Genomic DNA, 113,234 nt, shown 5'->3' with positions numbered 1-113,234 from the left:
GTCACCGGTCGTCAGCTCGGCCGATTTCACCAGGTTCTTGTCGATCGCGTTGACGACCTGACTGGTGTCCACCGACTTGTAGCCGCCGGACGAGCCGACGACCTGCATCAACACGACCACGGCGAGGACGGCCAGCACGATCCACATGACCGGCCCACGGAAGTAGCGCTTCACGTCCATCCATACGGGGCGCAAGCGCCCCGTCCCTCCTGCCACAGTGAGGCACGGCCGCCCCTGATCGGGGTGCCTGTGCGTACGGTGTTCTGCTCGACCTTGCAGTGCTTGAAAAGTAATGCTTGAAAAGACCGACCTTCGGACGGTACCCCAGCATTGTCACCCGACGCTGCCGGAGACGGTCAACAGAACCGCCTTCGCATGCTCCAACGGCGGGAACCGTCGGTCGGTTCCCGCCCGTCGGAGTGGGGCCCGGTCCGGGGCCGGATGGCTCAGCCGCCGTAGACGTGCGGCGCGAGCGTGCCCACGAAGGGCAGGTTGCGGTACTTCTCCGCGAAGTCCAGGCCGTAACCGACGACGAACTCGTTGGGAATGTCGAAGCCGACCCACTTCACGTCGATGGCGACCTTGGCCGCCTCCGGCTTGCGCAGCAGGGTGACGACCTTGAGGGACGCGGGCTCGCGCGAGCCCAGGTTCGACAGCAGCCACGACAGCGTCAGGCCGGAGTCGATGATGTCCTCGACGATCAGGACGTGCTTGCCCTTGATGTCGGTGTCGAGGTCCTTGAGGATCCGGACCACGCCGGAGGACTGCGTGCCCGCGCCGTACGAGGACACGGCCATCCAGTCCATGGTCACGGGCGTCGACAGCGCGCGCGCCAGGTCCGCCATGACCATCACGGCGCCCTTGAGGACACCGACGATCAGCAGGTCCTTGCCCGCGTACTCCGCGTCGATCTCCGCCGCCAGCTCGGCCAGCTTCGCGTCGATCTCTTCCTTGGTGATGAGCACCGACTTGAGGTCGGTGCCCATGTCCTTGTCGTCCACCCGCGCCACTCCGCTTGTTTAAGGCTCATCCGGCTCATCCGTGGCGAGCCGAGGCTCGTTCGCTGCTCGTTCGAATCAGCCCTGCCGGAGGACCAGTCTGCCACCCTGCCTGCGAACCGCGACGCGCCCGGGCAGGTTGATGGCCCCCTGGCCGCGCCAACCGGTGATCAGCCGGTCGACTTCCTCGATGTGCCGGGCGAAGAGCGAACCCGCCGGGGAGCCCGCCGAAATGGCCGCGCGGCGCAGCACGCGGCGACGGACCGCGGGGGGCAGCCCGTAGAGCTTCGCGGCCTCCAGGGCGCCCGTCTCGTCGCGTACGGAGGGCTCCACGTCGGCGGCCCAGGCGTCGAGGGCGTCCGCGTCGTCCCGGGAGAGCCGGGCGGTGCGGGCGAGGGCCTCGACGACGCCCTTGCCGAGCGCCTTCTCCAGCACGGGCAGCGCCTCGTGGCGGACCCGGGAGCGGGTGTACGCCGGGTCCTCGTTGTGCGGGTCGTCCCAGACGGGGAGCGACTGGACCATGCAGGCCTTGCGGGCGGTCTGCCGGTCGAGACCGAGGAAGGGCCTGCGGTAGCGGCCACCGGCCCCGGAGGCGACGGCCATGCCGGACAGCGAGCGGATGCCCGAGCCGCGGGCGAGCCCGAGCAGCACGGTCTCCGCCTGGTCGTCCCGGGTGTGGCCGAGGAGCACCGCGGCGGCGCCGTGGCGCTCCGCGACGGCGTCCAGGGCGGCGTAGCGGGCGTCACGGGCGGCGGCCTCGGGGCCGCCCTCCCTGCCCACGGTCACCGTCACGGCCTCGACGGGGTCGAGACCGAAGGCGGCGAGGCGGCTGACGACCTCCGCGGCGCGGAGGTCCGAGCCGTGCTGGAGACCGTGGTCGACGGTGACCCCGCCGGCCCGGACCCCGAGCCTCGGGGCCTCGAAGGCGAGGGCGGAGGCGAGCGCCATGGAATCTGCGCCGCCGGAGCAGGCGACGAGGACGAGCGGTCGGCGGTCCCCGGAGGGCACGGCGACGGGCGGAGCGAGGGTGAGGACGTCGTGGAGTACGCGGCGGACCGCCAGGCGTATCGCGGCGACCGCGGGATGTGGACCCATGTCCCTGTGTCCAATCGTTCCAAATGGAGGGGGTTCGGAGCTGTGCGAGCTTCGAGCATCAGTCACGCTGTGTGCGTCGATGGTGACAGAAGCGAGCCTTTACCCGAGCATCGCACGCCCACCCTTGGCTCACGGTCCCTCGGACGGGTGATTACGGGGGCGTTCATCCCACAGGGGGCGTGTTCGAATTACTTCTCGGATTTACGGTGCACCCTCGCGACCCAGTCCGCGGGTTTGGCGATCTCCGCCTTGGTCGGGAGGGTGTTGGGCGAAGTCCATACCCGGTTGAACCCGTCCATACCGACCTCGTCGACCACGGCCCGCACGAACCGCTCGCCGTCGCGGTACTGCCGGAGTTTCGCATCCAGTCCGAGCAGCTTGCGCAGCGCCGCGTCCAGCCGGCCGGCGCCGCGCGCCCGCCGCTGCTGGAACTTCTCCCGGATCTCCGTCACCGACGGTACGACCTGCGGCCCCACACCGTCCATGACGTAGTCGGCGTGCCCCTCCAGCAGCGACATCACGGCCGTCAGCCGGGCCAGGATCTCCCGCTGCGCGGGCGTCTGGACCAGATCCACGATGCTGGGCGCGCCGCCGTCCTCGCCCTCCGGCCTGCCGCCCGCCAGCGACTGGGCGGCCTCGCGCAGCCGCTCCAGCAGCGTCGCCGGGTCGACCTCGGTCTCGCCCAGGAACGACTGGATCTCACCCTCGATGTGGGCGCGCAGCCAGGGCACGGCCGTGAACTGCGTCCGGTGCGTCTCCTCGTGCAGGCACACCCACAGCCGGAAGTCGTGCGGGTCCACTTCGAGCTCGCGCTCGACGTGGACGATGTTCGGCGCGACGAGCAGCAGCCGGCCGCCTCCAGCGCCGGGGATGTCACCGGTGCCCGGGGCGAACGTCTCGTACTGGCCGAGGACCCTGGACGCCAGGAACGACAGCAGCATCCCCAGCTCGACACCGGTCACCTTGCCGCCGACGGCACCGAGCACGGCCGTGCTCGTGCCGTTGCGGCGGTCCTGCATCTTCTCCAGCAACGGCCCGAGGATCGCCCGGAACCCCTCGACGTTCGCCTTGATCCACCCGGCCCGGTCCACGACGAGCACGGGGGTGTCACCCGCGAAGGCGTCGCCGTCCTTGACCGGTGGTGCCATTCGCGTGAACGCGCGGACGTGCCCCTCCGACGCCTTCGCGTGCCGCCGCAGCTCGGCGACGATCGCCCGCGCTTCGTCCCGGCTCACTTCCGGCCCCGGCCGCACGAGCCGGGTCGCGGTCGCCACCGCGAGCTTCCAGTCGACCATCTCCGCACCACCGAGGCTCGTCATGGCCTTCACGGTACGTGCTGCGCACGGCTGGCGGTTAGGGGTTACGGGTCCCGGTCCCGGCCTGCCCTTCCGCTGCGCGGGGCTTTGACCTTGCCGGGTGCGGCGCCGTTTCCCGCTGCGCGGGGCCGTGTCCGCTGCGCGCAGCGGGAAAGGTCAACGACAACCGCAGCCCGCGACGGCAGTCGCAAGGCTGTCGAGCGCCCGCTGCGCACCGTCAGGGTCACCCGTGCCGGAGGTCAGGAACGCGAAGGCCAGCAGTCGGCCGTCCGCGTCGACCGTCGTGCCCGCCAGGGAGTTCACCCCGGTCAGCGTGCCCGTCTTGGCACGCACCGTGCCACGGCCCGCGGCGTGGTCATCGACCCCGTAGCGCGAGCGCAGCGTTCCGCTGAAGCCCGCCACCGGCAACCCCGTGAGGACCGGACGCAGCTCCGGGTGGCCGGGGTCCGCCGCGCGGGCGAGGAGTTGGGAGAGGAGGGCCGCCGAGACCTGGTCGGCGCGGTCGAGGCCGCTGCCGTCGGCGATGTGGGCGCCGGACATGGGCAGGCCGAGTGCGGTCAGGCGGTCGGTGACGGCCTTCGCCGCGCCCTCGAAGCTCGCCGGTTGGCCGGAGGCGAGCGCGGTCTGGCGGGCGAGGGCCTCGGCGATGTCGTTGTCGCTGTTGGTGAGGGTCCGCTCGACCAAGGCGGACAGCGGTGGGGAGGAGACCGCGGCGATACGTTCCGCCTTCGCCGGTGCCGAGCCGCCGGCGGGGTCGCCGTCGATCTCGACGCCTCGCTCGCGCAGCAGGGAGGCGAACTCCCCCGCCGCGTCGGCGGCCGGGTCGGCGCTGCGCTCGGCGGGGCCGCGGTCGGAGTCGTCCTGGCGGCCCTCGTCGATCATGAGGGCGCTCATGGGGGCGATGTTCTCGTTCGGGCCGATGACGTGCTGCGCGGGCCCGGCGTAGCGGGAGGTGTCGTACGCGAGCTTGGTGCGGGTGGTGCCGCGTGCCTTGAGGGCGCGGGCCGTGGCGTCGGCCAGGGTCCGCAGGCTCGCGTCCGCCGTGCCCTGCCGGGCCGTGAGGGTCGGGTCGCCGCCGCCGACGAGCACCATGCCGTCCTTGCCCGTCACCACCGTCGTGTCGATGCGGTGGTCGGGTCCGAGCGCGGAGAGCGCGGCGGCCGCCGTGGCCAGCTTGACCGTGGAGGCGGGGGTGTAGGCGGTGTCCTGGTCGGCGCCGTAGAGCTGCTCGCCGGTGGCGACGTCGACCACGGACGCCGAGCGGTCGGGGCCCAGACCGCCGTCGTCCAGCAGCGGCTTCAGCGTGTCGGTCAGGCCGTTCCGGGTGGGTGCCGGGGCGGCGGCGCGGCCGGACTTTCCGCCCGTCGCGCCGGGCTGCCCGCCGAGGGAGGCGAGGACCGGGTCCGCGAGGGGGACGCGGGCCTCGGCGTGACGCTCGCCACGCGTCGCCGATCCCGCGGCGGAGCGGGCGCGCTCGGCCTTACGCTGACCCGAGTCCCAGGGACCGGCGGCCGCCACCGCGCCGGTCGCGACCACGAGGCCCGTCACGGCGGACACCGCGACGAACCGCACGGTCCGCCGCTGCTCTTGTGGGGCGTTCCGCCACCACCTGAACTGCCACGTTCTGGCCTCAGGCACTACGGACCAGCCCCTTTCGCCACCACACACCTGCGTGAGGGACACTTAACCACTGCGCTTTGCCGAGAGCACGGCACCCGCCCCCGGTAGCGCGAAGCACCCAGACGCATGTGTTGATCATGAAGGAGCCACCCGTGGAGTTCGACGTCACCATCGAGATCCCGAAGGGTTCGCGGAACAAGTACGAGGTGGACCACGAGACCGGTCGCATCCGTCTGGACCGCCGACTCTTCACCTCGACCAGCTACCCGGCCGACTACGGCTTCGTCGAGAACACCCTCGGTGAGGACGGCGACCCGCTGGACGCCCTCGTCATCCTGGACGAGCCCACCTTCCCGGGCTGCCTCATCAAGTGCCGCGCCATCGGCATGTTCCGCATGACGGACGAGGCCGGCGGCGACGACAAGCTGCTCTGCGTCCCCGCGTCGGACCCGCGCGTGGAGCACCTGCGCGACATCCACCACGTGTCGGAGTTCGACCGTCTCGAGATCCAGCACTTCTTCGAGGTCTACAAGGACCTCGAGCCCGGCAAGTCCGTCGAGGGTGCCGACTGGGTCGGCCGCGCCGAGGCCGAGGCCGAGATCGAGGCCTCGTACAAGCGCCTCGAGGCCGCGGGCGGCTCGCACCACTGAGTGGTTACCGGGGCTCCGCCCCGGACCCCGGTCCTCAATCGCCGGACAGGCTGTTTGCAGCCCGTCCGGCGATTGAGGACACAGCTAGAACCCTCTGGTCCGCTTGGCCGCACGGCGCCCCGGCGCGGGCGGGCCCGGGACCTTGAGGAAGAGCCGGGCGATCTCGGAACCGAGATTCACCCCGATGGCGATGGCCAAGGCGAGCGCCGCGGCCTTCGTGAGGCTGGCGATGCCGGCGTTCAGCTCGTTCTTCGCGAAGTTCAGCAGCGCGAAGTACGTGGCACTACCGGGCAGCAGCGGGCCGATGGCCGCCGTCACGTACGGCAGCGCGGACGCGTACCGGTAGCGGGACAGCAGCTGGCCGAAGAGGCCGACGACCCCGGCGGCGATGGCCGTGGCGGGCACCGGGTCCATCTCGGCCGTGTCCGCGAGGGCCGCGTAGATGACCCAGGCGACGCCGCCGTTGACCGTGGCCCACAGCACGGTGTGACGTTCCTGCTGGAGCAGCACCGCGAAGGAGAGGGCCAGCAGCATCGCCGCGATGATCTGGACGACGGGCCGCTCCACGTGTTCCAGCGCCGCCTCGGGATCGAGCGTCCCGGCGCCGCCGATGTGCACGCCCCCGTAGAGGACCATCAGCACGCCGCAGACGATGCCCGCGATGAGGTAGCCGACCTCCAGCAGCCGTGCGGCGGCGGTGATGTAGTAGCCCGTCAGACCGTCCTGGACGCCCGCGACGAGCGCCCGCCCGGGGATCAGGGCGAACAGCCCACCGGTGATCACCGCGGACGCCTGGACGTCCGGGTGGCTGGCGCTGATCGCGACGCCCATCGCGGCGGGCGGCATCGCCGCCGCGACGAACTGGTAGAACTCCGGCAGTCCGCGCCCCGAGGCCAGCCAGGCCAGCCGGTCGCCGAGCACCGCTCCGGCCGCCGCCGCGAGGAAGACCACGAGCCCGCCGCCGACGAGCATGGACGCGGCGCCCGCGAGCAGCCCGGAGGAGACGGTGAGCCCCCAGCCCGGGTAGGGGTGGCGGTTGCGGCGGATCTCGGCGAGACGGCCGTAGGACTCCTCCAGGGTGAGCCCCTGCGAGGTGATGTCGTGGACGAGCCGGAAGACGGCGGAGAGCCGGTTGTAGTCGGTGCCGCGGCGGCGGACCGTGCGGTTGGCGGTGACCGGGTCGTCGACGAGGGACGGCTGGTAGCTCACGGTCAGCAGGGTGAAGGTGACGGTCGGCTCGCAGCGGTCGAGCCCGTAGGCGTGCGCGACGCCGAACATCGCGGCCTCGACGTCCTCGGCGCCCTCACCGCCGGCGAGCAGCAGCTCGCCGATGCGCAGGGTCAGGTCGAGCACGCGCGGGACGGCGGGGCCGGCCTCGTCGGGCTTCCCGGGCCGCTCGGGGGCCGGCCGCTCCCCCACCGGCATGCGCAGCATGGTGCGCATGCGGTCCTGCCAGGGCACTTCCTTGGTGAGGTTGACCTTGGGCGTGCCGTAGGGCGGTGTGAAGGCCGCGTACGGCGTCCCCTGGGTCGTGCTCGGCCCGGCGGTGCCCGGAGGAAGGGTGAAGGCCGAGCCCTCGGGCTCGCTCTCCGGCTCGGGGGCGACGCCCTCGGGCACGGCGAACTCGGAGGTGGGGTGCTCGTCCTCCGGCGGGGCCGGCAGGGGCACGCCCAGCGGCGGGGTGAAGGCGCTGTGCGCCTCGTCGGACTGCGGCTTGCGGTCCTCGACCGTCTCCGCGTCCGAGGCGCTGCTGCCGCCCCGCTGCCGATCCGCCACCACTGCTCCTCGTACGCCCGCCCTGTTTACGGCCACCATGCACGATCAGTGACGCGTGTGCCCAATGGGGGTCCGCACATGCGGACGAAAGCGCCCCGCTGCTGTCGCGACCGGGGTCGGGACCGCAGCGGGGCGCTCGTCGGCGGGATCAGCGCTTGGCGTGCCGGCCGCGCTGGGCCGGCGGACGGCCGTCCTCGGGGCCGCCTCCGGAGACCGGGGGCGCCTTCTTCGCCTTGGAGCGGGCACGCAGGAATTCGATGGCGATCGGGACGACCGAGATCAGCACGATTGCGACCAGCATCGCCTCGATGTTCGTCTTGACGAACGCGACGTTGCCGAGCGCGGCGCCCAGGAGCGTCACGCCGGCGCCCCACAGCGTGCCGCCGATGATGTTGAAGATCAGGAAGGAGCGGTAGTTCATCCGGACGACGCCCGCGATGATCGGCGTGAACGTCCGGATCACCGGCACGAAGCGGGCCAGCACCAGGGACTTCGGCCCGTACTTCTCGAAGAATTCGTGGGCCTTCTCGACGTTCTCCTGCTTGAAGATCTTCGAGTCGGGGCGCTTGAAGAGCGACGGGCCGACCTTCCGCCCGAAGAGATAGCCCGCCTGGTCGCCGAGGACGGCGGCGAGCACGACGAGCAGACAGACCAGCCACAGCGGCTTGTCCAGCGTGCCCGCCGTGACCAGCAGGCCGGTGGTGAACAGGAGCGAGTCTCCCGGCAGGAAGAAGCCGATGAGCAGGCCCGACTCGGCGAAGACGATGGCCAGCACGCCGTAGAGACCGAACTCACCGATCAGGTAGTCCGGGTCCAGCCACTGGGGGCCGAGCGCGAGGGTGGTCATGGGGGTCACGGGGACAGGCTCCTGGGTCGAGGCGCAGGCTCGTGCGAGGCCCGGGCACAGGCGGGGGGAGGCGTGTGTGCGGCCCCAAGTTATCAACGCGACCGCCCGGCTCCTGGTTCCAGAGGGTTGCCGGGGCGGTACACCCGGTCGGCGCAACGTTCCGGGCCCGGCGTGCGTCTCGGTCGACAACCGGCAAAACTGCACAACACGGAGGTGCACGCGATGGGCATCGAGGATTTCGGCGGCGGGCAGAGCCAGTCCGATGTGCTGGTGGTCACGACGAACGACGTGCCCGGCTACCGGGTCGACAAGGTCATCGGCGAGGTCTTCGGCCTCACGGTCCGCTCCCGGCACGTCGGCAGCCAGATCGGCGCGGGCCTGAAGTCCCTGATCGGCGGCGAGCTCAAGGGCCTGACCAAGACCCTGGTCGAGACCCGCAACCAGGCGATGGAGCGCCTGGTCGAGCAGGCCAGGGCCCGCGGCGCCAACGCGGTGCTGATGTTCCGCTTCGACGTGACGGAGGCGGCGGACGTGGGCACGGAGGTCTGCGCGTACGGCACGGCAGTGGTGATCTCACCGCTTTAGCCGTTCGGGGTCCGTCCGCGCTTCAAGCCTGGCCGCGTTTCAAGCCCGTCCGGCGATTGAGGACCGGGGTCCGGGGCAGAGCCCCGTTCACTGGCCCCGGCCACCGTCACACGAACCGCCCTACACCCATACCGAGCCCCACTTTGACCCGTATTGTCGCGATAGCGAAAGGTACATGCCGGTCGGGCTGAGGGGTACGCGCGGATCATGGCACTGCACAAGGGCACGGACGACCGGACGGGCGCCTCCGAGCGGGGCTTCTCCGTCAACCCCTTCTACGGCGAGGCCGACCCGCTCGGCGGCATGGCGTCGGAGCCACCGCGCCACGCCCTGCCCGACGGGCCGATGGCCCCGCACGCCGCCTATCAGTTCGTCCACGACGAGCTGATGCTGGACGGCAACTCCCGGCTCAACCTCGCGACCTTCGTCACCACCTGGATGGAGCCCCAGGCCGGCGTGCTGATGGCCGACTGCCGGGACAAGAACATGATCGACAAGGACGAGTACCCGCGCACCGCGGAGCTGGAGAAGCGCTGTGTGCGGATGCTCGCCGACCTCTGGCACGCGCCCGACCCGGCCTCGGCCGTGGGCTGCTCGACCACCGGGTCGAGCGAGGCGTGCATGCTCGCCGGGATGGCCTTCAAGCGGCGCTGGGCACTCGCGAACGCGGACCGCTATCCGTCGGCCGGCGCCCGGCCCAATCTCGTCATGGGCGCGAACGTCCAGGTCTGCTGGGAGAAGTTCTGCAACTTCTGGGAGGTCGAGGCCCGGCTGCTGCCCATGGAGGGCGACCGCTTCCACCTCGACCCCGCCGGGGCCGCGGCGCTCTGCGACGAGAACACCATCGGGGTCGTCGCCGTGCTCGGCTCGACCTTCGACGGGTCCTACGAGCCGGTGGCCGACATCTGCGCGGCGCTGGACGACCTCCAGGAGCGCACGGGCCTGGACGTCCCGGTCCATGTGGACGGCGCGTCGGGCGCGATGGTCGCGCCGTTCCTCGACGAGGAGCTGGTGTGGGACTTCCGGCTGCCGCGCGTCGCGTCGGTCAACACCTCCGGGCACAAGTACGGGCTGGTCTACCCGGGCGTGGGCTGGGCGCTGTGGCGGGACGCCGCCGCGCTGCCCGAGGAGCTGGTGTTCCGCGTCAATTACCTGGGCGGGGACATGCCGACCTTCGCGCTGAACTTCTCCCGGCCGGGCGCGCAGGTCGCCGCGCAGTACTACACCTTCCTGCGGCTGGGCCGGGAGGGCTACCGGGCGGTGCAGCAGAACACCCGTGACGTGGCCCGCACGCTGGCCGACCGGATCGAGGCACTCGGCGACTTCCGGCTGCTGACGCGCGGCGACGAGCTGCCCGTCTTCGCGTTCACGACGGCCGACGACATCACGAGCTACGACGTGTTCGACGTGTCGCGGCGGCTGCGGGAGCGCGGCTGGCTGGTGCCCGCCTACACCTTCCCCGCGAACCGGGAGGACCTGTCGGTGCTGCGTGTCGTCTGCCGCAACGGCTTCTCGCTCGACCTCGCCGAGCTGTTCCTCGACGACCTGGGCACCCTTCTGCCGGAGCTGCGGCGACAGCCGGGACCGCTGGACCGGCCGCAGGCCGTCGCCACCGCCTTCCATCACTGAGCGCAGCCGCCTGCCCGGCGGGCCTCCCCCGGTCCACGGCGTCCGGACCACCGGCCGCCACCGCCCGGCGGGTCGTACGCGACCGCCGGAGCGCGTACGGACGTCCCGGCCCGCCGGGCCCGGCTCACCGCCCCAGCCCCCGGTAGCGCCGCAGGGCCAGCGGCACGAAGACCGCGAGCAGGAGCAGCGGCCAGGCCACCGCCATCGACAGGGCGTGCTGGGCCGCCCAGGAGCCGCCGTCCGCCCCGGGGCTGCCGAAGAGCTCCCGGACGGCGGCCGCCGTGGCCGACATCGGGTTCCACTCGGCGACGGCGCCGAGCCAGCCGGGCATGGTCTCGGCGGACGCGAAGACGTTGGAGAGGAAGCCGACCGGCCAGATGAGGATCTGCACGGCCTGGACGAGTTCGGGCTTGCCCGCCACCATCCCCAGGTAGATGCCGAGCCACAGCATCGCGGACCGCAGCAGGAGCAGCAGCCCCATCGCCTGGAGGGCGTTGCCGAGGCCGTCGTGCCAGCGCCAGCCCATCAGCAGCCCGACGCCGATCATCGCGAGCAGGCTGAGCACCGACTGGAGCATGTCCAAGGCGCTGCGGCCGACGAGTACGGCGGAGGGAGCCATCGGCAGGGACCGGAAGCGGTCGATGACGCCCTTGTTGAGGTCCTGGGTGACGGCGACCATCGTGCCCTCCAGGCCGAAGGCCATGGTCAGCGCGAGCATGCCGGGGACCAGGAACTCCTTGTAGTCGCCGCCGCCCGGGACGGTCATGCCGCCGCCGAGGAAGTAGGCGAACATCAGCAGCAGCATGACCGGGAAGGCGAGGCCGACGAGCACCTGGACGGGCTGCCGTGCCCAGTGCGCGAGGCCGCGCCGGGTCATGGTCCAGGAATCGGCGAGGACCCATGCCGAGGGGTGTGCCGGTGCGGGGACGTGTGTCATGCGGCCGCTCCTTCCTTCGCTTCGGCGCCGGCCGGTGCCGCCCCCGTGACGTGCAGGAACACCTCGTCGAGCGTCGGGCGGCGCAGTGCGATGTCCGCAGCCTCGATGCCGGCCGCCGCGAGCGCCCGTACGGTCTCGGTCAGGGCGCCCATCCGGTCGGTGACCGGTGCGCTGATCAGTCGGCGGTCGGGGTCGGTGGTGACGGCCGCCGCGCGGGCGGCCATGGCCACGACGGATGCGGCGGCGGCCAGTCGGCCGGCGTCGCGCACGACGACGTCGATGCGGTCGCCGCCGAGCCGTGCCTTGAGCTCGTCGGGGGTGCCCGCCGCGATGACCTTGCCGGTGTCGACGACGGAGATCCGGTCGGCGAGCTGGTCGGCCTCCTCCAGGTATTGGGTGGTCAGCAGCACGGTGGTGCCGCCGTCGACCAGGGAGCGCACGGATTCCCACACCTCGGTGCGGCCGCGCGGGTCGAGGCCGGTGGTGGGCTCGTCGAGGAAGAGCACCTCGGGCGCCAGGATCAGCGCGGCGGCGAGGTCGAGGCGGCGGCGCATGCCGCCGCTGTAGCGGCCGACGGGCTTGCGTCCGGTGTCGGCCAGGGCGAACCGCTCCAGCAGCTCCTCGGCGCGGGCGGCGGCCCGGCGGGCACCGAGGTGGTAGAGCCTGCCGAACATGTCGAGGTTCTGACGGCCGCTCAACTCCTCGTCCACGGCGGCGTGCTGGCCGAGCAGCCCGATCCGCCGGCGGACTTCGTCGGGGTGGCTCACCACGTCGCGTCCGGCCACCTCGACCCGGCCGGCGTCGGGTCGCAGCAGGGTGGCGAGGACACGGACGGTCGTGGTCTTGCCGGCCCCGTTGGGGCCGAGCAGCCCGTGGACGGTGCCGCGCGGGACGGTGAGGTCCAGACCGTCGAGGGCGTGCTTCCTCCCGTACGTCTTCCGCAGTCCTTCGACAACGATCGCGTGATCGGTGTCAGTCAATGCGCTCTCCTCCGATCGGTAGTCAAACTTGACTACGCGCCCGAAGCTACTCCTGGATCCCGAGCTAGTCAAACTTGATTAATGAGTCCTGTCGGTGGGTCCGCCGTTCTGTCGGTGGGGCCCGGGGCCCCGTCGGCGCTCAGCGCGCTCCCGGCCGCCGGGTCACTGCTCCCCCCTGGTGACGATGCCCTTCCACTGATCGCCCTCGTCCGCCATGACGTAGGCCCCGCCCTCCAGGCGTTCGATCAGTCCGCGGGTCCACTGCGCCCCGCTCTCCGCGGTGTGCACCCACATGCCCATGATCTCGCCGATGTGGCCCCAGTCCTGGCCCTCGCCCGGGGTCCAGTGCCTGCCGATCTCGGACCGCCACGCCTCCAGCGACTCCACCCGCCGCTTCAACAGCGCGATGGCCTCGGCGCGCGGCAGGTCGACGATGAATCCGACTCCCGCGCTGAGGACGTCCACCTTCTGGTCGTAGGAGGAGAGGGCCTCGCGCAGGAGCGTGAAGTACTCCTCCTCGCCCTTCCCCGTCAGCTCGTACTCCGTCCGCGGGGGGCCGCCGGCCTCGCTCGGGGCGATGTCGTGCGCGATCAACAGCCCTTGCTTGGCCATCTGCTTGAGCGCGTGGTAGATCGATCCGGGCTTGGCGCTGGACCACTCGTGCGCGCCCCAGAACTCCAGGTCGTTGCGCACCTGATAGCCGTGGGCGCGCCCGTGCTGCCGCACCGCCCCCAGCACCAACAGCCGGATCGCCGACATCGTCTTTCCTCATTCCACCTGTTCACGCCTGCTCCGCGGCACACCTGCGCGGCCCTGACGCCCAGACTAGGCGGAACGGGTCCCCCGCCCGGCTCAGCCCTGGCCGGGCGCCCCCTGCGCCTCGGCCACCAGCTCGAAGGCGGTCTTGCCGTCGAGGGACTCGCGGATGACGTCCGCGTGGCCCGCGTGCCGGCCGATCTCCTCCACCAGGTGGAGCAGCAGCCAGCGCAGCGACACCTGCGAGGTCGGCGGGTACCAGGGGGCCTCCGGCAGCGGGAAGGTCTGCTCCAGGCTGTCGACGGAACGGATGAACCGCTCGGTCTCCTCGGCGACCCTGTCCCAGTAGGCGAGCGTCCCCGCGACGCTCTCGCTCTCGGTCAGCCGGAAGCTGTCCGACCAGGTCGCCATGGTCCGCTCGATCTCGGGCGGCAACTGCTGTGCCATCCGCACCCAGTTGTGCTCGGTCTCGGCGACGTGCTTCAGCAGGCCGCCCAGCGACAGCTCGCTCGCGCTGGGCGTGGCCGCCGCCTGCTCCTCGCTCAGCCCGAGGAGCGCCCGGCGCAGACCGCCGCGCTGGGCCTCCACGAACGCCAGCAGGGTGCCGCGCTCGTCGGAGGGGTTCTTCTCGATCACGTGCGTAACCATGGGGTCCTGCCTTTCGGGCCGTCGTCTCGCGCCGCTCTCTCGCGATGCCTCAAAAGTAGGACCCCATGCGGTCAACTTCTGTCCTCAACCCGCACGAGTCCGGAAACCGGGTCGGACGGGCGCACGGATCAGAACGGGAATCTGCTGCGCCCGTGCTGGACCGAGATCCACTTGGTGGTGGTGAAGGCGTCGACCACGGCCTCGCCGTTCAGCCGTCCCACGCCCGAGTGCTTCTCGCCGCCGAAGGGCACGATCGGCTCGTCGTGGACCGTGCTGTCGTTGACGTGGATCATGCCGCTGTCGATGCGCTTGGCCACCCGCACACCCCGCTCGATGTCGCCCGTGTGGACGGCGCCGCTCAGCCCGTACGGGGTGTCGTTGGCGATCCGCACCGCCTCCTCCTCGCCGTCGAACGGGATGATCAGCACGACCGGGCCGAAGATCTCCTGCCCCAGGACCGGGGAGTCCGCCGCGAGACCGGTCAGCACCGACGGGCCGACGAGCGTGCCGTCGGACTCGCCGTGCAGCAGGGCGGTGGCCCCGTCCGCGATGGTCTGCTCCACGAGGGTGGTGATGCCCTCGGCCTGGCCGGCGTTGATGAGCGGGCCGATGTGGGTGGCCGGGTCGGCGGGGTCGCCGACCTTGAGGGTCCTGACCTTGGCGACGAACTTCTCGGTGAACTCGGCCTCGACCGACCGGTCCACCAGCACCCGGTTGGCGGCCATGCAGACCTGCCCCTGGTGGATGAAGCGGCTGAAGACGGCGGCGTCGACGGCGTAGTCCAGGTCGGCGTCGTCGAGGACGATCAGGGCGCTGTTGCCGCCCAGTTCGAGGATCGTGCGCTTGAAGTGCGAGGCCGCGACGGTGGCGACGTGGCGGCCGACCCGGTCGGAGCCGGTGAAGGAGATGACCTTCGGCACGGGGTGCTCGATGAGCGCGTCACCGATCTCGGCGATGTCGGTGACGACGACGTTGAGCAGACCGGGCGGCAGCCCGGCCTCCTCGAAGACCTTGGCGACCAGGCCGCCGCCGCATATGGGGGTGTTCTGGTGCGGCTTGAGGACGACGGCGTTGCCGAGCGCGAGCGCCGGGGCGACGGACTTGATCGACAGTAAGAAGGGGAAGTTGAACGGGCTGATCACCCCGATCACGCCGACCGGCACCCGGTAGAGGCGGTTCTCCTTGGTGTCGTCCGGGGAGGGCAGGACGCGCCCCTCGGGCAGCAGCGCGAGGTGCAGCGACTCGCGCAGGAACTCCCGGACCAGCCGCAGCTCGAAGGCCACCTTGACGGCCGTGCCGCCGACCTCGGCCGTGATCGCCTCGGTCAGCGCCTCCTCGCGCTCGTCGATGATCCGCAGCGCCCGCTCGAAGACGAGCCGGCGGGTGTACGGGTTGGTGGCCGCCCAGGCGGGCTGGGCGCGCTCGGCGGCACGGTACGCCTGGTCGATCTCGGCCACGCTGGCGACGGCGATGGAGGCGAGCTTCTCGCCGTCGTACGGATTGAAGTCGACGATGTCCCAGGAGCCACTGCCGGCCCGCCATTCGCCGTCGATGTACTGGAACGCCAACTCGTCGAAGTAGGACATGCGCCATCCTGTCTGCGGACCGGGGCGCCCGTGACGCCCGTTCGAGGTGCGGACTCCTGATGGAACGTCATCGTACTGATGTGTCAGAAGAGTTGAAGGAGCCGCCTCAACAGGTCCCTGCTGTGGGAGGGGGAGAGGCTGTCGTCGTGCAGCCGCTCCATCACCCGCGCGTACTGCGCCACTTCCTCGGCCTTGTCGACATAGAGCGCACTGGTGAGCTGCTCCAGGTACACCACGTCCGACAGGTCAGACTCGGGGAAGCGCAGCATGGTGAAGGCGCCGCTCTCCCCCGCGTGCCCGCCGTGCGCGAAGGGCATCACCTGGAGCGTGACGTTGGCCTGCTCGGATATGTCGACGAGGTGCTGGAGCTGCTCGCGCATGACCTCCGGGCCGCCGTACGGGCGGTGCAGCGCGGCCTCGTCCAGCACGGCGTGGAAGACGGGTGCGCGCTCGGAGAAGAGGAGCTTCTGGCGCTCCATGCGCAGCGAGACGCGGCGCTCGACCTCGGCCTCGTGGGCCTCGGGCTGGCCGCGCACGACGACGGCGTGGGCGTAGCCCTCGGTCTGGAGCAGGCCGTGCACGAACTGCACCTCGTAGATCCCTATGTACGAGGCGGCTCCCTCCAGCCCGACGTACGTCTGGAACCAGCCGGGGAGCACATCGCCGTAGCTGTGCCACCACCCGGCGACGTTGGCCTCGCGGGCGAGGCCCAGCAGGGCCTCGCGCTCCGCGTCGTCCGTGACCCCGTAGAGCGTGAGGAGATCCTCCACGTCACGCGCCTTGAAGCTCACCCGGCCCAACTCCATCCGGCTGATCTTCGACTCGGACGCACGGATCGAGTACCCGGCTGCCTCGCGCGTGATGCCACGCGACTCGCGCAGCCTCCTGAGCTGTGAGCCCAGGAGTATGCGGCGCACCACGGAACCGCTCGACTCGCTCGTGGCCATCTCTGCGACCCTTCCTGTCCCGGCCTGACGTTTCCGCACCCTTCTGAGGGCGACCCCCGTTCCCCCGGCGCCGAAGTCTGCCACCTTCAGGCTTCGTTGAGTGTCTATCCGGTTACCGAGACCGGACTCGTACCGGAGTCGGCCGGTACACATAGCCGGGAGGGCGCAGGAAAATTGGGCACCAAACCCCCTGTGCGCCCCCAAAACCCCCGCGTGCACGTGCATCTGCCCTTGCATCCGCCGTGCGCATTGGGAACGATGGGCCTCGCACACGTGCACGTCACGTCCACGATTGCCAGGAGTGCCTCGGATGGGTACCGAAGGATCGACTGTGCTCTCTCCCCTGTGGCGAGGGCTGCCCGCGATCGACTCATCCGCCGTCTCGAATTCGGCGTCCTGTGCCCTGCCACCACGGTTCGAAGCGGTCAGGACGGCCCGGAAGTTCACCGGGACCACGCTGCACCAGTGGGGCCTGCACGGACTGTTCGACGATGTCGCCCTGGTCGTCTCGGAGTTGGTGACCAACTCCATGCGCTACGCCCTGCCGGACGACCGTGGCCACGGGGGCTACGAACCGCCGGTGCGGCTGCATCTGATGCGCTGGACATCGCGGCTGGTGTGCGCCGTGCGCGATCCGAGCGAGGAGAGCCCGGTCGCGAGCCAGGCCGAGGCCGCCGACGAGCGCGGCCGGGGTCTGTTCCTGGTGGAGTCCTTCAGCGACGGCTGGGGCTGGCACCCATTGGCCGGCGCCCTGCACGGCAAGGTCGTGTGGGCGCTGTTCCGCCTGCCACGCGACTGACGCGTGCGACCGGGCGTGACGCCCGGTCGTACACGAGGGGCGTCAGTCGCGTGCCAGGTGGTCGAATTCACCGTCCTTGACACCCAGCAGCATGGCCTCGATCTCGGCCGGCGTGTAGACGAGCGCGGGGCCGTCAGGGAAGCGGGAGTTCCGCATGGCGATCCCGCCGCCCGGCAGCTTGGCGAACTCCACGCAGGAGCCCTGGGAGTTGGAATGCCGGCTCTTCTGCCAGACGACATCTTCGATGTCCGATGCGGCCATGCCGTTGTACGCCTGGGGCACTGGACTCTCCCGGAGAGTTGCAGGGGCATCCCCGGCCGCGGATTCGGGGACGACAACTGCTCCGGATCATAGCTGCGTTCATGTGCTTCTGCATGAGCCGATGCACGTGCACACAGGGTGTTCCCATCGCTACTTCGCGGCAGAGTCCGTCACTACTTCGCCGCGGAGGAAGAGGAATACGGCAGAAGGGCCATCTCACGGGCGTTTTTGATCGCCCGGGACAGTTGCCGCTGCTGCTGGGCGGTGACACGGCTCACGCGCCGGCTGCGGATCTTCCCGCGGTCCGAAATGAACTTCCGCAGCAGATCGACGTCCTTGTAGTCGATGTACGTGATTCCCGCGGCGTCCAGGGGATTGGGCCGGGGCTTGAGGTTCTTGCGGTGCTCGGGACGGCGAGCCATGGGCGAGGTCCTTTTTCGGGAAGAGATCGTTCGGGAATTGGGGGGGGGAAGGAAAGGGTCCGCTCAGCGGACCGGAACCACCGGCCGGAACAACCGGCCGCAACAACCGGCCGGAACAACCGGCCGCAACAGCAGACCGGATCAACTGACCGATCAACTGACCGGATCGAGGAGTTCGTCGAAAGCGCGCGACAGCCGGCGCCACTCCTCCGGTCCCGCCTCGTATTCCGCGTCCGTGAGCAGGCACGACTCCAGCAGGGACGTCAGCCCGTCGGTGTCGAGCCCCGGCGAGGTGAAGGTGAGGTGCTGGGTGCGGTCGCCGTGCTCGGGGTGCCAGTCCAGCGAGGCGGCCACCCGGCGGGTGGCGGGCACCATCTCCCAGGCGGCGTCCGGCAGGGCGGCGAGCCACGGCCCGACGTCCTCCACCAGCAGCGCACCGCCCGCCGCCTCCCACGACAGCAGCGTGTCGGGCCGGTCGGCGAGCCAGAACCGCCCCCGGCTGCGAGCCGCGGCGCAGCTCAGGTCCTCCAGCGCCGCGTACAGCCGCCCGGGGTGGAAGGGCCTGCGCCGCTGCCATACGAGCGTGGCGACCCCGTCCGTGTCGGCGGTCTGCGGCAGCAGCGCGCTGGCCGGGTGCTGCCGGGCGGCGGCCGCCTCCACGTCGAAACCGGCGACGGCGGCCGCGGCGAGCTCCACCGAGTCGTTCCGGATGTGCCGGGCGGCCGGGGCGAGTTGGGTGAGCAGCGCGAAGTCGGCGGCGTCGGCCGGCTCGACGTCCTGCCCTTCCGTCACCCGGTTCGCGTCGGCGGCGGGAGCCTTCGGCCCGCCCTCGCCGTCCTCCGTCAGCGCCAGCACGGAGACGTACTCCAGCTGCCGCGCGAAGGTGTCGGCCACCGTGCGCCGGTCGCTCGACGCGGCCGCGAGCCCGAACTCGGCGAGGTCGTCGCCGCAGCCCAGGTAGGGCAGGACGAGGGCGGGGTCGACGGCCGTGAACACTCCGGTCAGCCGGACGTCGTCACCGCCGCAGGCCACGACGACCTCGGCCATGGCCCTGGGCTCGACGGAGTCCCACAGCTCGACGACGGCGAGCCGGCAGTCACCGGCGCGGGCGAGCCGCTCCAGCTCCGGCATCAGGTCCTCGCGCAGGGCGCAGCACGCGCAGTCGTTGACCAGCGGCGTCTCGCCCTCGTCCCGGACTCCGGAGCCGTCTCGCACCGTGCGGCGGACCGTCCCCTCCGCGGCCGTCGCCAGGTCGTGGTGGAGCGCGACGCTGCCCGGCGCGGTGCGCAGGAGCCGGTCGACGGTGGCCCGCCGGGCGTCGGCGTGCAGTCCGCCGACCAGCACCACGGGCAGCGGATGCGGCGCGGTCATCGGCGGCCCTCGCGCTTGCCGTAGCGCCGCTCGAAGCGCTCCACGCGGCCGGCGGTGTCCATCACCCGGGCGGTGCCGGTGTAGAAGGGGTGGCTCGCCGAGGAGATCTCGACGTCGATGACGGGGTAGGTGTTGCCGTCCTCCCACTCGACCGTCTTGTCGCTGGTGGCGGTGGAACGGGTGAGGAAGGCGTAGTTCGCGGCCCGGTCGCGGAAGACGACGGGCCCGTAGGCGGGGTGGATTCCGGGCTTCATGGCGCTCAGCGCTCCTCTCGGAAGGTGACGTGACGGCCGACGACCGGGTCGTACTTCCGCAGTTCCAGGCGGTCGGGGTCATTACGGCGGTTCTTGCGGGTGACGTAGGTGAAGCCGGTCCCGGCGGTGGACCGGAGCTTGATGACGGGGCGTAGCTCGTTGCGGGCCATACGGGCTACTATACAGAAATGGTTTCCATTTTCATTAGGCCCGGGAGGGCCACCCGAGGACCGGAGGTCTGATCCATGTCCGCCCACTGCCAACTCACCGGCCGCAAGCCCGGCTTCGGCAACTCCATCTCCCACTCGCACCGGCGCACCGGCCGCCGCTTCGACCCCAACATCCAGCGCAAGCGCTACTGGCTCGCGAGCGAGGGCCGCCACGTGCGGCTCACGCTGAGCGCGAAGGGCCTCAAGACCGTCGACGTGATCGGCATCGAGGCCGCCGTCGCCCGCATCCGCGCCCGTGGGGGTCGTGTCTGATGGCGAAGAAGAGCAAGATCGCGAAGAACGAACAGCGCCGTCTGACGGTCGCCCGCTACGCGGCCCGCCGAGCCCTGCTCAAGGCGGTCATCCGCAATCCGCACACGCCGGAGGAGGAGCGGCTGGCAGCGCGGAGCGAGCTGCGGCGCCAGCCTCGCGACGCGAGTGCCACGCGCGTACGGAACAGGGACTCGGTTGACGGACGTCCGCGCGGATACCTGCGGACGTTCGGGCTTTCCCGGGTGAATCTGCGCGAGCAGGCGCACGCGGGGTTCCTGCCGGGAGTGCGCAAGTCGAGCTGGTAGGGGTTCGCACTTGCCGTTTCGGCCGCGGGCCGGGCTTGCCGCCTGCGGCGGCGAGCGGCCTGCGGCCGCGTCCTCAATCGCCGGCCGGGCTTGATTTTGACTGCGGGCCGGTCCTGCCGCCTGCGCTGGACGGGCTTGGTTTCGGCTGAGCTCAGCCCATTCCAGCCCGTCCGGCGTTTGAGGACACCGCCGCGCAGCGGTGGTGCGCAGGACACGGCGGACGGCGTCCGGTCATCCGATCCGCCGGACACGGCTAACCACGGCGGATCTCGACCATGAAGCACCCGAACTCCACCGCGCGGACGTGCACCAGCGCCACCTCCGGGTTCGCGAGGACGTCGCGGAGGACCCCGTCCACCTCCGCCGCCCGCTCCTGGGGGAGCTCGATCAGGGTCCCGCCGAGGATGCGGCCCTCCCGGTTGTACGCGCGCAGCACCCGGCGCCCGCCGTGCATCTCTACCGGATAGCCGGGGCCCGAGGTCTGGCCGGCGCAGTCGTCGGCGTGGATGAAGACGGGCCCGCGCTCGTCGTAGGGCCCGGGCTCGGCGCCCGTTTCGGCCGCCCAGCGGCGCAGGGGCGCGTAGGAGACCAGAAGGATCCGCTCGCCCTGCTCGCTGTGCCGCAGGCAGCAGCGCAGGGGGGCGCCGCCTTCCGGGTCGGTGAGGGGCTGCCTGGTCACACCGGCGTCGTCCCGTTCCCGGAGCTCTCGCAAGACGGCCGGGGCGATGGCCCGGGCCTCATAAGTCGTGTCCATGAGCTCAGCATCCGCAGCCCGCCCGGCCGATCGCTGGCGGTCATCGGACGTCGAGCTCAGCGCCCGCCGCCCGTCGGCAGCAGCAACAGCTGGTCGGCGTAGCACCACGCCCAGTCCTCGCCCGGTTCGAAGGAACGGGCGACATCGTGACCGCTCTGCCCACGCGCGTGCGCGCTCGCGTGCCGGTTGGGGGAACTGTCGCAGCAGCCCACATGGCCGCAGGCGAGGCACTCGCGCAGATGCAGCCAGCTGCTGCCGATGCGCAGACAGTCCTCGCAGCCTTCCGTGCTGCTCGGCGTCACCTCGCGGACCTCGCCCAGGTGGGCGCAGTCCCGCCGGGTGGGTTTCCCCTCGACGTCGGCGGCGACCTGCCAGTCCTTCGACTCACTCGGCTCGCTCATGGCTTCGAGCGTAGGCCGGACGGCGGTTGGTCGCACGGCGAAGCACAAGGTCAGCGGCCATTGTCAGACCCCCCTGGCAGACTCACGGACGTGAGATGGGCGGTGGCAGAGGCGGGCGACGGGGGTGTTCGTCTCTGCCCGCTCGACCCTGCGGGCAGACCGGCCGGTCCGGTGGAATCCGCCTCCGATCCGGCCGCCGCCGTGCGTGCCCGGCCGGACGTGGAGCGCTGGGTGTGGCGGTCCACGGCCGAAATGTATCCGCGGTTGCTCGCCGCGGGCGTCCGCGTCCCGCGGTGCTACGACGTGGAGGCCGCCGAGGCGCTGCTGACCGGCCATGCCGAGGGCCAGTCGGGCCAGCCCCGCTCGCTCGCGGCGGCCTGGGCGCGGCTGCGCGGCCTGCCCGTGCCCGCCGATCCGCCCGCCCGCGCGGCCGGTGGCCAGCCGTCCCTCTTCGAGCCGGGCCCGGTTCCGCTGCCCGCGGGCATCGGGCAGCTGGACGCGCTCCTGGAGGTCTACGCCGGGCAGCTGGCCCGCACGGACGCCACCGAGCACCCCGGCAGGATGCGGCTGCTGATCGCCGCCGAGTCGGCGGGGACGCTGGTCGCGGCCGAGATGAACCGAACGGGCATGCCCTGGCGTGCCGACGTGCACCGCGCGCTGCTGTCGGAGCTGCTCGGCGAGCGCCTGCCCGGCGGCCTGGAGCCCCGGCGGCTGACCGAGCTGGCGGAGGAGGTGTCGCGGGCCTTCGGGGGCGGCGTGCGGGTCAGGCCCGATCTGTCGGCCGACATCGTCAAGGCCTTCGCCCGCGAGGGGATCTCCCTGTCCTCCACCCGCGCCTGGGAGCTCAAGGAGATCGACCACCCGGCCGTCGAGCCGTTGTTGCAGTACAAGAAGCTCTACCGCCTGCACACCGCCCACGGCTGGTCCTGGCTCCAGACGTGGGTGCGCGAGGGGCGGTTCCGCGCCGAGTACGTCCCGAGCGGCGCGGTCTCCGGCCGCTGGACCACGAACGGCGGGGGCGCGCTCCAGATCCCGAAGGTCGTCCGGCGCGCGGTCGTCGCCGACCCCGGCTGGCGGCTCGTCGTCGCCGACGCCGACCAGATGGAGCCGCGGATCCTGGCCGCCGTCTCCCGCGACCCGGGGCTGATGGAGGTCGCGGCCGACGAGCGGGACCTCTACGCCGCCCTGTCCGACCGGGCGTTCTCGGGCGACCGCGAGCGGGCCAAGCTCGCCCTGCTCGGCGCGGTCTACGGCCAGACCTCGGGCGACGGCCTCAAGCACCTCGCCGATCTGCGCCGCCGCTTCCCCGCCGCCGTCGCGTACGTCGACGACGCGGCGCGCGCGGGCGAGGCGGGCCGGCTCGTACGGACCTGGCTCGGCCGCACCTGCCCGCCGGCCTCGTCGGCCGCGCCCGAGGAGGCGGGGCTCCCCCAGGAGACCGACGGCACGGGGGAGGGCGGCGGCTACGGCAGCACCCCGGCGAGCCGCGCCCGGGGCCGCTTCACCCGCAACTTCGTCGTCCAGGGCAGCGCCGCCGACTGGGCCCTCGTCCTGCTCGCCGCGCTCCGCCAGGAGCTCGCGGACCTCCGCGCCGAGCTGGTCTTCTTCCAGCACGACGAGGTCATCGTGCACTGCCCCGAGGAGGAGGCGGAGGCCGTCACCGCGGCCATCCGCACCGCCTCGGACCGCGCCGGGGACGCCGTCTTCGACGGCACCCCGGTCCGCTTCCCCTTCACCACGGCGGTCGTGGAGTGCTACGCGGACGCGAAGGAGTAGGGGGCGTCCGGGTGGACCTTCGACTGCCGACCGTCCTTGCCGCCTCTCGCCTGACCGGCGGACCTTCGCCTACCGACCGCCTTTGCCGCCTCTCGCCTGACCGGCGGACCTTCGCCTACCGACCGTCTTTGCCGCCTGCGGCGGCAGGCGCCCTGCGGGCGCGTCCTCACACGCCGGACGGGCTGATGGGGCCGGGCTCATCCCATACCAGCCCGTCCGGCGATTGAGGACACCGCCGCGCAGCGGTGGTGCGGACGGCGCAGCACGGCAGACCGCGGGCCACCCGATCGGACCAGGCCGTCACCCCGACCCTGACAGGACGTCACCCCATGCGGCGCATCCCAACGGGCACTCCCGCGCCACGCCGCGCACGATGACGGCAGAGCCCGCCGCGCACGGCGGAACGCAACCCCTCGGCCCCTTGGGGAGGACCTGCCATGACGTTCGGCCTTGAGCAGCTGCGCCGCTGTAACGTCGCCGTCGACCTCGGTGCGGCCAGAACGCGCGTCTACCTCAAGGACACCGGCCTGGTCGTGGACGAGCCGAGCATCGTCGCGCTCAACACCCACACCGGGTCGCTGATCGCGGTCGGCTCCCTCGCCGACGGCATGGCGGGCCGCACCCCCAAGCACATCCGCGTCGTGCGGCCCATCTCGGGCGGCACGGTCGTCGACATCGACATGGCCCAGCGGATGCTGCGCCACCTCGTGAGCCAGAAGCTGCGCAAGGCCTGGCGGCGCAGTCCCGTGCTGCGGGCCGCCGTCTGCATTCCGCACGACTCCGATCCGCTCGCACAGCGCGCGGCCGTCGAGACGCTGACGGGGATCGGCGCGCGCCGGGTCGAGCTGGTCGACACCCTCATCGCCGCCGCCGTCGGCTGCGGGCTGCCGGTAGAGCAGCCCGAGGCGTCGATGATCGTGGTGTGCGGTGCGGCGTCGACCCAGGTGGCGGTGTTGTCGCTGGGGTCGATCGTGGCCGCCGAGAAGGTGCTCGTGGGCGGGGACGCCATCGACTACGCGGTGGTCCAGCACGTGCGCAACCAGCACGAGCTGATGCTGCCGACCCAGGGGCTGCACCCGCTGCACCTGGCGCTGCGCGCGGTCCCGCCGCCGGAAGGCACGGAGGTGCGCGGCCGGGACGTGGCCACAGGGCTGTCCCGGACCGTCCGGGTGAGCACCGCCCATGTCCGCGAGGCGATCAACACTCCGCTCACCGCCGTGCTCGACGCCATCAGCCGGGTCCTGCGCGAGTGCCCGCCGGACCTGGTGGCGGACCTCGGGGTGCGGGGCCTGACGCTCGCGGGCGGCAGCGCGGTGCTGCCCGGCCTGGACTCCATGATCAGGACCGGCACCGGGATGTCCGTGCAGATCGCGAAGGACCCCGACGTGTGCTCGGTGGCCGGACTGGGCGCGATGATGGAGGGCAAGGTCCAGCCGATGCACCTGGACCCGCTGGAAGTGGACCCCTCCTGACCTGGACCGATTTCCTCTGACACCGACCGTCTTTCCGCCTTCGCCGAAGGCGGTTCGGCCGTGAATCGACGGTGCCATAAATCCAAAGCGCCACCTTGGGAACTTCTTTACCGTCCGGAACAGTTCTCACCAGTGCACCCCTATTTGTTTACGAGGAGATGGCACATGGCGCTCTGGGACCGGCTCAAGGACTCGGCCACCACGATGCAGGGCCAGCTGATGGCGAAGAAGAACGACCTCAAGAGTGGGGCGTTCCGTGACGCGAGCATGGCGATGTGCGCTCTGGTGGCGGCCGCTGACGGTTCGATCGACGCTTCCGAGCGGCAGCGGGTCGCCGCACTCATCGCCACCAACGATGTGCTGAAGAACTTCCCCGCCGACGATTTGCAGGCGCGTTTCAACGACTACTGCCAGAAGCTGACGGTCGATTTCGACTTCGGCAAGGTCAGCGTCATGCAGACCATCGGCAAGGTCCAGAAGAAGCCGGTGGAGGCGCGTGCCGTCGTCCAGATCGGCATTGTCATCGGCGGCGCCGACGGCGACTTCGACAAGACCGAGCAGGCCGTTGTCCGCGAGGTCTGCTACGCGCTCGGCATCAACCCCGCCGAGTTCGACCTCTGAGAAGACCATCGGTCTCCTCGAAGACCGTCGGTCCCTGAGAAGACCTCCGGGATACGCGTGCGCGCTGTGAGACCGGGCGGGCCCGGTCTCACAGCGGCCTGCCCGGTCCCACAGCGGGCGGGGTGACTCACGCCGGCATCGTCACTGTCTCGCGCACCGACCGCTCCCGCTCCCTGCCCGGCTCGGACCAGGTCCCCAGGGCGATCTCGGCGGTGATGCCGGGGCCGAAGCCCGCGATGATGCCCCGGGCGCCGTGGTCGGCGCCGCCGTCCTCGAAGAGCCGGTCGAGGGCGTCGAAGATGACCGCGCTGGCGATGTTGCCGCGCTCGGTCAGCGTGGCCCGGCTGTAGCGGAACATCGTCGGCTGCAGGTCCAGGATCTTGCACAGGTCGTCCAGGATCCGGGGCCCGCCCGCGTGCACGATGTAGAAGTCGAGCCCGGAGACGTCCCAGTCGTAGGGCGCCGCCATGTCCCGCATCGCCGGGGCGAGCATGGACATCGTGCCGGGCACGCGCTTGTCCAGCAGGAAGTGGAAGCCGGTGTCGCGGACCCCGTAGGAGATCCACTCCTCGGTGTCGGGCACCAGGTGCGAGCCGTTGCACTCCAGGCTCACTCCCGTGCCGCCACGGCCGCGCACCACGGCGGCGGCGATGCCGTCCCCGAAGAGCCCGTTCGACAGCAGCGTCCCGACCGCGAGGTCCGTCGGCTGATAGCACAGCGAGCAGAACTCGCAGCAGACGATCAGCACGTTCGACTCGGGATAGGCGATGCAGAAGTCGTGGGCGCGGTTGATGGCCGCCCCGCCGGCGGCACAGCCCAGCTGGGCGATGGGCAGCTGACGGGTGTCGGTGCGGAAGTCCATGTTGTTGATGAGCCAGGCGGTCATCGACGGCATCATGAAGCCGGTGCACGAGACGTACGCGATCATGTCGATGTCGCGGACGTCGAGCTCGGCGTTGGCCAGCGCTCTTCGGACGACCTCGGGGACGCGCGCCTTGGCCTCCTCCTCGTAGAGCGCGTTGCGCGCGGTGAAACCCGGATGCTTCAGGGTCTCCTCGATCGGCTGCACGAGATGGCGGGTTTGCACGCCGGTATTGCCGATGAGTCTCAGGGCGAGATCGAGCTGGGGGTGCCCCGCGTGCAGCGTACGGGCCAGCTCCAGGGTCTCGTCCCTGGTGATCACATGCTCCGGAACGGCGATGGCCGGTCTGCAGAGGGTTGCCACGGAGATCCTCCTACCAGGCGACCGGCGGGGTGACCGTGAGCGGACGACGCCGGATCGATACGGGATTCCACTGCACCTCCCCCACCGGCACGACCAGCCGCGGTTCAGGGGAACGGGTGAGCGGTGTGTCGCCGGCGTCCTGACAGGGCGGGGAGGGAGGGGTGCGTACGACGTCCGTAGTGGTCATCGCAGTACTCCCCTCACGCCCAGAGCCCCGCCGATGGCGCGCCAGCCTATTTGTGACCATGCCGCAATGAACGCCGCGCCACACATCAGAAGGCACAGTTCACCCGGATAGTGGATTTTTCGGAAAGGTTCGAGCAGGGAGCGCCAGACCGTCGTACGAAGCACTGTGCGATCCACGACAACGGCGGACGGCCCGCGGCCGCTCCCGGTCGAACCGGGTTTCGCGGGCCCTACCCCCGCGCGAGGAACCGGTCGATGTCCGCGGCCTCCGCCGCCACCCCGTCCTCGACCCCGGCGGACAGCGCGCCGAACGGGCTGACCATCACCCCGGCCGACCCCTTCACACCACGGCTCCAGGTGCCGACGGCCCAGCCGTCGACGACGATGGACGCACGGATCTGCCCACCACCGGGCCACACCCGCCGCTCGTGCGCGGCCGGTACGGACAGCTCCCTGCTCCGGTACGCCGTCAGGTAGTTGTCGTAGGCGGGCAGCAGCCGGACGTCGCCCTCCTCGGCCGCGTCCTCGGTTTCCCCGTCGGACGTCGCCGCCCAGGCACGCTTGGCGGCCGACGTCGGCAGTCCGGACCAGGTGACGAAGTCCTGCACGTCGGAAGGCCCGTACCCCGCCCGGTAGCGGCGGGCCAGTTCGACGGCGGCGGCCTCGCCCTCCCAAGGCTGCCGGCCTTCGGCGGGCAGCCAGGCGTCGAGCAGCGCGAAGCGGGCACGGGCTGTCGGGCCGTCACCCTCCGGGCCGTAACAGATCTGCCCGGCGAGCGCGGAGCGGCGGATGAGGTGGAAGGCCGCCTGCCCTTGCGTGGGGACTCCGATTCCCCCGAGCCGTTCGGTCAGTTCGGCCCGGGTGAGCGGGCCGTCGGCGGCGATCGCGAGACCGATGACGCGCTCGGCGCGGGCGCACAGCTTCGGGTCGAGGCCGAGTTCACGCAGCCGCCGCTCCCCCGACCGGAGGAACACCGGGCCGAGGAGCTCCAGCAGCCAGCGCACGTCGGAGGCGGCGACCAGGTGCAGCGTGCCGCGCATGAACCAGCCGCGCACCGCCGTCCGGTCCTCCCCCACCGCCCGCCGCACGTCCCCGGCGGTCAGCCCGGCGGACCGGGCCCGCACCCCGAGCGCGGCCGCCGCCGGGTCCTGGGACTGCACACCGACGACCCGCGCCAGCACTTCGGTCACCCCGCCGCAGCGGACACCGCCCCCGATGGCCTGGGCTCGGGCTCGCTGCGCGCGAATGTGTCGCTGTTCTGCCACGACTCGGCAGAGTAGACCGGATCGCGCCCAACCCCTACGCGCACAGCACTACGGAGGGATAACCTCCGTTACTGTCACGCCCTGTACCTGTGTGGATTCGCACCCGGACGACCGACCGAGCGAGGACGACAGCCATGAGCAACGAGAGCACACAGAGCGCCGCGACCGCCGCCGAAGCGGCCCGCCGCTATTACGACACCGATGACGTCGACGCCTTCTACGACGCGGTCTGGGGCGGCGAGGACATCCACACCGGCATCTACGCCCACGAGCACGAACCGGTGGCGAAGGCCTCCCGGCGTACGGTCGAGAAGGCGGCCGACAAGGTCGCCGACCGCCTCGGCCCGGGCAGGACGGTCCTGGACCTGGGCTCGGGGTACGGCGGCCCCACCCGCTATCTGGCGGAACGCTTCAGGGGCCAGGTCGTGGCACTCAACATCAGCGAGAGCCAGAACGAACGGCACCGGCGCACCAATGCCGAGCACGGCCTCGACAACCTCATCCAGGTCGTCACCGGCTCCTTCCAGGACATCCCTTTCCCCGATGCCCACTTCGACGTCGTGTGGTCCCAGGAAGCGTTCTGCCACAGCGGAGACCGCGCAACGCTCCTCCGGGAGGCCACCCGCGTCCTCAAGCCGGGTGGCGACCTGGTCTTCACGGACATCATGGCGGTGGAGGACGCCCCTGCGGAGGCGCTGCGCCCGGTCGTGGCCCGCCTGGAGGTGACCGCCCTCGCGACTCCGTCCTTCTACCGCGAGCAGCTTCGCGAACTCGGCTTTCAGGATGTCGAGTTCGACGACCGCAGCGAGCAGTTGCTCACCCACTACGTCCGGCTGACCGAAGAGACCCGCCGCCGGGCGGCGGAGCTCCAGGACGTGATCAGCCCCGCGTATGTGAAGAGCCTCCTGGAGAACCTGCCCCTCTGGGTCGACGCCTGCCGGAACGACCACCTCCGCTGGGGCGTCTTCCACGCACACCGCCCGGAGTCGTGAGCGCGGGCACGACCCCCATATGCTCGGCGTTTACGCTCGAAGCGGGAAGGCCGGAGGGATCGTGCGACGCGTTGGGAAGGGGCCGCTCAGCCGCACATGGGCACTCGCCGCGGTGCTGATGGTGCTGGGCGGCTCGGCGGGGTGCGGTGGCGAGGGTACGGGGGCGCCCGAGGCGGCACGTTCCAAGGGCGGTGCACAGCGGGAGACGTTCCCTGATCCGGACGTGAGGCTTGATGCGGAGGGGCTGCGGAAGGCGCTGCCGGACCTTCAAGACATGCCGATCGGATGGAAGATCGGTGTGACACCGCTGTCCGTTCGGGAGGTCCCACCGGCCAAGCGGTGCACCGATGGCAACACCCGGAACTGCTTGCCCTGGTCGCGCAGAGGCAGCGTGCAGTACAAGGCACCGGGTGACACCGGCAGCGTGCACATAGATCTCTTCGCATTCCATGACCGCACGACAGCCGGTACCGACTTCAAGTCCGGAACCAGGCCCGGCTCGTACGGGAGCAGGCCGATGTCCATGCCGCCCGTCGGCAACGAGAGCGAAGCCCATGCCCTGCCCCGGGCTCCCTATGCCAGTCCGAGTCTTTCGATCACGGTTCGTGTGGGTACGGCGATGGCCCACATGGTCTATCAGGACGCGGATAAGCAGCCGGACAGTGCGAAGATCCTGCTCTCCCTGGCTCGGATGCAGGCGAAGCGGCTGCTGGAGGTCGAGCAGGGACGGACGCCGACGGCAACCGCCGGCTGAGCCGCCACCGGTGGGTGTGGAGCCCACCGGCGGCAACTCGCCCTACGAAAGGGTCAGATCCGCCGCCGTGCCGACGTACCGGACCGTTTCCGCGTCACTGCCGACGCGCCGCAGTCCGGCCTTCTCCAGCACCCGGCCCGAGGCCGGATTCGAGAGTTCGACGTTGGCGTACACGGTGTCCACGCCGGGTGCGGCCAGAACGAACCCGGCCAGGGCCCGGGTGGCCTCGGCGGCGTAACCGCGACCGCGCCGGGACGGCACGATGCCGTACCCGATCTCGATGGAACGGTCGGCGGGCGGCCAGAACAGCCCTATGGCGCCGACGACCAGGCCGGTCTCCCGCTCGACGATCTGCCGCTGGCCGTACGCCTCCCGCATGCATTCCGGCTGCTCGGCCATGAAACCGGCGATGGCACGGTCACCCTCGGCGGGAAAGTCCTCCGCCCAGCGAGCGAGCCGACGCTCGTCGAGGACGGCGGACAGCTCGTCGGTGGACCACTGCGTCAGCACGAGACGCTCGGTGATCAGATCCGTACCGGTCGGTGAGAAAGAGAAAGACACGCGAAACTCCTGGTTGACTTGAGGGCATGCTGATGAAGGTCGGCGCCAGCCATATTCATCAACCTCCCTTGCCACAGAAGTAGTCACGCACCTCACGCGTGTCCGGAGCCTAGCAAGACCCCACCAGCAGACGCCCTGCCGGGGCTCGAGCTTCGGGATCCGGGCGTCGAGATCCGAGCTCCCTGTCTGTGGAATGGGTGGTGGGTGACAACCCACCCTCCCTCCCAACTGCCGTCCCCACACGCACGGATGACAATTTGTGACCGAGTCGCCACGGCATGCTGTCGCCGTGTAGCGTCCCCCCACAACAGACAACCCCCGCCGGTGCTTGCGACACCGGACGGGGGTTTGACCAACAAGATCTACAGGGGATCTCCTTGGCTGCTGCCAACCTTATCGGCGCACCGCGTCCGCCCGCCATGGCGTCACCCGGTTACGGCAAACGTTCCGCGCCGGACCAAGCACCCCGCCGTCGTGACGACTTCGCACACTTACCCGAACGCGAAGCGTGCATCGCCTCGCACATCGACCGGCTGCCGGACGGCGCCGCCATCGACACGAAGACCCTCGCCGCCACCCTGCCCGCCTACGGCCAACAGGCCGTACGGTCCGGGCTCAACGCCCTCTCGCACGCGGGCCACCTGCGGCGGGTGCGAGAGCAGGTCGGCGAGGGGCGTACGCAGTGGGTGTTCCGTACGTACTTCTCGCGCACCCCGCGCGGTGACGCCTGGTGGGCGTGTTTCCTGGCGGGCGACGTGCCGGACGTCGTCGATTCGCCCGTAGCGGCGGCACCGCGCCCGACGGCCGAGGTTCACCCGGACGAGGAACCGCCGCCCCGCCCGGCGCGAACTGCGCGAACGGCGTGGACCGCGCGAGCGGCGCGCTCGGACGCTTACGAGGCCCTCGCCGCCCTCGGCCGCACCGACGCCCGCTTGACCCTCTCGGCCGCCGAATGCGCCGCCCTGGAGGACCTGGCCGCCGAGTGGCTGGCGCGTGGGGTGACACCGTCGGACTTCGCGCGGACCATCACGGCCGGACTGCCGGACGTGGTCCACTCACCGGGCGCCCTGACCCGCAAACGACTCATCGACAAACTGCCGCCCGAGCCGGTCCGCATCGCGCGGGCCGCGGCCCCCGACGCGCCTCGCCGCCTCATGGAATGCACCGGCTGCGGCACGCCCGGCCGCCCGGAGGCCCTGCCCGGCGGCCTCTGCCGCCCCTGCCGTGGCGACCTGTCCGACGAACCGCTCGGCGCGACGGAAGTCGAGATCCATGCCCGGATCGAGCGGCTGCGCGCGACCCTCCGCACACGCGAAAGGAGAAGGACATGACCATCCTGCAGGACGCACCACCCGATGTCGGGGCACCATTGAGGGGAGGAGGCGACACCATGACCCCCAGCGCTGCCGACCGGCCCCAAATGTCCGTCACCGAGTTCGAGGAGCTCGCCCGCACGTCGCCGGAGACCGTGCGGCTGGAGTTCATCAGCGGAAAGCTGGAGGTCAAGCCCGTGCCGGACGGCAGTCACGGAGCGATCGTCATGTGGCTGCTCAAGCAGTGCATGCAGCAGCGGCCCGAGCTGGCGCTGTACCCGGAACAGGGGCTGAAGGTCGAGGCCTACTGCAAGGGCCGAGCCATCCCGGACGGCTGTCTCGCGCCCGAGGACCACTTCGTGGGCCAAGGGAAATGGGCCAGTCCCGAAGGCGTACTGATGACCGTCGAGGTCACGTCGCACGACCCGGACACCGACCGCCGGGACCGCAGGGAGAAGCGGGACGGATACGCCGCAGCAGACATCCCGATCTACCTCCTCGTCGACCGTGACGCCTGCGAAGTCGTCGTCTACAGCCAGCCGGAAGCCGGCAAGTACCGGAACCGGCGGACCTATCCGTACGGCGAAACCGCGAAGATCCCCGAGCCTGTCGGGATCAACCTGGATACCGAGAGGTTCAAGAACTACGCCCGCTGACGGCGGGATCCTGCATCCAGGAGCCCGGATCAGTCACGCCGACCCGGGCTCAGGCCCTCCCACCCTCACTTACCTCCGCAACAACTCCGCAGCGATGAACGACAGTTCCAACGCCTGGCTCCGGTTCAAGCGCGGGTCGCAGGCCGTCTCGTAGCGGTCCGACAGATTTCCGTCCAGGACCTCCGACGTGGTGCCGCCCAGGCACTCCGTGACGTCCTCGCCGGTGAGCTCCAGGTGCACACCGCCCGGGTGGGTGCCCGCCGCGCGGTGGACCTCGATGAAACCGCGCAGTTCGTCGACGATGTCGTCGAAACGTCGTGTCTTGACGCCGCGGCTGCCCGTGATCGTGTTGCCGTGCATCGGGTCGCAGATCCACAGCACCGGGTAGCCGGCGTCCCGGACCGCGCGGACCAGGGGCGGCAGGGCCTCGCGGATGCGGCCCGCGCCCATGCGGGTGATGAGCGTGAGGCGGCCCGGGTCGCGGGTCGGGTCGAGGCGGTGGCAGAGGGCGAGGAGGTCGTCCGGCTCCATGGTCGGGCCGACCTTCACGCCGATCGGGTTGTCGATGCCGGCGGCGAATTCGACGTGCGCGCCGTCCAGTTGACGGGTGCGCTCGCCGATCCACACCATGTGGGCCGAGGCGTCGTGCCAGGCCGATCCGCTGTGGTCCCAGCGGGTCAGGGCCTGCTCGTAGGGAAGGATCAGGGCCTCGTGCGAGGTGAAGAAGTCGAAGCCGTGCTGCTCCGGCGCGGCGGGCTGGTTGCCGGGGCGCGAGGCGAGATAGCGCAGGACGTGGTCCATGTCGTCGAGCAGGGCGACGTGGCGCGGGTCGGCGGCGGCCGCCCCGACGTGCTCGCGGTTCCAGGCGTGCACCTCGTCCAGCGTCGCGAAACCGTCCGCGGTGAACATGCGCAGCAGGTTCAGGCTGGAAGCGGACCGGTAGTAGGCGTACAGCAGCCGGTCGGGGTCGGGGCGGCGGGCCTCGGGCGTGGGTGCGCTGCCGTTGACCATCTCGCCGCGGTAGCTGGGCAGGAGCAAGGGGCCGGACGGGCCGTCGACGGGCTCGAACGGGTTGGAGCGCGGCTTGGCCATCTGGCCGGCGATGCGGCCCACCTTGACCACGGGCAGCCCGCTGCCGAAGGCGAGGACGGTGGACATCTGAAGGATGACCTTGACCTTGTTGTAAACGGCGTCGGCGTGGAAGGAGCCGGTGGACTCCGCGCAGTCACCGGCCTGGAGGAGAAAGCCGTCGCCCAAGGCCGCCGCGCCGAGGGCGGCGCGTAACCGGGCGCTCTCCGCCGCGCTGACCAGCGGCGGGAGGAGGGCGAGCTGGTCGACGACGGAGTCGAGGGCGGCGGTGTCGGGCCATTCGGGCTGCTGGGCGGCCGGGTGTTCCTGCCAGGAGCCGGGGCTCCAGCCGGCCCCGGTGGTGGGGGTGGACGGTGTGCCGAAAGGGTTCGATACGAAGGTGAACGCGGTCATGATCCGGTATCCGTTTCCTGTGGGGCGGTTGCCATGTCCAGGGACCCGACCCGCCCGTCAGCCTTTCCGGTCGGCGCCGCGCGCGACGATCCTCATGCGCACGGTCACCACGTGCTCCCCGACGGCGTCGATCACATCGCCGCGCACCCCGAGGATGTCGCTGCCGCCCAGCGACCCGGCCGACTCGACGGTCGTGACGACCGACACCCGGTCGCCCGCCCGCATCGGACGGGTGTAGTCGAACCGCTGGTCGCTGTGGACCACGCGGCTGAAGTCGAGACCCAGCTCGGGGTCCTGGACGACCTGGTCGGCGGCCCGGTGGGCGATGGTGAAGGGGAAGGTCGGCGGGGCGATCACGTCGTCGTGGCCGAGGGCACGGGCGGCGACGGGGTCGGTGTAGGCGGGGTGGAGGTCGCCCACGGCCTCGGCGAACTCGCGGATCTTCTCGCGGCTCACCTCGTACGGGGGCGTGGGCGGGTAGGTACGGCCGATGAAGGAGGGGTCCAGGGGCATCTCAGGCGCTCCGGTGGTGAAGGTGTGGCAGTGGGGTGGCGGCGGCCAGCCACTCGGCCTGCCAGGCGGCGGCCAGCCGGGGCGGGCCGGGCCGCACGTCGGAACCCACCCAGCAGGTGACCGGGCGGATGCCGTGCAGGGCGTTGGTGAACCACGCCTCGCGGCCGGCCAGGTCGGTCGGCACGGCGCGGCGCAGGCGCACCGGGATGCCCCGCTCGGCGGCCAGCTTCAGCACCCAGGCGCTGGTGACGCCGGGCAGGACGCGCAGCGTGGGGTCGACGGCACAGAGTGCGTCGCCGTCCCACCACAGGAGGTTGGCGGTGGCGCCCTCCAGGACCAGGCCGGAGGGGGTGGTGAGCAGCGCCTCGTTCGCCCCGGCCGCGATCGCGGCGGCCCGCAGCTCGCCGAGGTGGTCGAGGTCCGGCCCCTTGCGGCGGGGCAGCGTCCGCTGATCGCTCCGCCCGGAGATCCACACCTGTACGGAGCGGGTGCGGGCGGGGGCGGGGCGGACGCGGAACTGGAGCCGTGTCCCGTCCCCGTCCGCCACCAGCTCCGCCCTCGGGAACCACTCCCCCGTGGCGGGCAGCCGGCTCAGCGCCGCGTCCCAGAACCTGTCCACCTCCTCGGCGGACGGGCCGCCGGCCTCGGCGCAGGCGGCCGCGAACCGCCGCCGGTGGCCCTCGACGGCGCGGGCCGCGCCGTCCTGGACGAGCCAGGAATCGGCGGCCAGCAGCCGGGAGGCGACGGGGGGCCTCTCCTCCGTCAGCCGCCCCGAGGGCCCGGCGACGAACACGGTCGGCGTTGCTGTCGTGGTCATCGCAGACCGGGCGTCTCGAGGGCCCGCTCGGGGAACGTCGCCCCGAGCAGCCGCAGGATCGGGGTGGCCTTGACGGCGGTCTCCTCGTACTCCTCCTCGGGGTCGGAGAGCGCGGTGATCGCGCCGCCGACGCCGTAGCGGACCCGGTCGGGTGTGATGACGGTGGTGCGGATGGCGATGCTCAGATCGGCGGCGCCGTTGAGGGAGAAGTAGCCGATCGCGCCGGAGTAGACGCCGCGCGGGCCCGCCTCCAGGTCGTCGATGATCTGCATGGTGCGGATCTTGGGGGCGCCGGTCATCGAGCCGCCGGGGAAGGCGTTCCGCACGCAGTCCACCGCCGAGCTGTCGGCCTTGAGCCGGGCGCGGACGGTGCTGACGAGCTGGTGCACGGTCGCGTAGCTCTCGATGTCGAACATCTTGTGCACCGAGACCGAGCCGACCTCCGCGCACCGGCCGAGGTCGTTGCGGACCAGGTCGACGATCATCAGGTTCTCGGCGCGGTCCTTCTCGCTGGCCCGCAGGTCCTCGGTCAGGGCCTGGTCCTCGGCGGGCGTGACACCGCGCGGGCGGGTGCCCTTGATGGGCTTGGACTCGGCGACCTTGTGCCGGTCGATGCGCAGGAACCGCTCGGGCGAGGTGCTCAGTACGGACAGCGCGCCGAAGTTCAGCAGTGCGGCGAAGGGCGCGGGGGACGTGCGGCGCAGGAAGCGGTAGCTGTCCCAGGGGTCGATCGAGCCCTCGGCGTCGATCATGTTGGTGAGGCAGACCTCGTAGGTCTCGCCGGCGTTGATCGCCTCCTGGCAGGCGCCGATCAGGTCGAGGTAGGCGCGCCGGTCGTGGCGCAGGCTCACCTCGAGCGAGGCGCCCGGATCGGCCGGCGTGGCGTCGGCGCCGAGGCCCGTGAGGCGGCCCAGCCGCTCGGCCGTGGCGTCCAGCCAGGTACGGGCCTGGGTGTCGTCGTCGGCGGGGGCGAGGGCGAGGAGGTGGGTGGTGGAGGTGGCGTGGTCGAACACCACCGCGCGGTCGGCGAAGATCAGGGCGCCGTCGGGGTTGGGCGAGGAGTGGGCGGCGCTGCCGCCGCACTCGGCCTTCAGCTCGTAGCCCAGGTAGCCGACCCAGCCGAGGGCGAACTCGAAGGGCAGCGCGGGCACCTCGACGCGGCGCGCGCGCAGATCGGCGTCCAGCCAGTCCAGGAACGGGGTGCTCAGCACCTCGGTGGTGCCGTCGGACTTCTGCCGGGTCACGGTGCAGTTCTCGACGTCGGCGAGCACCACCTCGGCCAGCGGGCCGGTGGCATCACCCATGACGGAGAACCGGCCGAGCCGGTCGTCGGGACGGCTGCTGTCGAGCCAGTAGGCGTGCGGGGCGGCACGGAAGAGGTGGTCGTAGGCCACCTCGGGGTCCCACTGGGTGGGCAGGGCGGTGGTGTGCACACGGAAGTGCGGCACGGGTGCGGCCTCCGGGACGGAGGTACCGGCTCCGGTGGTGCGGCCCACGGTTGCGGCCGAGGGCTTGGCGCGGCGGCGCCCCGGGAGCCCGTGACGCTCGGCCAACTGCGCGAAGTTGGCGAGTAGTTGATGGCCGTGCTCGGTGCATATGGACTCCGGATGGAACTGCACGCCCCACTGCGGGCGGGTACGGTGCCGCAGCCCCATCAGGATCCCGTCCGGCGTCCAGGCCGTCGCCTCCAGCCCGTCGGGCAGGGCGCTGACGGCCAGCGAGTGGTAGCGCACCACCTCGAACGGCGAGGGCAGCCCGGCGAACAGGTCCGTACCGTCGTGGAGCACCGGCGAGGACCTGCCGTGCCGGGGCTCGGGAGCACGCTCCACCGTGCCGCCGTGCACATGCGCCAGGCCCTGGTGCCCCAGGCAGACGCCGAGCAGCGGCACTTCGGAGTCGCGGATGATGTCGCGGCAGATCCCGAAGTCCCCCTCCCGCTCGGGGGTGCCCGGCCCCGGGGAAATGATGACGCCGTCGAACTCCGCCAGGTGCTCAGGCCGCCACAGCGGATCGTCGTTGGTGACCACGACGGGTTCGTAACCCGTGGCCTGCGCGACGTAGTGGGCAAGGTTGTAGGTGAACGAGTCGTAATTGTCCACGATGAGCGTACGCATGCAAGGACTCTCCCTGGATGAATCAGCGGGCCGAATCAAGGCCAAGACATCAATGGCGGAGCCGACCTTCGGCCGACTATTCCCAGCGCAAAAAAATAATTCACACGAAATTAACGGTGACAACATGGGCGCCGAATTGGACGGGCCACCCGGAAGACGACCGTCCGGCAACATGACGGGACACGGCCACAATGGATCGCGCAGATCACATCCAGGTGAAAACAGAGCTTGCATATTCCGTTTCGCCGACCCGGGTGACCCTCATGGCCCGGCGCGCCGCCCCACCCGCCGGCCCCGAACTTCTCGCTGCTCGCTACTCGTGAACATGGCCCTCATACCCCCGTACCACGGCACTGTCCAAGCGGAGTTGACCCTCAACCGCCCACGCCCCACGACGGGGCCCCGGCAGTGACGGGAAATCAACCTAGCAACATCCGCAGGATGTTTGCCCTAATGTGACGCACGTCATTTGATCGATAGCGTCTTGCCAGGAACGATGGCATGTTTCCAGTCGGGACGGCCAAATCCCGACGTATTACGGATGGATAACGGGGGGTTACCGGGGGTGCTCTCGGACAGTTGTTGCGCACTCGCGAGGCCGCGTCTACGGTGGCTTTCGTGTACGGGGGCAACCGTGGCCGGGTGGCGCGGCGTCATAGATCGAGACGGGGGAAGACGGCTCGATCCCGCAAGACGCAGGCGCACCTTCGATAATTCACTCGCGTAAGTCGCCAGCCTCCGTGCAACCTTCTGTGCGGCCCGGCAACGGGCGCCCGCCGGTGCGGGCTTCACACTCTGGAGCATCGATGTATCACGGGGCAGCAACGCAGTTACCCGGCGCCACGACCGGCGCCGACTGGGTCGACGACACCTTATTGAGCGGCTCCTCGGACGACGTCTGCCTCGTCCTCGACCGCGAGATCGACCGCAGCACCCTCCGCCGCGCCGTGCGTGACTGCGAAGCGACCCTCACCCAGGCCGGGTTGAGGGCCGGGGGCACGGCCGCCCTCCGGCTGCCGCCCTCGCTGGCGTACGTGGTCCACCTCCTCGCGGTCTGGCGGCTCGGCGCCCAGGCGGCGCTGCTGGACCACCGGCTCACCGCCCCCGAGACCGAGCGCGCGCTGGAGACCGCGGCGCCCCAACTCCTGATCTCCACCGCGAAGTCCGCCGGTGCGCTGCGCGGCTTCCACCAAGTGGACGTGGACCTCACGCCGTACCCGGGCCGCCCCGCCGCGACCGGCCATCTGCTCCTCCAGCTCAGCTCCGGGACGACCGGCCCGTCGAAGGCCATCGGCCGCACGGCCGCGAGCCTGACCGCCGAGCTCGACAGCTACGCACGGATCGACGGCATGCCGGGGCCCGGCGGGCGGCTGGTCGCCCTCAGCTCGCTCACCCACACCTACGGCCTCATCGGGGGGCTGCTGCACAGCCTCCACAACAACGTCCGTTTCACCCTGCCCGCCCGCACCACCCCCGCCGGGGTCATGGACACCGTCCTCGCGCACCCCGCCCCGACCCTGCTCATGGGCGTGCCCGCGCAGTTCACCCTGCTGGGGTCGGTGGCCGAGCCGCCGCGCATGCCCCAGCTCGTCCAGGCCCTGTCGGGCGGCGGCCGGACCCGTCCGCAGCTCGCCGCCACCTTCGCCGACCGGTTCAGCGCCCCGCTCGGCGACTGCTACGGCATGACCGAGACGGGCGTCATCGCCACCGACATGAGCGGCGCGATGCGCCCGGCGACCGGCTGGGCCGCCCCGGGGGTCCGGGTCCGCGTCGACGAAGGCGAACTCCTCGTCGCCGCACCCGAATCCCCCTACCTCGCCGACCACATCGGCGACCGGCCGTCGGGCCGCTGGGCCGACGGCTGGCTGCGCACGCGCGACGCCGGCGAGATGGACGACGTCACCGGCCTGATCACCGTGCGCGGCCGACTCGACTCCCAGGTCTCCGTCCGGGGGCTGAAGGTGGACCTGAGCGAGGTCGAGGACACCCTCACCGCCCTGCCGGGTGTGCGGGAGGCCGTCGTCCTGTACGGCGACGGGATCAACGCCTACGTGGAGCTGGAGGCCGCGACCACGCTCGACGGGATCGAGGAGGCGCTCGGCCGGAAGCTCGCCGACTTCAAGCTGCCGCGCCGCTGGTACGTCATGCCGAAGCTGCCCCGCACGGTGACGGGCAAGCCACTGCACGACCAGGACGCCCTGCGGGCGGCCGCGGAGCGGGACGGGTACACACGATGAAACACACGGGGGGCAAGGCGTGTTCGGGGGGCTGTACGGAATCCCGTTGCACGGGGGCGGGTTGCACGTGGTCACGTGGCACGGCATCACGTTCCACGGGGCCCGGTTTCACGGGGACGCGTGGCACGGGGGCGCGTTTGACGGGGGCGCGTTTGACGGGATCAAGGCGTCGGGTCGGGGCCCGTCAGCACGACCGGCGCGCCTGTCGCGGCGGGTCCGGCGGCGGCGACGGCCAGCAGGTACCCGCCGGGTATCCGGGGGGCGGCCGTACTCATTCCCGGATCGCCCGGGACGGGTGCCAGCACGGGCGACCGGGCGAGGCGAGGGGCATCCGTCCACGGGTCAGCGTCCGTCCACGGCAGTCCGTCCGTCCACGACAGCCCGTCCGGGTGCAGCAGCCCGTCAGGCTGCGACAGCCCGTCCGACCACGACGAACCCGCCGGGTACGGCACCGGACGGCGCAGTCCGCCGTCGGATAGCCCCAGGCCGCGCACCTTCCCGATGGCCTCCTTGTGGGTCCACAGCCACAGGAAGGCAGCGGGCTGCTCCAGGGCCGGGCGGTCCGCGAGCCACCGGGCCTCGGCCGCCGAGAACCAACGGCGGCCCAGCGCCACGGCCGGCAGCGGACGCAGGCGTTCGACATCCACTCCCACCGGGCCCAGCCGGCTCAGCGCCACAGCCACCACACCGGCGCAATGGCTGACGCTCACGTGCAGCCCCTCGGCCGCGCCGCCCAGCCGGGGACGGCCCCCGGGCTCCCGCCCGATCCGTATCTCCCCCGGTGGCACCCGCAGGACGTCCGCCGCCGCCTCCCGCACCAGCGGGGCGCTGTCCGGCCGCCGCTCCCGGCTGTGCGTCAGCCGGACGACGACCACATCGCCCGGGCCGACCGGCTCCGGGGCCTCCGACACGACCTCACTCATACGTCACACCCATAAGTCAGGAGTCAACCAAGTGAGCACCGAAACCCGCGAATTCGTCCTGGACGTGCTGCGCGAACTCAACTACGAGGTCGACGGCGTCACCGACGCGACCCCGCTCGGCGACGAGGGTCTGGAGCTGGAGTCGCTCACCCTCGCCGAGGTCACGATGCGGCTGGAGGAGAAGTACGACGTCCAGTTCACCGACGAGGAGCTGGAGGGCCTGGCCAAGGTGACCCTCGGCGACTTCGTCTCCCAGATAGTGGACCGCGCGACCGCGGGCCAGGGCCGATGACCGCCGCACCCGCCCTGACCAAGGAACTGCTGATCGAGATCCTCGCCGAGTACGGGGAGCGGGAGGCCGGCGACATAGCCGAGCGCGTCGACTCGCTGGAGCTGGCGTGGCTCGTCCACTCGCTGGAGGAGCGGTACGACCTGGAGCTGGACCTCGACGACGTCCAGCTCGCCCGGATGACGACGCTGGACGACGCGCTGGGCGTCCTCGGTGAGGTCCTTCCCTCCCCCAAGGACGGGACGGGCGACGGAACAGGAGGTGAGGGGAGTGACCGTAAGGCAGCACAGCACGCGTAAACCCGTTGTCGTCACCGGACTTGCCGTGACCACGGCCTTCGGGCGCGGTCTCGAAGCGCTGCGGCAGGGACTCGCCGCCGGGCAGCCGGCCTTCGGGCCGGTCACCCGCTTCGACGTGGCCAGGCGGCGGGTGGACCGGGCCGCCACCCTGCCCGGCGACCCGCACCTGATCGACGAGATCACCGACGCGGTCACCCAGGCGATCGGCCGGGCAGGGCTGGGCGCCGAGGCGGCGGCCCGCACGCCACTGCTCTTCGCCCGGCACGGCGACCAGGCACCGCCCAGGCTGACGCTGCCCGAGCACCACGCACAGGCGCAGCACACCAGCGGCACCGAGATCGCCGAGCGGTGCGGGCTGCGCGACGCGACCCGTACGTACACCAACGCCTGTGTCGCGGCGAGCACCGCCATCGCGGACGCGGCAGCCCTGATCGCCGCGGGGCGCGAGGAGCGGGTCGTGGTGGCGGCGGGCTACTTCGTCGACGCCGACGCCTACGCGCTCTTCGACGCCGGCCGGGCCCTGGCCGCGGACGGGCACCTGCGCTCGTTCAGCCAGGACCGCAAGGGACTGCTCCTCGGCGACGGCCTGGGCGCGGTGGTCCTGGAGTCCGCCGAGGCGGCGGCGGACCGGGGGGCCACCCCGATCGCCGCCCTGCTGGGCTGGGGACGGGCCGGGGACGCGTTCCACGTGTGCCAGCCCCACCCCGAGGGCCTCGGCATGGCCGCCGCCATCGAGGCGGCGCTCGGCCGCGCGCGGCTGGCCCCCGACGACATCGACTACATCAACGCGCACGGCACCGGCACCCCCCTCAACGACTCCGCCGAGACGGCCGCGATCCGGCGGGCCTTCGGCGAGGCGGCCCGGAAGGTTCCGGTCAGCTCCACCAAGTCGCTGCACGGCCACACCCTGGAGGCCTCCGGGGTCGTCGAGTTCGCGGTGTCCGTGCTGACGCTCCAGGAAGGAACCGTCCCCGTGAACGCGGGCTACCTCGGGCCGGACCCGGCCTGCGAGCTGAACCTCGTGGTGGACGCCCCCCAGCGGGTGGCGCCCCAGGCCGTGCTGTCCCTCAACGCGGCCTTCGGCGGGGCCAACACCGCCCTGGTGCTCGGGGCGGTGGCGGCATGACCGGGCTGTCCGTGGAGGGGCTCTCGGTCCTGTCCCGGGCCGAGTGGCCGGAGGCCGGGGACGACCCGGTCAAGGGTCCGCCGAAGCTGGCCGGGTTCGTGGTGTCGTCGTTCGCCCCGCTGGCCGCCGAGGCCGCCGAGCGCTGCCTCAGGCGCGCCCACGGCGAGCCGCCCGCCGAGCCCGGACGGGAGCGGCGCACGGCCGTGCTCGTCGTGAGCAAGGCCGGCGACACCGCCACCGACCGGGCCGTCGCCAAGGCCGTGGACGCCGGCCGGTCCGTCCAGCCGCTGCTGTTCTTCCAGTCCGTGCCCAACGCCGTGATCGGTTACGTGGCCAAGCGCTGGGGCCTGGTCGGCCCGGTGGTGTGCCTCAGCCCGGAGAGCGACCCCGAACAGGAGGCGCTGGCGACGGCGGACCTGCTCCTGCTGGACGACGCGGCCGACGACGCACTGATCGTGCTGCTGGAACTGGCGACGGAGGACGGCGCGCACGGCACGGCCACGGCCCTGCTGGTCGGGCCGGACACAGCGAGCGAGGTGGAAGCGTGAGTGACGACGACAACCTGTCCGAGAACGACCTCACAGCGGCGCTCCGGCAGTTCTGGTGGCTGCACGACGCCCGCTGGTACCAGGGCGTGAAGAAGCGCTTCGGCCAGGAGGCCGCCAACGAGATCAACGCCGAGGCACTGCGCTTCGTCGGCCGTCGTGTCGGCACCTGGTACGCGAACACCCACGGCGTACCGGACGGCTCCTCGCCCGCCGAGCTGGCGAAGGCGGTGGCGGGCCTGACCCGCACGATGATGACTGAGCAGATGATGCGCAGCCACGTCGAGGAGATCGGCGAGGAGAGCCTGGAGACGGTCGTCACCGAGTTCTTCGCCCTGCGGATGCTCAAAGCCGCCCGCTCGCTGGAGGGGTACGACTGCCCCTGCCTGGACATGCGGGGCGGCTGGTACGAGGGGCTCGGGGTGAAGGTCCAGGAGACCACCGTGGAGTGCATGCGCACCGGGGGAAGCGCGTGCCGGTTCCACACGGAGGTTCGTAGAGAGGCGCACACCGAGGTCTCGGCAGAAATCCCGGTTTCGGCAGAGGTTCCCGCAGAACAGGCGAGTTGACGCGATCCGGTCTTCCGGGGCCGGGCCGCGAAGTACAGGCGTACAGGTCGAGAAAGGTCGCAAGAGTTCCATGTCCGGTTCGGATGCCGCCCAGTTAGTCACCCCGGAGACCACCGCCCCACCACCGGACACCGGACAGGACGCCGCCTACGCGCGCGGCGGACTGACGCTGCTCATGGCGTGCGGCGCGACGTTCGTCGCGTTCCTCGATGTCTCGGTCACCTACGTCGCCTTCCCCAGCCTGCACAAGAGCTTCCCCGACGCCTCCCTGTCGGCGCTCTCCTGGGTGGTCAGCAGCTACACCGTCGTCTTCGCCGCCGTTCTCGCGCCCGCCGGGCGGCTGGCCGACGTGCTGGGGCGCCGGGCACTGTTCCTGCTGTCCGTAGCCGGATTCACGCTCGCCTCCGGCCTGTGCGCGATCGCACCCACGGTGGAGTTCCTGGTCGGCATGCGGGTGCTCCAGGGCATCTCCGCCGCCGGGATGATTCCTTCCGCGCTGAGCCTGGTGCTGTCCTCACGCCCGCCGGAGCGCCGCTCGAGCGCCATCGGCCTGTGGGGCGCCAGCAGCTCGGCCGCGGCGGCCGTCGGCCCGCCGCTGGGCGGCCTGCTGGTCGACAGCTTCGGCTGGCCGTCGGTGTTCCTGATCAACGTGCCGCTGGGTGTGGTGCTGGTCGTGGCGTCCTACCGGATCCTGCCGCCCCGGACGGGGCCGGCCGGCCGGATGCCCGACCTGATCGGCACCCTGGCGGTGGCGCTCGGCGTGGGCGGCGTGGTCGCCGCCCTGACGGAGGGCAGCAGCTGGGGCTGGACCTCGCCCGCGTTCCTCGGGGCGCTGCTGGGCGGGGCGGTGCTGCTGGCCCTGGCGCTCCTGCGCTCCCGCCGCCACCCGGCGCCGGCGGTGGAGATCTCGCTGTGGCGCAGCCGTAAATTCCGGGTCGCCAACATCGCGTTCGTGCTGTTCGGCGGCTCGATGTACTGCTGGCTGCTGGCCGCGCCGCTGTTCGCCACCGAGATCTGGGGCTATTCGGAGGTGGAGGCCGGGCTGGCGCTGGCGCCCGGCGCGGTGATGTCCGTGATCGCCTCGGTGCTGGCGGGCCGCTACGCCCGTGCCCACCAGCGGGTGGCGGTCGTCGTGGGCGGCGTCCTGTTCGCCGTCCAGTGCGGCATCTGGATGATCGGCCTGGAGTCGAAGCCGGACTTCCTGGTGGTCTGGCTGCCCGCCACCCTGATCGGCGGTGTGGGCATCGGCGCGGTCATGACCGGCCTGTCCAGCGCCTCGGCCACCGCCCTGCCGCCCCGCCTGTTCGCGGCGGGCGCGGGTCTGGCGACGACGGCGCGGCAGGTGGGAGCGGCCCTGGGCACGGCGGCCTTCGCGGCGCTGATGGCCGTGCTCGGCGGTGAGAGCGGCAAGACGCTCGACGGCTTCCGGCAGGTGTTCGTGATGTGCACGGTCCTCGCGGCCCTGGCGGCCGTAGCGGCGCTGTGGCTGACGGACCCGAAGCAAAAGGCGTCGCAGGAAAAGGCGTCGCAGGAAGCGGAGCACTGATTCAGGCGGAGCACTGACTCGACGGAGGAGTGGACATGAAGAACGATCCGAAGCTGCCGGACGGCGTTGCGGACGCCGCCCCGGACGGTGTTCCGGGCGGCATCCCGGACGGTGTGCCGGACCACGACGAGAACGACCCGGCGGAGCACGCGGTCATCGTCCGCCTGGCGGGCAACTGGCACCGCAGGGCGGCGGTCAAGCGCGAGGAACCCGAGCTGGACGAACTGTTCGACGTCGACAAGCTCGACTACCCCGAGCGCATACTGCCGTTCCGCGAGCACCCCACGTATCTGGCCCTGGACCCGGAGGAGCGCTCCCGGCTGCTCAGCTGGGCATGGGTCGCGTACAACCGCACGACGGTGCTGCTGGAGGGCCAGGTCGTCAACCCGGCCTTCCAACTGGCCCTGGACGGCTGGTTCCCCAGCCTGGGCGGGGAGAAGCTACAGCGCTCGGTGGCCCAGGCGATGGTCGACGAGCAGTACCACACCCTCATGCACATGAACGCGAGCGCGGTCACCCGCCGCCGCCGGAGCGAGGCGTTCCCGGACGCCGCGCTGCCCCTGCCCCGCGTCGCCCGGGAACACGCCCGGCTGCGCGACTCCTGGCCGGAGCAGTGGCAGCGCTCGCTGACCACCCTGGGCTTCGCGACGGTCGCGGAGATCTCCATCAACGCGTATCTGAACCTGATCGCGGAGGACACGGAGATACAGCCGGTGAACAGCGCCACCGTCCGCATACACAACCGCGACGAGTACTGCCACGCGTCGATATCCACGGTCCTCGCCGAGAGGGTCTACGCGGACCTGGACGAGAAGGGCCGCCGGTTCTTCCTGGACTCCCTGGTGGCGGGGCTGGACGGCTTCGTGGCCAACGACTTCGCCACCTGGCACCGGATCATGGACCGGACGGGCCTGCCGGGCGGCCACGAGATGCTCCACGACATCGAGAACGCGACGGGCAAGCGGCCGCTGATCCACGACTACAGCGGGCTCCGGGGCCTGGTGGAGCGGCTGGGCGTGGAGGACGACCTGGAGTTCGACTGGTCGCGGACCATCACGGATTCGGAGCCGGCGCCACTGACGTAGCAAGCGGGGCGGAACGTCAGGACGGACGAAACGGCGAACGGGAGCAGAGAGAAGTGAACCCCATGGAACAACGGGAGCCCCGCACGGTGTTGATCACCGGCGGCAACCGCGGCATCGGCGCGGCGACGGCCCGGGCCTTCGTGGCCCTGGGCGACCGGGTCGCGGTCACCCACCGCGGCAGCGAGACCCCCGAGGGCACGTTCGGCGTCGAGTGCGACGTCACCGACACCGCGTCCGTGGACAAGGCCTTCACCACGGTGGAGCGGGAGTTGGGCCCGGTCGGCGTCCTGGTGTCGAACGCGGGGATGACCGCGGACGGCCTCCTCATCCGCATGAAGGAGGAACAGTTCCTGCGCGTCCTCGACACCAACCTCGCGGGCGCCTGGCGCTGCTCGAAGCGCGCCGTCCCCCAGATGCTGCGGCAGCGGGGCGGCCGCATCATCCTGATCTCCTCGGTGGCGGGCCTCCTCGGCAGCGCGGGCCAGACCAACTACGCCTCCAGCAAGGCGGGCCTGGTGGGCCTCGCCCGCTCCCTCACCCGTGAGTACGGCGCCCGCAACATCGCCGCGAACGTGGTGGCCCCCGGCCTCATCGAGACCGACATGACCGCCGGCCTCTCCGAGGCCCACCTCGCCGAACAGCGCGAACAGATCCCGCTCGGCCGCACGGCCACGGCCGACGAGGTCAGCGGCGCGGTGACCTGGCTGGCGAGCGACGCGGCCGCGTACGTGGCGGGCGCGGTGATCCCGGTGGACGGAGGACTGGGGATGGGCCACTGAGCACCGCGCCCCTGCGTCACTCCCCGCTCAGCACCCTGACCGGCGATCCGCCGAGGTAGGCGTTGACGGCCTCGACGGAATCGCCGTAGACGAGCGCGAAGTTGTCGCCGGTCACATAGCCGATGTGCGGGGTCAGCACGGTGTTGGGCGCGTCGAGCAGCCGGTGCCCGGCGGGGAGCGGCTCCTCCTCGTACACATCGAGCCCCGCACCGGCTATCCAGCCTTCACCGAGGGCCTTGACCAGGGCCGTCTCGTCGACGATCTGCGCGCGCGAGGTGTTGACCAGGAACGCGCTGCGCCGCATCCGCCGCAGATCGTCCTCGGCGACGAGCCCGGTGGTCGAGTCGGACAGCCGCAGATGCACGCTGACGATGTCGGACGAGGAGAACAACTCCTCTTTGCCGACCGCCCGCACCCCCACGGCCTCGGCCCGCTCGGCGGTCATATGAGGACTCCAGGCAACGACGTCCATCCCGAACGCGGCCCCCACGGCGGCAACCCGCTTGCCGAGCTTCCCCAACCCCACAACCCCGAGCGTCCCCCCGGCCAACCCGGTCCCGACCCCACTCTGCCAACTCCCCCCGCGCAGCCCCGCATCCTGCGCCCCCGCCCTGCGGCTCAGCTCCAGAATCAGCGCCCAGGTCAGCTCAGCCGCCGGGAAGGGCGTCATGCGCGTCCCACTCACGACGACGCCCTGCCGCGCGGCGGCGGCGAGATCGATCGCGGCATTGTGCATCCCGGCGGTGACGAGCAACTTCAGCCGCGGAAGCCGGGAAAGAACCTCCGCGGGGAAGGGCGTCCGCTCACGCATGGCAACGACGGCGTCGTAGTCCGCGAGCCGCTCGACCACGGCCGCGGGATCGGCAAGGTGATCAGGGAAGAACCGCACCTCAGCGCCGGCCGAAAGCCCCGACCAGCAGGGAAGAGCGGCTGCGGCGTTGTTGTAGTCGTCGATGACGGCGATACGCATAACGAAGATCCCCTGTTCGAACGATCCGACGTCGGCGCCGCGTACGGGCCCGGTGATCATTCTGGCCCCGCCGAATAACAATAACTTTGTTAAACTCCTCACATGGCTGATACCCCCGTCCCCGGCGAAGGCCCCATCCGGCCGGTGTCCGTCTCCCTCCACGAGGGCACGATCGCAGCCCTCAAGGAGCGCACCGGCAAGCGTGGCATGTCCGCGTATGTCGAAGCCCTCATCCAGCGCCAATTGGAGCGCGACCGACTGCGCGAGCTGATCGAGGCCGCCGAGGCCGAGCACGGCCCGGTCGACCCGGCCGCGGTCGAGGCGAAGCGGGCCATCCTGCGCGGTGAAGCACGCAACTCGGCAGACGCCGCGTGAGCGGCACGCTCGTCCTCGATTGCGAAGGGCTGTCCAAGCTCGTACAGCGCTCCCCCGAACTCTCCGAGTGGCTGTCCGCAGCCGAGGCAGAGGACATGCGCGTAGTCATCAGCTCCGTCACGCTCGTGGAAGCGCGCGACCCGAGGGTGAACCAGGCGCGATTCGACTACGCCGTCTCACGCGTGACGATCATCCCGCCCACGGAAGCCATAGCCCGGCACGCGAGCAAACTCCTCGCCGCGGCGGGCCTGCACGGCCACAAGTACGCACTCGACTCAATCGTGGCGGCCACCGCGCTGGCTTCACCGACCCCGGTCACCGTGCTGACCTCCGACCCCGAGGACCTCCTGATGCTGTGCGGCCCGAGCGTCCACGTCGTCAAGATCTGAGCGGGCGGAGCGGGCCGAACCGCACGAGGTATCACGGCGGAGGCCAGGCAAAAGCAAAAGCCCCAGGTCACGGCGAGTGAGTCCTGGGGCTTCTACAGAGCCGCCTTCGGGATTCGAACCCGAGACCTACGCATTACGAGTGCGTTGCTCTGGCCAACTGAGCTAAGGCGGCAAGCTGCCGAAACGCCGGAGCGGCATCAGCAGCGCGGCCTAGTCTACACAGTTTCCAGGGGTGCTCCGTACCCGGTGAGCGGGAGGGGGAAGCGCAGGTCAGGTGCACTTCCGGGCGGCGGGGGGCGGGGTGGTGGTGAGGAGGTAGCTGTTGATCGTCGTGTCGATGCAGGCACTGCCCCGGGTGTAGGCCGTGTGGCCGTCTCCCTCGTAGGTGAGGAGGTGGCCCGAGGAGAGCTGGGAGGAGAGGGCGCGGGCCCAGGCGTAGGGGGTGGCGGGGTCGCGGGTGGTGCCGACGACGAGGATGGGGGCGGCGCCCTCGGCCTCGATGCGGTGGGGGCGGCCGGTGGCGGGTACGGACCAATAAGCGCAGCTCAGAGCCGCCCAGGCGAGGCTTTCGCCGAAGACCGGGGACGCCTCCTTGAAGTCGGCGACGGCGCTGTGGACCTCGGCCGGGCTGCGGAAGGCCGGGGGGAGGTCCAGGCAGTTGACGGCCGAGTTGGCATACATGAGGTTGGCGTAGGAGCCGCGCTGATCACGCTCGTAGTAGGCGTCGGAGAGCTTGAGCAGCGGGCCGCCGTCGTTGTTCCGGGCGTCACGCAGGGCGGCGCGCAGGCGGGGCCAGGCACGCTCGTCGTACATGGCGGAGATCACACCCGTGGTGGCGAGGCTCTCGGTGAGGTCGCGCGAGCTGCCGGTCGGCAGGGGGTGGGTGTCGATCCGCTTGAAGAGCTCCTGGAGACGGCCGCCGGCGGCAGTGGTGCCTCCGGTGCCCAGGGGGCAGTCCGCGCGCTCGACGCAGTCCTTCGCGAAGGACTCGAAGGCGGTCTGGAAGCCGGCCGTCTGGTCGCGGTTCACCTGCCGGGCCTCGAGGGAGGGGTCCAGCGCGCCGTCGAGCACGAGGCGGCCGACGCGGGACGGGAAGAGCCCGGCGTAGGTGGCGCCCAGGAAGGTGCCGTACGAGGCGCCGACGTAGCTGAGCTTGTCGTCACCCAGGACCGCGCGCAGGACGTCCATGTCGCGGGCCGCCTCGACGGTCGAGACATGACCGAGGACCTTGCCGGACCGCTTGGCGCAGCCGTCGGCGAAGGCCTGGTAGGCGTCGGCGAGTTCGCCGACCTCCGACGGGCCGTCCGGGCTCATGTCGACCCGGGTGTAGGCGTCCATGTCCGCGTCGGACAGGCAGTTGACCGGCTCACTGCCGGCCACGCCGCGCGGGTCCATCGCGACCATGTCGTACCGGGCGCGGACGGCGGCCGGGTAGCCGATGCCCGCGTACCCCTGGAGATAGCCGACGGCCGACCCGCCCGGGCCGCCGGGGTTGACCATCAGGGAGCCCAGCCGCTTGCCGGGGCCGGTGGCCTTCTTGCGGGAGACCGCGAGCTTGAGGTCGTCTCCCGCCCGGGGCCGGTCGTAGTCCAGCGGGGCCAGCATCGTGGCGCACTCGAAGCGGTCGCCCATGCAGGAATGCCAGGTGAGCTTCTGCGCGTAATACGGCCGGAGCTCGACGGGCAGCTCGGTGGGCAGCGGCCCGAACCGCTGCGCCGGGCCCTCGGCGTCCCCCACGTCCGCCGGGCCCTGCGATCTCGCCGACGCGGCCGCCCTCGGCGTCGCGGTCCCCGAAGCACACCCGGAGATCAGCAGGGCCGCCGTCACGACGACGGTGGAGGAGGTGCGGAGCAGACGGCTGGTGTCCAAAGCTGTTCCCTCGGGGTGGGGGCGGGTGGACAGTTACGCATAGGACATACGCAGGGCCATTGCAGGCATACGGAGCGTATCCACAGGAATGCCCAAGTTGGCTAATCCCATGGCCTACTAGTCCTCGTACGGGTGAGGTACGCGCCAGTACAAAGCAATCCGCCGCCGGATGCCGTACGTCCAGCCCCCGCCCCTACGAAACCCCTGACCTACGAAGCCCCGGCCCCGCCAAGGCCCCCGCTCACCCCGCGCGCAGCGCCACCGTCATCGCCTCGACCGCCAGCAGCGGCGACACGTTCCTGTCGAGTGCGCGGCGGCACTCGATGATCGCCTCGATGCGCCGCAGCGTCCGCTCCGGCCTGGAGGCCAACGCTATGCGCTCCAGCGCGTCCCGCGCGTCGATATTGGCGATCTCGACCCGGGAGCCGAGCTGGAGTGCCAGCACATCGCGGTAGAAACCGGTCAGATCGATCAGGGCGAGATCGAGGCTGTCGCGCTGCGTCCGGGTGGCGCGGCGCTTCTGCCGGTCCTGGAGCTCCTTCATCGCGCCGGCCGTGCCGCGCGGGAGCCGGCCTCCCGTGCCGGCGGCCGCGCCGAGTGCCGCGCGCAGCTCCTCGGTCTCCTTGGTGTCGACCTCCTCGGCGACCTGCTTCGCGTCCTCCCCCGCCGCGTCGATCAGCTCCTGCGCGGCCTTGAGGCAACCGCCGATGTCGTCCACGCGGAGCGGCAGCTTGAGGACGGCGGCGCGACGGGCACGGGCCCGCTCGTCCGTGGCGAGCCTGCGGGCCCTGCCGATGTGGCCCTGGGTGGCGCGGGCCGCCTGCGTGGCCAGCTCGGGCTCGATGCCGTCGCGGCGAACCAGGAGGTCGGCCACCGCCGCGGGGGGCGGGGTGCGCAGGGTCAGGAGGCGGCAGCGGGAACGGATCGTCGGCAGCACGTCCTCCAGGGACGGCGCGCACAGCAGCCACACCGTGCGCGGAGCGGGCTCCTCCACCGCCTTGAGGAGGACGTTGCCCGCGCCCTCGGTCAGCCGGTCCGCGTCCTCCAGGACGATCACCTGCCAGCGGCCGGTGGCGGGCGACAGCTGGGCCCGGCGGACGAGGTCACGGGTTTCCTTGACGCCGATCGACAGCTGATCCGTACGGACGATCTCGACGTCCGCGTGCGTCCCCACGAGCGACGTGTGGCAGCCGTCGCAGAAGCCGCAGCCGGGGCCGTTGAGAGCCCGGTCGGGGCTGACGCACTGCAGCGCCGCGGCGAAGGCCCGGGCCGCGGTGGACCGGCCCGAGCCCGGGGGTCCGGTGAACAGCCACGCGTGCGTCATGGAGCCGCCGCTGCTGGCGGGGGCGGGCGCCGGGGACAGGGCGGAGGCCGACGCGGCGCCCGTGACGAGCGCGTCCGCGTCCCGCGCGGCAGCGGCGAGCTGCTCCTGCACCCGGTCCTGGCCGACCAGGTCGTCCCACACCGCCATGGCTGTCCTCCGCGCTGTTGGTCCTGCGGTTACCCATTGTGGGACACGGCACTGACAACGATCCCCGCGTCGGCCGGGCAGCCGTGGCCGGCGGCGGGCTCACCGGCCGGCTGCCCCGTCTCACCTGCCCTTGCGCCGACGGCGGCCCTCGTCCTCCTCGTCACGGTCGCCGAAGAGCTCGTCCGCGAGCGTGGGGGCGTCCTTCTTCGGGGTCCGCCCCGCCCATCCCGGGCGCCGGTGGTCCGTGCGCGTGGGCTCCGAAGGACCGTCCGACCCATCGGCACCGGTCCGGCCGTCGCCGACCTGCGGCAGTTCGCGCGTACGCTCGCTGTCCGATTCCGCCGGGGCCTTGCCCCGCTCGTCGTCCTCGGGCCGGAAGAGCCACGTCGGCACCCGGTCCGCCGGATCCTCCGAGCGCTCGACGCGCTCGGGTCGCGCCGACCGCTCAGACCGCTCAGACCGTCCGGACCGTCCGGACCGCTCGGGCTGCTCCGGCTGCTCGGGCTTCACGGGCGGCAGCACCGCCGTGTCATCCGTCGCGCCGGGCGGTACGGACGGCTTCGGCGGGGTGGTGCGGGCGGAAGGCTGCGGAAGGACCGCGGTCTCCTCGGATTCCGACTCGGGCTTGGCATCGGGCTCGGCCTCAGCCTTGGCCTGGGGCTTACCGGCGGCTCGCCCGCCACGACCCCCCACACCCCAGGTGATCCGCTGGTCGTCCGGCCCGCCACCGCTCGCGGCAGGCGAAGACGTGGGCGGAACAGTGGGCGGGGCAGGCGGTACGGGCGGGACAGAGGGCATCACCGCCGTGTCGGCGTTCCGCGTCCAGTCCGCATCACGCGGGTCGGCCGGACGAACCGTCGGCGTCTGAACGGTCTGCGTCTCGTCCGAGCCGCGCCGCGCGTCCGCGTTCCGGCGTGCGTCCGCGCCCTTGCGGGCGTCGGACGGGCGGAACACCGGCCGCTCGACCGTCGGAGCCTCGGAATCGTCGGCCTCGGACGCCGCGGCAGCCTCCGCCGCGACCCGCGCGGCCTCGGCCTCGGCCGCCACCCGGGCCTGCTCGGCCAGGCGAGCCTGCTCGGCGACCCGGGCCTCCTCGGCCAAACGCTCCTGCTCAGCGACCCGAGCCTGCTCGGCCGCCCGCTCCTCCTCGGCCAGCCGCGCCCGCTCGGCCGCCCGCTCCTGCTCGGCGATCCGCGCCTGCTCGGCCCTCAGCAGGGCCTCTTCCGCCTTGCGCTGCTTCTCCAGGCGCCGTTCCGCCGCCTCGGCACGCAGCCGCGCCTCTTCCTCGGCCTGCTTGCGCAGCCGCTCCTGCTCGGCGGCGTGGGCGCGCTCCTCCGCCTCGCGGCGCTTGCGCTCCTCCTCCGCCTGGCGCCGGGCTTCCTCGGCGGCCTGACGGGCCTCCTCCGCAAGGCGCTCCTCCTCGCGCCGCCGGGCCTCCTCCAGCTCGCGGCGCTTGCGCTCTTCCTCTTCCGCCCGCTCGCGGCGCTGCCGCTCTTCCTCCTCGGCACGGAGTTTGGCGAGCTGGGCCTGGCGCTCGCGCTCCAGCCGCTCCTCCTCCGCCTTGCGGGCGGCCTCTTCCTCGGCCTTGCGGCGGGCTTCCTCCTCCGCGGCCTTCCGCGCCTCTTCCAGGGCCTTGATCTCGGCCTCGGAGAGGGGCAGGACCTGGTCGAGCCGGTGGCGTACGACCGTGGAGATGGCGGCGGGCTCCTGGCCCGCGTCGATGACCAGGTAGCGCGCCGGGTCCGCGGCGGCCAGGGTCAGGAACCCGGTCCGTACCCGCTGGTGGAACTCCATCGGCTCCGACTCCAGCCGGTCCGGGGCCTCGGTGAAGCGTTCGCGGGCGGTCTCCGGCGAGACGTCCAGCAGGACGGTCAGGTTCGGCACCAGGCCGTTCGTGGCCCACCGCGAGATGCGGGCGATCTCGGTCGGCGAGAGGTCGCGCCCGGCGCCCTGGTAGGCGACGGAGGAGTCGATGTAGCGGTCGGAGATGACGACCGCGCCGCGCTCCAGCGCGGGCCGTACGACGGAGGCGACGTGCTCGGCGCGGTCGGCCGCGTACATCAGCGCCTCGGCGCGGTCCGACAGGCCCGCCGACGAGACGTCGAGGAGGATGGCGCGCAGCCGCTTGCCGATCGAGGTGGCGCCGGGTTCGCGGGTGACGACCACCTCGTGGCCCTTGCCGCGGATCCACTCGGCGACCGCTTCGACCTGGGTCGACTTGCCCGCGCCGTCGCCGCCCTCGAAGGCGATGAAGAAGCCGGTGCCCGAGGGCGTCTGGTCCGGGTCGCCGCCGCGCACCACGTCCAGCAGGTCGCGCCGGAACGGCACCCCGTCCCGGTCGTCGATCTTGCCGAGCACGAGCGCGGCCACGGGCAGCAGCAGCGCGCCGACGAGCATCAGCGTGAAGGCCGCCCCGCCGTGCGCGAAGACGAAGCTGCCGCGTGCCAGCCGGTGCGGCCCGATGGCCGCTGCGAGCAGGGGCGCCACGACCGCGCTCAGCGCGACCGCGACGCGGACGACGGCGTGCAGGTGCTCGGTCGTCCGGGCCCGGCGGGCCTCCTCGGTCTCCTGGTCGAGCAGGGAGTGGCCGGTGTTGGCGGCGACGCCGGCGGACACCCCCGCGAGCAGGACGAGCAGCAGCACCGTCGTGGGATCGGGCACCAGGCCCGCGGCCAGCAGGGCCACGCCCGTCACGGCGATCGCCAGCACCAGCAGGCGGCGGCGCGAGAAGCCGGGCAGCACCTTGCGGGCCGTGCGGATGCCGATGACCGGGCCGCCGCCGAGCGCGAGGACGAGCAGCGCGAAGCCGACCGGGCCCCCGCCGAGGTCGACGGCCTGGAGGGCGGCGACGCCGACGGCCGCGGCGATCGCGCCCGCGACGGCCGCGCAGGCCGGGACGAGCACCGGGATCGCGCCCGTGCGGCCCTTGTCGGGGCCCTGGGCGTTCTTGGGGCGGCGCAGCCCCTCGAGCGGGGAGCGCGTGCGGGGCGTCTGCGTGGCGGGGAGTTCGAGGGCCTGGAGGATCGCGATCGAGGTCGCGAACAGCCCGGCCGCGACGAACGAGCCGAGGGCCGCCTGGTGCAGATGGAACCAGTCGATCCCCGAGCCGAGCAGATTGCCGACGAGCGTGACGACGACGAGCACGGCCGCGGCGACGGGCAGGGTGACGAAGTTCGTACGGATCGAGAGCCGCCGCAGGGCGTCGCAGTGGTCCGGCAGCGGCCGCACGGCCGCGCCTTCGGCGGGCGGCGCGGGCAGCAGCGCGGGGGCCGCGCTCTCTCTGGCGACGGTCCAGAAGCGCTCGGCGACGCCGATGACGAAGGCCGAGACCAGCAGCCAGCCGAGCGCCCGGCCCTCGGTCCAGTCGATCCACAGCGGTGCGACGGCGAGCAGCGCGAGCCGCACCCCGTCCGCGCCGATCATGGTCCAGCGGCGGTCGAGGGGGCCGCCCGGGGCGATGAGGGTGGAGAGCGGGCCGAGCAGGACCGCGCCGAAGAGCAGGGTCGCGAGCAACCGCGCGCCGAGGACCGCAGCGACGGCGAATGCGGCACCTCGGTAGCCGCCCCCGAACGAACCCGCCGCGACCGCCGCTTGCAGCGACAGCAGCATCAGGACGAGGAGGGCGAGGGAATCCCCGATTCCGCCGACGGCCTGGGCGCGCCACAACCGCCGGAGCGGCGGGAAGCGCAGCAGGGCCCGTACGGCGCGCTCGCGGGAATCCGCGGCTAGGGCGCCGGATGTGGGGGTCACCACTGTTGGCTGCTCGGCTCGCGTCATCCTGCCAGCCTATCCGGACTGACCGAATCACAATCCTCTGCCCGAAGGCCCCCATATGACCGGGCGATGACCGGGCTTCGCGTTGACCCCGCACGCCACAGGGCGGTGAACCGGGTTCCGGTTCACCGCCCTGTGTATTGCCCTGTTTATCGCCCTGTGCGGCGGGGTGTCCGAGGGCTGTCCGCCCGCGGACGACCGACGTCGTTACTCGCCCGAAGCCGACCCCGTCGAAGTGGAGGCTGCGGCGGTGGTCTTCTTCGCCGCGGCCTTCTTCGTGGTGGCCTTCTTGGCCGTCGTCGTCTTCTTCGCCGTCGTGGTCTTCTTGGCGGCCGTCTTCTTCGCGGCGGTCTTCTTCGCCGTCGTCGTCTTCTTGGCCGCCGTCTTCTTCGCCGGGGCCTTCTTGGCCGTCTTCTTGGCCGGGCCCTTGGCGCGCTTCTCCGCGAGGAGCTCGTAGCCGCGCTCCGGCGTGATCGTCTCGACGTCGTCGTCACGGCGCAGCGTGGCGTTGGTCTCGCCGTCGGTCACGTACGGGCCGAAACGGCCGTCCTTGACCACGACCGGACGCTCGCTGACCGGGTCGGTGCCCAGCTCCTTCAGCGGCGGCTTGGCCGCGGCCCGCCCGCGCTGCTTGGGCTGGGCATAGATGGCGAGGGCCTCGTCGAGGGTGATCGTGAAGAGCTGGTCCTCGGTCTCCAGCGACCGCGAGTCCGTGCCCTTCTTCAGGTACGGGCCGTAGCGGCCGTTCTGCGCGGTGATCTCCACGCCTTCGGCGTCCTTGCCGACGACGCGCGGCAGCGACATCAGCTTGAGGGCGTCGTCGAGGGTGACCGTGTCGAGGGACATGGACTTGAAGAGCGACGCGGTGCGCGGCTTGACCGCGTTCTTGCCGGTCTTCGGGGTGCCCTCGGGCAGGACCTCGGTGACGTACGGGCCGTAGCGGCCGTCGCGGGCGATGATCTGGTGCCCGCTGACCGGGTCGGTGCCCAGCTCGAAGTCGCCGCTCGGCTTGGCGAGCAGCTCCTCCGCGTACTGCACGGTCAGCTCGTCCGGCGCCAGGTCCTCCGGCACATCGGCGCGCTGGTGGCCCTCGGAGTCCTTCTCGCCGCGCTCCACGTACGGGCCGTAGCGGCCGACGCGCAGCACGATGCCCTCACCGACCGGGAACGAGGACACCTCGCGGGCGTCGATCGCGCCGAGGTCGGTGACCAGCTCCTTGAGGCCGCCGAGGTGGTCGCCGTCGCCGTTGCCGGCGTCGGCGGCGGAGGCGACCTGGCTCTCCGCGGTCCCGCCCTCGGAACCGAAGTAGAAGCGGCGCAGCCACGGCACGGCCTGGGCCTCGCCGCGGGCGATGCGGTCGAGGTCCTCCTCCATGGAGGCGGTGAAGTCGTAGTCGACCAGTCGGCCGAAGTGCTTCTCCAGCAGGTTGACGACCGCGAAGGACAGGAAGGACGGGACGAGCGCCGTGCCCTTCTTGAAGACGTAGCCGCGGTCGAGGATCGTGCCGATGATCGACGCGTAGGTCGACGGGCGGCCGATCTCGCGCTCTTCCAGCTCCTTGACCAGCGAGGCCTCGGTGTAGCGGGCCGGGGGCTTGGTCGCGTGGCCGTCGGCGGAGATCTCCTCGGCGGTCAGCGAGTCGCCCTCGGTGACCTGCGGGAGCCGGCGCTCGCGGTCGTCCAGCTCGGCGTTCGGGTCGTCGGCGCCTTCGACGTAGGCCTTCATGAAGCCGTGGAAGGTGATCGTCTTGCCGGACGCGCTGAACTCGGCGTCCCGGCCGTCGCTCGCGCGACCGGCGATCTTGACGGTGACGGAGTTGCCGACCGCGTCCTTCATCTGGGAGGCGACGGTCCGCTTCCAGATCAGCTCGTACAGACGGAACTGGTCGCCGGTCAGGCCCGTCTCGGCGGGCGTGCGGAAACGATCACCCGACGGCCGGATCGCCTCGTGGGCCTCCTGGGCGTTCTTGACCTTGCCGGCGTACGTGCGCGGCTTCTCCGGCAGGTAGTCGGCGCCGTAGAGCTGCGTGACCTGCGCCCGGGCGGCCTGGACGGCCGTCTCGGAGAGGGTGGTGGAGTCCGTACGCATATAGGTGATGAAGCCGTTTTCGTACAGCTTCTGGGCGACCTGCATGGTCGCCTTCGCACCGAAGCCCAGCTTGCGCGAGGCCTCCTGCTGGAGCGTGGTCGTACGGAACGGCGCGTACGGCGAGCGGCGGTACGGCTTGGACTCGACGGACCGGACGGAGAACTGGGTCTCCGTGAGGGCCGCGGCGAGCGCCCGGGCGTTCGCCTCGTCCAGGTGGAGGACGGTGGAGCCCTCCTTGATCACGCCGGTCGAACCGAAGTCACGGCCCTGGGCGACGCGGCGGCCGTCGACGGAGGTCAGACGGGCGCCGAAGGTGCCGGGGTCGGAGGCGTCGCCGCCGCGGCCCGTCGCGAAGGTGCCGGTGAGGTCCCAGTACTCGGCGGAGCGGAAGGCGATGCGCTCGCGCTCCCGCTCGACGACGAGCCGGGTCGCCACGGACTGCACCCGGCCGGCGGACAGCCGGGGCATGACCTTCTTCCACAGGACCGGCGATACCTCGTAGCCGTAGAGGCGGTCGAGGATGCGGCGGGTCTCCTGGGCGTCGACGAGCTTCTTGTTCAGCTCGCGCGGGTTGGCCACGGCCTCGCGGATCGCGTCCTTGGTGATCTCGTGGAAGACCATCCGGCGGACCGGGACCTTGGGCTTGAGGACTTCCTGGAGGTGCCACGCGATGGCTTCGCCCTCGCGGTCCTCATCGGTGGCGAGGAAGAGTTCGTCGGACTCGGCCAGCAGGTCCTTGAGCTTCTTGACCTGGTCCTTCTTGTCGTGGTTGACGACATAGATGGGCTGGAAGTCGGCGTCGACGTTCACTCCGAGGCGGGCCCAGGGCTCACCCTTGTACTTGGCCGGGACCTCGGCGGCCCCGTTCGGCAGGTCACGGATGTGCCCGACGCTCGCCTCGACGACGTATCCGGGGCCGAGGTAGCCCTTGATCGTCTTCGCCTTGGCAGGCGACTCGACGATGACGAGTCGGCGGCCGCCCTGTGCGGTCTCGCTGGTCGGGGACAACTTCGCTCTTCTTCCGGTCGGCACTCGGTGTGGGCGCTGCGGTGACGCTGCGGAGTGTGACGGTACATCCCGCCCCCGTGTCAAACGGAAAAAGCCCGCAACGCCACTCGAACGGTAACCCGACAAGCGTCCTGTCTGCCGCCCGGACCGGCACACCGCAGGTGCGAAGGGGGCGTCGGAGGCCACCCCGGGGCCGTGTGGAAAGCGGTGCGTACGGGGGTTTCCGGCGGTAAGCGGCACGTTTTATATCGGCTGTGCCGACTCGTGGCGCGTTGCGTGTCGACGGGCCGCCGGAATCTCGCCCTCCGGGCCGCCTCGCCCGCGCGGCAGGGGCTCAGGCGCCGAGCAGCAGCCAGAGCCCGATGGCGAGCGCGCCCGCACCGAAGAGGAGGGAGAGGGATACCGCGGCGCGTGGGCTCACTCCCTCCACGACAGGTGCCCCCAGCACCGCACGCGCTCCGGTCCACAGCAGCAGCGCCCCGCCGAACAGCGTGAAGGCCGTACCGGCGAAGCCCGCGGGTCCACTCTCCATGCCGGGCAGCCTGGCACCCGCACAAGGCCTACGGGCGAACCTGATGTGAACCCGTCGAACATGACGAGAACCCGCCCCCTCCTTTTCCGCCCGTCATGAGTCCGGGCGGCGCCGGAAGCCCGGCGGCGGCAGGCGACCGGCCGGCGCTCGCGCGTTCGGCCGATCAGCCCCCACGGGCACCCCTCAGTCGCCCACCGGCGTGAGGAAACCCTGCTCGACCAGGAGCCGGATCGACTCGGGCGTACGGTCGCGCAGCAGCACCGCGTCCTCCCCGACGAGCTGGGCGATGGCGTCCAGGATCCGGCCCGCGCTGAGTGAGCCGTCACACACGCCCGCGAAACCCGCGCCGACCGTGTCCACCTTGGTCGCCCGGCGCATGCCGCGGTTCTGGCGGAGCACGACGTGCTCCGGGTCCTCCGCGCCCGGCAGTCCGACCTGCTCCTGCACGACCTCGTCGGCCAGCTTGAACCGGGCGGCGAGCAGCGACGCGTCGTCGTGCGCGCGCAGGAAGTCCTGCCGCTCGAAATGGGCCCGCACGGACGCGCCGAGCGGCTGCTCGACGGGGTGCGGCCACTCCTCCGCCACCACGGACGGCCGGTCCGAGCCGGATTTGCGCAGCGTGATCCAGCCAAATCCGACGCCCTTGGTCTTGCGGGCCTCGAATTCGTCCAGCCAGGCGTCATAGCGGGCCGCGTAGTCGGCCGGAGCGGTGCGGTGGTCCCCGGCGTCGCGCAGCCACAGCTCGGCGTACTGCGCGACGTCCTGCACCTCGCGCTGGACGATCCACGCGTCGCAGCCCCGGGGCACCCAGGACGCCAGCCGCTCGCGCCAGTCCTCGCCCTCCACGTGCTGCCAGTTGGCGAGCAGCTGGCAGTAACCGCCGTCGTTGAGCCGGGCGGCGGACTGCTGGACGAGGGTGCGGCAGAGGTCGTCGCCGCCCATGCCGCCGTCGCGGTAGGTGAGCCGTGCGCCGGGAGAGATCACGAAGGGCGGGTTGGAGACGATCAGGTCGTACGTCTCGTCGGCGACCGGCTCGAACAGCGAGCCCTCGCGCAGATCCGCCTCGGGCGCTCCGGACAGCGCGAGGGTGAGCCGCGTCATGTGCAGGGCGCGCGGATTGAGGTCGGTGGCCGTGACCCGGGTGGCGTGCTGGGCGGCGTGCAGCGCCTGGATGCCGGAGCCGGTGCCGAGGTCGAGGGCGCTCGCCACGGGCGTACGGACGGTGATCCCGGCGAGGGTCGTGGACGCGCCGCCGACGCCGAGGACCAGCTCCGAACGGTCCACCCCGCCCGCGCCGTCCGCGCCCCCGGCGATGCCGCCGGCCCCGCCGACCGCGCAGCCGAGGTCGGAGACGATCCACCAGTCCTGCCCCTCGGGGCCGCCGAACGGGCGAACGTCCACGGTCGCCCGTACGAGATCGCCGTCCGCGCGGACCAGCCAGCCGTCGGCGAGGCAGTCGTCCATCGGGAGCGCGGCGGCGGCCCGCCCGGACTCGACCGGACGTTGCAGCAGGAAGAGCCGGACCAGCGTCTCCAGCGGGCTGTCGCCGCGCGTGGCGCGCAGGGCGGGGACGGTCTCGCTGCGGGCGAGCGCGGCGTAGGCGGGGGCGCCGAGCAGATCGAGGAGGCCGTCGGCGGTGAAGGCGGCGGCGAGCAGGGCATCGCGCAGCCGGGCGGTGCGCGCGCGGTCGGAGGCGGCGGGCAGGTTCGTACTCACGGGACCATTGTCGGGGGCACCACCGACAAAAGGCGAAAGCCCGGCGCCACGCCCTGCCGGGGCGTGGCGCCGGGCGGAACCAACCGCGGCCGCTTCCCACCCACTTCGGGCCCGAGACGTTCCTGCTTCCCGTCCGGGCCACGCGTGGGTCGGAGCTGCGTCTCCGGCAGCCGCTCGTGCGGCTACTTCTTCGTCGGCGTGGCCGAGGTCGACGTCTTCTGGCAACCGGGCTGCTTCGCCATCGCCTTGCCGACATCACCCGACTGCAGCTTCTTGAGGGCTTCGTCGCTCTGGCTGCTGAGCTTGCCGATGTCGCCCGCGATGCCCTTCAGCCCCGCGGCGAACTTGCCCTTGTCCCCGGTGTCCAGACCGTCCATCCGCTTCTTCAGGTTGGTGTAGGCCGCGGAGAGGTCGTTGAGTGCCTTGACGGCGTTCTTCTGGCTGGTCTCGCCGTCCTTGACGGGCGGCGGGCCCGCGTTCTGCACGGCCGAGCCCAGCGCCTTGTACGCGTCGGCGTTGGCCTGGAAGGCCGCGGAGTCGGTCTGCTGGATCTTCTTCGAGTCCTCCTCGTTCTGGACGGAGGCGATCGAGGAGTTGGCGTCCTGGATCTTCTTCACCTGGGGCTGCATCTGGTCGCAGACCGTCTTGGCCCAGTCGTCGAGCTTCTTGTCACCGTTGTCGCTGTCGCTGCAACCGGTCAGCGCCATAACGAGCGCCGCACCGCCGGACAGTGCAGCCACAAGCTTCTTGTTCACCGGATTGGTCCCTTCGATGGCTCTCGGCCCCGGAACTTACACGGCCGAGCCGTGCGGCCCATGAGCCGAGCACACCATGTGCCCCCTTTTGAAGCCATTTGCACCAAACTCGGCGTGGCGTTCGCCGCACCCTGCCGGCCCGCGCGCCACTCGCACGAACGGGCGGACGGCGTGCCCCCCGCACGCCGCCCGCCGCCGATGTCTCCTGCCGTCTCCGGCTTCCGCCTGCCCTTAGGACACCACCGCCGTATCGACGGGTTTCGCCGCTCGGCCGGGGCTCTCCTCGTCGTCGCCCACGACGACTCCGCGCCGCTTGGAGACGTACACCGCGGCCACGATGACCACGATGGCGAGCACCGCGACGCCGATCCGCAGCCCGCTGTTGGCGTCGTCGCCGTAGGAGAACTTCACGACCGCGGGAGCGATCAGCAGCGCCACCAGGTTCATCACCTTCAGCAGCGGGTTGATCGCCGGTCCGGCGGTGTCCTTGAAGGGGTCGCCGACCGTGTCGCCGATGACCGTCGCGGCATGCGCCTCACTGCCCTTGCCGCCGTGATGCCCGTCCTCGACCAGCTTCTTGGCGTTGTCCCAGGCGCCACCGGAGTTGGCGAGGAACACCGCCATCAGGGTGCCGGTACCGATCGCGCCGGCGAGATACGAGCCGAGGGCGCCGACCCCGAGCGAGAAGCCCACGGCGATGGGGGCCATGACGGCGAGCAGGCCGGGGGTGGCGAGTTCACGCAGCGCGTCCTTGGTGCAGATGTCCACCACGCGCCCGTACTCCGGCTTCTCGCTGTAGTCCATGATCCCTGGGTGCTCGCGGAACTGCCGCCGCACCTCGTAGACCACCGCGCCCGCCGACCGCGACACCGCGTTGATCGCCAGCCCCGAGAAGAGGAAGACGACGGCCGCGCCGAGGATCAGCCCGACCAGGTTGTTGGGCTGCGAGATGTCCAGACTCAGCCCCAACTCCCCGGACTTGGCGTGCACGTCCGCCACAGCCGTGGCGATCGCGTCGCGGTACGAACCGAACAGGGCCGACGCGGCGAGCACCGCCGTGGCGATGGCTATGCCCTTGGTGATCGCCTTGGTCGTGTTGCCCACGGCGTCGAGGTCGGTCAGCACCTGCGCGCCGGCGCCCGTGACGTCACCGGACATCTCGGCGATGCCCTGCGCGTTGTCGGAGACGGGACCGAAGGTGTCCATGGCGACGATCACGCCGACGGTCGTCAGCAGGCCCGTACCGGCGAGGGCGACGGCGAACAGGGCCAGCATGATCGACGTGCCGCCGAGCAGGAACGCCCCGTAGACGCCGAGACCGATCAGCAGCGCCGTGTAGACCGCCGACTCCAGACCGATGGAGATCCCGGCGAGGACGACGGTGGCGGGACCGGTCAGGGACGACTTGCCGATGTCCCGCACGGGCCGCCGTGTGGTCTCCGTGAAGTAGCCCGTGAGCTGCTGGATGAGCGCCGCGAGCACGATGCCGATGGCCACGGCGACGAGCGCGAGGACACGCGGGTCCCCGTCGTGACCGCTGATGGCGTCGTCACCGATGCCCTTCAAGTCCGCGTAGCCGGACGGCAGATACACGAACACCGCCACGGCCACCAGGACCAACGAGATGACCGCCGAGATGAAGAAGCCGCGGTTGATGGCGGTCATCCCGCTGCGGTCGGCGCGGCGCGGCGCGACCGCGAAGATGCCGATCATCGCGGTGACCACACCGATGGCGGGAACGAGCAGCGGGAAGGCGAGGCCCGCGTCGCCGAAGGCGGCCTTGCCGAGGATCAGCGCGGCGACGAGGGTCACGGCGTAGGACTCGAAGAGGTCCGCCGCCATGCCCGCGCAGTCTCCGACGTTGTCGCCCACGTTGTCCGCGATGGTGGCGGCGTTGCGCGGATCGTCCTCGGGGATGCCCTGCTCGACCTTGCCGACCAGGTCGGCACCGACGTCCGCGGCCTTGGTGAAGATGCCGCCGCCGACCCTCATGAACATGGCGATGAGCGCCGCGCCGAGGCCGAATCCCTCCAGCACCTTGGGCGCGTCGGCCGCGTACACCAGGACCACGCAGGAGGCGCCCAGCAGGCCGAGCCCCACCGTGAACATACCGACGACACCGCCCGTACGGAACGCGATCTTCATGGCCTTGTGCGATACGGCCGTCAGATCCCTCTCCGGCTCGCCTTCGGCGGGAGTGGCCTCACGCGCGGCCGCCGCGACCCGCACATTGGCGCGCACGGCGAGCCACATGCCGATATAACCGGTGGCCGCGGAGAAGAGCGCGCCGATCAGAAAGAAGGCCGAACGCCCGAGGCGCTGTGACCAGTTGTCGGCGGGCAGCAGCATGAGCAGGAAGAACACGACCACGGCGAAAACGCCGAGCGTCCGCAACTGCCGGGCGAGATAGGCGTTCGCGCCTTCCTGCACCGCCGCGGCGATCTTTTTCATGCTGTCGGTGCCTTCGCCTGCCGCAAGCACCTGACGCACCAGCACCACGGCCACCGCGAGTGCCGCGATCGCGACGGCCGCGATCACCAGCACCAGCGTGCGGTTGCCCTCGGTCAGCTCGACCGCGAGATTCTGAGTGAAGTCCACCTGTTCAGGGGTAAGGGGCCCCGCCATTCGTCCTCCTTGACGTTTGGCACATGGGCGCGCGGCTGACCCGCGACCGCGGAGCAGCCGCCACGCTCAGGCGTCCTGAGCTCAAGATGGACGGATTGTAGGGAGCATGGCGAGATCAAAACAGAGCGCGGGAAACGGAATGAGCCTGCGCAAGTGAAGGCCGGATGGATGTTCCGCCGGATTTCCGATCTACGGGTGAAGATCCGAAGAAGAGATCGGTTAAGGAGATCGTCGAGCGGGGCGCGGCGGTGAAGATCCGCGGCGCCGGGAGGAATCGGCGCGAGGCCGCACCGGGGAAGAACGACGGCTGAAATCGCACCCAAATTGCACCCCGAAGAGGGAAGGAATTCGGCCATCGGCAGCGGCGGTGACACGGGCTGCGTCGGCTCGATCGGCGATAACGCCGGATCCCCGCATCGGATCCCATCGAATCAGCCCGAATCAAGGACGCCTGACTACGACAAACGGGTGACTCGGGGCTACGGCAACGGCGAGAGGAGGCCGGGATCCGGCAGCGACACCGGGTCGCCGGGCTACGCCGGTGGCAGTGGCGCCGGGGAGCGGGCTAAGGCAGCAGAGGACCGGGGATCCGGGCTACGGCAGCACGGGAGCCGGGGCCCGGCCTACGGCAGCACGGGAGCCGGGGCCCGGCCTACGGCAGCACGGGGGCCGGGATCGTCGGCCAGCTCATCCGAATGAGGCCGCCGGATTCGTCCGCCGTCACCTCGACGTCGTCGACCAGCCCGCTGATGACGGCGAGGCCCATGTCGTCCTCGCCCTCTTCCGGCGCGCCGGAAGCCTCCCCCGGGCCGCCCGCGGCGGCATCGGCGGCGGACAGATGAGGGGCGTCGTCCCCGACCTCGATGGAGAACTTCTTCTCGTCCTCGATCAGCACGACCCGCACAGGGGTGGTCACACCATGGCTGGCATGCAGCCCCACCGCGCGCGTGCACGCCTCACCCACGGCCAGGCGCACCTCGTCCAGCACGGCCTCGTCGACCCCGGCCCGCCGAGCCACCGCGGCGGCTACCAACCGGGCGGTGCGGACATGCTCGGGAAGGGCACTGAACAGCAGTTCGACGGTGGCCATGCCATCCCCCTCGGTCGCACGTGCCCTCTTCCCCACTCCTGGAACAGGGCGAACTCACGGAGGGGCCGGGCCCTCAAAGCCCGGTGCCCCCCGCGCGGCAGTGTCGTCCGGCGACCGTCAGTCGGTCGCCTGCACCGCGTCCTCGACCGAGGTGTGAATCGGGAACACCTTGGTCAGGCCGGTGATACGGAAAATCTTGAGAATGCGCTCCTGGTTGCAGACCAGGCGCAGCGAGCCCTCATGGGCACGCACCCGCTTGAGCCCGCCGACCAGCACGCCGAGCCCGGTGGAGTCGAGGAAGTCGACGCCCTCCATGTCCACGACGAGGTGATAGCTGCCGTCGTTGACAAGCTCGACCAGCTGCTCACGCAGCTTGGGCGCGGTATACACATCAATCTCGCCACCGACCTCGACGACCGTACGGTCGCCTACGGTCCGGGTCGACAGGGACAGGTCCACGGATCCTCCAGCACCTTGCATCGAGCGGTCGCCCCCCATGGATCGGCAGCCGCGATGGCATTCAATCACTTACCGGCAGGCGCGCACGACGCCTTGAGTCCATTGTCCGTCACGCCGATGACACACTCGGTGTCGATGGCCCACGATCAACTCCCGCCGGAGGCGGGCGTACATCCCGCTCCCCGGGTGGTCCTCGGCAGACTCGCCACCGGGGCAGACCGGGCTGCACGCATCACTCATACGGAGCACTTGCCCCCTCGTCCGGGACGTCATGCCCCCTGGCCCGAGAAGATCCGGCCGGAAGTGATCGGCGCGATCCGGGCCGCCGGAATCGACCGTCCGTGGGCGCACCAGGCGCTGACGGCCGAGCACGCGCTGCGCGGCGAGTCGGTGGTGGTGGCCACGGGCACCGCGTCCGGCAAGTCGCTCGCGTACCTCGCGCCGGTCCTCAGCGCGCTCCTGGACGGCTCCGAGGCGCCCAACGGGCGCGGCGCGACCGCCCTGTACCTGGCCCCCACCAAGGCCCTGGCAGCCGACCAGCGGCGCGCCGTACGGGCCCTCGCCGCCCCGCTCGGCAAAGGCGTCCGTCCGGCCGTCTACGACGGCGACACGCCCGTGGAGGAGCGTGAGTGGGTGCGTCAGTACGCCAATTACGCGCTCACCAACCCGGACATGCTGCACCGCTCGATCCTGCCCGCCCACCCCAAGTGGGCCTCCTTCCTGCGCGCACTGCGCTACGTCGTCATCGACGAGTGCCACACCTACCGCGGCGTCTTCGGTTCGCACGTCGCCCAAGTGCTGCGTCGGCTTCGGCGTGTCTGCGCCCGTTACGGCGCCGATCCCGTCTTCCTCCTCGCCTCCGCCACCGCCTCCGACCCGGCCACCGCCGCGACCCGGCTGACCGGGCTGCCGGTGGTGGAGGTCACCGAGGACGCCTCCCCGCGCGGCGAAGTCGTCTTCGCCCTCTGGGAACCCCCGCTCACCGAGCTCCACGGCGAGCGCGGCGCCCCCGTCCGCCGTACGGCCACCGCCGAGACCGCGGACCTCCTCACCGACCTCGTCGTCCAAGGCGTCCGGACCGTCGCCTTCGTGCGCTCACGGCGCGGCGCCGAGCTCGTGGCACTGATCACCCAGGAACGTCTGGCCGCGGTGGACCGCTCCCTCCCCTCCCGGGTCGCCGCCTACCGCGGCGGCTACCTCCCCGAGGAGCGCCGCGCCATCGAGCGCGCCCTGCACACCGGCGAACTGCTGGGCCTCTCCGCCACCACCGCCCTGGAACTCGGCGTGGACGTCGCCGGCCTGGACGCCGTCCTCATCTCCGGCTACCCCGGCACCCGCGCCTCCCTGTGGCAGCAGGCCGGCCGCGCGGGCCGTACGGGCCGGGGCGCGCTCGCGGTCCTCATCGCCCGCGACGACCCGCTGGACACCTACCTCGTCCACCACCCGGAGGCGCTTTTCCGGCAGCCTGTGGAGTCCACCGTCCTCGACCCGGACAATCCGTACGTCCTCGCCCCCCATCTGTGTGCCGCGGCCGCCGAGCTGCCGCTCACCGAATCCGATCTGTCACTCTTCGGCCCCGAGACGCCGGGCCTGCTGTCCCAGCTCGAAGGCCGGAAGCTGCTCCGCCGCAGGGGCTCCGCCTGGCACTGGACCCGCCGTGAGCGCGCCGTCGACCTGGCCGACATCCGGGGCGGCGGCGGCCGCCCCGTCCAGGTCGTGGAGGAGGGCACGGGCCGGCTGCTGGGCACGGTGGACGCGTCCGCCGCCCACACGGCGGTCCACGACGGCGCCGTCCACCTCCATCAGGGCCGCACCTACCTCGTCCGCCACCTCGACCTGGAGGACTCCGTCGCCCTCGTCGAGGAGGCCGCCCCGCCCTACTCGACGACGGCCCGCGACACCACGGCCATCTCCATCCTGGAGACGAGCGCCGAGATCCCCTGGGGGGACGCACGGCTGTGCTTCGGCTCCGTCGAGGTCACCAATCAGGTCGTCTCCTTCCTCCGCCGCAAACTCATCACCGGCGAGGTCCTCGGCGAGTCCAAGCTGGACCTGCCGCCCCGTACGCTGCGCACCCGCGCCGTGTGGTGGACGGTCACGGAGGACCACCTCGACGAGGCCCGCATCCACCCCGAGGCCGTCGGCGGCGCCCTGCACGCCGCGGAACACGCCTCCATCGGCATGCTCCCGCTCTTCGCCACCTGCGACCGCTGGGACATCGGCGGCGTCTCGGTGCCCCTCCACCCCGATACGGCCCTGCCGACCGTCTTCGTCTACGACGGCCACCCCGGCGGGGCCGGCTTCGCCGAGCGCGCCTTCCACACCGCCGCGAGCTGGCTCACCGCCACCCGCGAGGCCATCGCCGCCTGTGAGTGCGACACCGGCTGCCCCTCGTGCATCCAGTCCCCCAAGTGCGGCAACGGCAACGATCCCCTCGACAAGCGGGCCGCCATCCGCCTCCTGACCCGCCTCCTCGCCGACGCCCCCGCCGAGGAGGAGCCGGGCAACCCGCTCCCGTAGCCGCCCACGGCCGCTCGTCCGGTGGGACGGAGCCCGCTCGTGCGGTGGGGCGGAGCCCGCTCGTGCGGTGGGGCGGAGCCCGCTTGTCGGTGGGGCACGCGGACCGGCGAGTAGGCGGACCAGCGGGCGGGCAAACCAGCGGGTAGACGGACCAGCGGGCGGGCGAACCGGCGGGCGAGCCAACCGGTCGCCCCCCCGAACCGGCGGGACAGGCGCCCCGGGGCCGTCAGGGCCCGAGGCCGTGGTGGCCCGGACCGTCGCCACCCACGGGCTCGGGGGCGACCGGGCCCGTAAGGCCCGGAGGGCCGGCGCGGGAACTCACCCGGACGGTGTAGGGCCCCGCCCGCGCCTCGGCCGCCACTTCGGCGATCTCACCACTCACGGCGCACCGCACCACCCGCGCCGCCTGGGCGGCGGCCACCTTCCGGGCCAGGCCGCATGCCTTCCGGTGTCCCGACAAGGCGTGGTCAGCCGCCGCCAGCACCGCCAGGTCCGCCGCACCGCCCGCGCGGTGACGGGCCACCACAGCCTGTCCAATGGCCAGCGTCGCCGCGAACACCGCGCAGAAGGCCGCCGCGGCGATCGCCACCCACACCGAGGCCATGCCCCCGTCACCCCACCGTCTCCTCCGCAAGGGCCACCGCCTCCCCACCCAGCCGCACCGTCAGCGGCCCCGGGCCGGCGGTTCGGGCATCGACCCGCACCCGCACCAGATCCCCCTCCCTCGCCAGCGCGATCCGGGCCCCGGCCGGAGCGGCCGATCTGGCGGCGGCGACCGCCGCCGACGCCGGCTCCGACCGGGCCGCCGCCCGAGCGCCCGCACGGGCCGCGTCCACGCACTGGATCTGCGCGGACGCCGCCATCAGCCCCCAGAGCAGTGCCATGCCGAACAGCGTCAGCGTCGGTAGTACCAACGCGGCCTCCGCCGTCACATAGCCGCCGTCAGAACGACGCATGGAGTGCCTTCACGATCAGCGACTGCAACGCCGAACCGACCGCCCCACCGGTGACCACCTTGTAGAGCACCGCCGCGAGCGCGCAGGCCGCCAGCGTCCCCACCGCGTACTCCGCCGTCGTCATTCCGTCCTCGCCCGCCACCCTCAGCCGGGCCCAACGCCTCGACCACCACTGCACGACCATCACTGGCTCCCCCTGTCCCTCTGCCTCACGCATCGTCAATTGCCTTTCATGAGCCCGCTCGCCAGGCCGATGACGACCGGCACCACACCGACCGTCAGGAAGGCGGGCAGGAAGCACAGCCCCAGCGGGGCCGTCGCCAGGACTCCGGCGCGCCGGGCCCGTATGCCCGCCATCCGCCCTCGCGTGGCGCGCAACTGGCCCGCCAGCCGCGACATGGGCTCCACCGCCGGCACGCCCGTCGCTTGGGCCCGCTCCAGGCAGCGGGCGAGCCCCCGGGCGCCGGGAACGCTCCCCAGCCGACCCCAGGCCGTGTGCGGTTCCCCGCCGAGCCGGACCTCGGCCGCGGCTTGAGCGAGTCGCTCGCCCACGGGTCCGCCCAACGAGGCGCCTACCGCCGCAGCGGCCTCCCGGGGCCCGGCCCCCGCGGCCATGCAGGCCGCCAAGAGATCCGCCGCGAACGGAAGTTGGGCTTCTGCTCCCTTCGCGGCGGCCTCATCACGGGTAGGCTTGTCGCGCCGCTGCCGACGCCACACGCCGTACGCGACCCCGAGCCCCACCACACACCCGGTGATCCCCCCGATGAGGACGAGACCGGCGACCCCCGCCGCGGCCGGAAGCCCGGCCCGCGCCACCGCCGCCCGCCCAGACCACCGCCGCAGCCGATTCGTCGGCCCGGCCGATGCGTTCCCCCTCAGCAGCGACACCGCCCGCCGGCGGACCGAGCGGCCCCCACGCGCCCGGCGCGCCCAGCCCAGGGCGGCCACCAACGCCGCACCCCCGGCGGACACCGAAATAAATATCCCCAGGCTGTGGATAACTTTTTCGCTCATCACCTCCCACCCCCATCCGCTCCCCCGGCCGCCCGTACGATCCGAGCGGTCCACACCAGCCCCGCGCACTCCAGAACGCCACCGAGCGTCAGGCAGCCCAGCCCCGCGGAGGTGTGCAACAGCACCCGCAGCGGCGCCGCCCCGAGCGCGCTGCCCATCAGAAGGGCGAGCACCGGAAGCACGGCGAGCATCACGCCGGTGGACCTCGTTCCTGCCAACTGGGCGTGCAGGTCCTCTCGTTGGTCCCGCTCGGCGCTGAGGGCCGCCGCCACCCGTTCGAGCCCCGCGGCGAGCCCCGCCCCGCCGTCGACCGAGACCTGCCAGCAGGCGGCCACTCCGTTCAGCCCCTCGGCGCCCGGCTGCCGCGCCGCCTTCCGCAGGGCTTCCGGCACATCGCCGCCGAACCTCGCCGCCGCCGGGACGGCCGACCATGCCGCCCCGAGGTCCACCACCAGCCCCACCAGCGCCTCGCCGGGCTGCCGCCCGGCGCGCAGATCACCCGCGACGGCCCCGCACAGGTCGATCACGGCCGCCTCCCGCCGATCCCGCTCGCGTTTGCGCCGTCGGGTGGCGAGTGCCCGTCGTACGAGGGGAACGGCCGCCACCGCACCGATCAGCGGCAGCATCGACTCGCCCACCAGCGCTACGAGACAACCGACCGGAAGACAGAGCAGCTCACGCCTTTCCCGCCCCCATCGAAGCAATCGGCCGACGCGCTCCTCGACCCACGGAAGCGACGCGCCACCGGTACGCACGCCCCCGCCGCCGGCGAACAGAGCTCTGGCCCGCCGGGACACCCGACCCGGGCGCGTCGAGACCCAGAGCGAGGCCACCGCGCTCAACACCGCCCCGGACACCGGGGCCACCATCTGGGGCGCCGCTACGGAAACGGTCACAGCGCACCACCGCCCCGTTCGCACAGCGCTGCCAGCCGGGCCCAGCCCCGCGTCCGCTCGAAGCCGCCCTCGCCCCACACAGCCGCCGGTACAGTCGTCACGAAGCCTCCGGCGTCGCGGTCCAGGACGTGGAGTTCCGCGATCCGCCGACGCCCACCCCTGTCGCGCGCCAGATGGACCACCACCGACAGCGCGGCCGCCAACTGACTGTGCAGCGCCCCGCGGTCAAGCCCCGCCGTCGAACCCAGCGCTTCCAGCCTGGCGGGCACATCCGCCGCCGCGTTGGCGTGAACCGTGCCGCATCCTCCCTCGTGTCCGGTGTTGAGCGCGGCCAGCAGATCGGTGACCTCCGGGCCGCGCACCTCGCCGACGACCAGTCGGTCCGGCCGCATCCGCAGCGCCTGCCGCACCAGGTCCCGCAAGGTGACCAGCCCCGTGCCCTCCTGGTTGGCGGGCCGTGTCTCCAGCCGCACCACATGCGGGTGTTCGGGGCGCAGCTCGGCCGAGTCCTCGGCCAGCACGATCCGCTCGTCGGGCGCGACCAGCCCCAGCAGGGTGGACAGAAGGGTCGTCTTTCCCGACCCCGTGCCCCCGCTGATCAGGAAGGAGAGCCGGGCGTCCACCACGGCCCGCAGCAGGCGCTGCCCGCCGGGCGGTACCGTCCCGGCGGCCACCAGCTCGTCCAACGCGAAGGCCCGGCGCCGCACCACCCGCAGCGAAAGACAGGTCGAGCCGACGGCCACCGGGGGCAGCACGGCGTGCAAACGCGTCCCGTCCGGCAGCCGGGCGTCCACCCAGGGCCGGGCGTCGTCGAGTCGGCGTCCGGCGATCGCGGCGAGCCGCTGCGCCAGCCTACGCACCGCCGCCGCGTCGGGGAAGGACACATCAGCGCGCTCCAGGCCCGCTCCGCGGTCCACCCACACCTGGTCGGGCGCGGTGACCAGGACATCGGTGACCTCGGGTGCGGAGAGCAGGGGCTCGAGCGGCCCGGTGCCGATCAGTTCGGACCGCAGCCGGGCGGCGACGCCGAGCACTTCGGCGTCCCCGAGCAGTCGGCCTTCCCGGCGCAACGCCTCCGCGACCCGCGCGGGCGTCGGCTCCACCCCGCTCTCCGCCAGCCGCAGGCGCACCGCGTCCAGCAGCTCGGCGCTCATGCCGGCACGCCCGCGCCGTCGGCCGATGTCCGCGCCCAGAATTCCGCGCAGAATCGTGCCAGCGGCCCGCGCTCGCCGCTCCCCGGCGGCCGGCCGGCGAGCAGGGCGTCCGACAGGCCCGGCTCGGGTGGGAGTTCGCCCGCCAGGGGCAGGCCGAGGAGGTTCGAGATCTCTTCGCCCCGCAGCCCCGAGCCGACCTGCGCACGCGTCACCAGCCGGAGGTCGCTCAGGACCATGCCGACCATCGAGGCGACCCGGTGGGCGGCCGCGACGGCTCGCAGCTCCGCGGGCACGACCACCAGCCCCACATCCACCTGTTCGAGAGCTGCCACCGCCGCGTCGTCGAGTCGGCGCGGCAGGTCCACGACCACTGCCCCGCCCCGCCTGCGGGCCGCGGCCAGAACGGCCCGCATGGCGTCGGACGGCACCGCGAGACAGTCGCCCCGGTCCCAGCTGAGGACCCGCAGCGAATGCAGCTCGGGCAGCGCTTCCTCCAGCGCCCGCCCGGCCACCCGGCCCCGCGAGTCGGCGAAGGCCGGCCATCGCAGCCCCTCGGCCTTCTCTCCACCGAGCAGCACATCGAGCCCACCGCCCAGCGGATCGCCGTCGATCAGCATCGTGCGCCGGCCCGCGCGGGCTGCGCCGACCGCCAGGGCGCAGGCGAGCGTGCTCGCCCCGGCGCCGCCCCGGCCGCCGATCACCCCCACCGTGAGAGCCGGGCGGCCGACGCCTTCCACGGCGTCGGCGATCCTGTCGACCAGCCAACTCTCGCCATCGGGCAGGAGCACCACATTGCGGGCCCCGATGCCCACCGCGCGCTGCCAGACGCCGGGGTCGTCCTGGTCCCTGCCGACCAGCACCACCCCCTCCCTGCGCATGGCGCCGCCGAGCCGGGCCGCGCAGTCGTCACCGACCAGGACCAGCGGCGCGCTCTCCCAGCTCCCCCTGCGCGCGGGCATTCCATGAGCGACTTCGGGCACGGCCCCGGCGGCGGCGCACAGCCGCAGCAGGTCGTCCAGCAGCCCCTCGTCCTCCGTGACGACCAGCGGCCCGTCCGGCCTTCCGGCGACGGCGGCCGTCCGCCAATCGGATGTGATGGATCCGGTCACGGTCTCCCCCTCCCACTACGCGCTCTCTCTTCCGCGAACATCGCGGAACTCGCGGGGAATCACCGTGCAGCGAACTGGAAAACCTTGTGGATCTTGAACAAAAACTGTGGACAACTCAACGGTTGTGAATATCCCGCTCACCTATACCGGTGACTTCCGGAGAGCAGCACGCCGATTACCCAGCGTGACGTGTAGGAAGTAGGAGAGACCACGGCCGGGTGGGCCGAACCAGGGGGAGGAACGCGGGATGAGGGCGCTCAAAATGCATCCGGACATGCGACGACCCCCGCCGGGGGGGAGAGCGGGGGTCGTCCCCACGGCCGACTCGGGGGGGGAGGAGTCGGACCGGGTTAGACACGGTCGCGAACGATCCGTGACTTCCATGGTGTACCCGAGAGCCTTCTCAGGCAAACCCACACGCCTCAGCTTACGCCGAATGGAGGGCGGCCTATGCTCGGCGACGTGGAAAACCACTCGCTCCCTCGGACAGCCGCGTTCTTTGATCTGGACAAGACGGTCATTGCGAAGTCGAGCACGCTCACCTTCAGCAAGTCCTTCTACCAAGGCGGCTTGATCAACAGGCGCGCCGTGTTGCGCACCGCGTACATCCAGTTCGTCTTCCTGGTCGGTGGGGCCGACCACGACCAGATGGAGCGGATGCGCCAGTATCTCTCCGAACTGTGCCGTGGCTGGAATGTCCAGCAGGTGCGGGAGATCGTCGCCGAGACCCTGCACGAACTCATCGATCCGATCATTTACGACGAAGCAGCCTCCCTCATCGAGGAGCACCACACCGCAGGGCGCGATGTGGTGATCGTCAGCACCTCGGGCGCCGAGGTGGTGGAGCCGATCGGCGAGCTGCTGGGCGCCGACCGGGTCGTCGCCACCCGGATGGTCGTCAAGGACGGCGCCTTCACCGGCGAGGTGGAGTACTACGCCTACGGCCCGACCAAGGCCGAGGCCATCCGGGAGCTCGCGGAGTCGGAGGGCTACGACCTGGCGCGCTGCTACGCCTACAGCGACTCCGCGACCGACATCCCGATGCTGGAATCGATCGGCCACCCGCACGCGGTCAACCCGGACCGCGCACTGCGCCGTGAGGCGATCGCCCGCGACTGGCCGATGCTCACCTTCACCCGCCCGGTACGACTCAAGCAGCGCGTGTCGACCCTGCCGATGCCCTCGCGCCCGGCTCTGATGGCGGCGGCCGCGGTCGGCGCCGCCGCTACGGCCGGCCTGGTCTGGTTCGCCAGCCGACGACGACCGCCCTACGTCCGCCTTGACCGGTTTTAAGACTAAAAGTAAAGAAACCGCGGCTTGGGCTTCCGCTTCCACCACGACAGGAGTAGAAAGGAGTTGACGGCCCGCGAGACCAGGGACATCCGAGAGGATGCCTTCAACGCAGTAGGCCCACGGACCGAAGCACGAAAGCCGAGCACCCACGCGACGCCGACCCGTCGATTACGGGCCAGCCGCACCAGGTAACGGGCGAAGATCCCGGCCTGATGGGCAAATCTCGTGCACGCATGGTAACTCGGCCGACGTGCCAGCGGCGGTACCAGAGCTTGACCGGTACCGCCGCAACCCTGTCCGCCTCCTGCCGCCCCCCCTGATGACGGGCATCACCCGACGGTGACGGGACACACCCGACCCCATCCGGCTTGCCCCAGGGCGTGTTGCGGGGACTTCCCCCAGACCCTGTTGACGGAGAACCGTCAGGCCGCACCGCGTTGGAGCGCCTCGCACACGGCCGTACTCTCGCGCACACCCAGCTCGACAGCACGGGCGCAGTGCGTGATCCAGGACGCCACACCATCCGGGGTCCCGGACGCGTAGCCGTCGAGCGCGCCCAGATAGGCCGCGCGCCCCAACTCCGCGTGCCCCACCTCCGACGGGCAGATCGACTTGGGGTCCAGCCCACTGCCGATCAGCACGATCCGCTCGGCGGCCCGCGCGACCAGGCCGTTGCACGACCCGAACGGGCGCAGGGCGAGGAGCTCGCCGTGCACCACCGCCGCCGTCACCAGCGCGGGCGCCTCGCTGCCCGCGATCAGCAGCCCTGCCAGCCCTTCGAGCCGACCTGCCACCTCGTCCGCGCCCGGCAGCGCCAGCTCGATCAGCGGCTCGTCGACCGGCTCACCCGCCAGCCGCGGGCGGCCCACGGTGTCATCCGGCCGGGCCCCGCCAGCCGCCACCAGGTGCAGCCTGGCCAGCACACGAAGCGGCGACTGCCGCCACACGCTCAGCAGTTGCCCCGACTCTGCGGTCAGCCGCAGTGCCGCGCCCACCGTGCGCGGCTCTCCCTCGACGCCGAAGTCGGACCGCCGGCGCACCTCCTCGAGCGCCCAGTCGGCCCCCGACAGCGCGGCCGAGCCCCGGGCGCCGCGCAGCGCCGCCTCGGCGGTGACCTCGTTGCTGCGGCGGCGCATCACCCGGTGGCCGTACACGCGGTCCACCGCCTTGCGTACGGAGTCCACGGAGTCGGCAACGCCAGGAAGCGAGCCCAGGGCGGCGAGCGGATCGGCTGTCGTACTCATGGGTAAGACAGTACGCACTTCGGCCTCACACCCCTCGAAGGAGTGGTTTTCTTCACTCACAGCTCTCACTTTCCGCGCTTACGCACCTACGCTTGGTGAACATGAAGATCGCTTTCGTAGGGAAGGGCGGCAGCGGCAAGACCACGCTGTCCTCACTGTTCATCCGCCATCTCGCCGCCGACCGGGTCCCCGTCATCGCGGTGGACGCCGACATCAATCAGCATCTCGGCGCGGCGCTCGGTCTGGACGAGGCGGAGACGGCGGCACTCCCCGCGATGGGCGCGCACCTGCCGCTGATCAAGGACTACCTGCGCGGCACGAACCCTCGCATCGCCTCCGCCGAAACCATGATCAAGACAACGCCGCCGGGCGAGGGCTCGCGGCTGCTGCGGATCGGTGAGGAAAACCCGATCTTCGAGGCCTGCGCCCGCACCGTACGACTGGACGACGATGCCGCCGTCCGATTGATGGCGACCGGCCCCTTCACGGAGTCGGACCTGGGCGTCGCCTGCTACCACTCGAAGGTCGGCGCGGTCGAGCTGTGCCTCAATCACCTTGTCGACGGACCCGGCGAGTACGTCGTCGTCGACATGACTGCGGGCAGCGACTCCTTCGCCTCCGGGATGTTCACCCGCTTCGACATCACGTTCCTCGTCGCCGAACCGACCCGTAAGGGTGTCTCGGTCTACCGTCAGTACAAGGAGTACGCCCGGGACTTCGGCGTCTGCCTGAAGGTGATCGGCAACAAGGTGCAGGGCGCCGACGACCTGGACTTCCTGCGCGCGGAGGTCGGCGACGACCTGCTCACCACGCTCGCCCACTCCGACTGGGTGCGCGCCATGGAGAAGGGCCGGCCAGCCCTCTTCGAGCTCCTCGAAGGGCCCAACCGCGAGGCGCTGCGCACGCTGCGCGAGGCGGCGGACGGTGCGTACGAGCGGCGTGACTGGCAGCGCTACACACGCCAGATGGTGCACTTCCACCTCAAGAACGCGGAGAGTTGGGGCAACGCGAAGACAGGCGCCGATCTGGCGGCTCAGGTCGACCCCAGTTTCGTTCTGGGTGAGCGACTGCTGGCCGCCGCACAGCCCGTCTGACGCTCACCGATCAGCCGCCCACTGACGGCAATTGAGGAACTCGCCGCAGCGGGGCGCCCAAGGGAGCCTGGCCGTCGGAATAGCGCCCGGCGACCTCCGGACGGATGACACATCCGTCCGGAGGGCATTTCTCACCGCTCAAGGAGCGGCAGGGAGATACCCGTCCCCGATGCCGGCCCCCACGTTCCCCCTGACGCACGCCCGCGCATTCCGGATTTCTCCCGTCCACTTCTCGGCCGACCCGCTCCCGGTCTCCGTCATCGGGCCCACGGAAGCGTCGACTGAAATGGGTTCCGTTTTCATCGCTTTTCAGCCCGGACCCTCGGATTGAGCCACAGCGCGCCAGTCGCTCGGCGTCGACGAAACCGACCTCACAGGCCAGAGCATGTACACGCCATTGACACCCAGGCAACCGTTCACCTCGCCCCGGGTGCCGGATGTTCGGTTTCATGCCGAGCGGGGCCGAATTCCGATCGCGGACGGTAAACACGCCCCAACGAGAGGGTAAACGCCGAATCCACCCCCCTTCACCCCAAACCACCCAGGGTCTCCCGCACTCCCCTCGGGCGTCCGGCCGCGCCCGACACCAGTGCCGTGTGGACCAGATAGAGGGATGGAGCGACAAGCGGATAGGCGTACAGATTCACTCATTGGAAGGAAGTCGCCTTCCTTCAGCCCTGGAGAACTTCCCCCACCTCTTTACTCTCCATTACGATTCATTTACCGAGAGTTGAGATAAGCCCCGCCATCGCAGCCGCTCCCGCCGCTGCACGCCGTGACCACGGCCGCGCCCCACCCGCGACCGCGCCGCCCCGACGAAGACGGGAACGCCCATGCACGCTCAGCCGACGCAGACGACTCACCCGACGCCCCCGGCCCGGCCGGGTGACCAGGGCCTGCCGGATCGACGCCCCCGCAGCTGGCGCCAGGACCTGTCCGCCTCCGTGGTCATCTTCTTGATCGCGATCCCGCTCTCGCTCGGCATCGCGCTCGCCACGGGCGCGCCGCTCCAGGCGGGGCTGGTCGCGGCAGCGGTCGGCGGGATCGTCGCAGGCCTGCTGGGTGGGGCACCGCTCCAGGTCAGCGGCGCCGCCACCGGCCTGGTGGTCGTGACCGCCGAGCTCGTGCAGCGCTATGGCTGGCGGGCGACGTGCGCGATCACCGCGCTCGCGGGCACGGCTCAACTCGCCCTCGGCGCAGCCCGGGTGGCCCGTAGCGCGCTGGCCGTCAGCCCGGCGATCGTGCACGGCATGCTCGCCGGCATCGGCGTCACGATCGCGCTCGGCCAGCTGCCCGTCGTGCTGGGTGATCACCCCAACATCTCCGCGCTGGAGAACCTCGCGGCGCTGCCCTCGCGCCTGGCGGACCCGCACCCGGCCGCGCTGCTGGTCGGCGGGATCACGGTGGCCGTGGTGGCGGGCTGGCCGAGGCTGCCCGGCCGGGCCGGACGGTGGGCCCGTACGCTTCCGGCGCCGCTCGCCGCCGTGGCGGCCGCCACGGCGGCCGGCGTCGGTATGGACCTGCCCCGGGTCAATCTTCCCCAGTGGGAATTGCGGGTGCTGCCCGCCCTGCCGGACGGCCCGGTGCTCGGGGTGTTCGCGGCCGTCCTCACCGTCACCCTCGTGGCCAGCATGGAGTCACTGCTGTCCGCCGTCGCGGTGGACCGGCTGCGCGCCGCACGGACGGACGGAGAGCACCCTCCCGCCTCACTGGATCGCGAACTCGCGGGCCAGGGCGCGGCGAACGTGGTCTCCGGGCTGCTCGGCGGGCTGCCGATCGCGGGCGGCGCGATCCGCGGCACGGCCAACGTCAAGGCGGGAGCCGCGACGCGCAAGGCCACCATCCTGCATGGCGTGTGGGTGCTGGTCTGCGCCGCCCTACTCAGCACTGTGCTCGAGCTGATCCCACTCGCCGCGCTGGCCGCGTTGGTGATGGCGGTCGGCGTGCGAATGGTCAGCTTCGCGCACATCAAGCACGTACAGCGGCACCGCGAATTCCCCATGTACGCGGCCACGCTCGGTTCCGTCGTGCTCCTGGGCGTGCTGCAAGGAGTCGCCGTCGGCATCGCGATCGCGGCCTTCCTCTCCCTGCGGCGCCTCGCCCACACCCGTATCACCGTCGACGCGGAGAGGGACTACCACCGGGTACGCGTCAATGGCCAGTTGACGTTCCTCGCGGTCCCACGACTGTCCCGGGCTCTCGCACAGGTGCCCTCCGAGGCCAACGCGGTGGTCGAGCTGGGTGGGTCCTTCATGGACCACGCGGCCTACGACGCGTTGCAGACCTGGTCCAACGCCCATCGGGCGGGTGGCGGCTGGGTCACTCTGCGAGGCCGCCACGGCCGCCCCATCGCGGAGCCCGCCAGCACGCACGTGTGCCGCCCCTGGACCCCCTGGCACAACCACCACTGCACCCGCACCACCGCTGCCACCAAGCCCGGCGTCAAGCACAGCGGTGATCAGCAACTCCTCGGCGGCGTGAGCGCGTTCCAGCGCAATACGGCACCGCTCGTACGGGACGAGCTGGCGCGGCTGGCCCGCGAGGGACAGACCCCCAGCCAGCTCTTTCTGACCTGCGCCGACTCCCGGCTGGTGACCAGCATGATCACCTCGAGCGGGCCCGGCGATCTCTTCACCGTGCGCAACGTCGGCAATCTGATGCCGCCGCCCGGCAGCGACGGCACGTGCGACTCGGTCGGGGCCGCGGTGGAGTACGCGGTCGAGGTGCTGAAGGTCAGCAGCATCACCGTGTGCGGGCACTCGGGGTGCGGGGCGATGCAGGCGCTCCTCGACACCTCCGCCCCGGAGCCCGGCGCACCGACCCCACTCGGCCGCTGGCTCCGGCACGGCCGGCCGAGCGTGGCCCGCATGCAGCGCATCGGACGGCTCGGGCGCGGGGAAGTCGCGCTCGCCGACCGGCCCGTGTCCGATGACGTCGAACGGCTCGCCCTCGTCAACGTGCTCCAGCAGCTCGACCACCTGAGGGCCCACACGTGCGTCGCACGGCGGGTGGCAGAAGGGGCGCTGCGTTTGCAGGGCATGTACTTCCATGTGGCCGAAGCGCAGGCGTACGTGCTGGACGAGCGGTCGCGCACCTTCGCCGCGGTCCGCCCGGAGGTGCTGGACGCCGTGTGACACGCCGCTGGCACGCGATGCGGAGGTGAGGCTCCCGCGCATGTCCCCCGCACCCCCTCGACCCGTCTGACCTCGCGGAACCCCAATAAAGGACAGGTCTAAACCAATTTTTGTCCACACCCCTTGTCAGGGTGTGCCCCGGGCTGATGAGCTATGGCCGGGACGCAACGGGCACCCTGGGAAAGGGAGATGTCGTGAGCAACGAAAGCCTGGCCAACCTCTTGAAGGAGGAGCGCCGCTTCGCACCGCCTGCCGACCTGGCCGCGAAGGCCAACGTCACGGCGGAGGCGTACGAGGAGGCGAAGGCTGATCGGCTGGGCTTCTGGGCTGAGCAGGCCCGCCGCCTGAGCTGGGAGACCGAGCCGACCGAGACCCTGGACTGGTCGAACCCGCCGTTCGCCAAGTGGTTCGCCGACGGCAAGCTCAACGTGGCGTACAACTGCGTCGACCGCCATGTGGAGAACGGCCTCGGCGACCGCGTGGCCATCCACTTCGAAGGCGAGCCGGGCGACACCCGCGCGATCACCTACGCCGAGCTGCAGCGTGAGGTCTCCAAGGCCGCCAACGCCCTGACCGAGCTCGGCGTCCAGGCCGGCGACCGGGTCGCCATCTACCTCCCGATGATCCCCGAAGCGGTCGTCTCGATGCTGGCCTGCGCCCGGATCGGTGCCCCGCACTCGCTCGTCTTCGGCGGTTTCTCGGCGGACGCCCTCGCGACCCGCATCAAGGACGCGGACGCCCGCGTCGTCATCACCGCCGACGGTGGCTACCGGCGCGGCAAGGCCTCCGCCCTCAAGCCCGCCGTCGACGAGGCCCTGACCCGTCCCGGCACGGAGGACGTCCGCAGCGTCCTCGTCGTCCGCCGCACCGGCCAGGACGATGTCGCCTGGACCGAGGGCCGCGACGTCTGGTGGCACGACCTGGTCGAGCGCCAGTCCGACCGGCACACGCCCCAGGCGTTCGACGCCGAGCACCCGCTGTTCATCCTCTACACCTCGGGCACCACCGGTAAGCCGAAGGGCATCCTGCACACCACCGGCGGCTATCTCACCCAGGCTTCGTACACCCACCACGCCGTCTTCGACCTCAAGCCGGAGACGGACGTCTTCTGGTGCACGGCCGACGTCGGCTGGGTGACCGGCCACTCCTACATCGTCTACGGGCCGCTGAGCAACGGCGCGACCGAGGTCCTCTACGAGGGCACCCCGGACAGCCCGCACCAGGGGCGCTGGTGGGAGATCGTCCAGAAGTACGGCGTGACGATCCTCTACACCGCCCCCACCGCGATCCGCGCCGCCATGAAGTGGGGCGACGACATCCCGGCCAAGTTCGACCTGAGCAGCCTGCGGATCCTCGGTTCGGTCGGCGAGCCCATCAACCCCGAGGCCTGGGTCTGGTACCGCAAGCACATCGGCGCCGACAGGACGCCCGTGGTCGACACCTGGTGGCAGACCGAGACCGGCGCCATGATGATCAGCCCGCTGCCGGGGGTCACCGAGACCAAGCCCGGATCGGCGCAGGTGCCGCTGCCCGGCATCGCGGCGACCGTCGTGGACGACGACGCCAACGAGGTGCCCGACGGGGCCGGCGGCTATCTCGTCCTCACCGAGCCGTGGCCGGCGATGCTCCGCACCATCTGGGGCGACGACCAGCGCTACATCGACACGTACTGGTCGCGCTTCGAGCACAAGTACTTCGCGGGCGACGGCGCCAAGAAGGACGACGACGGCGACATCTGGCTGCTCGGCCGGGTGGACGACGTGATGCTGGTCTCGGGCCACAACATCTCCACCACCGAGGTCGAGTCCGCACTCGTCGCGCACCCCAAGGTCGCCGAAGCCGCCGTCGTCGGCGCGAACGACCCGCAGACCACCCAGGCCATCTGCGCCTTCGTCATCCTGCGGGGCGACGCCGACGCCGAGGAACCGGGTCTGGTCGAGGAGCTGCGGGCGCACGTCGCCAAGCAGCTCGGCCCGATCGCCAAGCCCAAGCGGATCCTGCCGGTCGCCGAGCTGCCCAAGACCCGCTCGGGCAAGATCATGCGCCGTCTGCTGCGTGACGTCGCCGAGAACCGCACGCTCGGCGATGTGACCACGCTGACCGACTCCTCGGTCATGAGCCTGATCCAGTCCCAGCTCCCCGCCGCGAGCAGCGAGGACTGACCCGGTCGAACCACCCGACCGCTGCCCGAATTCGGGCAGTGTGAGCAGGCAACCGTGAAGGGCACCCGGCGCGACCGGGTGTCCTTCACTCTTTCCGGTTAAGGTAAGTACTCATCGCGTAAAAATCGCGACAAGAATCAAAGGCGCGCCGGGAAGTCTGGTCGGCACACAGCACACGTGTATCCAGTCGCCCCAGGAGGTCCACCGCCGTGGCCGCGCCCAAGAACCGCCGTTCCGTCTTCCTCGGACGGCTGCCGCTGCCCGAGCGCAACTATCTGGCGGAAGCCCTCCGCACCGAGACCGTCGGCGGCGTACTGCTGCTCGTCGCGGCCGTGGCCGCGCTGATCTGGGCGAACACCCCACTGCGCGACAGCTACGAGACCATCCGCGACTTCCACCTCGGTCCGGGCTCCCTCGGCCTCGACCTCTCGGTCCAGCACTGGGCCGCCGACGGCCTGCTGGCCGTCTTCTTCTTCGTCGCGGGCATCGAACTCAAGCGCGAGCTGGTCGCCGGCGAGCTGCGCGACCCGAAGGCGGCCGCCCTTCCCGTCATCGCCGCGATCTGCGGCATGGCCGCCCCCGCGCTCGTCTACTTCACCGTCACGAAGGCCGGCGGCGGCGCGCTGGACGGCTGGGCCGTGCCCACCGCCACGGACATCGCCTTCGCACTCGCCGTCCTGGCGGTGATCGGTACGGCCCTGCCTTCGGCGCTGCGCGCGTTCCTGCTGACCCTCGCCGTCGTCGACGACCTCTTCGCAATCCTGATCATCGCGGTCTTCTTCACCTCGGAGCTCAATTTCGCCGCCCTCGGCTTCGCCGTGCTGGGCCTGGCCGTCTTCTGGCTGCTGCTGCGCAAGGGCGTCCGCGGTTGGTACGTCTACGTGCCGCTGGCGATCGTCAACTGGGCCCTGATGTACAACAGCGGCGTGCACGCGACCATCGCGGGCGTCGCCATGGGCCTGATGCTGCGCTGCACGCGTCACGACGGCGAGCGGTACTCCCCCGGTGAGCACATCGAGCACATCGTCCGCCCCCTGTCCGCCGGGCTGGCCGTGCCGCTGTTCGCGCTGTTCTCGGCGGGCGTCGCGCTCTCCGGCGGCGCGCTGTCGGACGTCTTCCGCAAGCCCGAGACGCTCGGGGTGGTCCTCGGACTGGTCGTCGGCAAGGCGATCGGCGTGTTCGGCGGCACCTGGCTGGCGGCACGTTTCACGAAGGCGGAGCTGAACCCCGACCTCGAGTGGCCGGACGTGCTGGCCGTCGCCTCACTGGCCGGCATCGGCTTCACGGTGTCCCTGCTGATCGGCGAGCTGGCCTTCGCCGGGGACCAACTTCTGACCGATGAGGTGAAGGCTGCCGTACTCATCGGTTCGCTGATAGCCGCCGTCATCGCGGGCACACTGCTCAAGCTGCGCGACAACAAGTACAAGAAGCTGTGCGCGGATGAGGAGCGGGACGAGGACGAGGACGGCATCCCGGACATTTACGAGCAAGGCAACCCGGATTACCACCTGCGGATGGCAGCCATCCACGAAGCGAAGGCCGCAGAACACCGCAGGCTGGCCGAAGTCGCCTCCGGGCACACCACCGGCGACGATGGTCCGGCATGATCTAAGGGTCTTTACATCCGCTGAAGACGCGCCCAAGACCCGCAGATGACGAAGCTGATGAAGATGAGGGAGCAGCCGATGAGCGCAGCCGACGACGGTGCCAACCGCAGCCTCGGCCAGCTGGTGGCGACGGCCACCACCGAGCTGTCCGCGCTGGTGCACGACGAGATCGCACTGGCCAAGGCCGAGCTGCGGCAGGACGTCAAGCGCGTCGGCATCGGCGGCGGCGCGATCGCCGCGGCCGGCACCCTGGCGCTCTTCTCCCTGCCGGTGCTGAGCTTCGCGGCGGCGTACGGGATCCACAACCTGGGCCTCGGGCTGGCCTGGTCCTTCCTGATCGTCGGCGGGGCGTTCCTGGTGATCGCGGCGATTCTCGGGCTGCTGGCGGTGGCCAAGTTCAAGAAGGTCAGCAAGCCGGAGAAGAGCATCGCCTCGGCCAAGGAGACGGCGGCCGTGCTGGGCACGGTCAAGCCGCACCCGCGTCCGCTGGTCGGCACGAGCCAGGCGGACGCATCTGTGACACGCTCGTCCGTATGACGGTGCCCGATACTTCCGCAGCGCCCGCGTCCCCCGACCCCGACTCACCGGTCATCCCGCCCGCGCCCACCGGCTCCGCGTCCTCGCCCACGGCGGTCGTGCGCCCCGACGGGCCCTGGACCCACCGGGAGGTCGCGGCCAACGGTGCGCGGTTCCATATCGCCGAGATGGGCGAGGGGCCGCTGGTGCTGCTGTTGCACGGCTTTCCGCAGTTCTGGTGGACATGGCGGCACCAGCTGCCGGCCCTCGCGGACGCGGGGTTCCGGGCGGTGGCGATGGACCTGCGCGGTGTGGGCGGCAGCGACCGGACACCCCGGGGCTACGACCCGGCGAACCTCGCCCTCGACATCACCGGCGTGATCCGCTCCCTCGGCGAGCCGGACGCCGCGCTGGTCGGCCATGATCTGGGCGGCTATCTGGCGTGGACGGCGGCCGTGATGCGGCCGAAGCTGGTGCGGCGGCTCGTGGTGTCCTCGATGCCGCACCCGCGCCGCTGGCGGTCGTCGATGCTCGCCGACCTCAAGCAGAGCGCGGCGGGCTCGTACATCTGGGGCTTCCAGCGCCCCTGGTTGCCGGAGCGCCAGCTCGTCGCGGACGACGCCGCGCTGGTCGGCCGGCTGATCCGGGAGTGGTCGGGGCCCCGACTGCCGGACGACGAAGCGGTCGACACCTACCGGCGGGCCATGTCGATCCCCTCGACGGCCCACTGCTCGATCGAGCCGTACCGGTGGATGGTGCGGTCGATGGCACGCCCCGACGGCATGCAGTTCAACCGCCGCATGAAGCGGCCGGTGCGGGTGCCGACGCTGCACCTGCACGGGTCCCTCGATCCGGTGATGCGCACCCGCAGCGCGGCGGGCTCCGGGGAGTACGTGGAGGCGCCGTACCGCTGGCGGCTGTTCGACGGCCTCGGGCACTTCCCGCATGAGGAGGACCCGGTGGCCTATTCGACGGAGCTGATCAACTGGCTCAAGGACCCGGAACCCGACCGCTAGCCACGAAGACAGGGGGCCGGGCCAGGGACACCGGGAGCGCGCTCGCCAGGAACGACGGCAGGTCCCGGAGCCGCATCGTCGGCCTCTCTCATCCCGTGCTCACCCTCGAACACACGGGAACATCCGTCCGTCGAATGGCCAATTGCCCGGCGCATAGGCCAATTGACGGACCCCCAGGCGATTACGGACCTTTGGGTCCGGGCACAGACCTCGGTATGGGCTGGACGCACGACTACCGTGATGTGACACAGCAGCGCGGCGCCGAGGGCGATGCCGCGCTGGCCGTGACGGAGGCATCCGAGAGCGCCATGCGGGGTGAGCACGGGCCGGAGGCCGGTCACGACCCCCACATCGGCATTCCTCGCATCATCCGCCGCCGCGCTCGATGGGTGTCGGCGCGGCTGCGCCATCCACGCGGCCGCTGACCCCCCTCCTGGACCGCCCGGGCCGTCACCCGCTCCTCAGAGGGCGCAGCCCTGGCTGTCCGCCCTGCCCGTGGCCGTGCTGCCGACGACGGCGTCCTCGCGCACCTCGTCCGCCGTCAGGGCGTAGCCGGTGTCCGCGTCGTCCAGGGACTTCGCGAAGACCACGCCGTAGACCCTGCCGTCCGGGGTGAGCAGCGGGCCGCCGGAGTTGCCCTGGCGGACGGTGGCGAAGAGGGAGTACACATCGCGCCGGACATTGCCGCGGTGGTAGATGTCCGGGCCGTTGGCCTGGACGCGGCTTCGGACGCGGGCGGCGCGCACGTCGTACGAGCCGTTCTCGGGGAAGCCCGCGACGATGGCGCTCTTGCCGCTCTCCGCGTCGTCCCGGGCGAAGCGCAGCACGGGCGCGTCGAGTGACGGCACGTCGAGGACGGCGATGTCGCGCTTCCAGTCGTAGAGGACGACGGTCGCGTCGTAGCGCCGGCCCTGGCCGCCGACTTGCACGGTCGGCTCGTCGACGCCGCCGACGACGTGGGCGTTGGTCATCACCCGGTGCGGTGCGAAGACGAAGCCGGTGCCCTCCAGGACCTTGCCGCAGCTGGGCGCGGTGCCCACGACCTTGACGATGCTGCGCTGGGCGGCCGTGGCGACGGGGCTGCCGGCGAGCCGGGGGTCGGGCGCGGGCACGGAGGTGATGGGCTCGTTGGAGAAGGGCGCGAAGACCTGCGGGAAGCCGTTCTGGGAGAGAGCCGTGCTGAAGTCCGCGAACCAGGTGTTGGCCTGGGCCGGAACCACCCGGGCGACGCCGAGCAGCACCTTGGAGTTACGGACTTCCTTGCCGAGCGTGGGCAGGGAGGTGCCGGCGAGGGCGGAGCCGATCAGCCAGGCCACCAGCAGCATCGCGACGACGTTGACGATCGCGCCGCCCGCCGCGTCCAGTGCGCGCGCCGGCGACCAGGTGATGTGGCGGCGGAGCTTACTGCCGAGGTGAGTGGTGGCGGCCTGGCCCACCGAGGCACAGACGATGACGATCACGACGGCCGCGACGGCGGCAGGTGTGCCCGGTGTGGCCTCCTCGGTGGCGCTGTCCCAGATCACCGGGAGGGCGTAGACGGCGACCAGCCCACCGCCGAGGAAGCCGATCACCGACAGCACGCCGACGACGAAGCCCTGGCGGTAGCCGACGACCGCGAACCACACGGCGGCGATGAGCAGCACGATGTCCAGCACGTTCACCGAAAAATGCCTCGCATTGAAGGGGCCGGCGCGGTCGTCGGCCTCGGGTCGGGTGGCTCGCAGGCCACCGTCTCACGCGGATCAGCTCTGCCGGTCCAAAGAAACCTGACGCTCGCGGTCCCAGGGACGCTCCCAGCCCGCGTAGTGCAGGATCCGGTCGATCACCCCGGCCGTGAAACCCCAGACCATCGCGCCGCCGACGTAGAAGGCCGGACCCCGGTGACCGCTCGGGTGGACGGCCATCGCCCGGTTCCCCGGGTCGGTGAGCTCGGTGACCGGGACCGTGAACACTCTGGCCGTCTCCGCCTGGTCGACCGCGCCGACCGGGCTGGGCTCGCGCCACCAGCCGAGCACCGGCGTCACGACGAAACCACTCACAGGGATGTAGAGCTGCGGCAGGACACCGAAGATCTGCACACCGGACGCGTCGAGGCCGGTCTCCTCCTCGGCCTCGCGCAGCGCGGCCCGCAGCAGCCCGTCACCGGCCGGGTCGCCGTCCTCCGGGTCGAGCGCGCCACCGGGGAACGACGGCTGGCCGGCGTGCGAGCGCAGCGTCCCGGCCCGCTCCAGGAGCAGCAGCTCGGGCCCCTGCTCGCCCTCGCCGAAGAGCACCAGCACGGCGGACTGCCGACCGCCCGTCTCCGGCGGCAGGAAGCGGCTCAGCTGGTGCGGCTCGATCGTCTTCGAAGCCTGGGCCACGGGTGCGAGCCACTCGGGCAGTCCCTCGGAGGTGATGGCGGTCCCACCGCCGTACGTGCTCGTCATGCGTGTCCCCTCGGCGTGTGTGCGGTCACTGGCGGGCGTGCGGTCACTCGGCTCCCAGCGGACGGGCCGGCAGGCCCGGGTAGTCGGGCGGGGGCTTGAGCCGCTGACCGGGCTGACCGCCCTTCTCGTACTTGAGCAGCTTCCGCGCCTTCTCGGGGTCCGTCTCGCCCTCCCCGTAGGACGGGCAGAGCGGCGCGATGGGGCAGGCGCCGCAGGCGGGCTTGCGGGAGTGGCAGATGCGCCGGCCGTGGAAGATCACGCGGTGCGAGAGCATCGTCCACTCGCTCTTCGGGAAGAGCGAGCAGATTTCCTCCTCGACCTTCTCCGGGTCCTGCTGGTCGGTCCACTTCCAGCGCCGGACGAGCCGCCCGAAGTGCGTGTCGACGGTGATCCCGGGCATCCCGAAGGCGTTGCCCAGCACCACATGGGCGGTCTTACGGCCCACGCCGGGCAGCGAGACCAGGTCCTCTATGCGCCCCGGCACCTCGTCGTCGAAGCGCTCGTGGAGCGCGGCGGAGATGCCGATCAGGGATCTGGCCTTGGCGCGGAAGAAGCCCGTCGGCCGGATGAGCTGCTCCAGCGCCTCGGGGTCGGCGGCCGCCATGTCCTCCGGCGTGGGGTAGGCCGCGAAGAGGGCGGGGGTGGTCTGGTTGACCCGCAGATCCGTGGTCTGGGCGGAGAGCACGGTGGCGACCAGCAGTTGGAAGGGGTTCTCGAAGTCCAGCTCGGGGTGGGCGTACGGATAGACCTCGGCGAGCTCGCGATTGATACGACGCGCCCGGCGGACGAGCGCGGTCCGGGACCCCGGCTTCGCCGGTTTGGCGGCAGCGGCCTTCACTGATCTCCTGGAGGTGGGCCCGGAGCCGGATCCGTTGGCGGAACCGGTCGGTCCGGAGGCGGAGCGCGGGGCGGGAGCGGCGGCGGATCCGTCGACCTCGCCGATCTTCGCGGGCGCTTCGCCACCCGGCGGTTTGGGCTCGCTCGCGGCATTCGTCTTCTTCGCGGACGGGCGTTCGCCCACAGCGGAATTGCGGGCCGGGATCACCCTCCCGGTCCCCCTGTCCTGTGCTCTCACCGGCGTATTGGACACCCGGCCAGACTAAAGCCCAGCACCGACATCCGCCCCGGCCGCAGGAAAACCACAGCCCAATCGGACCCCTGCCGTAGGGCTTCGGTCGACGATGCGCCACACTTGTGTTTGATCACACAGTTTTACCGACGGGCATCATGGGGACCACGGTCCTCTGTGCATGTCGACAAGGAGAGAACTCGTGGACGACGTTCTGCGGCGCGCCCCGCTTTTCGCGGCGCTCGATGACGAGCAGGCCGCTGAGCTGCGCGCCTCCATGGGCGAGGTCACCCTCGCGAGGGGCGACGCCCTGTTCCACGAAGGGGACCCCGGCGACCGGCTCTACGTGGTGACCGAGGGCAAGGTGAAGCTCCACCGCACCTCCCCCGACGGCCGCGAGAACATGCTGGCCGTCCTGGGCCCCGGCGAGCTGATCGGCGAGCTGTCGCTCTTCGACCCCGGCCCGCGCACGGCCACCGCCACCGCCCTCACCGAGGTCAAGCTCCTCGGCCTCGGCCACGGTGACCTCCAGCCCTGGCTCAACGCCCGCCCGGAGGTGGCCACCGCCCTGCTGCGCGCGGTCGCCCGCCGGCTGCGCCGCACCAACGACTCGATGTCGGACCTGGTCTTCTCCGACGTCCCCGGCCGTGTCGCGAAGGCCCTCCTCGACCTGTCCCGCCGTTTCGGCGTCCAGTCCGAAGAGGGCATCCACGTCGTGCACGACCTCACCCAGGAGGAGCTGGCCCAGCTGGTCGGCGCCTCTCGGGAGACCGTCAACAAGGCACTCGCGGACTTCGCGGGCCGCGGCTGGCTCCGCCTGGAGGCCCGCGCCGTAATCCTCCTGGACGTGGAGCGGCTCGCCAAGCGCTCCCGCTGACCCGGGGGCGTACGCACGCTCGTACGCACAGTCGTGGAAGCCCCTGCCGCCCGCTCAGGCGTGCGACAGGGGCTTTCGCGTACCCAGGGACCGTCGGGCGCCCGCAGCGCCCTCAGATCAACCTGTACGCCGTCGAAGCTCTGCCCTGTGGTTCAGCGGCAGGTCCGACAGCCCGTTCGGCTCCGGCTCCGTCAGATCAGCCCGTGCTCGCCCAGGTAGTCCAGCTGCGCCCGCACCGAGAGTTCCGCCGCGGGCCACAGCGAGCGGTCGACGTCCGCGTAGACGTGGGCGACGACCTCCTCCGGGGTGCCGTGACCGTTCTCGACCGCGGTCTCGACCTGGGCGAGGCGCTTGGCGCGGTGGGCCAGGTAGTACTCGATGGCGCCCCGGGCGTCGTCGAGCACGGGCCCGTGACCGGGAAGCACCGTGACCACGTCCTCGTCGACCGCGAGCGAGCGCAGTCGGCGCAGCGAGTCCAGGTAGTCGCCGAGCCGCCCGTCGGGGTGGGCGACGACCGTGGTGCCGCGCCCCAGGACCGTGTCCCCGGTGAAGACCGCCCGGTCGGCGGGCAGGTGGAAGCACAGGGAGTCGGCGGTGTGCCCCGGGGTGGACAGGACGTGCAGCTCCAGGCCGCCCGTGGTGATGACGTCACCCACGCCGAGCCCCTCGCCGCCGAGCCGCAGCGCGGGGTCCAGCGCCCGTACGGACGTGCCCGTCAGCTCGGCGAAGCGCCCGGCACCGTCCGAGTGGTCGGGGTGGCCGTGGCTGAGCAGCGTCAGCGCGATGCGCTTGCCCGCCGACTCGGCCGTGGCGATGACGGCCCGCAGGTGCGTGTCGTCCAGCGGCCCCGGGTCGATGACGACGGCCAGGTCGGAGTCGGGTTCGGAGACGATCCAGGTGTTGGTGCCGTCCAGCGTCATGGCGGACGGGTTGGCGGCCAGCACACAGACCGCGCGGGCGGTCGCGGGGCCGCCGATGGCGCCCTCGCGCGGCTTGCCGGGAAGAGCTGCTGCGAACGTCATGCGTCGGCCCCCGAGGAGATGTGTTTGGTGAATTCGTCGTGTCCCGGCCAGCTCAGCACGATCTCACCCCCGACGAGGCGTGCTCGCGCGAGCACGGGTGTGAGGTCCGCCTCGCGCGCGGCCGCCAGGACCTCGGCGACGCTCCCGTACGGCAGGAGCGCGCGCAGCGTCGAGATGGTGGGCGGCATCATCAGCAGCTCGCCCCGGTCGTAGCCGGCGGCCGCGTCGGCGGGCGCGGCCCAGACCGTACGGTCCGCCTCCGTGGACGCGTTACGGGTGCGCTGGCCCTCGGGGAGCGCCGCGACGAAGAACCAGGTGTCATAGCGGCGGGGTTCGAACTCGGGGGTGATCCAGCGCGCCCAGCCCCCGAGGAGATCGCTGCGCAGCACCAGGCCCCGCCGGTCGAGGAAGTCCGCGAAGGACAGCTCGCGGGTGACGAGCGCCGCCCGGTCGGCCTCCCAGTCGGCGCCGGTGGTGTCCGCGACGACCGACTCCGGCGTCGGGCCCGCCAGGAGCACGCCCGCCTCCTCGAAGGTCTCCCGGACGGCGGCGCAGACGATGGCCTGCGCGGTGGCGGCGTCGACGCCGAGGCGGCGGGCCCACTCGGTGCGCGAGGGTCCGGCCCAGGGCACGTCCCGCTCGTCACGGGGGTCCACGGAACCCCCCGGATACGCGTACGCGCCTCCGGCGAAAGCCATGGAGGCGCGTCTGCGCAGCATATGAACGGTGGGGCCGCCGGTGGTGTCACGCACCAGCAGTACGGTCGCGGCGCGGCGGGGCGCCGCGGGCTGGAGCTCCCCGCGGGTGAGCGCTCTGATCCGGTCCGGCCACTCCGGCGGATACCACTGGCCGTTCGAAGTCGACATGGCCGGATGCTATGCGCTCACGCGCTGATGTTCGAGGGGCCCGCCCGGGGCCCCTCCCGCCTTCGCGGTCAGTCCCGTACTTCCACCAGGATCTCGACCTCGACCGGCGCGTCCAGCGGCAGCACCGTGACGCCCACGGCGGAGCGCGCGTGCACGCCCTTGTCGCCCAGGACCTCGCCCAGCAGCTCACTGGCGCCGTTCAGGACACCCGGCTGTGCGGTGAAGTCCGGGGCGGAGGCGACGAAGCCCACGACCTTGACCACGCGCACGATCTTGTCGAGGTCGCCGACGACCGACTTCACGGCGGCCAGGGCGTTGAGCGCGCAGACGGCCGCCAGCTCCTTGGCCTGCTCCGCGCTGACCTCGGCGCCGACCTTGCCGGTCGCGGGCACGGAGCCCTTGACCATGGGCAGCTGACCGGCGGTGTAGACGTAATTGCCCGTCCGCACGGCGGGCTGGTACGCGGCCAGCGGCGGCACGACGTCCGGAAGGGTCAGGCCCAGCTCGGCGAGCCGGTCCTCGACGGCGCTCACGCCTTTTCCCGCTTGAGGTAGGCCACCAGCTGCTCGGGGTTGTTCGGCCCCGGCACGACCTGGACGAGCTCCCAGCCGTCCTCGCCCCAGGTGTCCAGAATCTGCTTGGTCGCATGGACGAGCAGCGGCACAGTCGCGTATTCCCACTTGGTCATGGGCCCGACTGTAATGCCTCCCGCCGACAGCCTCGTGCGGAGGCCACTCCGGGACGGTCAGGCGTCCGCCCGGCGCCCACGCGACCGCCACCACCCCGAGTGTGAGGACCCCTCGCACGGTCCGGCCGGAGGCTTCGCGGGCCCCGCTCCGAAAGGGCATGACGGTCCTCACCACTCGAACGACCGGATGTCGCCACCTGGCGCCACGCGGCCGCTACCAACGAATTAGGCTCCGAATCATGAGCAGGCTCCATGTCGTAAGCGGCAAGGGCGGCACCGGCAAGACCACGGTCGCCGCCGCCCTCGCGCTCGCCCTCGCCGCCGAGGGCAAGCGCACCCTGCTGGTCGAGGTCGAGGGCAGACAGGGCATCGCGCAGCTCTTCGAGACGGAGACGCTGCCCTACGAGGAACGCAAGATCGCGGTCGCGCCGGGTGGCGGAGGCGAGGTCTTCGCACTCGCCATCGACGCCGAGCGCGCGCTCCTGGACTACCTCCAGATGTTCTACAAGCTCGGCAGCGCCGGGCGGGCGCTGAAGAAGCTCGGCGCGATCGATTTCGCGACGACCATCGCGCCCGGACTGCGGGACGTCCTGCTGACGGGCAAGGCGTGCGAGGCGGTGCGCCGCAAGGACCGCCTGGGCAACTTCGTCTACGACCACGTCGTCATGGACGCCCCGCCCACCGGCCGCATCACCCGCTTCCTCAACGTCAACGACGAGGTGGCGGGGTTGGCCCGGATCGGCCCGATCCACAATCAGGCGCAGGCCGTCATGCGGGTGCTCAAGTCCCCCGAGACGGCGGTGCACATGGTGACGCTGCTGGAGGAGATGCCCGTCCAGGAGACCGTCGACGGCATCGCCGAACTGCGCGCCGCGAAGCTGCCGGTGGGCAGCGTGGTCATCAACATGGTGCGGCCGGAAATGCTCGACCCGGCGGCCGTCGACATCGCCGCCAACGGACGGCGCGCGGCCGTGGCGCGAGCCCTCTCGGACGCCTTGGCGCAGACCGGATTCGCCGGGGCGGACCGCGCCGGCCTCGTCGAGGAGCTGGTCGACCCTCTGGTCGCGCAGGCCCGCGAGCACACCGAGCGGGTGGCCCTGGAGCGCCTCGGCCGCACCGAGATATCGGGGCTCGGCCTCCCCACGTACGAACTGGAACTGCTCGGCGACGGCGTGGACCTGGCGGGTTTGTACCGCATGGCGCGCGAACTGCGAAAGCAAGGAGTGGCTCGGTGAGTGTCACTACTGGGGACGCGGCAAGGGCGGAGGTGAACGGGGCGGGCGCGGCCGGTGCGTGGGCGAACGGCCTCGACGCGGCGTCCGTCCTCGACATCGACCCCGTTCTGGACAACCCCCGCACCCGCATCGTGGTGTGCTGCGGTTCGGGCGGCGTCGGCAAGACCACGACCGCCGCCGCGCTGGGCGTACGAGCCGCCGAGCGCGGCCGCAAGGTCGTCGTCCTCACCATCGACCCGGCCCGTCGGCTGGCCCAGTCGATGGGCATCGACGAACTCGACAACGTGCCCCGCCCAGTAACCGGAATTGATACATCCGCCGGTGGCGAACTGCACGCCATGATGCTCGACATGAAGCGGACGTTCGACGAGATCGTCGAGACGCACGCCGACAAGGAACGCGCCCGGGCGATCCTGGAGAACCCCTTCTACCAGTCCCTGTCGGCCGGCTTCGCCGGTACGCAGGAGTACATGGCCATGGAGAAGCTCGGCCAGCTCCGCGCCCGCGACGAGTGGGATCTGATCGTCGTCGACACCCCGCCGAGCCGCTCCGCGCTCGACTTCCTCGACGCGCCGAGCCGCCTGGGGTCCTTCCTGGACGGGAAGTTCATCAAGGTCCTGATGACACCGGCGAAGATCGGCGGCCGGGCCGGGATGAAGTTCCTGGGCGTCGGCATGTCGATGATGAGCGGGCCGCTCAACAAGCTGATGGGGGCACAGCTCCTGCGGGACGTACAGACCTTCGTGTCCGCCATGGACACCATGTTCGGCGGCTTCCGTACCCGCGCCGACGCCACCTACCGACTGCTCCAGGCACCCGGTACGGCCTTCCTGGTCGTGGCCGCCCCGGAGCGGGACGCCCTGCGGGAAGCGGCCTACTTCGTCGAACGGTTGGCCGCCGAGCGGATGCCGCTGGCCGGGCTCGTGCTGAACCGGGTCCACGGCAGCGGGGCGGCGCGCCTCTCGGCCGAGCGGGCCCTGGCCGCGGCGCAGGCCCTGGCGGACGGCCCGGGCATCCCGCGCACCCCGGATTCCTCAGAAAATCTTGATGGCGTCGGCATTGTGGATCGAGACAGCGGGCAGACTGGGTCACGTACCGCCGATGACCCCGGCACCCGCACTCCCTCCAACACGTCCTCTCCCGGGAGCGGCTCCCCCCAGCCCGCGCCCTCAGGAGACCCCGCACCATCCGCGCCGTCCATGGACTCCACCGCGCGCCTCACCGCGGGACTGCTGCGCCTGCACGCCGAGCGCATGCGGGTCCTCGCCCGTGAGCGGCGTACGCGCGACCGCTTCACTTCGCTGCACCCCGAGGTCCCGGTGGCCGAGGTGGCCGCTCTGCCCGGAGATGTACACGATCTGGCAGGCCTGCGGGCGATCGGTGAACGTCTCGCGGTCCAGACGGCCCGGCACGACGCCACCCCTGCGGAGGCCACCGCGGACGGCAAGGGCACCGAAAACCCGTAGGACACGGCAAAGGCGCTCAGGGCGCCGCAAGAAACACGCAGCGACGAGAAACACGCAGCGGGAAGCACGGACGCGCCCCGGCACGACGTTCGGCGCGGCGCCGGCATCGTCGGCCCGGACGACTGCTCGAGTGCCACCACGCGCGACATCACCGCTCGACGTCACTGAAGGACGCCGACGTGCGCGCGACCGCGACCGACGCCGGCACCGACAGTGGTCGGGCACCGGCACGGGCGCCGTCGGCTACCCGCTGTCCGCCACCCGTCGGCTACCCGACGGCGGCGTACTCGTCGTACTCCTCGTCGCCCAGCGGCAGGATCCCGGAACCGCGCTCGTACTCCGTACGGGCCGTCTCCAAGAGCCTGCGCCACGACGTGACCGTGGGCCGACGGCGCAGCAGCGCCCGCCGCTCGCGCTCGGTCATCCCACCCCACACGCCGAACTCCACACGGTTGTCCAGTGCGTCGGCCAGGCACTCCGTACGCACCGGGCACCCGGTGCAGACCGCCTTGGCCCTGTTCTGCGCTGCGCCCTGAACGAATAGTTCATCCGGATCGGTAGTGCGGCAGGCTGCCTGCGCACTCCAGTCGGTTACCCAGCTCATGCTGGCGCCGTCCTCTCCCGAATCGAGGCTCCCCCACGGCGGCAGCGGCATATTCACCGTTGCCAGTTGAGGACGTTACGGAAGGCAGGCAGGGGGCAACACCCCCTTCGGGCCCAATCTTGAATGGCCCGAACGGACTATGCGTACGCGGCAGATCACCCAACGGAGTGACCTGGCGACATCAGCGACCAACCCCCGCATACCTGGACGGTCCGCCCTTGTCGTGGCGGGCACCCGGTAACACAGGCGGCAATACGGACACGTCTCATCACTCACAAGAGTGAGAGCGGAGGTGATGCGGAACCGCACCACAGTTACTGGCGTGAAACAGCGTAGGCGAACACACGGGCGTCTGTCCGCCGAATGAGAACGTAGGCTTCCCCCTATGGCTAAGAAGCGCTCGGGCGAGGGTCCCACCGTGACCCGGCAGGCCGCGAAATTCCTAGGCGTCAGCGTGCTCTCCGGAGCGGTCCTGGCGGGGCTGGCCCTGCCGGCGATCGGGGCGATGGGACTGGCGGCCAAGGAATCGGTCGAAGGATTCGACGAGATCCCGGCCAATCTCAAGACCCCGCCACTGAGCCAGCGCACCACCATCCTCGACGCCCAGGGCGGCGAGATAGCGAAGGTGTACTCCCGCGACCGCACGGTCGTGCCGCTCAGTCAGATCTCGCCGTACATGCGGAAGGCGATCGTCGCGATCGAGGACGCGCGCTTCTACGAGCACGGCGCCGTCGACCTCAAGGGCGTGCTCCGCGCGCTCAACAAGAACGCGCAGTCCGGCGGCGTGTCCGAAGGTGCCTCGACGCTCACCCAGCAGTACGTCAAGAACGTCTTCGTCGAGGAGGCGGGCGACGACCCGGCCAAGGTCGCCGTCGCCACTCAGCAGACCATCGGCCGCAAGGTCAAGGAGCTGAAGTACGCCATCCAGGTCGAGAAGGAACTCGGCAAGGAGCGCATCCTCAACAACTACCTGAACATCACCTTCTTCGGGCAGCAGTCCTACGGCGTGGAGGCCGCCGCCCAGCGCTACTTCAGCAAGCGGGCCAAGGACCTCACCCTCGACGAGTCCGCGCTGCTGGCCGGCATCGTCCAGTCGCCGAGCCGCTTCGACCCGGTCAACGCCCCGAAGGAAGCCACCAAGCGCCGCAACCTCGTGCTGCAGCGCATGGCCGAGACGAAGAACATCACCCCGGCCGAGGCCGCCGCCGCGCAGGCCAAGCCGCTCAAGCTCAAGGTCAGCCGCCCCAAGAGCGGCTGCATCACCGCCGTCAGCGGCGCCGGCTTCTTCTGCGACTACGTGCGCGAGGTGTTCCTGCAGGACCCCGTCTTCGGCAAGACGAAGGAGGCGCGGGCCAAGCGGTGGAACCAGGGCGGCATGACGATCCGGACGACCCTGGACCCGCAGACCCAGAAGTCCGTGCAGAAGTCGATCACCAACCACGTCTACCAGTCCGACCCGGTGGCCACCGCCGTCTCGATCGTCGAGCCCGGCACCGGCAAGGTGCTCGGCATGGGGCAGTCCCGCCCGTACGGCTTCGGTGAGTTCCAGACGCAGATCAACCTCTCGGCCGACAAGGCCATGAGCGGGTCGAACTTCGGCTTCCAGACCGGCTCGACCTTCAAGCCGATCCTCGCGGCGGCCGCCCTCGAGGAGGGCATCTCGCCCAACAAGGTCTACTCCTCGCCGTACCAGATGCCCTACCCGGACGAGGTCGAGACCTGCGGCCGCCCCTGGAAGAACGGCGGGGGCGACATGGTCAGCAACGAGAACCGCAGCGAGGTCGGCCCGTACGGGATGCGGGAGGCGACGGGGAAGTCGGTCAACACCTACTTCATCCAGATGATCGGCGACATCGGCGTCTGCCCGGTGACGAAGATGGCGACGAAGCTGGGCCTGAAGCCCGCGTCCGGCGCGAAGATCGACCAGGTGCCGTCGATCGCCCTCGGCACGCAGGGCATGTCCCCGCTCAAGATGGCGGCCGCCTACGCCGCGTTCGCCAACGGCGGCAAGTACTGCACCCCCGTCCTCGTCGCCTCGGCCACCGGCCCGAACGGCAAGAGCCTGAACGTGCCGAAGTCGCACTGCTCCCGGGCCATGTCCGAGGAGACCGCCGACACCGTCAACACCCTGCTCAAGGGCGTGGTCGAGGACGGCACGGGCAAGGAGGCCGGACTCTCCGGCCGGGACAGCGCGGGCAAGACCGGTACGACGGACGAGCGCAAGGCCGCCTGGTTCGTCGGCTACACCCCGAACATGGCCGGTGCGGTCTGGGTCGGCGGCCCGGGCAAGGACGTCGAGATGGAGGGCATCACCATCGGCGGCGAGTACCACGACAAGGTCTACGGCGGTGACACCCCGGGCCCCATCTGGCGTGACGCCATGGCCGGGGCGCTGGAGGGCAAGCCCGCGCCGACCTTCGACACCGTCGCGATCGCCGAACCCGAGAAGCCCAAGGGCTCCGACAAGGGCGGCCGGGGTAAGCCCAACAAGCCGAACAAGCCCGGCAAGAACAAGCCGTGGCCCCGGTTCTCCATCCCGCCGGGCGTCATCGGCGGCAACGACGGGCGATAGCCCACAGGAATCCCCGCGGGCATCCCCGCGGGATCCACGGGCCATGCCCACCAGCGCAGAGGGGCGCCCGGACCGTATCGGTCCGGGCGCCCCTCTTACGTAGGTATCCGGTGATCAGCCCGCGAGGAGCTTCTTCACCTGGGCGGCGACCCGGCCGCCCTCGGCGCGACCCGCCACCTGCGGGTTCACGATCTTCATGATCGCGCCCATCGCACGCGGTCCCTCGGCGCCGCCGGCCTGGGCCTCCGCCACCGCGGCCGCCACGATCGTGGCCAGCTCCTCGTCCGACAGCTGCTGGGGGAGGTACTCGGCGAGCACCTCGCCCTCCGCACGCTCCCGCTCGGCCGAATCGGCCCGGCCGCCCTTGTCGAAGGCCTCGGCCGCCTCGCGACGCTTCTTGGCCTCGCGCGTGATCACCTTCTGCACCTCGTCGTCGGAGAGCTCACGGGCGGACTTGCCCGCGGTCTCCTCGTACGCGATCGCGGAGAGGGTGAGGCGGAGCGTCGAGGAGCGCAGCTCGTCTCGCGCCTTGATGGCGGTCGTGAGGTCATCGTGGAGCTTGGACTTGAGGGTGGTCATGGCGCAATCTTCGCACCCGGCACACGCGTGCGCTCCGCATTAACGGCCCCGACGGCCGGCGAGGGCGCCCGTGGCGGAGCCCACGCGGGCGCGATCGAGGCAAACCCCGCTCCCCCACAGCCGCCGGGTGGCCGCCCCTCGCCGCCCGCAACTCCCGCTTTGCCCCCGGCCCGTGACCCGGGGGCCCCTGCGGTCTGCGACCATGGGCGGCATGCGTGCGCGATACGGAGTACCCCTGGGAATCACGGCCGTCGGTGCCGCCGGCATTGCCTATGCCGCCGGCTTCGAAGTCCGCTCCTTCCGGCTGCGGCGGGTCACCGTGCCCGTGCTGCCGCGAGGCATGCGGCCGCTGCGGGTCCTCCAGGTCTCCGACATCCACATGGTCGGGGGGCAGCGCAAGAAGCAGCGCTGGCTCCAGTCGCTGGCCGGGCTGCGCCCCGACTTCGTCATCAACACCGGTGACAACCTCTCCGACCCGGAGGGCGTGCCCGAGACGCTCGACGCGCTCGGCCCGCTGATGGAGTTCCCCGGCGCCTACGTCTTCGGCTCCAACGACTACTACGGGCCCAAGCTGCGCAACCCCGCCCGCTATCTGCTGGAGAAGGCCAGCGGCCGGCACGGGCTGAACGGCAACGCCCCCGCGGTCGCCGCGATCCACAACCCTTGGGAGGACCTGCGCGACGGCTTCGACTGCGCGGGCTGGGTCAACCTCACCAACACCCGGGGCAGCCTCAAGATCGACGGCTATGAGATCGCCCTGACCGGCCTCGACGACCCGCACATCAAGCGCGACCGGTACGCACACGTCACGGGCGGTCCGCGGGAGGACGCCGACTTCTCGCTCGCCGTCGTCCACGCCCCGTACCTCCGGGTGCTCGACGCCTTCACCGCCGACCGCTACCCGCTGATCCTCGCCGGGCACACCCACGGCGGCCAGCTCTGCATCCCCTTCTACGGTGCCCTCGTCACCAACTGCGACATCGACACGAAGCGGGTGAAGGGCCTCTCCACCCACCGGGCCGGCGGCAACCGTTCCTACCTCCATGTCTCCGCGGGCTGCGGCACGAACCGCTACACGCCGGTCCGCTTCGCGTGCCCGCCCGAGGCGACTCTGCTCACCCTGACCGCGCGGGACTGAGCCCCGCGCGAGCGGCCCCGGGAATCGGATTTCGTCTCCGGGCCCGGGTCCGCTAAAGTAGAGCTCGTTGCGCCGGGGAGCTGCGAAAGCAGAAACTCGGGGGCACATCGGGGTGTAGCGCAGCTTGGCAGCGCGCTTCGTTCGGGACGAAGAGGTCGTGGGTTCAAATCCCGCCACCCCGACAGCTGAAACACCAGGTCAGGGGCCTGACTCTCATCGAGAGTCGGGCCCCTGATTCGTTTCCAGAAGGCCCCTGGGAGAAATCTGGGAGATGATCTTGGGATCGTCTCCCAGATTCCTTTGCGCCCGCTCCAGGAGTAACGCGTCGAGCACGGCGACTGGCGATCGCGGACACATGGCCAACCTCGCGTCGAGCGCCGCCTCCCATAGGAGCGTCAGCCCAGCCATCAGCCGGTCACGCATGGCCTGTGTCACATGGGAGTAGCGGGCCGAGACCGAGCCGTCAATGTGGCCCATGCGCTCATCCATGAGCACCTTCTCCGTCCCCAGCTCCTCCATCCATGTCCGGTCGGCGTGCCGGAGCCCGTGCGGGGTGATTCCCTTCGCGATGGGGAGCCAGCACGCTTCGGCGCGTCCCGAGGCGTTCCTCCCTCGCGCCGGCACACCCGGCCAGGGCTCGGCCAAGAGCGGCACCGGTCGCGCCTCCTGCGGCGCCTTCTTCGGGTACCAGCCATCGGCCGCCGGATGGAACAGCCAGGTGGCGAACCCATTGCGACGCCAGTGCTCCGCGTTCTCCTGCGCCATCCCATTGCGAACAAACCCGAGGTCGGCGACCGCTGCCTCGACGCGCACCCGCGTGGCCTCGGTCACACGTTCGGGGTGATTAAGCACGTTGGAGACCGTGCCTTTGGACACCCCCGCGCGCCGGGCAACGTCCACCAGCTTCGCCCCTGGCGCTCCGGTTCGGGCAACACCCTGTCCGCGGAACACGTACGTCCTGCCGTGGCACGCACACGGGGTCGGGGCCGTGCGCGCGATGTGGTCCGACACCAGCTTGGACAGCCAGGCCGGGACGTCGATGTTCCGGTAGCTGTCGTCCTTGGGCGGGCAGCGCACCAGCTCGCCAGTGTCCAGTTCGTAGAGCTGCCACTCGATCCGGACCAAGCCGGGACGCACGAACTCCGTCTCCAGCCCAACGATCTCGCCCCAGCGCGCCCCGGTGTACGGCTTGAGGATGCAGGCCACGAACTCATCGTCCCGGCCCGACAGAAGGGCAGCCCTCTCAGCGATCAAGAGCGCGCCGAGAGGAGTGGTGACAACCTTCTCGGGTCCACGGGCACGGGAGCGGCCGGCTCGCTTGCCCCGGCCGCGGCGCTTCGTGGCGGGGTTGGCGGTGATCAGCCCCTCGTCGACAGCGTCCTCCAGGATGAGGTGGAGCGTGCCGCGCCAGGTCTTGATGCTGGACGCCGCGTATCCAGCCTCCTTCTCCTTCTTTTCCCACGCATCCACTTCGGGACGGAGCATCTCGGCGAGGTACATCTCTTCGAACTCGGGAAGGAGGTGCTCTTCGATGTGGCGCCGGTAGTTCTGCATGGTGGAGGCAGCGAGGTCCTGAGCTGCGTACCACCGGCTCGCGTACTCGCCGAAAGCGATACGTCCGGCCGAGGGGTCGCGCCAGGTGCCGCCGGTGACCTTTGCCTCCTCGTCGTTGGCTGCCTTCTCCGCATCCCTCTTCGTGCGGAACTTGATCGTGGCGCCGGTGGCGTCGCAGACGGTTCCGTACTTTCCCGGTGCGACCTTGTACCGGCCGCGGTAATAACCGGTGCGCTTCTCTGCGTAGCCCATGGGTCTCCTTCACTACTGTTTGAGTGGATCAGCGACAGCGCCAGGTCTCGTGAGGGGCATCACCCATCAGCGACCTCCGGCGGATGCTCACCAGGTGACTTCCGGAGGCGGCGCGGTCGGCGAGCCCGAAGCTGGACGGCCGGCGCTGAGGTCTGGGGGTGAGAACGGCGACGACCGGCGGTGGCGCTCCCACTCGGGGCCTGCCTCTGGTGGTCGGGCCTCTCTTCGTAGATGCGGATGATCTCGACCAGGTGCTCCGCGGTGAACCGGTAGGCACCGCCGACCTTGGTGAAAGGAATGCGCCGTCGCCGCGCCTGTTCCTTGACCCACCACTCGGAGCAGCCGAACACATCGGCGATCTCCTGGGGGGTGTGCAGATGCGGGAGCGTCGGAGTGGCCATGGGTTCCCTTCAGGCTCCGGGCACGGGCGGAAAGGTCGGTAAGGGTGATAAGCCGTCTGAGCTGGGGATCTGGGGGGTGATAAGAGCCACGAGAAGGGGGTCGGTAAGTCCTGGCCGTTGATCACCAAGGGGACTTAGCGCCTGCTTGGCGCCTCCGTTACCGACTCAGCGTCTCCGCAGATCAGCAGGCTTATCGGCCTAGCTGCCTTACCGACTTCAGGACGTGTAGGTGAGCACGGTCGTCGGGCGCCCCTTCGTGGGCCGCTGGCTGCGGGTGTATCCGGGCAGGCTGAGCAGAGCGGACACAAGGCGGTCCCGCTCGGCCTTGCCGGTGTTCTTGAACAGCTTCCGGACCTGTTCACCGGTCAGGCCCTCAGTGCCGGCAGCCCGGACGGCTCCCGAGAGCTTGTCGACCTTGGGATCGCCAGTGGCATTGCCAAGGAGGTGTACGGCCGACGCTCGGGCGTAGTTGAGCAGGTGCCATGCGGCACGCATGTGATCTTCCCCGATCATGTCGGTGTGGTCGCATAGCGCGTAGACCATGGCGACCCTCTGCACGTACGGGGCGGCACGGGCGGTGAACTGCGCGATCGCTCCGCCTGCGGCATCGTCGTCGCTGAGCGCCTGATAGACCTCGTCGCAGTACAGAGCCCACGCGTCCGGACTGAACCGGACCTCATCGACACGCCCCGCGTCTACGAGAACCGTGCGCCACCCAGCGGCGAGGTTGGCGACCAGCTCCGGGCTCGCCCCACGCGAACCGGGCAGGATGAGATTGCGGTGGCAGAAGATCGGCAGGAAGCGGTTGTACGTACCGCCGGCCATCTCTGAGTCCTGCATCTTGGCGCGGAACTCGTCGGGGGTGATGTGGCCAAGGATCGCAATATGCGGATCGGTGGCCTTGAGCGATTCGCGAACCATGGAGCCAAGCGAGTCTCCGTCCCACGCTTGCCGAAGGACACCGGGCAGGCTGCTCCCCTCCCGCCGCCCTCGGCTCATGGTCACCGCGTACTCGGACTCGACCACCCACAGCCGCTTGTCGAAACTCGCGGGATCGCCGTCGTCGTCCTTGACGTACTCGATCAGGCCTTCGCCGGAGTTCAGCCCGCGCGGAGTGTGGTCGGGCCCGAAGAAGTCCGGGAACGCTTCGGCGAGCACACGGCGAGCGGTCGACGTCGCCGAGCCCTTGCGGCCGGAGGATGTCGGGCCGACGGTCAGGGGCCAAATCAGGCAGGGGTGCCGATCATTGCCCACCATCACGTGAGGACGGCGACCGATGATGGTCCCGGCCGCTGACAGGAAGTTGGCAAGCACGGCGACGGGGTCGGCCTCGGTTGTGGAGTCCAGCTCGCGCACGGTCTCACCGATCCAACCGCAGAAGACGTCAGGGTGAGGGGTGGGCCCGGGGCGCTCCGGGCGCTGGAGGCCAAGCTGTGGATCGTAGAGCGGGTTCGCGGGGCCTGGCGGTGCGCTGGCTTCCGGCTTCTCCTCTACCGCCGGGCGCGCTGCCAGTTCGTTGATCTCTGCCAGTACTGCGGCCCGTATATCCTCGGCATCCTGGCCAGGCTCAGCGGCGATCCGGGCGATCCGGTGACCGGCCTCGATCAGACGGCGCCGTTCTGCTTTGTCCCGCACGATCTCCGCGTAGTGCTCAGCGTTCGCCGCGGTCGGGACGGCCTGGACGAGAGTGTGCAGGTAGCTCGGACCGCCGACTCGGTACAGCTCGCCACGCTTGTCGAGGTGGTGAGCGACAGTGATGGGGTCGACGGGCTGCCCCTGGTCGTGCAGCTCACGAATCGCCCGGTGAATGGTCTCGTGCGCGGGCCTGTAATGGTCGACGGCATCCATGACGCCCGCGACCTCACCGATGGCCACGTCGGACAGCATCATTGCGCCGAGGACGCTCTGCTCAGCGTCGAGATCCTGCGGCGGCATCCGGTCGATCCGAGGCTCGGGGGCAGCCGGCAGAGACCGCAGAAGGTCGTACTGCGGCGGTGCGGCCTCAGCTGTCATGATGGAGGCCTCCTGTTCTGTCTTCGGGCGAGCAGGGAGAGCCGAGGCGGCGGTGTGTCCTTGCACGGGAGTGCCGCCGCCTCGGTGCGTCTGCTAGCGGGTCAATCGACGCCAGGTGACGTACTCCTGGCGGACGTACGGATCTCAGGCACTTCTGGCCTCCTCGCCGTTAAGGCTGGTGGGTGCAGTGACGGGTATCCGCGAAGCCCTCTGTGAGGGCAACAGCGAACTGGGCTTCGTTGTCGAAGAAGTGCTCGCTGTACCGGCTGCAGGGACAGCGGCGCAGGAAGGTGAACCGAGCCGAGGAGAAGTGCAGCCACAGACCGTCGCCGAGGTAGGCGACTGCACAGGCCTTCGCGCGGATGTCCTCGTGGTGGACGTGAGGAAAGCCGGTGAAGTCCTCCAACGTCAGGGCGGATCCGAGGGTGGCAGGAAAGTCCCTGGCGATCCGCCTGTACGCCTGGTGAGGCAGGAAGTCACGCTCCCGTCGGCGGCGCCCTTCCTCAGCGCGGCGCCGAGCCCCGGTGCGTTCGTTCAGGTACCTCATTCCCAAGGTGCGAAGACGGTCGAGAGCGGTCGGCTGGCCCTCATAGGTGAGGTCGTGCACGGCAGTTGCTCCCTAGAAATCGGCGTGGCGGATGGCGGCGATGAAGTCAGCGGTCAGCTGGTTGATGGGGTGCGCCAATCCGGTGGAGGCAAGGAAGAAGCCGAACATCACGGCCACGAAGGCCGCACCGGTCCCGAGGACCTTGAACCTGAGGAGGAAGGCGAGGACGAGCCCGAACAGGAAGACGAGGGAGAGGCTCACGGCCATGGGAGAGCTCCTGGGTGATGGGCCAGTAGTCAGCGGGTGCCGTCGCGGTAGATGCGGCTGACGACGTTGAACAGGTGGCGTCCTATGCGGATGCGTTGGCCGGTGCCATCGCAGCGACGGCAGTGTTTGCCGCGCTTCGCCCGGCCCTTGCGGTCGGTCTTCATCGCGAAGCCCCAGCCGTGGCACTTGTGACAGCGGCCGAAGGGGCTCGCAGCGCACAGAGCTGCGTAACCGAGCGTGACGAAGAGGAGCAAGGCGATAGCAGAGACGGAAGAGGGCATGAAGGGCTCTCCTGGGCGGTTGGCAGGGGTCCGCTGAAAGGGGCGCTACGCGCTAGATCGCTGGTGAGAGGCCCTTGAGGGTGCTAGCGGGGGTGCTACCGGTAGCGGGTGGGCCTGCTACCGGTAGCGGGCGATCACGGCTATGCCGCCCCTGTACTTCCATCACGCTCCGCCATCGCCTTGGCGACGTGCTCGCGGACGATGCCGCGGCGGGTAGTGCGGCTCCCCTCGTCGGTGGCCCCGGCCACGCCGCGGGTGGTCACGCCATGAGGCTTGAGTGCGCTGGTGACGTTCTCGCCCTGCCAGCCGCCGTATACGTCCGGCCGGATCTCCGCGAGGCGAGCGGCGATCCGCTCGTTCCACACCCGCTCTTCCGACTCGGGAACGACCGCGAGGATGTCTGCCAGCAGGTCGTAGGACGGGCCTGAAGCCATCTCGGCTTCCTCACCGATCGCCTGGCCGGACAGTGTCCCCATCGCCTTTCGCAGCGCGCGGGCACGCTGGGCGATCCGCTCAGTCGCCGGACCGTCCAGGTAGGCGGTGCGCACGACGACCGGGGTGGGCGTGGCGCCCTTGAGATAGCCGTTACCGGCGTCGATCTCCGGACGGAAGATCGTGGCCCGCAGCCCGTTCTTGTAGGAGCTGGTTCCGAGGACCATGTCGTTCTCCGTCTGACCGGCGACGTGCAGGCAGAAGCGGATGGAGACGTTGCCGCTGACCCCGGTCGGCAGCGAGTCCTTGTCCGGGCGCTGGGTGGCCAGGATCAGAATCACGCCGAGCGCCCGACCGAGCTTGATGATGAACTCGGCGTCCTCGCCTGCCTGCTTGCCGTACTCGGAGTGACCGAAGACGTTCTGGCATTCGTCGAATACGGCGACCAGGGGCCACAGCTTCAGCGAGCGCTTGTCTGCGATCTGCCGCGTGATGCGCTTGTCCGGACACAGATCGCGCGGCAGCTTCTTCAGTGCGCCGGCGCGGCGCATGACCTCCTTGCGAAGCAGGGCGAGGGAGTCAGCCGAATACTTGATCGCCTCGTCGTCGATGCCAGAGACGAACCGATGGGAGATGGGGGCGAAGGCGTCCAGGTCGCCGGTGCCCTTGTTCTCATGGATCCAGAGCTCGACGGACGGGTCCAGGGCTGCGCCGCAGGCGAGCACCCGCACGGCACTGGTCTTGCCCTGTCCGGGCAGGGATCCGATGAGAACGTTGTGCTGGATCATCGGCACCGACTGGGCCCGTCCACGCGGATCGATGCCGAACGGGTTGCGGTTGAAGATGTCATGCTGGCTCGCCTTTGCCAGCTGCCACTTGACCTTGCCGGTCTTGGAGAGGTCCTGGTCACCAACCCACAGGATGAGCCGCCCCTCATGCTCACTGGGATCACCGTCCGGCCACACGCACCCCAGCGGTCGGCGCAGGCCGGAGGCGAGGCGGGATCGGCGGTCCACAACATCCGCAACCGTCACGCCGAGCGGCAGGTCGACATCCGCGCGCCAACCGGGGCCCTCTCGGGTAATGGGGGCGACGAAGGTGATGGCCTCCTGGCCCTTGGCCACCGCGCTGCTGATCGGGCCGATACCGATCGAGGCCATTGCTTTGACCACCATGTCGCTGGTCAGCTTCTGCACTTCGGTCTTGATGACCGCCCTGCTCGACAGCGGCGCATCAGCCGGCGCCCCTATCTGGCCGAAGACCAGCATCGCCAGCACAGCTGCGATGGTCTGCGTCAGGAGTGACGCGCCGAAGACCAGGAACAGCGCCAGACCCAATGCCAGAAGAGTCCCGGAGGCTGTGACAATCGTCCTCAGCCGCACCCTGCGATCCCGCTGCCGGGCGAGCTTCAAGTACAGCTCCGAGTTCTCACGACGGGCCTCGGCCTGCCTCAGCGGCTCTCCTTCCGCGTCCGAGGCCCACCGCCCTACCCCTGTGAGGACATTGACCACCCCGCGCGGGGTACGGACAGCGAGCTTGCCCGCGTACAGCGGTGCGCGCACCGCGTGGAAGGCGGCGGTGTGCCCAGCGTGACCAGCCAGCCAGGTCACCGCGTCGCGGAATTCCGGCCACGACCTCATCCACCCCGGAATGACGTCCAGCCGCTTCGCACCCTTGATCCGGTCAAGCAGGCCCGGACCTGACTCCACCGGCACCGAGCTATCCACCAGCTCGGACTTGGCAACTCCACGCGTGTCGCTGTCGGAGCCGCCCGGCCCGCCAGGAGTGGAAGTGGGCGCCTTATCGGTGGCCGAGTCAGCCACGGGGGTCGGGGCGTCGCCCGGTTCGGCTGCTTCGGTTCGGGCGGCACGGGCCTTGCCCAGGTCCACCACCTCACCACCGGGCACTGCGGGCCCGGCGCCCATGTCCGCCTCCAAGCGGGCGAACAGCTCGTTCTCGTCGTCGTGGTTCACTGAGATTCCTTCCTCACAGGGGAGGGACAGCGGGGCCCGGTGCATCGCTTTGGTCGGTTGAGGACCGGGCCCCGTGCTTTCGTACCGATCAGGGCGTGGGCTCGTCGGCGTCGAGCTCGTGCAGCGCAGCGGCAATGACCTCGTCCTCGAACCCGGCCTCCTCGGCCAGGCGCCGGCGTGCGGCACGTACGCGGTCACCGCCCCAGGTCTCGCCCCGGCAGTAAGGCTTTGCGAGCGCGGCGGGATCGGGAGTTTCGTTGTTCAGCAACGCGACCGCGGCGCGGCGTTCGGCCTCCTCGCGCTGCGTCTCACGCACTTCGCGCGGGATCCGCTCGCCACTCTTCGAGGCGCCCGACGTGGACGATGAGTCGGGGACGCCAGCACTTCGCGAGGCGCTTTTCGAGGACCCGCGATTTCGGCTGTCGGGATCCTGACGCCTGGCCTTACGCCGTTCCGCGTCGCCCAGACGCTTGGCCCGCGCGTCCTCCTCCAAGGCCCTGGCCTCGGCCTCCGCCTGGATCCGCTGAGCCTCACGCTGGGCTTCGCGATCGCGTTCGGCTGCCTCGATTTCCGCTGCAACTCGCAGCCGCTTCGCCTCGATCTCCGCTGCGCGCTCCTGCCGGTCGCGCTCCAACCGGGCCAGTTCGCGAGCCTTCTCGATTTCCGCCGCGCGGGCCTCGCGTTCGAGTCGGGCAGCGTGCTCCCGCGCCTCGTGCTCGGCCTCGTGTGCCTCGCGCTCGCGCTGCAAACGAGCGGCTTCACGGGCATTCTCGATTTCGGCCTCGCGCTCCAGCCTGGCCAACTCGCGAGCCGCTTCCTCGGCGCGCTCGCGTTCCTCCTGAGCGCGCCGGGCCCTCGCCTCTTGCTCAGCGCGGACAAGGTCCTCGTACGCGCTGATGGTCCGGCGGTAGGCAGCCGTCTGCTCGGCGAGATAGGTGCGATACCCGGCCGAAGCCTCCGCCAGAATGATCAAGAGGAGCGGTGCCACTGAGTGAAGCAGCAGCCCGCCGGCATCCGGGTACTGCGGGACGATGTGGAACGTCCCGTCGGGGTAGAGGCTCTGCCAGCAGTTCATGACCCATGTAGACAGGCCCGCGAACCAGCGAAGCGCGAACGGCCATCCGCTGGCGCGGTAAGAACCCTGCTCCGCAAGGATTCCGTCGACGTAGAGCACCGTCAGCAGAGCCAGCGAGGCAAGCGGGTCGAGCATCCAGGCGACCCAGCCAGACACGTGGTGCGCAATCGCGAAAACGGTGACATTGACGCAGGTGAACACCAGCGCGCCCGTCCCCAGGATCAGCAGCGAGCGAGTCACCAGTCGACCAACGGTCTCCAGCCGCTCGATGGCTTCCCTGGCGGCGGCTGCTTCCCGCTTCGTGACATGCGTCGACCGCACCGGCTCAGGCCGAACCGTCGTCTTGGGCTCAGACGCGGCGGCCGCGCGGGCGCGCGCTTCCCCATCGAGCAGAAGCAGGCTGACAGGGCGGGTCACAACGGGCCCACTACGGACTCTGTGGCGGCCAGGAGGTCAGGGGCGTCTTCCACGATCGCTTCCGCACAGATCCTGGTGACGAGGTCCTTCAAGTCCGGGTTCTCGGCCAGGATGTCGCTAGCCGCGCACAGCCGAGCCGCCCGTTCCTCCCCACTCTCCCCTTTCTCGCCGAGCCACAGCTCCAGGGGTGTACCGAGGGACAGCTCAACGAGGTCGTCATCTGCGGCGGCCTCGTAGCGGTCGGTTAACTCCTTCATGGACGTGCTCTCCTGATCGAAGCCAGCTATGCAGGGAGACCTGAGGCGGCGGCGGTGTCCTTTGCACGGGAGTACCGCCTCCCCAGGGGAAAGAGCCAGGTCAGACCCGCACTCGGCGGGGCCGGTTGGAGAGGTTGAACAGGCCGCCCGAGATGGTGGTCGCCGTGGCGATCGAGACGAGGGCGGTCACGAGCGGACCGGCCCCGAGGCTCTGGGCGGTCAGCCCGTTCATCACAGCGGCGGTCACTCCGAAGACGAAGAAGATCAGGGCCCGGAGGCCACCCGCCGGCTTGAAGCCGCGGGCCACGAGTTCCAGGTCGCGCGGCCGGAAGTTCTGCAAGAGGTTGCCGCTGACCTGAAGCTGCACCGCGCCGCGGCGCTCGCCGGTGGAGATGCCGACGACGGTCCCAAGGATCGCGGTGTGACGGACACGGACGACGTCGCCGATCGCGAGAAGCATGGATCTCTCCTTTGGTGGAGGTGCCGGGCAAAACGGGCGGTACGGCCGCTGCCTACGCAGGACTGTTCCAACGCAGGCACGCCAAGAGGTCCGAGATCTCGTCAAGACCTCTTGTCCTCAACTCCTCTTGAGGAGTGGTTTGACCATAGGGGGATCTCCTGCTGTCGTCAACACCTCTTGAGGACTTATGCTGAGACCGTCCGAGGGGGCACGCCCGCTCGGCAACCAAGGACGGAGCACCACATGGCCAAGCGATACGAGCGGATCGCCGACGCTCTGCGTCAGCACATCCGCGCAGGTCAGCTGAAGCCAGGTGATCGGCTTCCCGCCGAAACGAAACTCGCCGAGCAGTACCGCACCAGCGTGCCGACGATGCGCGAAGCACTCGCCGAGCTGCACGCTGAAGGACTGATCGACAAGCGCCATGGGGTGGGCAACTTCGTCCGGAAGCCACGACAGCGGGTGCAGAGGACCAACGAGCGCCACCAGTGGGAGAAGGACAGAGCCCGCCAGGTCGAAGACGAGCGCAAGAAGACTGGGGCCACGGAGCACGACACAGGTCTGACCGTTTCCGACCTCGTCTTCAGCGCGGAGTTCCGCGAAGCGAGGGCCGATGCGGACCTGGCGGACGCCTTCGGAGTGCCGGTGGGGACGCGCCTGCTCGAACGGACCTACCGCACGCACTCACGTGAGGAAGACGCACCGTTCAATGTGGCCCGCTCCTACCTGGTCCACGACGTGGTGGCCGCTAATCCGGACCTGCTCGACGAGACCAAGGAGCCGTGGCCGGGCGGCACCCAGAACCAGCTCTACACCGTGGGCGTGGAACTCGATCGCGTCGTAGAGCGGATCACAGCTCGACCTCCGACCGTGGAGGAGGCCGAGGAGCTCGGCCTCCAGAAAGGCGTTTCCGTGATCGTTCTCCGAAAGACATCCATCGACACCAGCGGGCGAGTGGTGGAGATCTCGGACGTGAAGCTGCCTGGTGACCGTACCGAGCTTCTCTTCACGACTCCTCTGGCCAGGTGGTGATCATGGCAAACCTGATCACGGTCATCACTGCGGTTCACACACCGGCGGCCAAGTACCTCGCGGACGCCTACAAGTCCTTGACCGAACAGCAGTTGCCTGACGGCTGGGACTGGCAATGGGTCATCCAGGAGGACGGCGAGACCGACACCGTCGCCCCACATGTACCTGCTGATCCGCGGATCAGCTTCGGCCAGGGACGTCCGGGACGTGCGGGTGTCGCCCGCACGATGGCGCTCTCCCGAGCCAAGGGCCAATTCGTCAAGGTCCTGGACGCCGACGACATGCTGACCCCGGGCTCCCTCGCCCGCGACCTGCGCGCGTTGACGGAGGACCCCTCGGTTGGCTGGTCCACCTCGCGGGTGCTCGACCTGCTGCCCGACGGTTCCACTGTGGGCTTCGACCAGGACCCGCCCGAGGGGCTGATCGAGCGTGGCGCTGTGCTCCAGCACTGGAAGGAGCACAACTACCGCGCACAGGTTCACCCGGCCACGCTGTTCGTACGCCGTGATCTGCTCCTGGCCCTCGGCGGGTGGATGGCTCTGCCGGCCTCCGAGGACACGGGGCTGCTGCTCGCGCTGAGCGCGGTCAGCCGCGGATGGTTCTCCGCCGAGACCGGGCTCCTCTACCGCAAGTGGCCCGGACAGGTCACCGCGCAGCAGGAGCACGCCCAAGAGGGTGAGCGGGAAGCCCGATTCGCTGTGGTTGAGGCCAGGGCTCGTGTGCTGGCAGCGATGGACGGCTGGCGATACGACGCAGCTTGACCACCGCCGCTTCTCTGGGGGTGTAGGCCTTTACACCTGGGACACACTCTCACGTTAGAGCAGCTGAGAGGCGGTTGGGCTGAGCGCATCTCTCGCGCCGGGTGTGGTGGTACCGCTGATTCGGGTGACTCTCGTCAACCGCTGGTGCGGGTGTCCAAACTCTACTTGGACACCCGCGTAGCAATCTTTCAGAGACGTCGGATCTGGATTACACACCAGCCAAGGAGGGAAACAGCGACCTCGGTCATCACTTGGTCGATCTTTGTGGTGGCGCCGAGCACGTATCCGACAGCGAGCGCTGCCGTGATCACCAATGCCAGATCGGGGCCGGATGCGGCTGGGAAGCCTTGGGCTGGCTCGGCGGGCATACTTGCCATGGACTCTCCTTGCTAGTTGAGGTGGGTACCATCCGCCGGTCACCGTGTGTGGCTTCCTAGGGCGTCGTACGGTGACCGGCGGAAATCTTGTGGATGGCTCAGCGTGCCTCGATGTCACGGAGGCGACGTTCAAGATCGTCCAACCTTTGCCGAGATCCGGCTGAGGCTGCGAGGGTGCTGGCCAGGACCTTCAGTTCCTTCAGCAGGGCCTGCGTATCCACCGCTGGGACTGCCTGATCCGTCGGCGGGCAATCCTTGATCTGAAACAGCGCGGGGGCACCGTCATCGCCCCTGAAGCCGAGACCCATTCCAGCGTCTGCGTTGTCCTCGGTCATGGCCTGGCGAAACCTCTGGGCGAGAGCCCTCCGGGCTTGCGATGAGAAGGCGCCGCACTTCGGGCACCTGGCAAGCTCGGCCGAGTCGTCAGCGGATTCGAAAGGAGTCCGGCAGAGCGGGCAAATCCCCCCACCTTCGGACGCGTCGGCCCCGCCGGTTGGTTCGACGTTCCCAGTCGCCGCGTAGTTGGACGCTGACGAGAGTTCCATCTGTCTCAGGGCCAGGCGGTCCGACACCAGCGCCCCGACCTTCGACCAGGCCACATCGAGGTCTTGGATAGCTGCGCCGAGGCCGGATTCCTGTCCTGCGGCGACCTTGTCGCCCTGCCAGGCCGTGACCACCTTGGAGAAGCGCCCATGGGCAGTAGCGCGGGTGACGCCAAGAGCATTGCCCACTTCTTCCCAGGAGGTGTCTCGCAGGCGCTCGACGACTACGGCTTTGCCCATCATCTCGACGGCCAGCTCCACTAGTGCCCTGGCCTGCTGGATGTGCCGACCGCTCGGCGGCAGGCGGGCAGAGGATGCCCGCAGGGCGCTGATCACACGGTCCCTATCCGCGGGTTCATTCATTACGGGGTGGTCCGAGTCTGGCCGGTCTCGAGGCATAGCTGTATGGTTCCGCAGAACTGACCGTCAGTCAAACCCGTACGAGATGTTCGGGCTATGAAGAATGCCGAACCGCACCAGCCTCTTGACTCAGGACCCCAGTAGCGCCTTTGTTCGATTCGGATGGTTGGACCGAACCAACGCCGCAGCCAGGCCCTGTGACTGAGCGGGACAGTTGGCGCTTGAGCACGCTGGTTGGCGGCTGAGCACGGTAGTTGGCACGCAAGGTAGCGGTGGGACGGCCCTGAGCTG

General features: G+C 70.8%; 108 protein-coding genes and 2 tRNA genes (1 of these 110 running past the window's edge). 41 read left to right on the top strand and 69 right to left on the bottom strand.

Annotation, left to right across the window (positions count from 1 at the left end; all coding sequences use genetic code 11):
- From ftsH to dacB, 5 genes are all read right to left on the bottom strand, one after another.
- Positions 1-180, bottom strand: partial view of an ATP-dependent zinc metalloprotease FtsH gene (gene ftsH / locus FHS38_RS30885; RefSeq protein ID WP_184739328.1) — the beginning only. It extends 1,851 nt beyond the left edge of the window; the window shows 180 of its 2,031 coding nt (coding positions 1-180); its start codon is at positions 178-180; its stop codon lies off the left edge, out of view.
- 266 nt (positions 181-446) lie between these two features.
- Positions 447-986, bottom strand: a complete 540-nt coding sequence (hpt, locus tag FHS38_RS30880; RefSeq protein ID WP_130878793.1) for a hypoxanthine phosphoribosyltransferase — start codon at positions 984-986, stop codon at positions 447-449.
- A 90-nt stretch (positions 987-1,076) separates the two neighbouring features.
- Positions 1,077-2,093 carry a tRNA lysidine(34) synthetase TilS gene (gene tilS / locus FHS38_RS30875; protein ID WP_184739214.1) on the bottom strand — a complete coding sequence of 339 codons (1,017 nt, stop codon included), beginning with the start codon at positions 2,091-2,093 and terminating at the stop codon, positions 1,077-1,079.
- 188 nt (positions 2,094-2,281) lie between these two features.
- Positions 2,282-3,412 (bottom strand): Rv3626c family coenzyme F420 biosynthesis-associated protein, encoded by a 1,131-nt coding sequence (locus FHS38_RS30870; RefSeq protein ID WP_184739213.1) that lies wholly within the window; start codon positions 3,410-3,412, stop codon positions 2,282-2,284.
- Between the two features lie 153 nt (positions 3,413-3,565).
- On the bottom strand, positions 3,566-5,047 hold the full coding sequence (dacB, locus tag FHS38_RS30865; protein ID WP_229822824.1) for a D-alanyl-D-alanine carboxypeptidase/D-alanyl-D-alanine endopeptidase: 1,482 nt from the start codon (positions 5,045-5,047) through the stop codon (positions 3,566-3,568).
- A 134-nt stretch (positions 5,048-5,181) separates the two neighbouring features.
- On the opposite strand from dacB, the gene FHS38_RS30860 reads away from it, so the two are divergent.
- The gene (locus tag FHS38_RS30860; RefSeq protein WP_130878794.1) at positions 5,182-5,679 is read left to right on the top strand and encodes an inorganic diphosphatase; all 498 of its coding nucleotides are present in this window, start codon (positions 5,182-5,184) and stop codon (positions 5,677-5,679) included.
- Between the two features lie 84 nt (positions 5,680-5,763).
- Here the strand turns inward: FHS38_RS30860 and FHS38_RS30855 are convergent, their stop codons facing one another.
- Positions 5,764-7,458 carry a threonine/serine exporter family protein gene (locus FHS38_RS30855; RefSeq protein WP_229822823.1) on the bottom strand — a complete coding sequence of 565 codons (1,695 nt, stop codon included), beginning with the start codon at positions 7,456-7,458 and terminating at the stop codon, positions 5,764-5,766.
- A gap of 145 nt (positions 7,459-7,603) precedes the next feature.
- Positions 7,604-8,302: a DedA family protein gene (locus tag FHS38_RS30850; protein WP_184739326.1), complete on the bottom strand. Its 699-nt coding sequence runs from the start codon at positions 8,300-8,302 to the stop codon at positions 7,604-7,606.
- A 222-nt stretch (positions 8,303-8,524) separates the two neighbouring features.
- On the opposite strand from FHS38_RS30850, the gene FHS38_RS30845 reads away from it, so the two are divergent.
- Positions 8,525-8,887, top strand: coding sequence for a YbjQ family protein (locus FHS38_RS30845; RefSeq protein ID WP_184739210.1), 363 nt, complete (start codon positions 8,525-8,527; stop codon positions 8,885-8,887).
- A 207-nt stretch (positions 8,888-9,094) separates the two neighbouring features.
- Positions 9,095-10,516: a glutamate decarboxylase gene (gene gad / locus FHS38_RS30840; protein ID WP_184739209.1), complete on the top strand. Its 1,422-nt coding sequence runs from the start codon at positions 9,095-9,097 to the stop codon at positions 10,514-10,516.
- Positions 10,517-10,640: 124 nt separating this feature from the next.
- Here gad and FHS38_RS30835 read toward each other — a convergent pair whose 3' ends face one another.
- From FHS38_RS30835 to FHS38_RS30810, 6 genes are all read right to left on the bottom strand, one after another.
- On the bottom strand, positions 10,641-11,453 hold the full coding sequence (locus FHS38_RS30835; protein WP_184739208.1) for an ABC transporter permease: 813 nt from the start codon (positions 11,451-11,453) through the stop codon (positions 10,641-10,643).
- A complete protein-coding gene (locus FHS38_RS30830; RefSeq protein WP_184739207.1) occupies positions 11,450-12,433 on the bottom strand; it encodes an efflux ABC transporter ATPase subunit, DrrA-related in 984 nt (327 codons plus the stop codon). Before FHS38_RS30830 ends, FHS38_RS30835 begins: the two co-directional genes overlap by 4 nt.
- A 162-nt stretch (positions 12,434-12,595) precedes the next feature.
- Positions 12,596-13,192 carry a PadR family transcriptional regulator gene (locus tag FHS38_RS30825; RefSeq protein ID WP_184739206.1) on the bottom strand — a complete coding sequence of 199 codons (597 nt, stop codon included), beginning with the start codon at positions 13,190-13,192 and terminating at the stop codon, positions 12,596-12,598.
- A gap of 93 nt (positions 13,193-13,285) precedes the next feature.
- Entirely contained in the window at positions 13,286-13,837 is a 552-nt protein-coding gene (locus tag FHS38_RS30820; RefSeq protein ID WP_184739205.1) for a DinB family protein, read from the bottom strand.
- Between the two features lie 128 nt (positions 13,838-13,965).
- A complete protein-coding gene (locus tag FHS38_RS30815; RefSeq protein WP_184739204.1) occupies positions 13,966-15,423 on the bottom strand; it encodes an aldehyde dehydrogenase family protein in 1,458 nt (485 codons plus the stop codon).
- Between the two features lie 83 nt (positions 15,424-15,506).
- On the bottom strand, positions 15,507-16,370 hold the full coding sequence (locus tag FHS38_RS30810) for a Sco1979 family transcriptional regulator (protein WP_184739203.1): 864 nt from the start codon (positions 16,368-16,370) through the stop codon (positions 15,507-15,509).
- 310 nt (positions 16,371-16,680) lie between these two features.
- Between FHS38_RS30810 and FHS38_RS30805 the strand changes: the two genes are divergently transcribed.
- Positions 16,681-17,169 carry an ATP-binding protein gene (locus FHS38_RS30805; protein ID WP_184739202.1) on the top strand — a complete coding sequence of 163 codons (489 nt, stop codon included), beginning with the start codon at positions 16,681-16,683 and terminating at the stop codon, positions 17,167-17,169.
- 42 nt (positions 17,170-17,211) lie between these two features.
- On the opposite strand, the gene FHS38_RS30800 is transcribed toward FHS38_RS30805, so the two are convergent.
- The 5 genes from FHS38_RS30800 to rpmG form a co-directional block, all read right to left on the bottom strand.
- Positions 17,212-17,451, bottom strand: a complete 240-nt coding sequence (locus FHS38_RS30800; RefSeq protein ID WP_184739200.1) for a DUF397 domain-containing protein — start codon at positions 17,449-17,451, stop codon at positions 17,212-17,214.
- Positions 17,452-17,603: 152 nt separating this feature from the next.
- Positions 17,604-17,852, bottom strand: coding sequence for a 30S ribosomal protein S18 (gene rpsR / locus FHS38_RS30795; RefSeq protein WP_184739198.1), 249 nt, complete (start codon positions 17,850-17,852; stop codon positions 17,604-17,606).
- A gap of 153 nt (positions 17,853-18,005) precedes the next feature.
- A complete protein-coding gene (locus FHS38_RS30790; protein WP_184739196.1) occupies positions 18,006-19,223 on the bottom strand; it encodes a CobW family GTP-binding protein in 1,218 nt (405 codons plus the stop codon).
- Positions 19,220-19,477: a type B 50S ribosomal protein L31 gene (locus tag FHS38_RS30785; RefSeq protein WP_130878324.1), complete on the bottom strand. Its 258-nt coding sequence runs from the start codon at positions 19,475-19,477 to the stop codon at positions 19,220-19,222. Before FHS38_RS30785 ends, FHS38_RS30790 begins: the two co-directional genes overlap by 4 nt.
- Before the next feature lie 5 nt (positions 19,478-19,482).
- Positions 19,483-19,647, bottom strand: coding sequence for a 50S ribosomal protein L33 (gene rpmG, locus FHS38_RS30780; RefSeq protein ID WP_130878325.1), 165 nt, complete (start codon positions 19,645-19,647; stop codon positions 19,483-19,485).
- Between the two features lie 75 nt (positions 19,648-19,722).
- Between rpmG and rpmB the strand changes: the two genes are divergently transcribed.
- Together rpmB and rpsN are read left to right on the top strand one after the other, a co-directional pair.
- Complete coding sequence (gene rpmB, locus FHS38_RS30775) at positions 19,723-19,959, top strand: 50S ribosomal protein L28 (RefSeq protein WP_184739194.1); 237 nt, start codon at positions 19,723-19,725, stop codon at positions 19,957-19,959.
- Complete coding sequence (gene rpsN / locus FHS38_RS30770) at positions 19,959-20,264, top strand: 30S ribosomal protein S14 (RefSeq protein ID WP_184739192.1); 306 nt, start codon at positions 19,959-19,961, stop codon at positions 20,262-20,264. Before rpmB ends, rpsN begins: the two co-directional genes overlap by 1 nt.
- A gap of 253 nt (positions 20,265-20,517) precedes the next feature.
- Here rpsN and FHS38_RS30765 read toward each other — a convergent pair whose 3' ends face one another.
- Both FHS38_RS30765 and FHS38_RS30760 read right to left on the bottom strand, forming a co-directional pair.
- Positions 20,518-21,018: a DUF1203 domain-containing protein gene (locus tag FHS38_RS30765; protein WP_184739190.1), complete on the bottom strand. Its 501-nt coding sequence runs from the start codon at positions 21,016-21,018 to the stop codon at positions 20,518-20,520.
- Positions 21,019-21,074: 56 nt separating this feature from the next.
- Complete coding sequence (locus tag FHS38_RS30760) at positions 21,075-21,419, bottom strand: UBP-type zinc finger domain-containing protein (protein WP_184739188.1); 345 nt, start codon at positions 21,417-21,419, stop codon at positions 21,075-21,077.
- A 90-nt stretch (positions 21,420-21,509) separates the two neighbouring features.
- On the opposite strand from FHS38_RS30760, the gene FHS38_RS30755 reads away from it, so the two are divergent.
- The 3 genes from FHS38_RS30755 (at position 21,510) to FHS38_RS30745 (ending at position 25,288) form a co-directional block, all read left to right on the top strand.
- A complete protein-coding gene (locus FHS38_RS30755; protein WP_184739186.1) occupies positions 21,510-23,195 on the top strand; it encodes a bifunctional 3'-5' exonuclease/DNA polymerase in 1,686 nt (561 codons plus the stop codon).
- 437 nt (positions 23,196-23,632) lie between these two features.
- Positions 23,633-24,667, top strand: coding sequence for a rod shape-determining protein (locus tag FHS38_RS30750; protein WP_184739184.1), 1,035 nt, complete (start codon positions 23,633-23,635; stop codon positions 24,665-24,667).
- 165 nt (positions 24,668-24,832) lie between these two features.
- On the top strand, positions 24,833-25,288 hold the full coding sequence (locus FHS38_RS30745) for a tellurite resistance TerB family protein (RefSeq protein ID WP_184739182.1): 456 nt from the start codon (positions 24,833-24,835) through the stop codon (positions 25,286-25,288).
- Between the two features lie 127 nt (positions 25,289-25,415).
- Here the strand turns inward: FHS38_RS30745 and FHS38_RS30740 are convergent, their stop codons facing one another.
- Both FHS38_RS30740 and FHS38_RS30735 read right to left on the bottom strand, forming a co-directional pair.
- On the bottom strand, positions 25,416-26,513 hold the full coding sequence (locus tag FHS38_RS30740) for a type III polyketide synthase (RefSeq protein ID WP_184739180.1): 1,098 nt from the start codon (positions 26,511-26,513) through the stop codon (positions 25,416-25,418).
- Between the two features lie 416 nt (positions 26,514-26,929).
- Entirely contained in the window at positions 26,930-27,964 is a 1,035-nt protein-coding gene (locus tag FHS38_RS30735; protein ID WP_184739178.1) for a winged helix DNA-binding domain-containing protein, read from the bottom strand.
- Positions 27,965-28,098: 134 nt separating this feature from the next.
- Here FHS38_RS30735 and FHS38_RS30730 point away from each other — a divergent pair, with 134 nt between their 5' ends.
- Positions 28,099-28,956 (top strand): SAM-dependent methyltransferase, encoded by an 858-nt coding sequence (locus FHS38_RS30730; protein ID WP_184739176.1) that lies wholly within the window; start codon positions 28,099-28,101, stop codon positions 28,954-28,956.
- Between the two features lie 112 nt (positions 28,957-29,068).
- Complete coding sequence (locus FHS38_RS30725; protein WP_184739174.1) at positions 29,069-29,710, top strand: hypothetical protein; 642 nt, start codon at positions 29,069-29,071, stop codon at positions 29,708-29,710.
- A gap of 42 nt (positions 29,711-29,752) precedes the next feature.
- On the opposite strand, the gene FHS38_RS30720 is transcribed toward FHS38_RS30725, so the two are convergent.
- The gene (locus tag FHS38_RS30720) at positions 29,753-30,271 is read right to left on the bottom strand and encodes a GNAT family N-acetyltransferase (protein ID WP_184739173.1); all 519 of its coding nucleotides are present in this window, start codon (positions 30,269-30,271) and stop codon (positions 29,753-29,755) included.
- 377 nt (positions 30,272-30,648) lie between these two features.
- Between FHS38_RS30720 and FHS38_RS30715 the strand changes: the two genes are divergently transcribed.
- Together FHS38_RS30715 and FHS38_RS30710 are read left to right on the top strand one after the other, a co-directional pair.
- On the top strand, positions 30,649-31,602 hold the full coding sequence (locus FHS38_RS30715) for a hypothetical protein (RefSeq protein WP_229822822.1): 954 nt from the start codon (positions 30,649-30,651) through the stop codon (positions 31,600-31,602).
- Positions 31,603-31,661: 59 nt separating this feature from the next.
- On the top strand, positions 31,662-32,240 hold the full coding sequence (locus FHS38_RS30710; RefSeq protein ID WP_184739171.1) for a Uma2 family endonuclease: 579 nt from the start codon (positions 31,662-31,664) through the stop codon (positions 32,238-32,240).
- A gap of 69 nt (positions 32,241-32,309) precedes the next feature.
- Here FHS38_RS30710 and FHS38_RS30705 read toward each other — a convergent pair whose 3' ends face one another.
- From FHS38_RS30705 to pabB, 4 genes are read right to left on the bottom strand one after another with little or no spacing between them, the layout of a single operon-like run.
- Positions 32,310-33,722 carry a class II 3-deoxy-7-phosphoheptulonate synthase gene (locus FHS38_RS30705; RefSeq protein WP_184739169.1) on the bottom strand — a complete coding sequence of 471 codons (1,413 nt, stop codon included), beginning with the start codon at positions 33,720-33,722 and terminating at the stop codon, positions 32,310-32,312.
- 57 nt (positions 33,723-33,779) lie between these two features.
- Positions 33,780-34,235 carry a MaoC family dehydratase N-terminal domain-containing protein gene (locus FHS38_RS30700; protein WP_184739167.1) on the bottom strand — a complete coding sequence of 152 codons (456 nt, stop codon included), beginning with the start codon at positions 34,233-34,235 and terminating at the stop codon, positions 33,780-33,782.
- Position 34,236: 1 nt separating this feature from the next.
- Entirely contained in the window at positions 34,237-35,052 is an 816-nt protein-coding gene (locus FHS38_RS30695) for an aminotransferase class IV (RefSeq protein ID WP_184739165.1), read from the bottom strand.
- Positions 35,049-37,166 (bottom strand): aminodeoxychorismate synthase component I, encoded by a 2,118-nt coding sequence (gene pabB / locus FHS38_RS30690; protein ID WP_184739163.1) that lies wholly within the window; start codon positions 37,164-37,166, stop codon positions 35,049-35,051. The genes FHS38_RS30695 and pabB overlap by 4 nt, the downstream gene beginning before the upstream one ends.
- Before the next feature lie 806 nt (positions 37,167-37,972).
- Between pabB and FHS38_RS30685 the strand changes: the two genes are divergently transcribed.
- Entirely contained in the window at positions 37,973-39,403 is a 1,431-nt protein-coding gene (locus FHS38_RS30685) for a class I adenylate-forming enzyme family protein (RefSeq protein WP_184739160.1), read from the top strand.
- A gap of 161 nt (positions 39,404-39,564) precedes the next feature.
- Here the strand turns inward: FHS38_RS30685 and FHS38_RS30680 are convergent, their stop codons facing one another.
- Positions 39,565-40,326: a 4'-phosphopantetheinyl transferase family protein gene (locus FHS38_RS30680; RefSeq protein ID WP_184739158.1), complete on the bottom strand. Its 762-nt coding sequence runs from the start codon at positions 40,324-40,326 to the stop codon at positions 39,565-39,567.
- A gap of 31 nt (positions 40,327-40,357) precedes the next feature.
- Here FHS38_RS30680 and FHS38_RS30675 point away from each other — a divergent pair, with 31 nt between their 5' ends.
- From FHS38_RS30675 to fabG, 8 genes are all read left to right on the top strand, one after another.
- On the top strand, positions 40,358-40,618 hold the full coding sequence (locus FHS38_RS30675) for an acyl carrier protein (RefSeq protein ID WP_184739156.1): 261 nt from the start codon (positions 40,358-40,360) through the stop codon (positions 40,616-40,618).
- On the top strand, positions 40,615-40,914 hold the full coding sequence (locus FHS38_RS30670; RefSeq protein ID WP_221495547.1) for an acyl carrier protein: 300 nt from the start codon (positions 40,615-40,617) through the stop codon (positions 40,912-40,914). The genes FHS38_RS30675 and FHS38_RS30670 overlap by 4 nt, the downstream gene beginning before the upstream one ends.
- Complete coding sequence (locus FHS38_RS30665; RefSeq protein ID WP_229822821.1) at positions 40,886-42,040, top strand: beta-ketoacyl-[acyl-carrier-protein] synthase family protein; 1,155 nt, start codon at positions 40,886-40,888, stop codon at positions 42,038-42,040. Before FHS38_RS30670 ends, FHS38_RS30665 begins: the two co-directional genes overlap by 29 nt.
- Positions 42,037-42,588, top strand: a complete 552-nt coding sequence (locus FHS38_RS30660) for a beta-ketoacyl synthase chain length factor (RefSeq protein WP_184739154.1) — start codon at positions 42,037-42,039, stop codon at positions 42,586-42,588. Before FHS38_RS30665 ends, FHS38_RS30660 begins: the two co-directional genes overlap by 4 nt.
- Positions 42,585-43,154 (top strand): L-2-amino-thiazoline-4-carboxylic acid hydrolase, encoded by a 570-nt coding sequence (locus FHS38_RS30655; RefSeq protein WP_221495546.1) that lies wholly within the window; start codon positions 42,585-42,587, stop codon positions 43,152-43,154. Before FHS38_RS30660 ends, FHS38_RS30655 begins: the two co-directional genes overlap by 4 nt.
- A gap of 70 nt (positions 43,155-43,224) precedes the next feature.
- Entirely contained in the window at positions 43,225-44,700 is a 1,476-nt protein-coding gene (locus tag FHS38_RS30650; RefSeq protein WP_184739152.1) for a DHA2 family efflux MFS transporter permease subunit, read from the top strand.
- A gap of 35 nt (positions 44,701-44,735) precedes the next feature.
- Complete coding sequence (locus FHS38_RS30645) at positions 44,736-45,785, top strand: AurF N-oxygenase family protein (protein WP_184739150.1); 1,050 nt, start codon at positions 44,736-44,738, stop codon at positions 45,783-45,785.
- Positions 45,786-45,847: 62 nt separating this feature from the next.
- On the top strand, positions 45,848-46,564 hold the full coding sequence (fabG, locus tag FHS38_RS30640; protein WP_184739148.1) for a 3-oxoacyl-ACP reductase FabG: 717 nt from the start codon (positions 45,848-45,850) through the stop codon (positions 46,562-46,564).
- A 16-nt stretch (positions 46,565-46,580) separates the two neighbouring features.
- On the opposite strand, the gene FHS38_RS30635 is transcribed toward fabG, so the two are convergent.
- Positions 46,581-47,534 carry a D-2-hydroxyacid dehydrogenase family protein gene (locus FHS38_RS30635; RefSeq protein ID WP_184739320.1) on the bottom strand — a complete coding sequence of 318 codons (954 nt, stop codon included), beginning with the start codon at positions 47,532-47,534 and terminating at the stop codon, positions 46,581-46,583.
- A gap of 102 nt (positions 47,535-47,636) precedes the next feature.
- Here FHS38_RS30635 and FHS38_RS30630 point away from each other — a divergent pair, with 102 nt between their 5' ends.
- A complete protein-coding gene (locus FHS38_RS30630; RefSeq protein WP_184739146.1) occupies positions 47,637-47,909 on the top strand; it encodes a hypothetical protein in 273 nt (90 codons plus the stop codon).
- A complete protein-coding gene (locus FHS38_RS30625; protein ID WP_184739144.1) occupies positions 47,906-48,298 on the top strand; it encodes a type II toxin-antitoxin system VapC family toxin in 393 nt (130 codons plus the stop codon). The genes FHS38_RS30630 and FHS38_RS30625 overlap by 4 nt, the downstream gene beginning before the upstream one ends.
- 98 nt (positions 48,299-48,396) lie before the next feature.
- Here FHS38_RS30625 and FHS38_RS30620 read toward each other — a convergent pair.
- From FHS38_RS30620 to bldG, 11 genes are all read right to left on the bottom strand, one after another.
- Positions 48,397-48,470, bottom strand: a tRNA-Thr gene (locus FHS38_RS30620).
- A 98-nt stretch (positions 48,471-48,568) separates the two neighbouring features.
- On the bottom strand, positions 48,569-50,167 hold the full coding sequence (locus FHS38_RS30615; protein WP_184739142.1) for an alpha/beta hydrolase: 1,599 nt from the start codon (positions 50,165-50,167) through the stop codon (positions 48,569-48,571).
- A 241-nt stretch (positions 50,168-50,408) separates the two neighbouring features.
- On the bottom strand, positions 50,409-51,638 hold the full coding sequence (locus tag FHS38_RS30610; RefSeq protein WP_184739140.1) for a DNA polymerase III subunit delta': 1,230 nt from the start codon (positions 51,636-51,638) through the stop codon (positions 50,409-50,411).
- A gap of 120 nt (positions 51,639-51,758) precedes the next feature.
- Positions 51,759-55,415: a dTMP kinase gene (tmk, locus tag FHS38_RS30605; RefSeq protein WP_184739138.1), complete on the bottom strand. Its 3,657-nt coding sequence runs from the start codon at positions 55,413-55,415 to the stop codon at positions 51,759-51,761.
- 204 nt (positions 55,416-55,619) lie between these two features.
- On the bottom strand, positions 55,620-58,508 hold the full coding sequence (gene topA, locus FHS38_RS30600) for a type I DNA topoisomerase (protein ID WP_184739136.1): 2,889 nt from the start codon (positions 58,506-58,508) through the stop codon (positions 55,620-55,622).
- 334 nt (positions 58,509-58,842) lie between these two features.
- Positions 58,843-59,040 carry a hypothetical protein gene (locus FHS38_RS30595; RefSeq protein WP_184739134.1) on the bottom strand — a complete coding sequence of 66 codons (198 nt, stop codon included), beginning with the start codon at positions 59,038-59,040 and terminating at the stop codon, positions 58,843-58,845.
- A 183-nt stretch (positions 59,041-59,223) separates the two neighbouring features.
- Positions 59,224-60,756, bottom strand: coding sequence for a DUF7059 domain-containing protein (locus tag FHS38_RS30590; RefSeq protein ID WP_184739132.1), 1,533 nt, complete (start codon positions 60,754-60,756; stop codon positions 59,224-59,226).
- 182 nt (positions 60,757-60,938) lie between these two features.
- On the bottom strand, positions 60,939-61,511 hold the full coding sequence (locus tag FHS38_RS30585; protein WP_184739130.1) for a small secreted protein: 573 nt from the start codon (positions 61,509-61,511) through the stop codon (positions 60,939-60,941).
- 231 nt (positions 61,512-61,742) lie between these two features.
- Complete coding sequence (locus FHS38_RS30580; RefSeq protein ID WP_184739128.1) at positions 61,743-64,136, bottom strand: sodium-translocating pyrophosphatase; 2,394 nt, start codon at positions 64,134-64,136, stop codon at positions 61,743-61,745.
- A 652-nt stretch (positions 64,137-64,788) separates the two neighbouring features.
- Positions 64,789-65,226, bottom strand: a complete 438-nt coding sequence (locus FHS38_RS30575) for an ATP-binding protein (protein ID WP_184739126.1) — start codon at positions 65,224-65,226, stop codon at positions 64,789-64,791.
- A 117-nt stretch (positions 65,227-65,343) separates the two neighbouring features.
- Complete coding sequence (gene bldG / locus FHS38_RS30570) at positions 65,344-65,685, bottom strand: anti-sigma factor antagonist BldG (protein ID WP_030392670.1); 342 nt, start codon at positions 65,683-65,685, stop codon at positions 65,344-65,346.
- Positions 65,686-65,739: 54 nt separating this feature from the next.
- Between bldG and sftH the strand changes: the two genes are divergently transcribed.
- Positions 65,740-68,205: a DNA 3'-5' helicase SftH gene (gene sftH / locus FHS38_RS30565; RefSeq protein ID WP_184739123.1), complete on the top strand. Its 2,466-nt coding sequence runs from the start codon at positions 65,740-65,742 to the stop codon at positions 68,203-68,205.
- Positions 68,206-68,431: 226 nt separating this feature from the next.
- Here the strand turns inward: sftH and FHS38_RS30560 are convergent, their stop codons facing one another.
- Genes FHS38_RS30560 through ssd form a run of 7 tightly spaced genes read right to left on the bottom strand, consistent with a single transcriptional unit; the run spans position 68,432 to position 73,334 of the window.
- Complete coding sequence (locus tag FHS38_RS30560) at positions 68,432-68,809, bottom strand: Rv3654c family TadE-like protein (protein WP_184739121.1); 378 nt, start codon at positions 68,807-68,809, stop codon at positions 68,432-68,434.
- Between the two features lie 7 nt (positions 68,810-68,816).
- Entirely contained in the window at positions 68,817-69,161 is a 345-nt protein-coding gene (locus tag FHS38_RS30555; protein ID WP_184739118.1) for a TadE family type IV pilus minor pilin, read from the bottom strand.
- Positions 69,148-69,378: a DUF4244 domain-containing protein gene (locus FHS38_RS30550; RefSeq protein ID WP_373301864.1), complete on the bottom strand. Its 231-nt coding sequence runs from the start codon at positions 69,376-69,378 to the stop codon at positions 69,148-69,150. Before FHS38_RS30550 ends, FHS38_RS30555 begins: the two co-directional genes overlap by 14 nt.
- A 2-nt stretch (positions 69,379-69,380) precedes the next feature.
- A complete protein-coding gene (locus FHS38_RS30545) occupies positions 69,381-70,175 on the bottom strand; it encodes a type II secretion system F family protein (protein ID WP_184739116.1) in 795 nt (264 codons plus the stop codon).
- Positions 70,175-71,044: a type II secretion system F family protein gene (locus tag FHS38_RS30540; RefSeq protein ID WP_184739316.1), complete on the bottom strand. Its 870-nt coding sequence runs from the start codon at positions 71,042-71,044 to the stop codon at positions 70,175-70,177. Before FHS38_RS30540 ends, FHS38_RS30545 begins: the two co-directional genes overlap by 1 nt.
- A gap of 23 nt (positions 71,045-71,067) precedes the next feature.
- Positions 71,068-72,225, bottom strand: coding sequence for a TadA family conjugal transfer-associated ATPase (locus FHS38_RS30535; RefSeq protein WP_184739114.1), 1,158 nt, complete (start codon positions 72,223-72,225; stop codon positions 71,068-71,070).
- Positions 72,222-73,334: a septum site-determining protein Ssd gene (gene ssd / locus FHS38_RS30530; protein WP_184739112.1), complete on the bottom strand. Its 1,113-nt coding sequence runs from the start codon at positions 73,332-73,334 to the stop codon at positions 72,222-72,224. Before ssd ends, FHS38_RS30535 begins: the two co-directional genes overlap by 4 nt.
- 450 nt (positions 73,335-73,784) lie before the next feature.
- Here ssd and FHS38_RS30525 point away from each other — a divergent pair, with 450 nt between their 5' ends.
- A complete protein-coding gene (locus tag FHS38_RS30525; RefSeq protein WP_184739110.1) occupies positions 73,785-74,627 on the top strand; it encodes an HAD family hydrolase in 843 nt (280 codons plus the stop codon).
- A 422-nt stretch (positions 74,628-75,049) separates the two neighbouring features.
- On the opposite strand, the gene FHS38_RS30520 is transcribed toward FHS38_RS30525, so the two are convergent.
- A complete protein-coding gene (locus FHS38_RS30520) occupies positions 75,050-75,871 on the bottom strand; it encodes a Fic family protein (RefSeq protein ID WP_184739108.1) in 822 nt (273 codons plus the stop codon).
- 101 nt (positions 75,872-75,972) lie between these two features.
- Here FHS38_RS30520 and FHS38_RS30515 point away from each other — a divergent pair, with 101 nt between their 5' ends.
- The 7 genes from FHS38_RS30515 to FHS38_RS30485 all read left to right on the top strand — a co-directional run bounded on the left by FHS38_RS30515 (position 75,973) and on the right by FHS38_RS30485 (position 85,825).
- Complete coding sequence (locus FHS38_RS30515) at positions 75,973-76,965, top strand: ATP-binding protein (RefSeq protein WP_184739107.1); 993 nt, start codon at positions 75,973-75,975, stop codon at positions 76,963-76,965.
- A gap of 833 nt (positions 76,966-77,798) precedes the next feature.
- Complete coding sequence (locus tag FHS38_RS30510) at positions 77,799-80,099, top strand: SulP family inorganic anion transporter (RefSeq protein WP_184739105.1); 2,301 nt, start codon at positions 77,799-77,801, stop codon at positions 80,097-80,099.
- A 194-nt stretch (positions 80,100-80,293) separates the two neighbouring features.
- On the top strand, positions 80,294-82,261 hold the full coding sequence (gene acs, locus FHS38_RS30505; RefSeq protein ID WP_184739103.1) for an acetate--CoA ligase: 1,968 nt from the start codon (positions 80,294-80,296) through the stop codon (positions 82,259-82,261).
- A gap of 209 nt (positions 82,262-82,470) precedes the next feature.
- Positions 82,471-83,868 (top strand): Na+/H+ antiporter NhaA, encoded by a 1,398-nt coding sequence (gene nhaA, locus FHS38_RS30500; protein ID WP_184739101.1) that lies wholly within the window; start codon positions 82,471-82,473, stop codon positions 83,866-83,868.
- Between the two features lie 78 nt (positions 83,869-83,946).
- A complete protein-coding gene (locus FHS38_RS30495) occupies positions 83,947-84,405 on the top strand; it encodes a phage holin family protein (RefSeq protein WP_184739099.1) in 459 nt (152 codons plus the stop codon).
- Positions 84,402-85,400 (top strand): alpha/beta fold hydrolase, encoded by a 999-nt coding sequence (locus FHS38_RS30490; RefSeq protein ID WP_221495544.1) that lies wholly within the window; start codon positions 84,402-84,404, stop codon positions 85,398-85,400. Before FHS38_RS30495 ends, FHS38_RS30490 begins: the two co-directional genes overlap by 4 nt.
- 215 nt (positions 85,401-85,615) lie before the next feature.
- Positions 85,616-85,825 (top strand): hypothetical protein, encoded by a 210-nt coding sequence (locus FHS38_RS30485; protein WP_184739097.1) that lies wholly within the window; start codon positions 85,616-85,618, stop codon positions 85,823-85,825.
- A gap of 36 nt (positions 85,826-85,861) precedes the next feature.
- Here FHS38_RS30485 and FHS38_RS30480 read toward each other — a convergent pair whose 3' ends face one another.
- The 3 genes from FHS38_RS30480 to nth form a co-directional block, all read right to left on the bottom strand.
- A complete protein-coding gene (locus tag FHS38_RS30480; protein ID WP_184739095.1) occupies positions 85,862-87,061 on the bottom strand; it encodes a MarP family serine protease in 1,200 nt (399 codons plus the stop codon).
- Positions 87,062-87,142: 81 nt separating this feature from the next.
- Positions 87,143-87,826: an NUDIX hydrolase gene (locus tag FHS38_RS30475; protein WP_184739088.1), complete on the bottom strand. Its 684-nt coding sequence runs from the start codon at positions 87,824-87,826 to the stop codon at positions 87,143-87,145.
- A gap of 43 nt (positions 87,827-87,869) precedes the next feature.
- Positions 87,870-88,847, bottom strand: coding sequence for an endonuclease III (gene nth, locus FHS38_RS30470; protein ID WP_184739086.1), 978 nt, complete (start codon positions 88,845-88,847; stop codon positions 87,870-87,872).
- A 250-nt stretch (positions 88,848-89,097) separates the two neighbouring features.
- Here nth and FHS38_RS30465 point away from each other — a divergent pair, with 250 nt between their 5' ends.
- Entirely contained in the window at positions 89,098-89,772 is a 675-nt protein-coding gene (locus FHS38_RS30465; RefSeq protein ID WP_004939715.1) for a Crp/Fnr family transcriptional regulator, read from the top strand.
- Positions 89,773-89,963: 191 nt separating this feature from the next.
- Here the strand turns inward: FHS38_RS30465 and FHS38_RS30460 are convergent, their stop codons facing one another.
- The 4 genes from FHS38_RS30460 to sp36 all read right to left on the bottom strand — a co-directional run bounded on the left by FHS38_RS30460 (position 89,964) and on the right by sp36 (position 92,348).
- The gene (locus FHS38_RS30460) at positions 89,964-90,794 is read right to left on the bottom strand and encodes an MBL fold metallo-hydrolase (RefSeq protein WP_184739084.1); all 831 of its coding nucleotides are present in this window, start codon (positions 90,792-90,794) and stop codon (positions 89,964-89,966) included.
- Positions 90,791-91,660: an NUDIX hydrolase gene (locus FHS38_RS30455; RefSeq protein WP_184739082.1), complete on the bottom strand. Its 870-nt coding sequence runs from the start codon at positions 91,658-91,660 to the stop codon at positions 90,791-90,793. Before FHS38_RS30455 ends, FHS38_RS30460 begins: the two co-directional genes overlap by 4 nt.
- Positions 91,661-91,728: 68 nt before the next feature.
- Complete coding sequence (locus FHS38_RS30450) at positions 91,729-92,193, bottom strand: RidA family protein (RefSeq protein WP_184739080.1); 465 nt, start codon at positions 92,191-92,193, stop codon at positions 91,729-91,731.
- Positions 92,190-92,348 (bottom strand): Sp36 family protein, encoded by a 159-nt coding sequence (gene sp36 / locus FHS38_RS30445; RefSeq protein ID WP_003967454.1) that lies wholly within the window; start codon positions 92,346-92,348, stop codon positions 92,190-92,192. The genes FHS38_RS30450 and sp36 overlap by 4 nt, the downstream gene beginning before the upstream one ends.
- A 239-nt stretch (positions 92,349-92,587) precedes the next feature.
- Between sp36 and bagA the strand changes: the two genes are divergently transcribed.
- Complete coding sequence (gene bagA, locus FHS38_RS30440) at positions 92,588-93,583, top strand: ATPase BagA (RefSeq protein ID WP_184739078.1); 996 nt, start codon at positions 92,588-92,590, stop codon at positions 93,581-93,583.
- 32 nt (positions 93,584-93,615) lie between these two features.
- Positions 93,616-95,049 carry an ATPase BagB gene (gene bagB / locus FHS38_RS30435; protein ID WP_184739312.1) on the top strand — a complete coding sequence of 478 codons (1,434 nt, stop codon included), beginning with the start codon at positions 93,616-93,618 and terminating at the stop codon, positions 95,047-95,049.
- Positions 95,050-95,317: 268 nt separating this feature from the next.
- Here bagB and FHS38_RS30430 read toward each other — a convergent pair whose 3' ends face one another.
- Positions 95,318-95,653, bottom strand: coding sequence for a WhiB family transcriptional regulator (locus tag FHS38_RS30430; protein WP_184739076.1), 336 nt, complete (start codon positions 95,651-95,653; stop codon positions 95,318-95,320).
- A 385-nt stretch (positions 95,654-96,038) separates the two neighbouring features.
- On the opposite strand from FHS38_RS30430, the gene FHS38_RS30425 reads away from it, so the two are divergent.
- Positions 96,039-98,225: a transglycosylase domain-containing protein gene (locus FHS38_RS30425; protein WP_184739074.1), complete on the top strand. Its 2,187-nt coding sequence runs from the start codon at positions 96,039-96,041 to the stop codon at positions 98,223-98,225.
- Between the two features lie 114 nt (positions 98,226-98,339).
- Here the strand turns inward: FHS38_RS30425 and FHS38_RS30420 are convergent, their stop codons facing one another.
- Positions 98,340-98,804, bottom strand: coding sequence for a GatB/YqeY domain-containing protein (locus FHS38_RS30420; protein ID WP_184739072.1), 465 nt, complete (start codon positions 98,802-98,804; stop codon positions 98,340-98,342).
- Positions 98,805-99,015: 211 nt separating this feature from the next.
- Between FHS38_RS30420 and FHS38_RS30415 the strand changes: the two genes are divergently transcribed.
- Both FHS38_RS30415 and FHS38_RS30410 read left to right on the top strand, forming a co-directional pair.
- Positions 99,016-99,942: a metallophosphoesterase gene (locus FHS38_RS30415; protein WP_184739071.1), complete on the top strand. Its 927-nt coding sequence runs from the start codon at positions 99,016-99,018 to the stop codon at positions 99,940-99,942.
- A 108-nt stretch (positions 99,943-100,050) separates the two neighbouring features.
- Positions 100,051-100,124, top strand: a tRNA-Pro gene (locus tag FHS38_RS30410).
- 31 nt (positions 100,125-100,155) lie between these two features.
- Here the strand turns inward: FHS38_RS30410 and FHS38_RS30405 are convergent.
- From FHS38_RS30405 to FHS38_RS30360, 10 genes are all read right to left on the bottom strand, one after another.
- On the bottom strand, positions 100,156-101,748 hold the full coding sequence (locus tag FHS38_RS30405; RefSeq protein WP_184739069.1) for a LacI family DNA-binding transcriptional regulator: 1,593 nt from the start codon (positions 101,746-101,748) through the stop codon (positions 100,156-100,158).
- A 59-nt stretch (positions 101,749-101,807) separates the two neighbouring features.
- The gene (locus FHS38_RS30400) at positions 101,808-102,149 is read right to left on the bottom strand and encodes a helix-turn-helix domain-containing protein (RefSeq protein ID WP_184739067.1); all 342 of its coding nucleotides are present in this window, start codon (positions 102,147-102,149) and stop codon (positions 101,808-101,810) included.
- Between the two features lie 216 nt (positions 102,150-102,365).
- Positions 102,366-104,162, bottom strand: coding sequence for a DnaB-like helicase N-terminal domain-containing protein (locus FHS38_RS30395; RefSeq protein WP_184739064.1), 1,797 nt, complete (start codon positions 104,160-104,162; stop codon positions 102,366-102,368).
- A gap of 169 nt (positions 104,163-104,331) precedes the next feature.
- Entirely contained in the window at positions 104,332-104,769 is a 438-nt protein-coding gene (locus FHS38_RS30390) for a hypothetical protein (protein WP_184739063.1), read from the bottom strand.
- A 12-nt stretch (positions 104,770-104,781) separates the two neighbouring features.
- Positions 104,782-104,976, bottom strand: coding sequence for a hypothetical protein (locus FHS38_RS30385; RefSeq protein ID WP_184739061.1), 195 nt, complete (start codon positions 104,974-104,976; stop codon positions 104,782-104,784).
- A 29-nt stretch (positions 104,977-105,005) separates the two neighbouring features.
- Positions 105,006-105,257, bottom strand: coding sequence for a hypothetical protein (locus FHS38_RS30380; protein WP_184739059.1), 252 nt, complete (start codon positions 105,255-105,257; stop codon positions 105,006-105,008).
- 140 nt (positions 105,258-105,397) lie between these two features.
- On the bottom strand, positions 105,398-107,662 hold the full coding sequence (locus tag FHS38_RS30375; RefSeq protein ID WP_184739057.1) for an ATP-binding protein: 2,265 nt from the start codon (positions 107,660-107,662) through the stop codon (positions 105,398-105,400).
- An 88-nt stretch (positions 107,663-107,750) separates the two neighbouring features.
- Positions 107,751-109,154 (bottom strand): hypothetical protein, encoded by a 1,404-nt coding sequence (locus tag FHS38_RS30370; RefSeq protein ID WP_184739054.1) that lies wholly within the window; start codon positions 109,152-109,154, stop codon positions 107,751-107,753.
- Positions 109,151-109,411, bottom strand: a complete 261-nt coding sequence (locus tag FHS38_RS30365; protein WP_184739053.1) for a hypothetical protein — start codon at positions 109,409-109,411, stop codon at positions 109,151-109,153. Before FHS38_RS30365 ends, FHS38_RS30370 begins: the two co-directional genes overlap by 4 nt.
- A gap of 100 nt (positions 109,412-109,511) precedes the next feature.
- On the bottom strand, positions 109,512-109,871 hold the full coding sequence (locus FHS38_RS30360) for a hypothetical protein (RefSeq protein WP_184739051.1): 360 nt from the start codon (positions 109,869-109,871) through the stop codon (positions 109,512-109,514).
- Between the two features lie 243 nt (positions 109,872-110,114).
- Here FHS38_RS30360 and FHS38_RS30355 point away from each other — a divergent pair, with 243 nt between their 5' ends.
- Positions 110,115-110,903 (top strand): GntR family transcriptional regulator, encoded by a 789-nt coding sequence (locus FHS38_RS30355; RefSeq protein WP_184739049.1) that lies wholly within the window; start codon positions 110,115-110,117, stop codon positions 110,901-110,903.
- Positions 110,904-110,905: 2 nt separating this feature from the next.
- On the top strand, positions 110,906-111,664 hold the full coding sequence (locus FHS38_RS30350; protein ID WP_184739047.1) for a glycosyltransferase family 2 protein: 759 nt from the start codon (positions 110,906-110,908) through the stop codon (positions 111,662-111,664).
- Between the two features lie 188 nt (positions 111,665-111,852).
- Here the strand turns inward: FHS38_RS30350 and FHS38_RS30345 are convergent, their stop codons facing one another.
- Positions 111,853-112,041: a hypothetical protein gene (locus FHS38_RS30345; RefSeq protein ID WP_184739045.1), complete on the bottom strand. Its 189-nt coding sequence runs from the start codon at positions 112,039-112,041 to the stop codon at positions 111,853-111,855.
- A gap of 98 nt (positions 112,042-112,139) precedes the next feature.
- Positions 112,140-112,919, bottom strand: coding sequence for a hypothetical protein (locus tag FHS38_RS30340; RefSeq protein WP_184739042.1), 780 nt, complete (start codon positions 112,917-112,919; stop codon positions 112,140-112,142).
- Between the last annotated feature and the right edge of the window lie 315 nt (positions 112,920-113,234).

Source organism: Streptomyces netropsis, assembly GCF_014203545.1.
Taxonomy (GTDB): domain Bacteria; phylum Actinomycetota; class Actinomycetes; order Streptomycetales; family Streptomycetaceae; genus Streptomyces; species Streptomyces netropsis.
This window is presented reverse-complemented; position numbering and strand designations above follow the sequence as displayed.

Coding starts and splice junctions, on each gene's coding strand:
- hpt (WP_130878793.1), bottom strand. CDS start 986: ATGGGCACCGACCTCAAGTCGGTGCTCATCACCAAGGAAGAGATCGAC.
- tilS (WP_184739214.1), bottom strand. CDS start 2,093: ATGGGTCCACATCCCGCGGTCGCCGCGATACGCCTGGCGGTCCGCCGC.
- FHS38_RS30870 (WP_184739213.1), bottom strand. CDS start 3,412: ATGACGAGCCTCGGTGGTGCGGAGATGGTCGACTGGAAGCTCGCGGTG.
- FHS38_RS30850 (WP_184739326.1), bottom strand. CDS start 8,302: ATGACCACCCTCGCGCTCGGCCCCCAGTGGCTGGACCCGGACTACCTG.
- FHS38_RS30845 (WP_184739210.1), top strand. CDS start 8,525: ATGGGCATCGAGGATTTCGGCGGCGGGCAGAGCCAGTCCGATGTGCTG.
- gad (WP_184739209.1), top strand. CDS start 9,095: ATGGCACTGCACAAGGGCACGGACGACCGGACGGGCGCCTCCGAGCGG.
- FHS38_RS30835 (WP_184739208.1), bottom strand. CDS start 11,453: ATGACACACGTCCCCGCACCGGCACACCCCTCGGCATGGGTCCTCGCC.
- FHS38_RS30825 (WP_184739206.1), bottom strand. CDS start 13,192: ATGTCGGCGATCCGGCTGTTGGTGCTGGGGGCGGTGCGGCAGCACGGG.
- FHS38_RS30820 (WP_184739205.1), bottom strand. CDS start 13,837: ATGGTTACGCACGTGATCGAGAAGAACCCCTCCGACGAGCGCGGCACC.
- FHS38_RS30815 (WP_184739204.1), bottom strand. CDS start 15,423: ATGTCCTACTTCGACGAGTTGGCGTTCCAGTACATCGACGGCGAATGG.
- FHS38_RS30810 (WP_184739203.1), bottom strand. CDS start 16,370: ATGGCCACGAGCGAGTCGAGCGGTTCCGTGGTGCGCCGCATACTCCTG.
- FHS38_RS30805 (WP_184739202.1), top strand. CDS start 16,681: ATGGGTACCGAAGGATCGACTGTGCTCTCTCCCCTGTGGCGAGGGCTG.
- rpsR (WP_184739198.1), bottom strand. CDS start 17,852: ATGGCTCGCCGTCCCGAGCACCGCAAGAACCTCAAGCCCCGGCCCAAT.
- FHS38_RS30790 (WP_184739196.1), bottom strand. CDS start 19,223: ATGACCGCGCCGCATCCGCTGCCCGTGGTGCTGGTCGGCGGACTGCAC.
- FHS38_RS30785 (WP_130878324.1), bottom strand. CDS start 19,477: ATGAAGCCCGGAATCCACCCCGCCTACGGGCCCGTCGTCTTCCGCGAC.
- rpmG (WP_130878325.1), bottom strand. CDS start 19,647: ATGGCCCGCAACGAGCTACGCCCCGTCATCAAGCTCCGGTCCACCGCC.
- rpmB (WP_184739194.1), top strand. CDS start 19,723: ATGTCCGCCCACTGCCAACTCACCGGCCGCAAGCCCGGCTTCGGCAAC.
- rpsN (WP_184739192.1), top strand. CDS start 19,959: ATGGCGAAGAAGAGCAAGATCGCGAAGAACGAACAGCGCCGTCTGACG.
- FHS38_RS30765 (WP_184739190.1), bottom strand. CDS start 21,018: ATGGACACGACTTATGAGGCCCGGGCCATCGCCCCGGCCGTCTTGCGA.
- FHS38_RS30760 (WP_184739188.1), bottom strand. CDS start 21,419: ATGAGCGAGCCGAGTGAGTCGAAGGACTGGCAGGTCGCCGCCGACGTC.
- FHS38_RS30750 (WP_184739184.1), top strand. CDS start 23,633: ATGACGTTCGGCCTTGAGCAGCTGCGCCGCTGTAACGTCGCCGTCGAC.
- FHS38_RS30745 (WP_184739182.1), top strand. CDS start 24,833: ATGGCGCTCTGGGACCGGCTCAAGGACTCGGCCACCACGATGCAGGGC.
- FHS38_RS30730 (WP_184739176.1), top strand. CDS start 28,099: ATGAGCAACGAGAGCACACAGAGCGCCGCGACCGCCGCCGAAGCGGCC.
- FHS38_RS30710 (WP_184739171.1), top strand. CDS start 31,662: ATGACCCCCAGCGCTGCCGACCGGCCCCAAATGTCCGTCACCGAGTTC.
- FHS38_RS30705 (WP_184739169.1), bottom strand. CDS start 33,722: ATGACCGCGTTCACCTTCGTATCGAACCCTTTCGGCACACCGTCCACC.
- FHS38_RS30700 (WP_184739167.1), bottom strand. CDS start 34,235: ATGCCCCTGGACCCCTCCTTCATCGGCCGTACCTACCCGCCCACGCCC.
- FHS38_RS30695 (WP_184739165.1), bottom strand. CDS start 35,052: ATGACCACGACAGCAACGCCGACCGTGTTCGTCGCCGGGCCCTCGGGG.
- pabB (WP_184739163.1), bottom strand. CDS start 37,166: ATGCGTACGCTCATCGTGGACAATTACGACTCGTTCACCTACAACCTT.
- FHS38_RS30685 (WP_184739160.1), top strand. CDS start 37,973: ATGTATCACGGGGCAGCAACGCAGTTACCCGGCGCCACGACCGGCGCC.
- FHS38_RS30680 (WP_184739158.1), bottom strand. CDS start 40,326: ATGAGTGAGGTCGTGTCGGAGGCCCCGGAGCCGGTCGGCCCGGGCGAT.
- FHS38_RS30670 (WP_221495547.1), top strand. CDS start 40,615: ATGACCGCCGCACCCGCCCTGACCAAGGAACTGCTGATCGAGATCCTC.
- FHS38_RS30660 (WP_184739154.1), top strand. CDS start 42,037: ATGACCGGGCTGTCCGTGGAGGGGCTCTCGGTCCTGTCCCGGGCCGAG.
- FHS38_RS30650 (WP_184739152.1), top strand. CDS start 43,225: ATGTCCGGTTCGGATGCCGCCCAGTTAGTCACCCCGGAGACCACCGCC.
- FHS38_RS30645 (WP_184739150.1), top strand. CDS start 44,736: ATGAAGAACGATCCGAAGCTGCCGGACGGCGTTGCGGACGCCGCCCCG.
- fabG (WP_184739148.1), top strand. CDS start 45,848: ATGGAACAACGGGAGCCCCGCACGGTGTTGATCACCGGCGGCAACCGC.
- FHS38_RS30635 (WP_184739320.1), bottom strand. CDS start 47,534: ATGCGTATCGCCGTCATCGACGACTACAACAACGCCGCAGCCGCTCTT.
- FHS38_RS30630 (WP_184739146.1), top strand. CDS start 47,637: ATGGCTGATACCCCCGTCCCCGGCGAAGGCCCCATCCGGCCGGTGTCC.
- FHS38_RS30610 (WP_184739140.1), bottom strand. CDS start 51,638: ATGGCGGTGTGGGACGACCTGGTCGGCCAGGACCGGGTGCAGGAGCAG.
- tmk (WP_184739138.1), bottom strand. CDS start 55,415: ATGACGCGAGCCGAGCAGCCAACAGTGGTGACCCCCACATCCGGCGCC.
- FHS38_RS30595 (WP_184739134.1), bottom strand. CDS start 59,040: ATGGAGAGTGGACCCGCGGGCTTCGCCGGTACGGCCTTCACGCTGTTC.
- FHS38_RS30580 (WP_184739128.1), bottom strand. CDS start 64,136: ATGGCGGGGCCCCTTACCCCTGAACAGGTGGACTTCACTCAGAATCTC.
- FHS38_RS30575 (WP_184739126.1), bottom strand. CDS start 65,226: ATGGCCACCGTCGAACTGCTGTTCAGTGCCCTTCCCGAGCATGTCCGC.
- sftH (WP_184739123.1), top strand. CDS start 65,740: ATGGCATTCAATCACTTACCGGCAGGCGCGCACGACGCCTTGAGTCCA.
- FHS38_RS30560 (WP_184739121.1), bottom strand. CDS start 68,809: ATGGCCTCGGTGTGGGTGGCGATCGCCGCGGCGGCCTTCTGCGCGGTG.
- FHS38_RS30555 (WP_184739118.1), bottom strand. CDS start 69,161: ATGCGTCGTTCTGACGGCGGCTATGTGACGGCGGAGGCCGCGTTGGTA.
- FHS38_RS30550 (WP_373301864.1), bottom strand. CDS start 69,378: ATGCGTGAGGCAGAGGGACAGGGGGAGCCAGTGATGGTCGTGCAGTGG.
- FHS38_RS30545 (WP_184739116.1), bottom strand. CDS start 70,175: ATGAGCGAAAAAGTTATCCACAGCCTGGGGATATTTATTTCGGTGTCC.
- FHS38_RS30540 (WP_184739316.1), bottom strand. CDS start 71,044: ATGGTGGCCCCGGTGTCCGGGGCGGTGTTGAGCGCGGTGGCCTCGCTC.
- FHS38_RS30535 (WP_184739114.1), bottom strand. CDS start 72,225: ATGAGCGCCGAGCTGCTGGACGCGGTGCGCCTGCGGCTGGCGGAGAGC.
- FHS38_RS30525 (WP_184739110.1), top strand. CDS start 73,785: ATGCTCGGCGACGTGGAAAACCACTCGCTCCCTCGGACAGCCGCGTTC.
- FHS38_RS30520 (WP_184739108.1), bottom strand. CDS start 75,871: ATGAGTACGACAGCCGATCCGCTCGCCGCCCTGGGCTCGCTTCCTGGC.
- FHS38_RS30515 (WP_184739107.1), top strand. CDS start 75,973: ATGAAGATCGCTTTCGTAGGGAAGGGCGGCAGCGGCAAGACCACGCTG.
- FHS38_RS30510 (WP_184739105.1), top strand. CDS start 77,799: ATGCACGCTCAGCCGACGCAGACGACTCACCCGACGCCCCCGGCCCGG.
- FHS38_RS30495 (WP_184739099.1), top strand. CDS start 83,947: ATGAGCGCAGCCGACGACGGTGCCAACCGCAGCCTCGGCCAGCTGGTG.
- FHS38_RS30490 (WP_221495544.1), top strand. CDS start 84,402: ATGACGGTGCCCGATACTTCCGCAGCGCCCGCGTCCCCCGACCCCGAC.
- FHS38_RS30485 (WP_184739097.1), top strand. CDS start 85,616: ATGGGCTGGACGCACGACTACCGTGATGTGACACAGCAGCGCGGCGCC.
- FHS38_RS30475 (WP_184739088.1), bottom strand. CDS start 87,826: ATGACGAGCACGTACGGCGGTGGGACCGCCATCACCTCCGAGGGACTG.
- FHS38_RS30460 (WP_184739084.1), bottom strand. CDS start 90,794: ATGACGTTCGCAGCAGCTCTTCCCGGCAAGCCGCGCGAGGGCGCCATC.
- FHS38_RS30455 (WP_184739082.1), bottom strand. CDS start 91,660: ATGTCGACTTCGAACGGCCAGTGGTATCCGCCGGAGTGGCCGGACCGG.
- sp36 (WP_003967454.1), bottom strand. CDS start 92,348: ATGACCAAGTGGGAATACGCGACTGTGCCGCTGCTCGTCCATGCGACC.
- bagA (WP_184739078.1), top strand. CDS start 92,588: ATGAGCAGGCTCCATGTCGTAAGCGGCAAGGGCGGCACCGGCAAGACC.
- FHS38_RS30430 (WP_184739076.1), bottom strand. CDS start 95,653: ATGAGCTGGGTAACCGACTGGAGTGCGCAGGCAGCCTGCCGCACTACC.
- FHS38_RS30425 (WP_184739074.1), top strand. CDS start 96,039: ATGGCTAAGAAGCGCTCGGGCGAGGGTCCCACCGTGACCCGGCAGGCC.
- FHS38_RS30420 (WP_184739072.1), bottom strand. CDS start 98,804: ATGACCACCCTCAAGTCCAAGCTCCACGATGACCTCACGACCGCCATC.
- FHS38_RS30415 (WP_184739071.1), top strand. CDS start 99,016: ATGCGTGCGCGATACGGAGTACCCCTGGGAATCACGGCCGTCGGTGCC.
- FHS38_RS30405 (WP_184739069.1), bottom strand. CDS start 101,748: ATGGGCTACGCAGAGAAGCGCACCGGTTATTACCGCGGCCGGTACAAG.
- FHS38_RS30400 (WP_184739067.1), bottom strand. CDS start 102,149: ATGGCCACTCCGACGCTCCCGCATCTGCACACCCCCCAGGAGATCGCC.
- FHS38_RS30395 (WP_184739064.1), bottom strand. CDS start 104,162: ATGACAGCTGAGGCCGCACCGCCGCAGTACGACCTTCTGCGGTCTCTG.
- FHS38_RS30385 (WP_184739061.1), bottom strand. CDS start 104,976: ATGGCCGTGAGCCTCTCCCTCGTCTTCCTGTTCGGGCTCGTCCTCGCC.
- FHS38_RS30380 (WP_184739059.1), bottom strand. CDS start 105,257: ATGCCCTCTTCCGTCTCTGCTATCGCCTTGCTCCTCTTCGTCACGCTC.
- FHS38_RS30365 (WP_184739053.1), bottom strand. CDS start 109,411: ATGAAGGAGTTAACCGACCGCTACGAGGCCGCCGCAGATGACGACCTC.
- FHS38_RS30360 (WP_184739051.1), bottom strand. CDS start 109,871: ATGCTTCTCGCGATCGGCGACGTCGTCCGTGTCCGTCACACCGCGATC.
- FHS38_RS30355 (WP_184739049.1), top strand. CDS start 110,115: ATGGCCAAGCGATACGAGCGGATCGCCGACGCTCTGCGTCAGCACATC.
- FHS38_RS30350 (WP_184739047.1), top strand. CDS start 110,906: ATGGCAAACCTGATCACGGTCATCACTGCGGTTCACACACCGGCGGCC.
- FHS38_RS30345 (WP_184739045.1), bottom strand. CDS start 112,041: ATGGCAAGTATGCCCGCCGAGCCAGCCCAAGGCTTCCCAGCCGCATCC.